Here is an 85,997-nt window from a genome sequence, read left to right as displayed (position 1 = left end):
TGGTCTAATTTTGCACCGCCGTTCTCAGGCGTAGCGATCGACGTATTTCTCGGTCCGCAGCATGTCCGCGTGCGAAGGGGTGGATTGATAATCCTCTAGCCCTTCCGCGTCGATCACCCGGGGCCGAAAGGTTTCGAAGGCGGTGAGCGGTTCGCCGGTCGTATTGAGAGCCTCGAACATATCGAAAGCGTCATCTTCGCCTTCGCTTTCGACAACTGTGAAGGCCATTCGCCTTTGCAAATAGTGAGCAAAAATGATCGCGGCAAAGGCAAGCCGGAAACGCTTGCCCGTGGTCGTCTCGTCATCCTTGCGGAGCCTTTCGGCGACTTCGGATGGGACTTCGAAACCAAAGAGTGCTTCGCCGAAGCCCGCTTTGAGCGCGTGCTCGATCAGGCTGGGCATCTCCTCCTGCGGTTGCACGAGGTCGCGAAGGCGTTTGTTCATATGCCGGAAGACGGCGGCCACATTCTTGTGCGTCGAAGCTTTTTCGCCATCGGGCTCGCTCGGACGAAACTGCTTGGCCTCGATCTCCTCGTTCTCGATATGCTTGAGGTAGTCCCAAATCAGGCGGGCGATCGCGCTCGAATACCGGGCTTCCGGTTTTGAAGACCACACATCGTCGAAGGATCTGATGAGACGTGGATAGTACCTGTTGAGCGCCTTTCCGCTGCGTTTGTCGAGAATGAAACAATCGCGAAGTTCCGCCATCATCTTCTGAATTTCTTCAAGCAGCCAGGCGCTGCCTTCTTCGTCATCTTTCTCGACCGAGGGCAGGCAGGTCGCCAGAAGATTGTGAATTGCAACAAAAAGCAGAATGAACGTCGAGATGCGCTGCTGGCCATCGATGATCGTCATCACCGGCCGTGGCATCTCGTTCCGGAAATGCGGCTTCACGGTCACATACTGGGTGTCGTGGATCGCGATGATCGTACCGAGGAAGCTGATCGTTTCCTCGCGCTCAGGGAGCAGGCTCAGGCCGTGAAGCGCATCCTCGAACAGTCGATTGACGTTTTCTTTATCCCACCGGTATTCCCGTTGATATGCGGGAATGTAGCAACCCTGCCCCGGGACCTGCAGGAATTGTAAGACGCTTCTTGGATTTGCCCGAAAGGCCTTTTCTACATCGATGGTCAAGAGACCCTACCCCCAGCGGTTGTATCCATGTGCTTTGATTACCTAGCGATATTTCGGCTGGTAAGAAAAGCATGCTCGGGCAAGAGGCAACAGAATTGTGATAGAAGAATTCTCGGACCCGGGACACTCCGAGGCATATACTGGGTGCGGGTTCGCGCCTTCGTTGAGCAGAAAGCTGGCGGCTGGCTATTTGTGGCAGACGAGGCAGCCGCTCTCCTCGTCGGCCAGCATCTGTTCCACCGTCTCATCGGTGATCCGTGCTCGCAGCGGATTTGGCATTCTGCGAGCGAGCGCCTGTGCCTTGCGCTCTTCATGATTACGCTCGATCTCGGAAACCCGCTCCGGCCGCGCCAGTTCTTCGAGACTTTCGTTCTGGGTCCAGGTGAACGGCGAACCGTGCTCGATGGCTGATTTTTCGTAGCGCTTGGCTTCCTCGAAGGCGTCCGGGTGCTCGCGCATCAGCCGCACCCATTCGATTTTCTGCTGGTAAAAGCAGAATGTGCAACCGCTGCGAGAGCGCCAGCGGTAATAGTCCGGCAGGCCGAGTCCGGAGTTTTCCAGCAGGCCGATGACCGATGCCTTGTCAAGACCGGCCTCCCTCAATGGGAAATGGACGTGCATGTTGGGGTGGGTTGCGATCATCCCCGAACGGCTCGGTTCGTCGGCGCGGATCGCGACATAGGAATGCACCTCCACGCCTGCGTCGAGATGCGGTTTGAGCCACTTCTGGAATGGCTGAATTTTCAACTGCCGGGTGCACCAGCGTGTCCGCGGGGAAGGCAGAAAATGGCCGTATTCGGCTAGCCAGAAATCGAAGTCCCGACCAGGGTTGAGCATTTCAATGGGCTTGCCAAGGAAGCCCTCAAGGCGGCCGAGATAATCGTAGACCTCGGGTAGCTCCTTGCCGGTGTCGGTGAAGAAATACCGCACATCGATGTCCGGGCGGTGATCGCGCATCCAGACCGCGAGGGCAGCGCTGTCTCGTCCACCGGACAGACCCAGAACATGCATCGCCTCGCCGGTCACGCTTCCTTCTCCGCGCTGATGGGCACAGTGACATCGCGCTCGCCGTCATCCTCGATATAACGCTGTGCGAGCTCCGCGATCACGGCGAGCACCATATCGGGCTCGAGCTGTGCGGCGTCGAGCGTCTTGCCGATCTCGTCGAGGAGTGGCCCGAGGCGCTTCTGCGCCTCGGTTGCAATCTGTGCTCTGCGGACGACGCTTCGTTCGGTCGACCCGACACCCGCCATCACCATCACCGCGGTCTGGGTCGGTTGCTGGTCGCTGTCGCCGAACAGTTCCACGCGGCGGAACCGGTAGGCGTATTCCGACAGCTGCATCCCCGCCCGACTCGGCTCGAGATCGTGCCACGTCGTCACCGGCTTACCCATCACGAGACCGCAAATTTCCGCCATGCTTTCCGTCGACCCATCGAACTCGGCCAGCCTCGTGATGAAGCCTCGAAGCTTGAGGTCGTCTCCCCCGTGACCCGCTATTCGCTTGGCTCGTTCCACCAACTCGGAGAGATTTCCTGCATCGCGGTGTTTCAGGCCCTCCAGCATCCGGGTTTTCAGATCCTCGATCATGTCTGGGTAAGCGTGATCAAGTTCGCTCAGGACCGTGCGCAGCGCAGGTGCGGTGCCTTCGCCCGAAGCCTCGAGCGCTTCGGGGATGTCGACGAAGAGGAGCTGGTAGGGATCGTCCGCATCTAGCAACAAGCGACGCACATCGATTGCTTGCTTGGAGAGCGTGGCTTGCGCCTTGCGCGACCAGTTGGGAAGGCTGTACGCAAACTGCACGAGCGCCTGTGCTATCTCGAGCGGCTCCTCCGACGGCGCCTCTTCGACGAATTCGCTCGCGACGGCTGCAAACTCCTTCAGCGCGACCGCATTCGCGGCATCGGTCGGAACCGATCTCAGCGCAATATGGTCGGGGTCCTGCAGCAGAAGATCCATGACCAGATCGGATATTGCCGGCTGGAAGGCCTCTTTCGCATAGATCGCAGTGCTGTGACGGCGCGAGAAAAGATAGGTCACGAGCAATAGGGGCATCACGCCTTGCTGCACGCCGTAAGGCGGCTCGCCCCAAGCCCGGTAGATGTCGGCAACACCAACCTGCTCGCCGGCTTCGAGCAGGCCATCGGTTAGCGACCAGAGAGGGGCGAACGTGCTGGTTTCGCCGGGCGGAACGAAGTCCCACCGCTCGCCTTGCCGGACATAGAGACCCGCGCGTTCCAGAACGGTAACCGCTAGGCCCTTCTCGGCCGGATAGCCCTTGATCCCGAAGTGCTGCTCGCCGCGGCCCACTACAATAGCATGCAACAGGGCTCGCAACGCCGCATTGGAATTGCTCGAAGGCCGCCGACGATTGATGAGTTCGGAATGCACGATCGGAGCCTGCCGGAAAGTCCGCCGGGCGATATCGCTTGCTGCTTGCGACAGGCCATAGGAAAGCGACTGCAAATCGAGCGGCTTACCAGTGTCGAACCAGTGCGCGCGCTCGAAACCCTCTCTCAGGAGACCTTCCAGCTGCGCGGACAAATGGGCAATGCGGGCATCGATCTCGCGCCTGGCGGCTGCATCTCCGGCCAGTTCGGGGCTTTCGTTGCGCACGTCTCGCGCGGCTTCGAGCTCGATCGCTGTTTTGCGAATGTCCGCACTGTTCGATGCAAGACCAACAATTACGGGCAGACCGTGCCGATGCTCCGTGCGCGAGACTTCGATCAGACTCGCCTCCGCTTGGCCGGGATCGACGTCGATCCCAGGCAGAAGCAGCAGGAACTTGCCAGCAGCCCCGGCGCTAACCCGAACGTCTTTCGGACCAAGCCCTTGCGGCGCCAGTTCGCCGATTTGTGCGTCGAACCAGCGCGGCGTGCCATATTCGGCGTAATGCCGCTTGGCCAGAATCGGCTGCAGCGAGGCGAGATCGTTCAGAGACGCTATCTCGAGCCGCCCGCGTTCGGCGATGCGGGCCTCGATTTCGCCCTCAATGTCGAAATCGCTGCCGGCATAGATTGCATAGGCGCCGAGATGGCGACGGTAGACCAGCGCCGAAATCTTCACGAGATCGGCAAGCTGCTCTTCGACGTCCGCATCGGAATGACCGAGGCTTGCCGCAATCGTCCGGGATGAGGCTGCCAGACCCGATCCATTGCTGAACAGATCGATGACCGCCACGGTCTTCGCGATCTGCAAGCGCAGGTGGGTGCCGTCGCGGCCCGCCCTCGCTATGGCCTCTGCGGCCTGTGCCCATCGATGGCCGTCGGGCGAAGCCATGATCGCAGGCTCCAGATTGACCTGCAGATAATCCCAAAGTTCTGCCGGTCCGAAGGTTCTTCCCGAGGCGAGTGTCGTGCGCTGAAGGAATTCGGTGAAGCCGCTGGGTTCCGCCGAGGCAAGAAAACCGAACAGGCTGCGTTCGTTCTGGCTGAAGCGCCGCCGGGTGATCGGCCCGAGCAGCGCTGCCGCCGCAGGGTTGAGAGGCCAGCAATCGTCGAGCCTTTCCGCAAGATCCTTGGGCACACCTGGTCGCCGTTCGGCAATCTCGCTGGCAACAATAGCGGCAATTTGATGCGACTGAGGGTGCGAACGCTCTGTCGTGACGGCACGACCGACCAATTCGATGACCTCGTCGACCGCCGTAATGATCGGGACATCCGCAAAGCGGCCCTGAACCTTGCGCCATTCGTCCTGGACGCTTTGCCCGAGGCGATCCGCATAGCGCTCGAAAGCCTGGTGCAGCACGCCCACAACGATAAGTCTTCCCTCGCTGCGATTGGCCGCCTCTGCGAGATCCTGGAAGAAATGGATGTCGACGGCGTGATCGGCAGCACCTTCCAGATATTTGCCCAGTTCGTCGACAACGACGAGAACCCCGCCCTTGGGACGCGCTTCAACCTCGCGTTGCAGCCGCTCGACGATATCGCGCCCGTCAGCGGCTTCCATCCTGGACCGCTTGGTCCGAGCGTGGCCCGGCTCGCCAGCGATTGCGGATGCGACCGCTTCGCGCAGGTCCGCCACCGGGTTGCCCCGCCGACCGCTCACCGGCACGCAGAGCCAGTCTTTGGGCGCACGCCCGAAAACGTCGGCCACTTCGGGCACATCGCCAAGCAGTTGCTTCGCTTCCCTGTAGGCGGGCCCGCGCCCGAGCGAGTAGGAGGCAAGCGCAAGCGCGAGGCTCGACTTGCCGCCGCCGTAAGGGCCCGTCCAGGTGAACGCGCCCTGGCCGTTTGTCGCGAGGCGGAGCGTGGTGGTCAACGCATCGCGCGCCGATCCTTGAAGTACATAGCCGGAGAGGGGATCGGCCTGGCCAAAATCGGCATCGATCCTGATCGATCTTTGGTAGCGCGGGGCGACCGAAACATGGTCTGAGAGATAGGCCTGCGTCATGCCGCGAGCGCCTTGGTGTGCGGATAGGCGCTGGCGATGAAGGAGGCCGGATCAGGCAGGCCTTCTCCCCGCCTGGCAATCGCGCGCACACCTGCGCTGTCGGTCCACAGAAAGGCGCCCTTGGCGACCCTTTCGATATCGACAAGCCGGTCGATCAGCGCATCCTCGTCTAGCTTGAAGATCCGCCCCGGCGATCCGGGCTCGTATACCAGCGTATCGATGGCGAGCGTTGCTTGCTCGGGCGCACGCCTCGCCCAGAAATCTGCAAGCGCAAAAAGGAAGATACCGTCGGGCAAGCCGGGCTTGGGCCCATGGCGGAAAGCGAACGATCGCGATGACACTTCGCGCATAAGGCCAAGTTCGCCAAGTACGGTTTCCACCTGATCGTCAACCGCGCCCGCGCCGACCTTGGCGACATAGGATCTGACAAAGCATTCCACGTCGCGCTTGATCGTTGTGGAGGAGGCCCGCGACCGGTCGAGTTGGGCACACAGCAGCCGGATCGGCTCGGCAATGCCGTCGCGGTCGAACCCATGTGCATTCAGATGGTTGAACGCATAATACCACGTCGTGGCGCGCTCGAAATTGCTGGCGATCTGCCAATGGAGCAGCCATGTGGTCGCGAGGCTTTCCATGAACGGATCGAGACCTGAATCGCGGTCAAAGATGAGATCTCCGAAGGGCGTTGCCTTCAAGGCACCGACACCCCTCTCCGGGTCTTCTTCAATGATTCGGCACGCGAGCGCCCAATGCTTGATCGCCGCAACCATATTCTTGCCGACCCCGAACCGGATGATCCCTTCGTCCTTGTCGAAGGTATTGGGGGCCGGAGCTTCCGAATCCTCGCAGACGGCATCGTAAGCCTTGCGCAGCCACAGCCGCCTCAGCGGGAAGGTTTCATGTCCCGCGAAGCGCGTCTTGACGCCGGGCTGTCCAAGGGGTCCTCTGAGCATGATTTGTTCCTACTGGGGATTTCCCCCAGTTGGCAACCCTGCCCGCGCCTCTTGTACGAAGTTTTAGGCTTCAGGCAGCGGCGCGGTAGGCTTTCTCGTACGCAGCCAAGAGCGCAGTGACGGCACGGTCAATGTCCGCCTCGGAAGTGGTTCGGCCAATCCCGATGCGAACGGACGACGAAGCCTCGTCAAAGGAAAGCCCTTGCGCCAACAGGACGTAAGACGGCTCGATGCTGCCTGAGTTGCAGGCTGAGCCTGTCGATGCCGATAGTTCGCCGCGGGCATGCAAGAGGATGTCTTCCGCATTCACTCCCTCGGCCCTGAGGCTTGTGCAACCCGGGATGCGCTCGGCATGCGGATTGATAGTAAAAGGGCATCCCTTCCTGGTGATCCGATCTTCGAAAAGTCTTTGTAATGATTGAATATGTGTGCGTGCCGACTGGCCGTGGCGCTCGTAAAGCCGCGCCGCCGCTGCAAGCCCGGCGCAAAGCGGAACCGGCACTGTACCGCTGCGTCCGAGAGGCTGCTGTCCACCGCCATCAAGCTGCGGAACGAGCCGTAACCGCTCGGCGCGCGACACGGCAAGCCCGCCGATGCCTTTTGGACCGTAGAACTTGTGACCGGAGAAACTCAGCAGATCGGCACCGATATAAGTGAAATCGACATCGATCTTTCCGACGGTCTGCGCCGCGTCTGTGTGAAACAGGACACCTTGGCGATGACAGATTTCGGCAATCTCGCGCACGGGTTGAATGACGCCGGTTTCGTTGTTGGCGTGCATGACCGATACGAGCGCCGTGTCGGGCCTCAGGGCCTGCGCGATGGCTTCTGCGCGAACGCGGCAATCTGCCCCCGGTTTGACTTCGGTGACCTCGATCCCGGTTTTCACGAGCGAACGGGCGGCTTCCAGCACGCATTTGTGCTCGATCGACGACACCACCAGATGGTTTCCGCGTCGTTCCGCTGAGCTCATGACACCTTTGATGGCGAGGTTGTTCGCCTCGGTTGCTCCGCTGGTGAAGAGGATTTCGTCCTCTCCGGCACCGAGCAGCGTTGCGAGCGCTTCGCGCGATCGTTCGACAATTTTCGAGGCCTGCAGGCCATGCGCATGATCCGAATGCGGATTGCCCCAGTCATTGCTCATCGCATCCGCCATCGCATCGATCACCGAGGGATCGACCGGAGTTGAGGCCATGAAATCGAGATAGGCGGGGCCGGGTCTGCGCAAGGAACAACCTTCATTGAAATCGGTGCACCGATAAGACCAAACCTGGCCATGCAAAGCAACCATGATCGCGCGGCGTTGGAGCTTGGACGGCGGCGACCTTCCGATTTGGCCTTTTCCTTTCTTTCTTATTCTTCGCTCTTCTACCCTCATCGCAGATCGCTATTGCCTGAGGGCAAAGTAATGTCTTTTTGATCTGCCTCGCGAATGCAGCCGATGGTCGGTTGCCGCATCCGAGGCAGTCCATGAGGGTCATCCCCCTTCGATCCGAAGTCTCATCGCGCGGCGCGCGCATGCTGCGCACTGCGCTTGGCGGCGACATCGCCCGCTGGCTCGACGAGCCCGATGTCATCGAAGTCATGCTCAACCCCGACGGGCGTCTCTGGGTGGACCGGTTGGGCGAGGGTCTCGCGGCGACCGAATGTCTGATGAGCGCAGCCGATGGCGAGCGGATCATCCGGCTGGTCGCCCATCATGTCGGCGCCGAGGTGCATGCTAGCGCACCGCGTGTGTCCGCCGAACTGCCGGAAGGCGGCGAGCGCTTCGAAGGTCTGCTGCCCCCGGTGGTTGCCGCTCCCAGCTTTGCCATTCGCAAACCAGCCATCGCGGTGTTCTCGCTGGCCGATTACGTGACGACCGGGATCATGAGCAAATGGCAGGCCACAGCGCTTGCCGGTGCAGTCGCTGCGAAAAAGAACATTCTGGTGGTTGGCGGCACCTCGACCGGCAAAACGACGCTCACCAATGCGTTGCTCGCCGAGGTCGCAGCCACGTCCGACCGTGTCGTCCTCATCGAGGATACGCTGGAGCTGCAATGTGCAGCGCCCAATCTGGTGTCGCTGCGGACCAAGGACGGCGTTGCCACCTTGTCCGATCTTGTCCGGTCGGCGCTGCGCCTGCGGCCCGACCGCATTCCCATCGGCGAGGTGCGCGGTGCCGAGGCGCTCGATCTGCTGAAAGCCTGGGGCACCGGTCATCCAGGCGGGGTCGGCACGCTCCACGCCGGCTCGGCGCTTGGCACGCTGCGGCGGCTTGAACAGCTGATCCAGGAAAGCGTGGTCACCGTGCCGCGCGCGCTGATCGCCGAAACCATCGATATCATCGCCGTGCTCGTGCGCGACGGCACCGGGCGGCGCCTTGCCGAACTCGCCGAAGTGCGCGGACTCGATGCCGCCGGCGAATACGTCCTCGCACCCCTTCCATCCACAACAGGAGACCATTCGTGACCCATATCTTGTCGCGAGCGCACCCGCGCCTGTCCGCTTTGATCGTTGGCAGCGTCATTGCGCTGGCATTTGCGGCGCCCGCCCATGCCGCCGGCTCGTCGATGCCGTGGGAAGCGCCGCTCCAGGCGATCCTCGAATCCATCCAGGGCCCGGTCGCCAAGATCGTCGCGGTGATCATCATCATCGCCACCGGGCTGGCACTTGCTTTCGGGGATACCTCGGGAGGTTTCCGGCGCCTGATCCAGATCGTCTTCGGGCTTTCGATCGCCTTTGCCGCGTCCTCTTTTTTCCTTTCGTTCTTCTCCTTCGGCGGCGGAGCGCTGGTGTGATGGATAGCGGTCAATCTTCTCTGCCGAACGGCTTTGCCGTCCCTGTCCACCGGGCGCTGACCGAGCATATCCTGCTCGGCGGTGCGCCGCGCGGACTTGCCATCGCCAACGCGACGCTGGCGGGTGCGATCGGACTGGGTCTGCAGCTGTGGATCGCAGGCGTCGCGTTTTTCGCGCTCGGCCACATGGTCGCGGTCTGGGCCGCCCGGCACGATCCTCAATTCGTCGATGTCGCGCGGCGGCATCTGCGGTTCCCCGCGCATCTGCAGGTCTGAGCCATGCTGAGCTTGCGCGAATATCGGAACAAGGCCGACCGGCTTGCGGACTTCCTGCCATGGGCGGCGCTCGTCGCCCCCGGCGTCGTGCTCAACAAGGACGGCAGCTTCCAGCGCACGTCTCGCTTTCGCGGGCCGGATCTCGACAGCGCGACCCCTGCCGAACTGGTTGCAACGACGGCGCGCCTGAACAGTGCGCTGCGCCGGCTCGGTTCGGGCTGGTCGATCTTCGTCGAGGCCGTGCGCCGTCCGGCACTGGATTATCCCGTCTGCGCATTTCCCGATCCGGCCTCGGCACTGGTCGAACGAGAGCGCGCCGCGCAGTTCGCAGAGGAGGGCGCGCATTTCGAGAGCCGCTATTTTCTGACCTTCCTATGGATGCCGCCTGCCGAGGATGCCGCGCGGGCTGAAAGCTGGCTCTACGAAGGAAAGGCCGAGAAAGGCGTGGATCCGCGCGAGCTTCTCGAGGGCTTCGCCGATCGGACCGACCGGCTGCTGCGCCTGTTCGAAGGGTTCTTTCCCGAGGTCCAATGGCTCGATGATGGCGAGACCCTGAGCTATCTTCACAGCTGCATCTCGACGCGGATGCACGATGTACGCGTTCCCGAAACCCCGATGCATCTCGATGCGCTGCTTGCCGACGAGCCGCTGACCGGCGGTCTCGAACCGCGCCTGGGTTCGGCCCATCTGCGGACACTGACCGTGATCGGCTTTCCGAGCGCGACATTCCCCGGGCTGCTTGATGATCTCAATGCGCAGGGCTTTGCCTATCGCTGGGCGACGCGGGCGATCATGCTCGACAAGAGCGATGCGACGAAGCTGCTCTCGAAAATCCGCCGGCAGTGGTTTGCGAAGCGCAAATCGGTCGCCGCGATCCTCAAGGAAGTGATGACCAACGAGGCCTCGGTGCTGGTCGACAGCGATGCGGCCAACAAGGCCGAGGATGCCGATGCCGCTCTACAGGAGCTGGGCGCCGACCATGTCGGGCTCGCGCTGGTCACCGCGACCGTTACGGTGTGGGCCGAGGAACCGGCGCTTGCCGCCGAGAAGCTGCGGCTGGTCGAGAAGGTCATCCAGGGCCGCGACTTTACCTGTGTGACCGAAGGCATGAATGCGATCGAGGCCTGGCTCGGATCGCTGCCCGGCCATGTCTACGCCAATGTTCGCCAGCCCCCGATCTCGACGCTGAACCTTGCGCATATGATGCCGCTTTCGGCCGTCTGGGCCGGACCGGAAAGCGATACGCATTTTGACGCGCCGCCGTTGTTTTACGCCAAGACCGAAGGCTCGACCCCCTTCCGATTTTCGCTTCATGTCGGTGACGTCGGACACAGCCTCGTCGTCGGTCCGACCGGGGCGGGCAAATCGGTCTTGCTGGCAATGATGGCGTTGCAGTTTCGCCGCTATGCCGGGTCGCAGATTTTCGCTTTCGATTTCGGTGGCTCGATCCGTGCGGCCGCGCTCGCGTGCGGCGGCGATTGGCAGGATCTGGGGTCGGGTCTTTCCGAGGACAGCGACGAGGCGGTCCTGCTGCAACCGTTGGCGCGGATCGATGAGCCGGCACAGCGCAACTGGGCCTCGGAATGGCTTCAGGCGATCCTCGTTGCGGAGGGCGTCGCAATCGATCCGGAGACCAAGGATCATCTGTGGTCGGCGCTGAGCTCGCTGGCGAGCGCGCCGGTCGCTGAGCGCACGCTCACCGGGCTCGCTGTTCTTTTGCAATCGCAGGCATTGAAGCAGGCGCTTGCCCCCTACTGCGTCGGCGGGCCGTTTGGACGGCTGCTCGATGCCGAAAGCGAACGGCTGGGCGAAGCGAGTTTTCAGGCGTTCGAGACCGAAGGGCTGACCGGATCGGCGGCTGCGCCCGCCGTGCTGTCATATCTGTTTCACAGTATCGGAGGTCGCCTCGACGGCTCGCCCACACTCATTATTATCGACGAAGGCTGGCTGGTGCTCGACAGTCCGGCCTTCGCCGCGCAGCTGCGCGAATGGCTCAAGACCCTGCGCAAGAAGAATGCGAGCGTCGTTTTCGCCACTCAAAGCCTTGCCGATATCGAGACCTCGGCGATCGCGCCGGCGATTATCGAAAGCTGTCCGACGCGAATCTTCCTGCCCAATGACCGGGCGGTCGAACCCCAGATTTTGGGTATCTATCGCCGCTTCGGACTGAACGACCGCCAGATTGAAATCCTCAGCCGGGCAACGGCCAAGCGCGATTATTACTGTCAGTCCTCTCGCGGTAATCGCCTGTTCGAACTTGGCCTTGGCGAAGTGGCGCTCGCCTTTGCCGCCGCTTCTTCCAAGAGCGACCAGCTCGCTATGTCCCGCATCATCGAAAAGCATGGTCGGAGCGGCTTTGCCGTCCACTGGCTGAGGTATCGCGGCCTCCACTGGGCCGCCGAATTGCTCGGCAGCGATGCGCACTCTTCCGACCCCCCAAACCCACCAGAAGGAGACCTGAAGTGACCTCTCGAAAAATCTTCCGCAGCATGGCCATGGGCATTGCGCTCGCCTTGGCGAGTACGAGCGCCTTGGTATCGACGCCTGCACACGCCCAGTTCGGCGGGATCGTTTACGATCCGTCCAATTACGCGCAGAACGTGCTGACTGCCGCTCGCACGCTTGAGCAGATCAACAACCAGATCCGCATGCTGCAGAACCAGGCGACGTCGCTCATCAACCAGGCGAAGAACCTCGAGCGCCTGCCGACGAGCATCCTTCAGCCCTTGCAGGACCAGATCCGGCAGACACAGCAACTGCTGAGCCAGGCCCAACGCATCGCCTACGATGTGCGCGAGATCGAGACGGCCTTCGCGGCCCAGTACCGGAACGTTCCGCTCGGCGCCTCGCAGCAGGCCATGGTCGAAGGCGCCGAAGCACGCTGGCAGAACAGCATTGCCGGCTTCGAGGACGCGCTGAAAGTCCAGGCGGGCGCGGTCGCCAACATCGAAGGCTCGCGCGCGGCGATTGGCAGCCTGGTCGGCGCGAGCCAGTCCGCCACAGGGGCGCTGCAGGCGGCCCAGGCCGGCAATCAGCTGCTCGCGCTGCAAGCGCGCCAGCTCGCCGATCTGACGGCAACGCTGGCGGCCTCGAGCCGCGCGCAGGCGCTCCACGCGGCCGACCGCGCGGCGGCCAAGCGCCAGGCGCACGAACAACTCCGGCGTTTTCTCGCCGATCGGCCCCGCTACGTGCCCGGCGGATCGGACTGATCCGTCATGGACGGAAAGCTCATCGCGCGGATTGGTGCGGCCGTTTTTGTCGGCCTCGCGCTCGCCATGACGCTCGTGCAGTTGCGCGAGGAGCCCGGGCCACGCGTCGAGCCGGCCGCTACCGTCCGGGTGCCCGATGGCGATCCGCTGCCCGCCCGTCTCGGAGCGTGTTCGGATATGGGAGAGCTCGCGCTGTCTTCGCCCGATTGCCGGGCGGCCTGGGCCGAGAAGCGGCGACGATTCTTCGGCGTCGAGCATCCCGATGCCTATTCCGGGCTGAATAAGGAGTCGGCTTTGTCCGATCCGGTCCTTCGCTCGTCGCCAACGCGCGAGGAGCGCTGACATGGGCGGGACCGGCGTCGTCGATCGCTTCCTGGCGGTATTTTCGCGGTACATCGACAGCGGCTTCGGGCTGCTTTCGGGCGAGGTCGCCTTCATCGCGACCACGCTGATCGTGATCGATGTGACGCTGGCTGCCCTGTTCTGGAGCTGGGGCGAGCAGGACGACATCATCGCCCGCCTCGTCAAGAAAACGCTCTTTGTCGGCATCTTCGCCTACATCATCGGCAACTGGAGCGCGCTCGCGAACATCGTCTTCAACAGCTTTGCCGGGCTCGGCCTCAAGGCCAGCGGCTCCGGGCTCGGGGCTGCCGACCTCCTGCAGCCGGGCCGGGTCGCGCAGGTCGGCATCGATGCCGCCTGGCCACTGCTCGAATCCATGGAAGACCTGCTCGGCTATGTGAGCTTCTTCGAGAACTTCCTGCAGATCGTCATCCTGCTCGTCGCATGGGCGGTGGTCATCATCGCCTTCTTCATCCTCGCGATCCAGCTGTTCGTCACCCTGATCGAGTTCAAGCTGACGACGCTTGCGGGTTTCGTGCTCATTCCTTTCGGCCTGTTCGGCAAGACAGCCTTCATGGCCGAGCGCGTGCTCGGCAATGTGGTCTCCTCGGGGATCAAGGTGCTGGTGCTCGCCGTGATCATCGGCATCGGCTCGACCCTCTTCGCCGAGTTCACCGGCGCCATTCCGGGCGAGCCGACGATCGAGGATGTCCTGGCCATCGTGCTCGCCAGCCTGACGCTGCTCGGCCTCGGCATTTTCGGCCCCGGCATCGCCAACGGGATCGTCGCGGGCGGGCCGCAACTGGGTGCCGGCGCGGCAGCCGGGACTGCCCTTCTCGCAGGTGGTGCGGCGGTTGGCGGCGTCGCCGGGGCCAAACTGGCCGGCGGTGCGGTTGCCAGCGCCGCCTCTTCGGTCGCGCGCGGCACCTCGCGCGCCGCCGGCGGTGCGACCATGGCCTATGCCACGGGTTCGGCGGGCAGGAGCGGCGGAGCAGCTGTGGCGGGCGGTATGGCCGGTGTCGGGCGCGCCGCGGGCGGCGCGGCGATGTCTCCGCTGCGCGCCGCAACCGACAGTGCCCGAGGCAATTTCCGGGAGGGTGCGCGCTCGGCGGTCGGTCACATGGGAGGGCGTATCGTGCCTGCCCCAGGTTCCCCGCCGTCCGATAGCGGACAGGCAGCGAGCAGCGACGGCCCGCCATCCTGGGCCAGATCCATGAAGCAGCGCCAGAGCCTCGGCCACTCCGCATCGCTCGCCGCGCACACCGTGCGCGCCGGCGACGGCCATGGCGCAGGCGCCTCGATCGACACACGAGAAAAGGACTGACGGCAAATGTTCAAACGCCCTTCGATCCGGTACGGCAAGACCCCGCAGGCAGAGACGCCATACCAGCGCGCGGCGCAGGTCTGGGATGACCGCATCGGTTCGGCGCGCGTCCAGGCGAAAAGCTGGCGCTTCGCGTTCTTCGGGGCACTTGGTCTCTCGGCCATCCTGACCGGCGGTCTCATGTGGCAGAATGCGCGCGGAACGATCGTCCCCTGGGTCGTCGAGGTCGACAAGCTGGGCGAAGCGCGCAGCGTTGCCCCCGCCGACGCCGGCTTTACGCCCGGCGATACCCAGATCGCCTTCCATCTCGCGCGCTTCATCGAGAACGTCCGGTCCATTCCCGACGACGCGATCGTCGTGCGCGAGAACTGGCTGCGGGCCTACGACTTTGCGAGCGATCGCGGCGCGCTCGCGCTCAACGAGTATGCGCGCGCCAACGATCCGTTCGCTGTGGTCGGCCACGAACAGGTGGCGATCGAGGTCACCAGCGTGATCCGCGCTTCGCCGAAGAGTTTCCGCGTCGCCTGGGTCGAGCGGCGCTACCGCGACGGCGCGCTTGCCGAGACGAGCCGCTGGACCGCGATCCTGGGGATCGCGGTCCAGCCACCGCGCGATCCAGATGCGCTGACGCGCAATCCGCTGGGAATTTTCGTCACCTCTATCAACTGGTCAAAGGAGCTCGGCTGATGTCCCGCCCGCAAACCTTCATTCGTTCCAGCCTCGTCGGCGTTCTCTCGCTTGCAGCCGCCGCGCCCGCGTCGGCGACGCCTGCCCCCCAGTCGCAGGCCGCTGCGGCGGCGTTGAGCGCCATCGTTCGATTACCGCCGAACGCAGGCCATCGTGTCGCTGGCGCACGCCTCCTTCTTTCGCGGCAGTCCTCCCCCGCTGCCGCGCGCCGCTCCCCTGCCTCCGATCCCGCCCCCGATCCTCAGGAGCAGGTTGGAGCGGCGAACGATTCCGCCCGGGTCCAGCCCGACAATGCCGGATTCCAGAATGCCATCCAGCGTTATGCCTATAACGAAGGCGCCCTGTTCCAGGTCTACACCAAGCCGGGGCAGGTGACCGACATCGCTTTGCAGGAGGGTGAGACACTGGTCGGACCCGGGCCGGTTGCCGCAGGCGATACGGTGCGCTGGATGATTGGCGACACGATCAGCGGTAGCGGTGCGACTGCCAGGGTGCATATTCTCGTCAAGCCGACCCGGCCCGATATCGCGACCAATCTCGTGATCAATACCGACCGGCGCACCTATCATGTCGAGTTGCGCGCCAACCCGCGCATCTACATGGCCTCGGTCAGCTGGATCTATCCGCAAGACGAGTTGATCGCGCTGCGCAAGGCGGAAACCGAAGCCACACGGACCGCTCCGGTCGCCGAAGGATTTGCGCTCCAAGACCTGAATTTCGCCTATCGCTTGTCCGGCGACCGTCCGGACTGGCGACCGGTCCGCGTCTTCGACGACGGACGGCGCACGCTGATCGAGTTTCCGCCCGACATCGCGCAGGGCGAGATGCCACCTTTCTTCATTATCGGCGAAGACGACGGGGCCGAGCTCGCCAACTACCGGGTATCGGGCCGCTACATCATCGTCGATCGCCTGTTCGACAAGGCCGAACTGCGCCTGGGCGCCGGCCGCGGGCAGGTGCGCGTCAGGATCACCAACCGTGCGCGCGGGTCGTCATGAGCGAGGAGCCTCTCGACCGCCAACCGGACAATGCGGAGTCGATCGTGAGACTGCGCGGGGAAGGGCCGCGCGTGGTCCGGTTGTCGCGCAAGGCCATTGGCATCACCAGCGCCGCCGGTCTGGCCCTGGTCGGCGGCGCCTTGCTGTTCGCGCTCCGGCCGGCGTCGCACGAGCAGGGCGAGGAATTGGTGAATACCGAAAGCACTGCTGTCGCGGACGGCCTCGCGTCGGCGCCCCGGGACTATACGCAGGTGCCCAGGCTCGGGCCGCCCTTGCCCGGCGACCTCGGCAAGCCGATTCTCGATGCGCAGGATCGCGGCGCTGTCGCCGCGCTTCCGCCCGTGGGCGCTCGGCCGGCTTCGCAATCGCCAGCGATCGCCGCGCGGGAGGCCGCGCGTCAGCGCATCGCGCAGGAGAGCGAAGCTGCGAGAGCCAGCCGCCTGTTCTTTGGCGGCGGGGCTCAGCCCGCCAGTCTCGTGCAAACGGATGTCGCTAGCGGGCTCGGGTCAGCCCCGGGTATCGGTGCTGACGCGCCACCGGCCGCGCGCGCATTCCTCGACCGGCCGGCCGAACGCAGGACGGCTTCGATGCAGCAACTTGAGGCGGCGCCGACTGCAGCCGTCCTGCAATCGGGTTCGATCATTCCCGCGGCGCTCATTACCGGGATCCGGTCCGACCAGCCCGGGCTGGTGACCGCGCAGGTGACCCAGAACGTCTATGACAGCGTGACGGGACAACGCTTGCTGATCGGGCAGGGCGCGCGGTTGATCGGTGATTACCAGTCCGATGTCGGCTTTGGCCATCGCCGCGTGCTGCTGGCCTGGAACCGCCTGATCCTCCCCGATGGTCGTTCGATCGTGCTCGAGCGCCAGCCTGCCGCCGATCCCGCCGGATATGCGGGGCTCGAAGACCGGGTGGATTACCACTGGGGCGGGGTGCTGAAAGCCGCGCTGGTCTCGACGATACTCGGCATCGGCGGCGAACTCGGGGCAGGTGGGGACAGCGAACTGGTCCGCGCGCTGCGCCGCGGCAGCCAGGACAGCATCGGCCGGGCTGGTGAGCAGGTCGTTTCCCGCGAGCTCGATGTTCGCCCGACGCTCACCATCCGGCCCGGCTACCCGGTGCGCGTGCTGGTTACGCGCGACATTGTGCTGGAGAGTGGGTCATGACCCGTTTGAAGATGTCCGATATCACCGATGAAAAGCCGGTCCGGCTGTCGGTCGAGATCCCTGCACGCCTGCATCGCCAGCTGGTCGATTACGGCACCATCCTTAATGGCGGAGCGGTCAAGGACGCGCCGCAACCAGCCGCGCTGATCGGGCCGATGCTCGAACGCTTCATCGCCAGCGATCGTGAATTCGCGAAGGCCCGGCGCCGCGCTGCTGGGCGCGAGAAAGAATAGAAGGTCCGCCAGCAATGAATTGCCTATTTTCTCGATACTGCGCGTAAAGGTCTTGCGAACAAGTTCTTTGCTTCGGCGGTGTTTCCGTCATATATTTAGGCCGGGAACTCAAATTCCCTGCGACCGGGCATCGATACGCATGTCCAAGCCGCAAGCCAAAGGTATCGAGGTACTTGCCAACGAGTGCTTCCATTGCCCGGTCGCACCCTTTGGGCCGGGTGCCGATTATAATTACATTATAAATTGGAATGATCGTCTTTGTCGAACCAGTCTTGGTTGGCGGCATTTGGAGTCGCGATTTTGACAAGGAGAAGATCAATGAAAGAACCACAAGCAATCGAAGAGCCGGTGGTGGAACTCGGACAGGCGTCCGTCGAAACCAAGGGCAATGCAATCTTCGATGTCGATCTGAGCACCGGTCCCTCCCGTTATGCGATGGGAATGGCCGACGACTGAGCCGATCGGGCGCGCGCGCCTGCGCGGTGCGCGCGCCACCCGCCGTCATGGTACATCCGGACCCTGATCGCGACGCTTTGGCGTGGCGTGAGATCGATGGACAGCTGATCTTCCTCGACCTGGCCGCGGACCGGTATTTTCGTCTTGGCCGAGACCAGAACCATACATTTCTCGACATGGTCGCACGAAGCGGACGCGAGCGCTGGCGCCAGCCGCCGGATTTCCCGCGGCCTTTGAACTGGGCACCGCCGACCCGGACATCGCAGGCTATCGAGTTCGGCGCATTCAGCCTGTCCGAGATTGCCCACTCGCTCTGGACGCAGCGGCGTGTCGAACGGCGAATTGCGACTTCGGGCTTCCATTCCGTTCTCAGCGAGACCCGGCAGCTTCTTGCGCGCCGGGGTCGCCCCCGCAGCGATTCTGCGATTGCGGATCGTATCGTCCGCTCCTTCGAACATGCCCGCATTTTGCGCACTGCCGCGAACCGGTGCCTGCCGCGATCCATTGCGCTGGCCGTTCGGCTCGCGGCCCGTGGCGCCCCTGTGAACGTCGTCATCGCCGTAAAGCTCGCGCCGTTTGCGGCCCATTGCTGGGCGCAGGCGGACGACGTGGTGCTCAACGACAGCGTCGAGGAGGTGCAGCGCTATACCCCGCTGCTGGTGCTGTGAGCAGCCCCGGATTCGCACTCGCAGTTCCGCTCACCGACAGTGCGCTACTTTCCGCTCGCCCACGGCTGCATTCCGATCTCGGGACGCTTCGCGCAGATGAGCCGCGGGTTTGGCTTGGCGGCGGCATGCCAGTGACCGACATGGGCTCCAGGGGGATCGTGATCGGTACGCTTTTTTCCCGTCCCAACGGGGCGGCCTGCCGTTCGATCGTGTTCGACCGGGAGATGGACGAAGACGCACAGAGCATGGCTCGTCGTCTGCTCGATCAGTGTTGGGGTGCCTACATCGCTGTATTGACTGACCCTGACGAGCGCAGGGCATCCGTTCTCGTCGATCCTTCTGGACTGCTGCCGGTGTATTCGGTCACTACCGAGAACCACGTGGTGATATCCTCTAACGTTCGGGTGCTCGAACGATGCACGCATGTGCACCTGCGGGTCGACTGGAAGGACGTCCATGCGTTTCTTTGCCGACCCGAGCTGCGCTCGCGCGCCACCTGTCTGGAAGGCGTGCGAGAGGTACCGCCCGGCAGCCTGACCACCATCTTCGGACGCTCGATATCGGAAAAGCTCCTCTGGCGACCCGATGCCTTCATGCCTGTCGCCCCCCATCCCTCGTTCGGCGATGCGGCCAACCAGCTGCGCGAGACGGCGATTGCCGTGATTGGCGCCTGGGAAAGATCGCTGGGGCCAGTCACCGTGGCCGCATCGGGGGGCGTCGATTCCTCGTTCATCTGCGGCGCACTCCATTGTGGCGGTGCGGCGTTTTCATGCGTCACGGCCGCCACCGCCGATCCCAGCGGCGACGAGCGACCAGCCGTCCGGCGTCTGGCCGAACACCTCGATGTCCCTCTCGCGGAAGGCATCTACGACCCTGCGCTGTTCGACCCTCTCGAAAATGCCTCGGGCGCCTTGCCTCGCCCTTCGCGCAAGTCCTTTCTCAACGGCGTCGACCGGTTGTTTGCCAAGGCTGCCGATGACCTCGGCGCGGTTACGATCATGGACGGCAACGGCGGTGACAATCTGTTCTGCTATCTACACTCGGCAGCACCGATTGCCGATCGACTGCGAGCCGAATTCACACTTGCGGGCTGGGCCTCGACATTCCTCGACAGCTGTCGCGTAACTGGCTGCGATGTTCCCGAAATGGCGACAGCGATCTGGCGCAGGATGACGAGGCCCGCTGGTTTCCCGCCATGGCCTGCTGACGCGCGTCTGCTGTCACGTCCTGCGCCGGACTTCGAAAGTGCCGAACCGGTAGCGCCCTGGACCAGGGTTCCCGTCGGGCCGCACGGCGGCAAGCATGATCACCTGGCGCTGATCATGCGATGCCAGCACCATCTTCACGGACTGACATCACCCATGTCGCGCTTTTCGCCCTTGATGAGCCAGCCGCTCATGGAATTGTGCCTCGCTATTCCGGCCTGGTTATGGTGCGAGGGCGGATTGAATCGCTCTGTGGCGCGGCGCGCTTTTGCGGATGCATTGCCACCCTCGATCCTCACGCGCACAGCCAAGGCCGGCCCCGATAGCTACATCCGCGCGATTTTCGACCGGAACCGGCAGGCTGTCAGGCACTCCCTGATGGACGGCATTCTCGCACGCCAGGGCCTGCTCGACCTGCCGGCCGTCGAAGAGGCCCTGGGGATCGACGCTTACACCGGAGATTCGATTATCTACCGGTTGCTCGACCTTGCCGAAGCCGAACACTGGGCTCGGGCGTGGCAGGATTAGGACCCGGGCGAGCAGGTCAACTCGGCCCGTGTTGGAGCGCCTTCCATCGTCAGCCACCGGTCGTATTGCCGGTCGCGCTCGGAGACACAGTTTCTGCGCTTCATGAGCCAGAACTCGAGCCATTCGGTGGTCCGTTCGTAGACCGCACTGCGATGGGCAGGCTGCCATTTGTAGTGCGTCTCATCCTCGAACACGTGAAGCTCGATCGGCTTGCCCTTGTGGCGGTAGACCTCGACCACATCGAGGCCGCCCTCATATTCGCTGTCGGCATTCTGGATGAGGATCGGGACATCGACGCGGTCCACGTTGAGGATCAGCGACATCGGGCGCCAGAATTCCTCCGCGCCGTCCTCGAGGAACCGGTAGCCGATGCTCCGGGTGAATGCACTGTAGGCGGGCCCGGCGGACAGCACGTAGCTGTACATGTCCTCGCAGCACGATCCGAGGCTGGCGACCTTGTATCGAGGCGAATTGATCAAGGCGAACTGGGCCGACGAGACCCCATCGCTCCAGCCGGTGAGGCCTATGCGACTGGCATCGACAGTGCCGGTCCCGATCGCGTGATCGAGCGCGATATCGAGCGAGGACTGGACATTGCGCCGGTCGAGCCAGTCGACCCTGTTGGCGCTCAGCAGTTCGGTCGCGGTTTGCGCTTGTGCGACAGCGGGGGCGAGGTCGGGCTTGGCGAAACTGAGAACGGCAAAACCGCGAGCAGCCAGTGGCTGTACGGGGACTTCGTCCCCCGAGCCTCCGCGCAGGAACCCGTGGCTGATATATTGGACGACGACCAGCGGATGGCGTTGACCCGGCTGATGATCGGGAGGCAGCACGAGATCGGCATAGCTTTCCACACCATAGGCATTGCTGAACCGGAAACGCTGGACCGAACCAAGGTCGAGCGAGGAAACCAGAGGATTGGGATCGTGAATCAGTCGCGCCTCGCCATTGTCGAGGCCGATCCCCACCAGCCGTCGCGGGGTTGTCGCTCCTTCGCGCGCGCAGATGATCTCGTCTGCGGCCAGAGCGCATCCGATCAGCATGTCGTCGCTGACCATCAGGCGGCGCGGTACACTGGCACCGATATCCCAGCGCAGGATTCCCATGCTGCTCTGCCCCCAGCCTGTCTTCTGGACGGCGAAGAGCGCGCGTTCGGAAGGCGACCACCACATCCGCATGATGCCTTCGCACAGCTTTGCAGGGCAGCTGATCCGGGTGTCCGTCGGATCGGACAGAACCAGCCGCGTCGGAGAGATATAGCGGTCGGGAAACTTGGGCTCGAGCCACGCGGCCCATCCTTCGGGACCGGCGACGTAGCCACGCGCCCGCTCGGGGAGACCTTGCGGTCCTTCCGGAGACAGCACGGCTATCTCTTCTGGCGTGGAGCTTCGGGATTCCCCTGTCGCGAGATCGATGGTGGTGTATTCCGTCGCGATTGCTTCCCGCGGGATCGGGCGGGACGTGAATTGCGGCGAAATGCTCTCGTCGTAGAGGAAGCCCCGGCGCGCCTGCTGCGCGATTCCCAGCGCCGCCCGTCTTATTCCGGGCCTCGTGGCGACGACGAGCGCTTCGCCGCCGCCGAGCCAGGCGAACGCATCGACATCGTCGGGGAGGGTGGTGACTTGCCGCGCGTCCGTTCCTCCCGCGCTGTCCGCCAGCCAGACCTGGTTCGACCCTTCGATCCGTTTGAGATAGGCGATCGATTGTCCGTCTGGCGACCAGCGCGGCGTGTTGACCTTGGCCCAGCCCGCGGTGACCGACGGAAATTCGCGCAGCCGAAAATCGTCACGGAGATATTCACCGCCCCGATCGAGCTCCCGCGGTGCCTGGCTCCTGTCGAGCGGCATGACCACCAGCCGCTGGCAATAGCCGTTGGTCTCGGCATTGCCGCGCCGCACGGCGAATGCAATCTGCTTCATATCTGGCGAGAGACCGAAGGCGCTTGGCGTTTCGTTGGGATCCGCTCGCCCGATATCGGCAAGTTGCACCAGGTCTTCCGCCGTCATGCCGCGCTTGCCTCGAAGCCCCGGGCTGCTTTCGAAAGCCTCGCAGGGGTCGGCAAGCGACCGGGGCGGCTCGGCGACGGGAATGATCGAGAAGGACAGGGCAGCAGCCAGGAAACCCATCACCAGTGCCTCCTGATACCGAAGGCGATGAAGCGGCCGATTGGCGAATAATTGGTCGAATCATACGGTGTGTCGTTCGGCCCGGTAATGGCGATGACCTCGGGCTCGTCATCGAAGACGTTCTGGATGGTAAGCGAAACCTCCAGGCCCGGATCCCTGTCCGCGCCTTCGATAATCTCGTAACTGAATCCGAGATCGAGAGTTGCGCTCGGTGCAATCCGGCTTTCTTCGGCAAATCGTCGATCTCTCAAGGCTCCGGTGTAGTTGAGCGCGGCATTCGCCTTGAACGCGCCCGTTTCGTAGCGGGCGGTCCCCCGGGCGCGGATGCGAGGAGGATTGAACACTGTTCCCGAAAGCTGCACCTTGGGGAGCGCGGCGGTCAGCTGCTGGTCGCTGTCGAGCCAGCTGCCGGCGAGCTCGAGCGACATGGAATCGTCGCCGCGCAGCCTGCGGGTCCATGAGATGCGCGCATCGATGCCTTCGATCTGCTGGACCGCGACGTTGATATTCCGGTTGTCGACCAGGGCGACCACGTTGGCAGCATCGTATTGCGAGCCGGAAAAGTTCTGCAGACCCAACTGGGCTCCGGAGATGAGTCCCGCCAGCAGGTCGGCCTGCGGCGAGAAATCGATCAGGCTGGCGAAACCAGGATCGCGGAAGGCAGCGGCAATCGATCCGGCAATCGGCTGCACGACCCTGTCGCTGTAGCGAATATCGTACCATGTTGCCGAAACGAGCAGGCCGGGGACGCCGGCCGGCTCAAGCTCGACCCCGGCGGTCCAGCTGCGTGCACGTTCGGACTGGATATCCGGATTGCCGCCGCTGGTGAACAGGACGGTGTCCGGACCGGAGCCCGCGCCAAAAGCTACAGCGGGGAGCAGGAATGCCTGATAGGGCGTAAACTGCTGAAACAGCGTGGGCGCCTTGAAGGACCGCGACCAGCTTGCCCGGAAGGTCAGCCCGGCGACAGGCGAATAGATCGCACCGAGGCGCGGCGTGGCCAGCTGATCGAGGTCCGGGTAGTCCTCATAGCGCAGCGCGGCCGAGAGACTGAGCCGTTCGATCCCGGAAATATCATTGCTGCCCGAAATGATGGGGAGAAAGAGCTCCCCGTAAGCGAACCGGCTGCGCCGGGTGATATCGAAGGCCGCCGAGGGACTGGCATTGATTTCCCGCGAGAAGTCGAGACGATTGTTGCGAAATCCGGCGCCTACCGCAAGCCTGGCGGCCCCGCCGGGAAGCGTGAACAACGGACCCTCGGCACCGATCTCTCCCGAAGCGATGGCGTTGCAGAAGCAGCCTGTCGTGACCGTTTCCGCGCCATTTTGCGTGGAATTTGTCTGGAAATGCGTTCGATCGCGCCCGAACACGCCAAGCGCCGTCGCCATCCAACCCGAGCCGAGCTCGATCTCGAGCGAAGGGGCAAAAGTGATCGCTTCGACATCCGGCTCGGACACGAACCGCGCCGCCGGCGTGCCGCTGACGATTCTTGAGCTACGTGTGGAATAGAGCGCATCGAGGCGCGCGGTCACACCGGACGCGACCATCTGGTGCCCGGAAAAGATTGCCGCGTGGCGACGCTGCGAAGGATACAGCGAGGTCTCGGGATCGAGCGATGCCGCATAGGAGCGCTGGCGCGCAGCGATCCTGGAGTTGTTGGAAAAGTCGTAGGCGAGCAGGAAACCGCCACTGCTCCAGCGCGTGCCTCCGACGATGTCAGCCTGCTGGCGGAAGTAGCCCCCGTCGGTGCTCGCTCCAATCTGCCCCGAAGTGGTGATGCCTTCGAAGTCTCGCCGCAGAACGACATTGACGACCCCTCCCACGGCGTCCGAGCCGTAAATAGCCGATGCCCCGTCCGGTACGATTTCGATCCGGTCCACCGCAGGCAGGGGTATGGCGGAGATATCGACACCCTGGAGCGCCGAATCGTATGGCAGGCGGTGACCATTGAGGAGGGTCAGCGTGGCGTCTGGACCAAGGCCCCGCAAATTGGCGCTCGACGCCGAGTTGACATTGCTGTTCGCATTGCCCGCACCGAAGCCGATCCCCGGGTTTTGACCCCCTGAGAAATTCTGCGGCAGCGAGCGGATCGCTTCCCCGAGATCGACTTGACCTGCTTCCACGATGGCCTCTCCATCGAGCGAAATGACCTCGCCGACCACCCGCGCGCCGCGAATGCGGGTACCCGTGACGACTATGGTGTTTCCTTCATTCTCGCCCTGCGAGGCTTCCGTGTCGTCGGGTGCGGGGCCGGGCTGTTCGCCCGCCTGTGCACGAAGCGGCGTGGCAAATACGACGAGAGCCGTCCCCGCGAGGAGGGCTGGCAGCCCCCTTGATTTCAGCATCATCCTGATCTCCCTGTTCAATCGCGACGTGCCGCTCTGGCTTCGCCGTTGCAGGGGTTGACGCATGGATGGGCCGGCACCCTAGTTGCACATGAAATTAAATTGACCGGGACTCAGACGTCCTCGGCGGCCAGCTCGCGCCGCAGGTGAGCGAGAGCTCTCGTCATGTGGTATTCGACCGTCGACAACCCGACACCGAGTTCGAGATGAATTTCCCTGTAGGATTTCTTCTCGAAGCGGCTCATCGCGAACACCCGGGCGGTCTTCGCCGGGAGTTCGGCCAGCGCTTCCTCGAGAAGCTGTTTGGTCTCCGCCGCGTGTAACCGGTCTTCCTGGCAAGGTAGACTGGTGCCATCGCCATTCTCGGTGAGCGACAGGGTCACGATCCGGCACCGACTCCTCCGGGCGAAGTCGATTGCCAGGTTCCTCGCGATACAATGCAGGAAACCGCCCGGATTGCGCAGTTCATTCAGTTGCGCGCTCCCAGCGGCACGCAGGAAGACCTCCTGCGCAAGATCGCTGGCGTGCTCGTGACCGACCTTGCGCTTCAGGTAAGCCAGCACTCCGGCACGCTCATCCCGGTAGAGAGCTTCGAGCAGGCGGCTGCGCGGAAGCGATGCCCGTGTGGTTTGCGGTGACGAGGGCGAGGAAAGCGATTGTGTAGCGTGGTGCCGGGATCCGGCAGCGAAATCGGTCATGCTCAGCGGGAGCAGGCGACCGCACTCGTCGGCTCGTCAGCATGAGCCGGATGCGGAGTCCAGGTCTTTGCCGCCGTTCGGGACGCCGCGACGTCCCTTGACCGGATCGGCCGCCGGGCCTTGGCCGGACCGGCGTGCATGATGTCTGGCGGAACTGTCCACGCGTCCGTTGCCAGCAATTCGGTGCGCGCCAACCAATCGTGCCCAAACGCGATTGATCATGCAAGGCGCTACTACTCCATACCGGAGGTGTCCGCAGGCAAGCTCTGCGCGTCCGACCTTCTTCGAAACGTCGTGCCCGCATCACCATTTCTGGGGAGGCGGCTGCCCGGATAGGAGAATGCCGGGCGCAAAACCGTTGCGGTAGCAGGACCATCGAAAGGAGGGGCTCCATGGTCCGCATCCCCGAATGGCAAAGGCGCTTCGACGGTTTCGATTTTTCGGACTTCGCGCAGGAATTCCTGCGGCGCAATCCGGACTATCGTGCCCAGTTCGCCCGCTTCCGCCGTGCGGGTGACGGCAAAACGCAAGCTCTCGCCAGCCGGCGAAGCGCGCGTTCATGGGGCCTCGAATTTCCTCGTGGATCCCGCATCCGGAGCCGATGTCTGTCCGGCATTATGGCGCCCCGAAGACAATCCGAGCGTCGTTGTGGTCGCATCTTCAGCCGTGTGTCGGACGGAGCTCGCGTCCGCGTTTCACATGCGATCGCTGCTGGTTGAAGCGGAAGCCGGCGCAGATCGGCACCTGGTGCTGGCGGGAAAACACACGCGCCACCGTCTCGTGGTGACCCCGCCGGCCGCTCGCGATGGCTATATCGTCCCGGCCGATCACTCGATGTCCGTTCGACTGGCGGCGCTCAGCGCGCTTCATGAGCATCCGCGCAGTCGGCAGGCCATTGCAGCTCGCGCTGCGCTGACACCCTCACCCTATCTCAGACATCGGCTGGTTCTCCTGCTCGCGATTCTCGACAGGCTCGACCCAGCTTCAGGTGAACCCGCAACGGTTCGGCAGATCGCGCGCGATCTGACCTTTCCCGGTCGGGATTACGATCGCGCGATTGAATGGAAGTCATCTTCCGACCGGCGCCAGACCCAGCGTCTTGTCGCCGAAGCGCGGCGCATGACAACGACGGGCTATCGTGATCTCCTGAGCGGCTCCACGCGGCTGGCCTCGCGCACTGAGCGCTGCGACGGAAGCGATGAGGGCCGCGATTAGCAATCGACCGGAGGCCCTTTCGAAGGGCGTGGGCATTCCCGCTACTTTCCAATCTTACTGTTTAAGCTATCGTTTTCTGCGGTGTCGGGTCTTGTGTTCGGTATCGCCACAAACCGAACCTTCAGGGGGGCGCGCAACAGCAACTGCCGGTGCCGATGGCATGGAACCATTGGTGAGGCATACAGCAGGCGATCGAGCGGCGGTGTGTTGGATTGCACCCTCGTCGGTCGAACAGGCCGGACTATGTATGCCTACTTCGCAGAGGAGTTCGCTACTGAACTCATAAATGTACAATCGGACACCGAACTGAGTGGGGCTCTTGCCGAGGTATCGCGGCGCCTCGGTTTCGACCATTTTGCCCTTAGTCTCGAATTGCGCTCGGGATCGCGCGAGGCGCCGGGCTTGCTTCTGCACGATTATCCCGATGAGTGGGCAAAGGTCTATGTGGCGTTTGATCTGGCGGGCCAGGATCCCGTCCGGCGCGCTTGCGACAAGAGTTTTATCGGCTTTGCATGGGATATGCTGGAGGAGATGATTCCGCTTACCCGCGGGGACCGGCAGATGCTCGCCGTCGGGAAGGAATGCGGAATCGGCGACGGCTATACAGTGCCACGACACCTGCCCGGGCTCGCGCGCGGAACTTGCACCTTTGCCGTGTGTCCGGACAGGGATCTGCCCCGTTGTCGCCTGGCCCTTGCCGAGATCGTCGGCACGCTCGCGCTCAGTTGCGCCCTTGCCCTTGGTCCCTCTCGTAGCACGGAAACCGTTCCCGTGCTTAGCGATCGCCAGCGCGAGTGTCTGTTGTGGACCGCGCGCGGCAAGACCGCCGCCGAGACCGCGATCATACTGGGTATCGGCACCGAAACCGTCATCCAGCATCTCAAAATGGCCCGCGAACGCTATCAGGTTCATTGCAAGCAGTCGCTCGTGGTCGCAGCTCTTTTCGATGGGCTGATCGGATTTGCCGACATTATCCGGTGGCGAGACACGGGCTGAATTCCGCCCATGCAGTTGGGACGCTTCGCAATTCCGCGGAAGCTTACATCCCCTGTTCTTGGTATGTCGAAGCGGAACCAGATCGATCAGTTGCTACCTGTCTTTTCAATCACAGGCAGCAACAATGCAGAACCATACCAGTCCCGCCGATCCGGTGCTCCGGACCATGTTCGCGGCCCGTAAGCGGGTCTTCGTCGATCTCCTCAAATGGGATGTCCCCGTGCTCGAAGGAGTCTACGAAATCGACCAGTTCGATACGAGCGAAGCGTCCTATGTCATTCTCACCGATGACAAGGACAGTCACCGCGCATCTGCGCGGCTGCTCAAGACCGACAGGGCGCATATTCTCGGCGAGCTGTTTCCATCTCTTTGCGATGGCCCCGTCCCGGTGCGCGAGGACTTTCGCGAGATCACCCGCTTCTGCATCGAGCCGACACTCTCGCGTCTGGAACGCCGGGCCGCGCGGGACGAACTTGTAACCGCGCTCGCGGATCACGCGCTGATCGCCGGAATCGCCGCGTATACCGCGGTCGCTACGCCGAACTGGTTCCGCCAGATTGCGAAATTTGGCTGGCGATGCCGTGCGCTCGGACCCGGCAGCCGAATCGGCGGTGAAAACCTTATCGCGCTCCAGATCGATATCGATGCGGGCACGCCTGCGGATCTCGCCTGCGGTGGTGTCTACCGCCAGGGATCCTATCGCGTGGCCGACTACCAGCTGGAGATCGCGGCATGACTGGGGCAGCGCATTCGCCCTGGCTCGACCAGATCAGAAAGCAGGGTTATTGCATCATCCCCAACGCTCTGCCGAGTGCAATCCTCGCAGCGCTCGATACGGACCTCCAGCAGACCTACGCAAAGACGCCTTTCGGTGATGGCGAGTTCTATGGCTACAAGACGAAGCGGTTTGGGAGTTTGCTGCGCCGCTCGCGCTGGGCGGGAGACCTGGTCCTTCAACCACTCATCCTCGCGCTTGCCCGTGAAATTCTGGGCAAAGCCTGCGAACGCATCCAGCTAAATGTCGCGCAGGCGATTGCAGTCCATCCCGGCGAGATCGAGCAGTTCCCGCATTGCGACCACGACATGTGGGCAGGGGAGAAGGGCACGCATGAATATCTGCTCAATGTCATGTGGCCCCTGACCGAATTTACGGCGTCCAACGGCGCGACGCGAATATATCCCGGCACCCACAGGCAGAAAATTGAATCGCTAGACCAGCTCGGCACGCCAATCGCGGCCGAGTGTCAGCCTGGCGATGCCATTTGCTTTCTCGGATCGACGGTGCACGGAGCGGGACCTAATCTGACCAGGCACGTGCGCCGTGCGGTGGTGATCGGTTACAGTCTTGGCTGGCTCAAGCCCTACGAGAATCTTTGGCTCGCCTATCCGCCAGAAGTCGCGCGGGAATTTCCCGCAGAACTTGCCGAGCTTGCGGGCTATTGTCAGCACCGGCCCAATCTTGGCAATTACGAAGGCCAGTGCCCATCTATCTTGCTGCGCGACGATATTGCCGAGTTTCCGCGGGCGACCGATGCGCTTCGCGACGACCAGAAAGCCGCGGTGCGCGAATTTGCCGAGGCGCAGCGCGGCGAAAAGTGAGCCCTGCCCACGTCCTTGAGCCCACCTATCAACGCCTCAAGCGTGCGCTGATGGAGGGAACCTGGGCCAATGGGGCCAAGCTCGAGGCAATGCGGCTTGCCGACGATTTCGGCGTCAGCATGACACCGGTGAGGGACAGCCTGAACCAGCTGGTTGGCGAGGGGCTGGTCGACCTCACCCCTGGCGACGGCTTTCGGGTGCCGGTTCTGACCGAACAGGGTTTGCGGGATGTCCTCCGCGTAAATGCGGTTTTGCTTGAAACAGCGAGCGATGAAGTTTGGCGAATCCCGAACGCGCGCGATCTCGAAGACTGGCCTGACGATTATGCTGGCCGCATGGCAGCGGTGTTTTTGGTACTTGCAGCCGGGTCGGGCAACCGGTGCCTGGCGGTCCTGATCGATCGGATCAGTGATCGGCTGCACCGGGTCCGGATCCATGAACCCGACGTATTGCCCGACGCTGCAGAAATCCTCGCTGAAATCGAGGCGAGTCTGCGAGGCTCGCGTAACGAACGGCTGCGCGCCTTGCGGCGTTACCATCGCAGATGCGAGGAGCGGGTTCCGCAATTGGTCAGTCGCCTGTCGGGATAGTTTTCCGAAACTCAATTCTGTGCCGCTTTCAACGTGCCCATCGAACCGAATGCACCGCCGCCCCGAGATCGTTCGTCAGAACCGAGCCATTGTAGGTTCGTCCCCATCCGAGAATGGGAAGATAGCGCGCAAGCAGGCTGGGCTCGGCCATAGCTTCGACTACTCCTGCAGCGCTTTATGACTGGGGTTCCATCAAGCGAAAGATCAGCATTCCGGCCAGCATAGCCATCACGAAGACTGCTGCCTTTGCAGGCTCGATGACGAGCGCTGCAAAGCCCGGCCCGGGACACAGGCCTGCAATCCCCCAACCGGTGCCGAACAGCGCCGCGCCGCCGATCAGGCGGGGGGTCAGGTCGGTCCGGTCGGGAAGAGCGAATGTCGTGCCAATCAAAGGCTGCGCCATGCGCGCCTGAATCCGCCAGGCGATCGCCATCACGATAACCGCGCCGCCCATCACAAACGCGAGGGTGGGGTCCCAGTCCCCGAATATGTCGAGAAAGCCGCGCACACGCGCTGGGTCGACCATGCCGCCCAGTGCCAGCCCGGCACCGAACAGGCTGCCTGACAGGAGAGCCACTAGCCACGAGCGGGTCATGACAGCACTTCCAGCCCCAATGCATTCATGATGGCGACGGTTGCGATACCAGCTGCCATGAAGGTTGCCGTGGCGACGATCGAGCGCTGCGAAAGCCGGCTGACACCGCATACGCCGTGGCCGCTGGTGCAGCCGCTGCCGATGCGCGTGCCGATGCCGACCAGGAGGCCCGCCGCCACAAGTGGAAGGTACCCGGCAAAGCTGGCCTCGATACCGCCGGTAGTCCAGGCAACCAGCAAGGCGCCGAGTGGCAGGCCTACAACAAACGCCCACGCACCGGACCGGGGCATACCGTCCCCGCTGATACCGAAGGCGCGCGCGGCGATGCCGGACACGCCGGCAATTCGTCCTGCACCCAGCAACATCAGCGCGGCGGCCAGGCCGATCAGCACTCCACCAAGCAATCCGGCGAGCGGGGCGGCATCGGGAAATCCGGGAAGCATCACAGCTTGTTGACCGGCATCTTGAGGTAAGACGTGCCGTCGCTTTCGGGCGGCGGCAGATGGCCGCCGCGCATATTCACCTGGATGGCGGGCAGGATCAGGCGCGGCATTTCCAATGTCGCATCGCGCTGGGTGCGCATCTCGACGAACTGGTCCTCATCCACATCTTCGTGAAGATGCACATTGGCTGTGCGCTGCGCGAGCATGGTGGTCTCCCATACGAATTCCGTGCGATTGGGCGCCTTGTAATCATGGCACAGGAACACCCGCGTCTTGTCCGGCAGGCGCATCAGCCGGCGGACCGAGCGGTACAGCTTGCGCGCATTGCCGCCCGGAAAATCGGCCCGGGCGGAGCCATAATCGGGCATGAACATCGTATCGCCGATAAAGGCCGCATCGCCGATGATATAGGCCATGTCCGCTGGGGTATGGCCGGGCACGTGAAGAGCGATCAGCGGAATATCGCCGATCATCAACGCGTCGCCATCTTCCATCAGCCGGTCGAATTGCGATCCGTCACGCTCGAAATCGGTGCCTTCGTTGAACACCTTGCCGAACACGCCCTGCACGGTCACAATTTCGCGGCCGATGGCCAGTTCGCCGCCCAGCTTTTCCTGCAGATAGGGCGCGGCGGAAAGGTGATCGGCATGGGCGTGAGTTTCCAGGACCCAGTCGACGGTCAGACCTGCATCGCGCGCATAGTCGATAATTTCGTCCGCCGCTTCCAGGCTGGTGCGGCCCGAAGGCTGATCGAAATCCCAGACGCTGTCGATAATGGCCGCGCGCTTGGTCTGATCGTCGCTGACCACATAGGTCGCGGTAAAGGTCGGCTCGTGGAAGAAAGCCTTGACGTGCGGTGCTCGCAGATCGCCCGCAAGCACATCGTTCACCTGTTCGATGGCCTTTTCGATATTCGTGTCGTCGCTCATAGTGTTTCTCCGGCGTCGCCGCTCGGCTGGGGGGATTGGCCAAGCTCGGGGCAAAAGATGTCGTGCAGCAATTCGAGAACCCGCTGCGCATTCGGGTCGCACACACGGTAGAACACCGATTGGGCATCCTTGCGGGTCGCGACGAGATCGTCTTCGCGCAATTTTGCGAGGTGTTGCGACAGGGCGGACTGGCTCAGCCCGACGCTCTGCGCCAGATCGCCGACGGACAGCTCGCCAGCCTCGGCAAGGAAGCAAAGAACGAGCAGGCGCGACTCGTTGGCCATCAATTTCAGCAGGCGGCTGGCCTCGCCGGCCTGCCGCGTGAAATCCGTATCTGGAGACCCATTGTGGCTCATGATTTGCTCCGTTAGTATTCACTAATTTAGAATAATCTAATGTATTTTCAGGAGGGAGGGGTATCCGCCTCGCTTCGGTAGGGAAGTCATTTTCTGCAACCGACCATCTGTGTTCACGGGGGCGCTTCGTGCGACACGATTTTTCGATGGCGGCGTCGGAACCCGTAGCCACTCCAGCTTCATTGACCGGGCAGGAGAATCGATATGAACTACGATTTGATGGTAATCGGTACGGGGACGGCAGCCATGGTTTGCGCCCTGCGCGTTGCGAAGGCGGGTTGGAAAGTCGCGGTTATCGACGAGAAGCCATTCGGTGGCACCTGCGCGCTACGCGGCTGCGATCCCAAGAAAATGCTGGTGGCCGACGCAGAAGTGATCGACGCGAAACAGCGCATGACAGGTCACGGGGTGAAGGGGGATCTGCGCATCGATTGGCCCGACCTTATCCGGTTCAAACGCAGCTTTACCGACCCTGTGCCTGAAAAGCACGAGCGGCGGTATGAAGAGGCCGGCATCGTGACCTTGCATGGTACGGCAAAATTCACCGGGCCAAATCAGCTCTCCGTAGGCGACTATGAAATCGAATACCGCAAAATCCTGATCGCGTCGGGAGCCAGACCGATACCTCTAGCCATCCCAGGCGAAGAGCACCTGATCGACAATGAGGGCTTTCTCGAACTGCCTTCGCTGCCGAAGCGCATCGTTCTGGTCGGGGGCGGATATATCGCTGCCGAGTTTTCCCATATCGCTGCCCGTGCGGGAGCCGAGGTCACGATCCTTCAGCGGGGACCGCGCATGTTGACGCAGTTCGAACCCGAACTTGTGAACTGGCTCATGGATGCGTTCGACCGGATCGGTGTGCGAGTGATTACCGATACGGCGGTCGATGCCATTCGAAGATCGGGCGGAAAATATGTGGTTCATGCGAATGGCAAGGGCGGCCCGATCGAAGTCGTCGCCGATCTTGTCGTTCATGCGGCAGGACGGGCTCCCGCCATCGAGCGGCTCGATCTCGAAAAGGCCGGGATCGCAGCCGAACATGGAAAGCCGAAGCTGAACAAATTTCTGCAGAGCGTAAGCAATCCGGCCGTCTACGCTGCCGGAGATGCTGCCTCGAACGGGCCGCCACTCACCCCCGTTTCCAGCCATGATGCAAAAGTTGTCGCGGCCAATCTAGTCGAAGGCAATCACCGCGAACCCGATTACAAAGGGGCGCCGAGCGTGGCCTTCACTCTTCCGCCTATCGCCCGCGTTGGCCTCACCGAGGCAGAGGCGAATGAGGCGGGGCTGAGATTCCGGACAAAGTGCGAGCGGACCTCTCAGTGGTTCACCGCCAGGCGGGTCGCCGAACCTGTCTACGGGCACAAGACACTAATCGAAGAGGAGACAGGGACAATACTGGGCGCGCACCTCGTCGGACCCGGCGCAGACCAGGCCATCAATATTTTCGGACTGGCGATCCGCCATGGGCTCACCGCGGACGATCTGAAGACTACAATGTTCGCCTATCCAACCGGCGCGTCTGACATCGGATACATGGTCTAGGGCCGAGCGGTCTCCAGCATGTCGATGACTGCACAGTCGGGCACATGACCGCCCGAACACTGCTCGACGGTAGCGGTAAGATGCCGTTCCAGGCGAGTGAGATCGTCGATCTTGCGCCGTACTTCTTCGAGGTGATGAATTGCAATCTCGCGCACTTCGTCGCAGCATGCTTCGGCAGGACCGCCCAGGTCCAGAAGTGTCCGCACCTCCTTCGGCGCAAAGCCTAGCTCGCGCGCCCGCTTGATGAATTTGAGCGTGCGGAGGTGCCCATCGTCGAAAACCCGGTGTCCGCCTGCTGTACGATCCGGCGCACCGAGCATTCCGATCTTCTCGAAATACCGGATCGTCTCGATATGGACGCCCGTCTTGCGCGCCAATTCACCTATCGACAGGCGGCCCACGCCGAATCTCCTTGAACCTATATCTACTACAGGACGTACATACAGTTCGAATCGAGCGGAGGCAAAGATGACCGAGCAGGCTGTCCAATACGGTGAGGCGAAAAGCGTAAGCGATCGCGGGGTTGCTGGCGTTGGAATGCTGGCGAGTGCAGGGGCGCTTCTCTCTGCGGCTGCCTGCTGCGTCCTGCCGTTGGTCCTCGTTGCTGTCGGGCTCGGTGCTGGCGGGCTCGCATGGTTTGTTCCCTACCACTTGCCGCTCACAATCGCAGCCTTCCTAATCGTGGCCTTTGGGTGGTTCCTTCACGTGCGCCAACTGCGCATCTGCAGTGCTGATGGCTGTGAGAAACCTGCTCGCAGCAGCGCTGCGCGACTGACATTGCTGATTGCCACCGCGATGATCGTCCTGTCTGCGCTATGGGGCTTTATTGAACAACCGCTGATGCGTGCGCTTGGAGGAGCCTGATGCAGATTGTTTCGACGATCACGTGCCCCCATTGCCAAGCGGCCACCACCGAAACCATGCCGACCAACGCATGCTGGTTCATTTATGAATGCCAGCATTGCCGGAAAAGACTGCAGCCATTGGCAGGAGACTGTTGTGTATTCTGCTCTTATGGCGATGCCCCATGCCCCCCGATTCAGGAAGCGTGGGAAGATGGTGACGGTGCTACCTGCTGTCTACCGCAGTAGTGGTGGTCGCATCACGCAAGACACACACGAGATGCTTGTTCCAGTCATTAAGGGCATTGCGTTTTTCGTCTTTCCAATCGTGGCGCTGGTAAACTCCCGCCACGCCCGCACGTGAACCGCTTACATGGTTCAATACCGCCTCGGTAACCTCGAACCTTACACCTAAGCGCTGGAAATTCGTTGCGAGCGTCCGCCGCAAGTCATGAAGGCGCCAGGGAGGCAAAGGTTCGCCTTCGGCTTCCTCGATGGCGCTATCCAGCTTCATCTTGCCTTTATGGTAGCCGGTGAAGCCCGCTCCACTTGCAGTCGCAAACACTCTGCCCTTGCGCGGCCATTTCCCTCCACCTGCCAACCGATCGAGCTCGATCATGGCGAGTTCGTTCAATGGAATGGTGTTGAACTCTCTGTTTTTCGTGCGCCGGCCGGGCAGGGTCCATAGTCTTTCTGCTCTGTCGAGCTCCTGCCAGTGCATCCCGCAAACCTCTTCGCGGCGCTGTCCGGTCAAAATCAATAAGCGGACAATCGGCCCGAAACAGGGATGGCATTCGGGCGTGGCATACCAGATCATGCGCAGCTCCTTGTCAGAAAGCCAGCGATCCCGCGGCCTTACCGGCGGCGGCGTCTCCATGCCCTCAATCGGACTGCGATCGAGATCGCCGCGACTGATAGCCCAGCGGAACAGACGGCGCATCACTGCAAATACGTTCCGGCGATTGGCGACCTGCTCTTCCGGCATCTGGTCGAGAACGGATACGATATCTGCCCTGGTGATCGAAGGCAGCGGCTTCTTGCGTAGAACCGGCTCAAGATGAAGCCTGACCACTCGTTCGACCAGACGTCTCCATCCCTCGCCTTTGCAGGAATGGGTGAAATGCCGCGCGTAATTGTCGAAGGCGAGATCGACGGCCTCACGGCGCCTCTGCTTTTCAGCCTCCACTGGATCGACGCCTTGGCCGACGAGCAGGAGAAGGCGTTCGGCTTCCGAGCGGGCCGTCGTAGGTGTCCACGGAGACCCATGTGCGCCGATCGTATAACGCCGTGCGATTGTCTCGCGCCCGCCCATCCTGAATTGAAGGACGTAAGAGATATTTCCTGAAGGCGTAATCTTGGCGCCAAAACCTTTGAGATCAGTGTCCCAAACGAATTGGCTCGAGCTGCTAGCCTCGAGCGCATCTATCGATTTTTTCGTGATTTTTCCTGTTGCCATCCGGAACCTCGTGTCCTTCTTCTGGCAATCACCGGGTAATCACGCAAGCGGAAAAAGGAGCGAAATGGAGGCAATGCCAGCGTAGGAGGATTCAGCTAAGTACATTGTTTTACAAGGATTTCGCACTTTAGCGTCGTCTAAATCTAAAGTACCACACCTCGTGACCCAGCCTTCGCGCCTTGGCCTCGTAACGGGTTTCGGGCCAGCCGGAAGGGCGCGTCAGGAAATCGTCGGGCTTCTCGCACAGCCAGTCGAACAGGTCGGTATGCCGCTGCATCACCATCATCGCGTGTTCGACGTAAACCGGATGGTCCGTGCCGAATCGGAATTCGCCGCCGGGCTTCAGTTTCGCGGCGAATATCTCCACCGGCCCGTCGTTCATCATCCGCCGCTTTGCATGGCGCGCCTTGGGCCAGGGATCGGGATGGAGCAGGTAGAGAAAGGAAAGCGATCCGTCGGGCACGCGGGACAGTACTTCCAGCGCATCGCCGTGATGAATGCGCACATTGCCCAGCGTCCCTTCGCGCACGTGGACAAGCGCCTGCGCCACACCGTTGACGAAGGGTTCCGCCCCGATGAAGCCGTGGTCGGGCAGAAGATCGGCGCGAAAGGCCATGTGCTCACCGCCGCCGAAGCCGATTTCGAAATGCAGGGGGCGGTCGTATCCGAACAGGCGCTCTGCCGTGACCGGACCTTCGGCCGGAACCGCGATTTGCGGCAGGAGATTGTCGACCAACTCCTGCTGCCCGGCGCGCAGTGCCTTGCCCTTGGCGCGGCCATAGAGCCGGTTGAGCGTAGTCGGATCGCCTTCCTTGTGTGCAGTCATGGGGCGCAGCCGTTGGCGGCTTGCACTCCCCCGGTCAAGGACTTGTTGGCCGCGCGGCACCGCCGAACGAAAAAGGGCAGGCGCGTTTGGTGCGTGCGCCTGCCCTTTCAGGGAATATCGATTTGCGGCAGGCTGCTTAAGCGGCCTGCGCCTCCGCGCCCGGATCGCGCAGCACATAGCCGCGGCCCCAGACGGTTTCGATGTAGTTGTCACCGCCACATGCCGTCGCCAGTTTCTTGCGCAGCTTGCAGATGAAGACGTCGATGATCTTCAGTTCTGGCTCGTCCATCCCGTTATAGAGGTGGTTGAGGAACATTTCCTTGGTCAGCGTCGTGCCCTTGCGCAAGCTGAGCAGCTCCAGCATCGCGTATTCCTTGCCTGTCAGGTGCACACGGGCGCCGTCGACTTCGACCGTCTTGGTGTCGAGGTTGACCGAGAGCTTGCCGGTGCGGATCACCGACTGCGAATGGCCCTTCGAACGGCGGACCACGGCGTGGATGCGGGCGACCAGTTCGTCCTTGTGGAACGGCTTGGTGACATAGTCGTCCGCGCCGAAGCCGAACGAGCGCACCTTGCTGTCCATTTCCGAAATGCCCGAAAGGATCAGGACCGGCGTCTGCACCTTGGCGACGCGCAGCTTCTTCAGCACGTCATACCCGTGCATGTCGGGCAGGTTCAGGTCCAGCAGGATGATGTCGTAATCGTAGAGTTTACCCAGATCGAGGCCTTCTTCGCCAAGGTCTGTCTGGTAAACATTGAAGCCTTCGGTCGTGAGCATCAGCTCGATTGCCTTGGCAGTCGTCGGTTCGTCTTCGATCAGTAGGATACGCATGAGTGCCCCCTTTAACTCGTTCCTGTGACCGGCTCCGTTTCCCTCATCCCCAATCGAAGCCCGTGGCGTGAATCATTAACCATGAGCAGATTCGTTTAGAAAGGTTAATAAGTTCTGAAAATCGTTAACGATTCCGAATAGAGTCTTAAATGCAACAGGTTGCATGCCTGATTTATGCATTCTGCGCAGTGGCGCGGTAGCGGAATATGTAAAATTCCCAAGGACTTCCGATTCGCCGTTTACAGGCCCAGCGCGGCAGCCGCCTCGCGCAGGCGGCGCGATGTCGTGCCCTCGTTGCGGAACAGGCGCAGCGCCTCGTCCCGCGCTTCGCGGGCACCTGCCATGTCGCCAAGCTGCACGCGGCTGCGCATCAGCATGATCCAGCCGTCGGGGTTGAGCGGGTCTTCCTTCAGCTTGGCCGCAAGGCGGTCGACCATCCCGCGAATCATGTCCTGCTGTTCGGATGGCGACATGCTTTGGGCGGCCTGCATGTCCTCTTGCGTCGGGCCGGGAATACCGGCCGTTGCGGTTGCCGCCCCGTCCGTCTGGAAGCCGCCTGTTGCCGGCGCGAACTCCGCCTTTGCCAGCCGGTCGGCAACGTCGATGCCGTTGGCTTTGCCGACATCCGCGATCACTTGCCGCACATCGTTCGCCCACGGTGCATCGGCAGGCGTGTCGGCCAGCAGCGCAAACCACGCCTCGATCGCCTCGCCATGCCGCCCGTCGAGGTCCATCGCCACCGCGCGGAAATAGCGGGCACGCGGATCGCCGGGATCAAGCGCCAGCGCCTTGTCGAACGCGGCTTCGGCATCGGCGGGCAGTCCTTCCCCGTCACGGCTGGCCAATACCAGCGCTTCGCCCAGCATCGACCAGTATACGGCATTGTCGGGATCAAGACTGGTCGCGCGGCGGAACGCGGTCGCGGCTTCGGCATGGCGGCCGGTCTGGAAATAGGCCCAGCCCAGCATGCGCCACCCTTCCGCATCGTCGGGGCTGTCGGCCAGCCGCTTTTCAAGCCGCGCGATCACCTCGCTCACGGAAGGCTGGCCCTGCTCCGCCGCGCTTTCGGCCGGCATCCCGCTGTCGCCATCGCGGCTGATGGCAAACCCTATGGAGAGGGCCGCGACCAGTGCCGCGCCGCCCAGCGCCCAGCGCGCGATCGACCGAGTGCCCGTTCCGCCCGTCATATCAGCCCCCACCTCATCCTAGTATGTCCCGCAATGTTGCCGACAACCGGTCGTTTACTCGCCTCGCGCCACGCCGAAACCCCTGTGGAGACAATTTTTTAGGAGCCGTCCTTTATTCGTTCAGAAACCCTCTGTAGGCTTTCACGCGGATCGGAACGGGGGGCAGGCGGACCGGGAATACCGGTGCCTGCTGGCATTGAGGGGGATACGGAAGCGGTGACCGACACCTTCCGGGTTGCAATTATCGGCTCTGGCCCTGCGGGGATGAGCGCGGCCAGCCGCGCCGCCGCTCTGGGCATGCCCCACGTCCTGCTCGAAAAGACCGACCATTTGTCGGACACGATCTACAAGTACCAGAAGGGCAAGCACGTGATGGCCACGCCGTCGCAGCTTATCCTGCGTTCCGACCAGGAATTCGACGCCGGCAAGCGCGAGGACATCCTCGACAGGTGGAATTCGCGCACCGCCGAACTGGGCATCAACGTCAAGTACAATGCCGAGGTGAAGGCGATCCGCGGCACCGGCCCCGCGATCCCCGGCAGCGTGCAGCAGATCGTGAAGCGGAACCGCGACGGCACCAAGGATGTCAAGGAACTTCAGCGTCACGAAGGCCCCTACGAACTTGAACTGACCAGCGGCGAGAAACTGATCGCTGACACGGTGATCCTTGCCATCGGCACGCAGGGCAATCCCAACCTGATGCGCTGCCCCGGCGGCGACCTGCCGCACGTGACCTATCAGCTGGACGACCCGACCGAAGTTCTGGACGAACACGTCATCGTCGTCGGCGTGGGCGACGCCGGTATCGAGAATGCGCGCGGCCTTGCCGAGGATTCGGCGCAGGGCAACGTCGTCTCCATCCTCAACCGCAAGCCGAAGTCCACGAACGTTCGCGAAAGCTTTGCCAATGCAAAAGAACCCAACGCCAAGGCGCTGGTCGAGGACGATGCCGACGGCAAGCTGACCATCCGTTATGAGACCGAGGTCAAGGAACTCGAACCCGGCTGGGCGACCCTGTCGACCCGCGACGGCGAGGAGAAGATCCGCTGCGACCGCGTGATCGCGCGTATCGGTTCGGCCCCGCCCCGCGCTTTCGTCGAGAATTGCGGCATCGCCTTTACCAGCGACGACCGGCTGGCCTTCCCGCAACTGTCGCCGGTATTCGAAACGACCGCGCCCGGCATGTTCGTCATCGGCGCGCTGGCGGGATATCCGCTTATCAAGCACTGCATGAACCAGGGCTATGACGTCGTAGAGTTCATCAACGGCAATACCGACCTGAAACCGGCGGACGAGCCGCTTCTGGCCGAAAAGTTCGCAGGTCTGCCCAAGGGCCGCTCGGTCGACGAATGGCTAGAAGTGCTGCGCACCAGCATCTCGATCCTGAAGGACATGAGCCCGCTGCAGATGCGCGAGTTCATGCTGGACAGCGACGTCCGCAGCTATGCGCCGGGCGAAGTCGTGTTCGAGAAGAACGCACCGGGATCCTCGCTGTTCGCGATTGCCGAGGGCAAGGTCCACGTGCAGATCGACCCGAACGATGCATCGAAGGTCGTGCCCATCCCTGCCGGAACGATCTTCGGCGAAGTCGGCCTGATTTCGGGCCGCCGCCGCGGCGCGACGATCGTGGCGGCAGAGCCGACGATCTGCGTCGAGATCAGCCGCAATGCCGCGCTGAAACTGATGAGCCAGGTCCCGCCCGCCAAGCGCGAGATCGAGCGTATCAGCACCGAGCGCCAGCTGCTGCAGATGTTCGGGTCGGGCCTGACGCCTGCCGACATCGCCGAAGTGGTCGAAACCGCGAAGATCCGCACCGTGCCTGCCGGCACCGCGATCATCAACGAGGGCGAAGAGGGCAAGAACATCTTCGTCATCCGCGTCGGATCGATGGTGGTCGAGAAGGAAGTGGGCGGAAAGCCGGTCTTCCTATCCTACCTGCCCGCCGGATCATACGTCGGCGAAATGGCGCTGATCGACGGCGGCCAGCGTACCGCTACGGTCCGCGCCGCGATCAAGAGCGAGGTCATCGAGATCGACGGCGAGGCGTTCGAGCGCGTGCTCGCCGCAAAGCCCGCGCTGATGGACAAGGCCCGCGGCGAGATGGACGTGCGCCGCCGCACCAACGCGCTGATCGAATCGAAGAAGGACAGTTTCTCGGGCGTCGTCGACCTTTATTCCGAACAGGCGAAATTCCTCGTGTCGCAGGGCCTTGGCGAAGCAACCGACGTGCTGCTGATCGACGAGAAGCTGTGCGTCGGCTGCGACAATTGCGAAAAGGCCTGCGCCGATGCGCACGAAGGGCTGTCGCGGCTGGACCGCGAGGCGGGCAAGAGCTTCGCGCATCTTCACGTTCCGACATCGTGCCGCCACTGCGAACATCCGCACTGCATGGCCGACTGCCCGCCCAATGCGATCCACCGCGGGCCGGACGGCGAAGTCTTCATCGACGACACCTGCATCGGCTGCGGCAATTGCCAGCGCAACTGCCCATATGGCGTGATCCGCATGGACAAGGTGCCGCCGAAGAAACCCTCGCTGCTGTCGTGGCTGTTCTTCGGCAAGGGGCCGGGACCGGGGGAGCCGCCCTACAAGTGGTCCAAGAAGAACATGCCCTACAACGGCGATCCCGCGCATGACGAGGCGCTGGACCGCAAGAAGGCGATCAAGTGCGACATGTGCGCCGGCATCGACGGCGGTCCGGCCTGCGTCCGCGCCTGCCCGACCGGCGCCGCGATCCGCGTTGCGCCCGACGAGTTCCTGACCGTCGCGCGCCTCAAGTCCGAAACGGAGGGCGCGTGATGGCGAGCGTTCCGGGACTTGAGCCGAACGAAACCGCGGCGACTGCCGAGGATACGACCACGACCGATACGCCCAAGGGCAAGCTTGGCCTGCGCCGCCGCACACGCCGGAACAAGGTGACGAGCCACGACAGCTTCCTGTCCTATGCCAACGGTCGCTGGTGGAAGATCGCGGGGCTGCTCTGCCTTGTCGCTCTACTCGCCTATGTCTTCGCGCCCCTACCCGCGCAGCATTTCGGCGGGACGTGGCTCGGATATACGCTCGGCACCATCGGTGCGGGGTTGATCGTGTGGCTGATGCTGCTGGGCGTGCGCAAACGCGCGATGACGCCGGGGACGTGGAGCCTCAAGGCATGGACCAGCGCGCATGTCTATCTCGGACTGTCGCTGATCGTCGTCGCCACGCTGCACACCGGTTTCGACCTTGGCTGGAATGTCCACACGCTTGCCTGGGCGCTGATGATGATCGTCATCGTGTCGGGCATGTTCGGCATCTGGTTCTATTGGACCTTGCCGCAGGCACTGTCCGAAAACCGCTATGACGAAGACGGCGCGGTCACCGAAAAGCAGATGATCGAACAGCTGCGCAGCCTCGACCGCCAGATCCACGACGCGGCCCAGCCGCTGACCGCGGAAGACGCCGCGGTTGTCGAAAAGAGCCTCGAGCAGGACCCCTTCGCGGGATCGGTGTGGAACCGCATAACCGCGCGCTATCCGAACTGCGAAACGCGGCGGGCGTCCGCCACCTTGCGCGAAGCCCGCGCATTCCGCCCGCGCGTGGCCGACGATCCGCTGGACCGGGTGGATGCCCTGCTCACCCGCAAGGAAGCGATGCTGGCCCGCCTGCGCCGACACTTGCGGTTGAAGTCACTGTTGCAATTGTGGCTCTATGTCCACGTGCCGGTGACTTTCGCGCTGCTCGCCGCGCTCTCCGCCCATATCGTTTCCGTGTTCTTCTACTGGTGAGAGCGAGCGCATGACCTTTCTCGTCCGCCAGATCGCGCTGAAAGCCAACGGGGAGGAAATCGTCCGCCCCGCCACGGTGGAGGGTGACACGCTCTCCATCGGGCGCGATGCCGCCTGCGACATTCATCTGCCCGACCTTGCCGTCGATCCCCGCCACGCCCGCGCGGTGATGAAGGACGGCGAGCTGTTCGTGGAATCGATCGGTCAGCAACCGTTCGAAGTGAACGGACGCAGCGTGAACCGCCGCGCGATCGACCTGACACGCGGCGCGGAACTGACCTTCGGTGGCCACCGCATCAATGTCGAACGCGGCGAAGGGGGCGCGCCCGTCTTCACCGTCCGCCGGGTCGAGGCGATTTCCGATGTGTCGGAAGAGAAAGACCTCGGCAGCGTCTACACGTTGAAGGGCCTGTTGCCCGGCAAGCGCATGTCGGCGTGGGGCTTTGCTGTCCTCGTCCTCATCGCCTGCCTTGCCTGGCCGATCGGCGCCTACATGACGCACAAGGGCGAGAAGGAGCGGGGCAGCGGCTATCACGGGGACGAGATCTGGTCTTCGGGCGACCTCACCCTTGCGCACAAGGGGTTGAAGGATGATTGCCAGGCCTGTCACGTCGATGCCTTCGTGGCGGTGCGCGACAATGCCTGCATGACCTGCCACGAGGATGATGCCCACGCGCACATCTCCGGCCTTGCGACAAACGAAGCCACTGCCCGCCTTGTCGCGGCGCGCGGCGAACCCGGCGCGTTCGGGCAGTTCCAGCGTGCCGTGGCCGAAGGTTTCAACCGTCCGGCCGGCAGGTGTGTCGAATGTCACATCGAGCATACCGGCGCCGATGCTATGGAGGACACCCCACAGAAGTTCTGTACCGATTGCCATGACGGGATGAGCAAGAGATTGCCGGACACGAAACTGCCAGATGCAAGCGACTTTGGGACCGGCCATCCCGAGTTCCATCCCGCGTTGATCGCGCAGGCAGGCGTGAAGCCGGTCTACCGGCGCATGGCATTGACTGTTGATGCGCGAGAGGATCACGGCCTCAAATTCACGCATGCCCAGCACATGAGCAAGACCGGCGGCGTTGCCCAGATGGTCCGCCGCCGCGCGGGCGAATACGACGGGCGCGACGCGATGCAGTGCGCCGATTGTCACACGCTCGATTCCACCAAGGTCCGGTTCGAGCCGGTGAAGATGGAGGATTCCTGCCAGTCCTGCCACGCACTCGGGCTGGAGATGATCGACGGCACGACCCGTACGCTGCGCCACGGCAAGCCCGAACTGGTCGCCGCCGACTTGCGCGCCTTCTATCGTTCCGGCAATCTGCCGCGTCCCGCCAGTCTTTCGGGCATGTCGCGCCGTTCGCCCGGTGATGGCGCATCGCAGCGCACGGCCCGCGATTTCGCCCGCGCGGTGCAGTTCTACCCGACCCGCGCCGACGGGGCCGTCACCCGCGTCTTTTCCAAAGGCGGGGCGTGTTTCGATTGCCACGTGATCACGCGCGATGGCCCTGCGGTCACGAACGGCTTCGGCATCGTGCCTGCCGTGCAGAACGATCGCTATCTGGAAAAGGGCTGGTTCACCCACGACGCGCACACGAAGTACGAGTGCACCGACTGCCACGTGGACGCATTGCAGAGCAATGATGCCAGCCGTGTCCTGATTCCCGGACTTGGCGGCGAAGGCGGATGTCGCACCTGCCACGTCGGCGGGACCGGCGCCTCGCTGGCCAAGGTGAAGCATCCGGTCGAAAGCGATTGCGCGATGTGCCACGACTATCACGCAGACGACGGCCCGCCGTGGATGGCGAAGCCTCCGAAGACGCCGAAAACAATCGCCGATGCCGATGCCGACCGGCGCAAGCAGGTGTCGATGAGGTGATGCGATGCTGATTGCCCAGATCACCGATATCCACCTCGGCTTCGAGCCGGACTCGCCCGGCGAGTTCAACCGCCAGCGGCTGGACCGCACGCTGGACCGGCTGGCGAACCTCGATCCCCTACCCGCGATGCTGCTGCTAACGGGCGACCTGATCGATCGGGGCGATGTTGATTCCTATCGCCGGTTGCGGGAGGCGCTGGAGGGGTTTCCGGCCCCCTGGCACATGGCGCTGGGCAACCATGACGACCGCGCGAACTTTGCCGAGGTCTTCCCCGAACACACCTTCACCGACGGTTTCCTGCAATACGAGCTGCGCACCGGCCCGATGCGGCTGCTGGTGCTCGACACGCTGGAAGTCGGACGCCACGGCGGCGGTTTCTGCGACACGCGGGCGAAGTGGCTGACAGAGCGGCTGGACGAGGACGCGGAGACGCCGACGATCATCGTGCAGCACCACCCGCCTTTCGATTCGGGCATTCCGTGGATGACGACAGTACCGCAGGAGCCATGGGTGCAGCGGCTTGGCGCGTGCCTGAAAGATCGCGACAACGTCCACACGATGGTCTGCGGGCATATTCATCGCGCATCGGCCAGCACGTGGATGGGGCTGGAGGTCGTGACGACACCGTCCACCGCGCCGCAGGTTGCGCTGGAATTTGCCGATATCGATGTCGAAACGCCGGACCTGCGCCCGCTGATCGTTGCCGACCCGCCGGCCTATGCGCTGCATTTCTGGAACGGGCGCGAGCTGGTCACGCACTGGGACACGGCGGAAGACCGCACAATACTCGCCCGCTATGACGATAACCTGCAGTCGATGATCGCCCACATGTTCGAGGAACGGCCCGAAGGCTAGCGCGCGCCCTGCAACCGTTTCTGGCGGCGGCGCTGCACCGAACTGCCCAGCCCGATCGCCTCGCGATACTTGGCGACTGTGCGTCGGGCGAGGCTGAAACCCTTTTCCTTGAGTAGGTCGACCAGCGTGTCGTCGGACAGGATCGCGTCCGGTTCCTCCGCATCGATCAGCGTGCGGATCGCGGCCTTCACCGCCTCTGCCGACGCGCCCTCGCCTTCGCCGCCGCCCGCTTTCGCAACGCCGGAGGAGAAGAAGTACTTCAGTTCGAACGTGCCGCGCCCGCAATTGAGGAACTTGTTCGAAGTCACGCGGCTGATGGTGGATTCGTGCATGCCGACCGTCTCTGCCACGTCGCGCAAGGTAAGCGGCACCAGCGCGCTGACACCTTTCAGGAAGAACCCCTCCTGCCGCCGCACGATTTCCCTCGCGACTTTCAGGATCGTCTTCTGCCGCTGGTCCAGCGCCTTTACCAGCCAGTTGGCGTCGGCCAGCTTTTCGCCCAGCCAGCCGCGCGATGCCTTGTCCTTGCCGCAGCCGGTTTTCAGGCTGGTGTAATATTCGCGATCGATCACGAGGCGCGGCAGCGTTTCGCGGTTCAGCGCAATCGCCCAGCCGCCCGCCTTGCCCTGGCGCACGAAAACATCGGGAACGACCGGCGGCGCGGCATCGCCGCCGATGCTGCACCCCGGCTTGGGATCGTAACCGCGCAGTTCCGCGATCATGTCGGCAAGATCCTCGTCGTCAACGCGGCACATGCGTTTCAACTGGGCAAGATTGCCGCGTGCCAGCAGGTCGAGATTGGCGATCAGCACTTTCATGCAGGGGTCGTAACGGTCCGCCTCGATCGCCTGAAGCGCGATGCATTCGGCAAGGTCGCGCGCACCGACACCGGTGGGATCCAGCGCCTGCACCAGCCTCAGGCCCGCCTCTGCCTGATCGACGGAGACGCCAAGCAGTTCGGCGATTTCGGCAAGCGGCAGGGTAAGATAACCGGCCTCGTCCAGCTGGTCGATCAACTGGTGGGCGATGAACTGTTCCGTGGCAGAGCCTCCTCCCGCCCCGATCTGGGCGTGGAGATGATCGGCCAGCGTTTCCGCGCTGTCGCTCGCGGCTTCGATCGCATCGAAGCCTTCCACCACGCCGCCACCCGAACCGCTGCCGAGGCCCGCGCCTGTGTCGACATCGCGGTCCAGCATCTCGCCCGCGATGTCGAGTGCCGCCTCCCCGTCGCCAGTCGCCTGGTCTGGCACGGCTTCGTGCAGGGCTTCCTCGCCCGCGTCATCGCGCCGCTCCTCCCCCTCTTCGCGGGCAAGGTCGATGATCGGATTGTCGGCAACGGCATCGGCGATGAAGGATTCGAGTTCGAGATTCGACAGCGCAAGCAGGCGGATTGCCTGCTGCAGCTGCGGTGTCATCACCAGCGATTGCGTCTGCCGTAGGTCGAGGCGGGGGCCTAATGCCATCGGTCAGGAACTGCGCATCGGCTTCAGAGCGTGAAGCCCTCACCCAGGTAGAGGCGGCGCACGTCCTCGTTCGCGACGAGGTCTTCGGGCGACCCGGCGAACAGCACCTGCCCGCCGTAGATGATGCAGGCACGATCGACGATATCAAGGGTTTCGCGCACGTTGTGGTCGGTGATCAGCACACCGATCCCGCGGCTCTTCAGCTCGATCACCAGATCGCGGATGTCGCCGATCGACAACGGATCGATACCTGCGAACGGTTCGTCCAGCAGCATGATCGAAGGCTTCGCCGCCAGTGCGCGGGCAATTTCGCAACGACGGCGTTCACCGCCCGAAAGCGCCATTGCCGCGCTTTCGCGCAGGCGTGTCAGGCCGAATTCGTCCAGCAGCCGTTCCAGTTCCTGCGCGCGCACGGCTTTGTCCGGTTCGACCAGTTCGAGCACGCAGTTGATGTTCTGCTCAACCGTCATGCCGCGAAAGATCGACGTTTCCTGCGGCAGGTAGCCGAGGCCGAGGATGGCGCGGCGATACATCGGCAGCTTCGTCACGTCCACGCCGTCCATCAGGATGCGGCCGGAATCGGGCTTCACCAGCCCCATGATCGAATAGAAACAGGTCGTCTTGCCCGCACCGTTCGGGCCGAGCAGTCCCAGCACCTCGCCCTTCGCCACCGACAGTGAGATGTCCGTCAGCACCGCCCGCTTGTCATAGCTCTTGGCGATGGACACCACCTCCAGCCCGCCTTGCGGCACAGGCGGCGCTGCGGTTTCTGCCGGGTCTACCGATGGATCGATCGCGGCGAGGGTATCGATGGGTCGTCTCCGAAAGCTTTGCCGGATCGGCAATGTATTGCAGGCACATTCTGGTCCGGCCTTGCCGTCTCATAGTCTTCCCGCGCGCATGTTTGAAGCCCCGCGATAACGGTTCAGCCCGGTTTGGCAGGATTTGTGCATGTCTGGTGTCGAAGGCCGCATCGTCACGTTACGGTACGACCGGGTGAAGACCGACCACCGTGCTTGACGGGGCGGATGCCATCGTGATGTAATGTTTTCGGAAAACGCCTGCGTACGGACACTGTCGAACCGATCGTATGTTCTGTTCGCAACACGATTCGCAAGCGATCGGGAAGGACACCCTGATGGGCCTGATTGAAAAGACCGCCCGGCACGGACACCGGGCCATGCCGACCGATACGGGCGATGCACCTCATGCAAAACGCGGGTGGCCCCAGCGGATCAGTGACAACCTTGCCTATGGCCTGCTGGCTTATACCGGCCTGCAGATCTTCGTGACCATGAAGCAGCTGAAGGAACTCAATCACTCGCTGCTGCCCTATCTTGCGCTCGTCGTGCTGGTTGCCGCGATCATCCCCGCCGCGCGTACGCTGGAACGGCATTGGGTGGCACTGGGGGAGGACGAGATATTCGATCCGGTGCATGAGCGTCGCTTCAAACGCGACCGGCTGATCATCTGGCTAACCGCAATCGGCCTGCCGTTCGCTCTTGCCGGCATTGCCCGCTGCATCGCGCTCGCCAGCCATTGACCTGCTATCCGCTGACCTGAAGGCTATCGACAGCGACCCGTTCGCAGCTTGCCCCGGCGGGCGAGACGGCTTAGTTGTACCCCATGACCATTTCATCTGAAACCAAATGTTGAGCGCCAAATGTTGAACGAGGGCGACGCGCTCGAACGGTGCGCGGATTTGATCAGGTGCGCCCGAACGATTGGCGCGGACGCAGCCGATACCGTCTATGTCGGCAGCCATTCGGAAAGCGTACAGGTCCGCCTCGGCCAGCTCGAATCGGTGGACCGGTCGGAAGCGGAGCATTTCGGACTTCGCGTCTTCGTCGGCCGGAAACAGGCGACGATCGGGTCCAGCGCGGTCGATACGGCCGGGCTGGAAGAACTGGCCACACGCGCCATCGCCATGGCCCGATCCGCACCTGACGACGAATATGCCGGTCTGGCCCCGCAAGACCTGTTGATGAGCGGGCCGACGCCGGATCTCGACCTCGTCTCCCTCGAAACGGAAAGCGAGGCCCTGCGCGCCGCAGCCGAAGCGACCGAGGATGCGGCAAGGGCCGTGGCTGGCATCACCAACAGCGAAGGCGCAGCGGCAGGCACGGGCGGCAGCACGATTGCGCTGGCCACGAGCCACGGTTGCGCACGAAGCTATCGCCAGTCGCAGCATTCGCTGTCCGCCGCCGTCGTCGCCGGAACCGGCAGCGGCATGGAACGCGGCATGGAATGGCGCGTCGCCCGCCATGCAGGCGATCTTCCCGACGCGGCAAGCATCGGCGCGAAAGCCGCCGAACGAGCTGTGGCGCGGCTCAACCCCGCATCCATGCCCAGCGGGGCAATGCCGGTCGTGTTCGATCCACAGGCGGGCCGTTCGCTGATCGGACACTTCGTGGCCGCGATTTCCGGGCCGGGCATTGCACGCGGCGCAAGCTTCCTGCTCGATTGCGAAGGCGAAGCCGTGTTCGATTCCGCCATCACCATCGTCGACGATCCGCTGAAGCAGCGCGGGCTAGCCTCCCGCCCGTTCGACGGCGAAGGGCTGGAAACCCGTGCCACCACCCTGATCGACAAGGGCGTGCTGGGCAGCTGGCTGCTGGATGCCACTTCGGCGCGCAAGCTGGGCCGCCAGCCGACCGGCCATGCCGTACGCTCGGGCGGTGCGGGGCCGAGTGTCGCGTCCTCCAACGCGGTGCTGCAACCGGGCGAGCAATCGGTTGCGGAACTGATCGCCGACATTGGCGAAGGCGTGCTCGTCACCGACCTGATCGGTCATGGCGTCAACGGCGTTACCGGCGACTACAGCCGCGGGGCATCGGGCTTTGCCATACGCGGTGGCGAAATCGTCGGGCCGGTTTCGGGCATCACCATCGCCGGAAACCTGCGCGATATGTTCCGGCAAATGCGCGCGGCAAGCGACCTTGAGCACATCTATTCGGTCAACGTCCCCACCTTGCGGATCGACGGCATGACCGTTGCCGGAGCCTGAGGAGGGGACGGTGATACGCGCGGCGCGCCATATCCTCGCCGTGTGTGTGTCACTGCTGGTCGGCATTGCCCCGGCCACGGCCGCGATAACCGCCCTCCCCGCGCCGGATACCAAGGAAACACCCACTCCGCCCCCGCAACAGGCCGGCGCGATAGAGACCGAGCGGGCGGCCGATGCCGATGCGCGGATTGCCGAACGTATCCGCGGCATCTTCGCCGCGATCGATGATCTGCGCGCGGTAGAGGTAGAGGTGGAACAGGGCGTCGTGCGGCTTACGGGCAGCGTCGCCTCTGCCTCCGATGCGAAGCAGGCGGCCACCATCGCCGCGCGCGTTTCCGGCGTGGTGACAGTCGACAACGCGATCGAGCGCGATCTTGCGGTCGACAGCAATCTTGCCCCCACCGTCAACTCCATCGCCGGCAAGGCCCGCGACTTGTGGCGGATGCTGCCGCTGGTGGCAGTCGCCGTGCTGATCGCGGCGCTGGTGATGCTGCTGTTCCGCTGGATATCCAACCTGTCGGCCATGTGGCGGCGGTTGACGCCCAATCCGTTCATCGCCGAACTGCTGCAAAGCGCGATCCGCTTCGTCGGCGTGCTGGCGGGGCTCTATCTGGCACTCAAGATCCTGGGCGCCACCGCCCTGCTTGGCGCGCTGCTGGGCATATCCGGCGTTATCGGCATCGCCATCGGCTTTGCCGTGCGCGACACGATCGACAACTACATCTCGTCCATCATGCTGTCGCTGCGCCAGCCGTTCCGCGCCAACGACCATGTGGTGATCGAAGGGAACGAAGGCCGCGTCATCCGCCTGACCAGCCGCGCCACCGTGTTGATGACCCTGGACGGCAACCATCTGCGCATCCCCAACGCCACCGTCTTCAAGGCGGTCATCCTCAACTACACGCGCAACCCGCAGCGCCGGTTCGATTTCGATCTCGGCATCGATGCGGATGACGATCCGGTAGAAGGCATGGCCGTCGGCGTCGCAGCGCTGGGCCGGCTGGACTTCGTGCTGAAAGACCCCAAGCCGAGCGCGCGGATCGAACAAGTGGGCGATTCGAACATCGTGCTGAAGTTCCTCGGCTGGATCGACCAGTCGGAGACAGATTTCTACAAGGCGCGCTCGCTTGGCATACAGGCCGCGAAAGCCGCGCTGGAGGCGGAAGGCTTCGCCCTGCCGGAGCCGATCTACCGGCTACGCGTCGATCCACGCAGCGCGCCCCTGCCCGAAGCACCCCGTACCGGGGAGGTTGCCGGACCGGTCGCCGCGCCCGAACCGGCGCCTGCGCGCGACATCGCGAAGGATGTCGCGCAAGTCGACAACACGGTGCCCGAAACGCATGTCGCCGAACTTGTCGAGCGGGAGCGGGCCGCGAGCGGGGAGAAGGACCTGCTCGATTCGAGCAGGCCCATCGAATAACGGCCGGCCCCTGAAGGTCAGCCGCCTGAAAACCGGCTACAGGGCTATCAGCCCTTCTTGCCGTCGTTGTAGCGGTCGATCGCTTCCAGCACGATCCGCTTGGCTTCCGCGGCATCGCCCCAGTTGCCGATACGAACCCACTTTTCCTTCTCCAGATCCTTGTAGTGGGTGAAGAAGTGCTCGATCTGCGCAAAGATGATCGAGGGCAGGTCCTTCGTTTCGCCCACGTCGGAGTAGTAGGGGAACGTCGTGTCGACCGGCACGCAGACCAGCTTTTCGTCGCCGCCGTGTTCGTCTTCCAGGTTCAGCACGCCGATCGGACGGGCACGGACGACGCAGCCGGGGATGAAGGGGCTGCGCGAGATGACAAGCGCGTCCAGCGGATCGCCATCGGGCGACAGGGTGTGCGGCACAAAGCCGTAGTTCGCGGGATAGCGCATCGGCGTGTGCAGGATGCGATCGACGTAAAGCGCGCCCGATTCCTTGTCGAACTCGTACTTCACCGGTTCGCCGCCGGTGGGCACTTCGATGATAACGTTGAGGCTTTCGGGCGGATTGTCGCCGGTGGGGATCATGTCGATGCGCATGGAATTTCCTGTCGTCTCGCAAGGCTGGCCGAAATGGGTCGGTCGTTTCATGCCGCACTGCAGCAGCGGTGGGCGTCGCGCCGCCTCTAGCGCGCAGGGATCGCCTAGCCAAGGCCCGCTTTGGTCTAATTCCGCCCGTCTTCGCATACGCGGCGCGAAAGCCGTGGCCTGCGCCGGTGCTTCCATCGCGCGGGGAACATCGCTAAGGCGCGCGGCCATGAGCGAGAAGATCGACACCCCACAGGCCATTCGCGGAACGCAGGACATCTTCGGCGCAGAGGCTGAAAGCTTCGCCCACGTCGTCGAAACGTTCGAACGCGTGCGCAAGCTCTATCGCTTCCGCCGCGTCGAAATGCCGGTGTTCGAGAAGACGAGCGTGTTTTCCCGCAGCCTTGGCGAGACGACCGATGTCGTGTCCAAGGAAATGTATTCGTTCGAGGATCGCGGCGGGGAATTGCTGACCCTGCGCCCCGAATTCACCGCCGGGCTTGCCCGCGCCTACCTGACCGACGGGTGGAAGCAGTATGCGCCGCTGAAGATCGCAACACACGGCCCCCTGTTTCGGTATGAACGCCCGCAAAAGGGCCGCTATCGCCAGTTCCACCAGATCGACGCCGAAGTGATCGGGGCTGCCGAACCGCAGGCCGATGTCGAGCTTCTGGTCATGGCCGACCAGTTGCTGAACGAACTGGGAATCAAGGGCGTCACCCTGCATCTCAATACGCTCGGCGATGTGGAGTCACGAGATCGCTGGCGGGCCGATCTGATCAACCACTTTGAAGCACATGCCTCGTACTTGTCATCAGATAGTCAGATCCGGCTGGGCAGCAACCCGCTGCGCATTCTCGACAGCAAACACCCCGACGACACCAAGATCGTACAGATGGCGCCTGGGATCGATGCCTATCTTACCGACTCAGCCAGACGATTCTTCGACGATGTCAAAGCGAACTTGAAAGCGGCGAGTGTCGATTGGGTGTCGGCCCCCAAACTTGTTCGAGGTCTCGACTACTATCGCCACACGGCTTTCGAATTCATACCCGACGAAGGATCGCAAGCCGCCGCACGGCTAGGCAGTCAAAGTACCGTACTCGGCGGCGGGCGCTATGACGGACTCATGGAAAGCTTGGGCGGCCCGCATACACCTGCAGTCGGCTGGGCTGCGGGGATCGAGCGTCTGGCCATGCTGGTGGGTGAGCGCAAGATTGGCGGTCCTGAAGTGGTAGTATTTTCCGAAGAAGATGGCCTCGACGACCAGATCATTAAAGTCGCATCCGCTCTCCGAATGATCGGAATTTCGGTCGAAACTGTGCAATCAGGCAGCAAGAAAAAGCGCTTTGCAAAAGCCCAAGGTCTTGAACCGCAAATGCTGTTTGTAATCCGCTCACCCATCGAGGATCGGCCAAACTGGAATCCAATCTTTATCGACCTAAAAAGGGGCAAAGGCGCTCCTGACATTCTCGAAATTGATCTTGAGGACAAAGCTAAGGCCATCCTCGACACAGCAATGATGCTCGTTCCAATTTCACAAAACGAACGCTTCTTTGCTGATTTTGCGGTCTTACCCCAAAAAAGATGAACGTCTCCAACGAACGCCTGGCCCAGATCGCGCAGCGCTTTTCAGAACTGGAAGCACGGCTCGCTTCCGGTACGCTGGAGGGTGACGACTTCGTAAAGGCCAGCCGCGACTATGCGGAACTGGAACCGGTCGCCCGGGAAGCTGCCGACGTTTCGGCAATGCGCGCCGAACTGGCCGAGTTGCGGGACATGCTGGCCGATCCGGAAATGAAGGCGATGGCGGCGGAAGACATCGCCCGCATCGAAAGCGATCTGCCGGATGCGGAAGCCCGCCTTGCCATCGCTCTCCTGCCCCGCGATTCTGCCGATGCGCGCCCGGCGATGCTGGAAATCCGCGCCGGTACCGGCGGGGACGAGGCCGCGCTTTTCGCCGCAGACCTGTTCCGCATGTACGAACGCTATGCCGCAGAACAGGGCTGGAAGGTCGAGACGATCAGCATGAATGCGTCGGACATCGGCGGTTTCAAGGAAGTCGTCGCCAACGTGTCCGGCACCGGCGTCTTCGCCAAGCTGAAGTTCGAAAGCGGCGTGCACCGCGTGCAGCGCGTTCCCGTTACCGAAAGCGGAGGGCGCATTCATACGAGCGCGGCGACTGTCGCCGTGCTGCCCGAACCGGACGAGGTCGACGTCCAGATCGCGGACAACGACATCAAGATCGACATCTACCGCGCATCCGGCGCGGGCGGACAGCACGTCAACACCACCGATTCCGCCGTGCGCATCACCCACTTGCCCAGCGGCATCGTGGTGACTCAGCAGGACGAGCGCAGCCAGCACAAGAACAAGGCCAAGGCGATGCAGGTCCTGCGCGCGCGCCTTTACGAAAAGATGCGGGACGAAGCCCACGGCGCAGAGGCCGAGGCCCGCAAGGCGATGGTGGGCAGCGGCGACCGGTCCGAACGCATCCGCACCTACAACTTCCCGCAAGGGCGGGTGACCGATCACCGCATCGGGCTGACCCTGCACAAGTTGCCGGAGATCCTTGAAGGCACCGGCCTTGGCGAAATGATCGATGCCCTGATCGCAGAGGATCAGGCCGCGCGCCTCGCCGCGCAGAACGAAGCGGCGTGATCGTGACAAGCGTGGCCGAAGCGCTGCGCGAAGCTGCCGCCGCGCTTTCAGCCACAAGCCCGACCGCGCGGCTCGATGCCGAACTGCTGATGGCCCATGCGCTGTGCTGCACCCGCTCTGACCTCCTGCTCCGCCACACCCGTGCAGACGTTCCTTCGGGCTTTGCGGAACTGGTCGACCGTCGCCTGACCGGCCAGCCGCTTGCCCAGATCACCGGCGAGCAGGAATTCTACGGCCTATCGCTAAAGGTGACGCCCGATGTTCTGATACCGCGCCCCGACAGCGAAACGCTGATCGAAGCGGCGCGCGAAGCTTTCGCAGATCGCGCCCCCGCCCGTATCCTCGACTGCGGCACCGGATCGGGCGCGTTGTTGCTGGCGGCGCTGTCGCTGTGGCCCGATGCCCAAGGCGTCGGGATAGAGCGTAGCCCGGCGGCGCTTGCGGTGGCGGCGGACAATGCCGTCCGCACCGGCCTTGCCGGCCGCGCGGCGATGCAGGCAGGGGACTGGACCTGCGAAGGATGGGCCGACACCCTTGGCCGGTTCGACCTGATCCTCGCCAATCCGCCCTATGTCGAAACCGGCGATCCCGATCTTGCCCCCGATGTGCGCGCGCACGAACCCGCCGAAGCCCTGTTCGCCGGTGTCGACGGGCTGGACGATTACCGCGTGCTGCTGCCGCAACTGCCCGCTCTCCTCTCTCCCGGCGGTATTGCCGTGTTCGAAATCGGTTCGCGGCAGGCCGACCCGGTGGCCGCGATCGCACGGGCCACAGGCCTCGATTCGCGGCTTCATCGCGACCTTGGCGACAATCCGCGCGCGCTGGTCTTTCGCGCGGCATTAACAGGCTTTTCCTAAAAGGGGTTGGCAGGGGCGGTTTTTGCCGATAACCCTGTAATTGAACCAACGAACGGACGTAGATTCCCGTTTGAAGGTTTATCCTCCCGTTCCGAATGCTCGATGTCTGCGCAATGCAGATGCGGCTCTGAACAGAGAGGCAGGTCTGTCGTCTGGAGTTTGGGATCGGGCGATTGACCGTCAAGGGCTTGCCCGCGGCATGAGGCTTCGGGCGTTTCCGGCTGAGAGCGCGCAGCGGCGAAATGGTTTCGCCGGCGCCGGACAAGGGAACAGTCTTACTTTGAACAACAATCGTGGCAACAATCGCCGGCGCGGCCGTAACAACCGGTCGCAGGGTGGCGGTCAGCATCTGAACCGTATCGACAGCCGGGCGCGCGGCAATGCCCCCCAGCTGCTGGACAAGTACAAGAAGCTGGCGGAAGAAGCGCACCGCAACGGCGACCGCGTGCAGGCGGAATACTACCTGCAGTTCGCGGACCACTATTTCCGCGTGATCGCGGACGGCAAGGTGCGTCAGGACGAGCAGCGCCAGCGCCGCGATGACGACCGTTCGGATCGCGACAACGACGACGATACCGATAGCTCGGACAACAACGAGAACAACGACAACAACGATTCGGAAGGAGAGACCGAAGCGGAAAACGATGGCGACAATCGCCGCCGCCGCCGCAAGGAACCGACCGAAGCCAATCCGTTCACGCGCGACAATCGCCAGCGCCGCCAGCGCCGTCCGAAGGACGACGAAGCCGCCGCCGACAATGCCGAGACCGAGGAAGCCGTGAAAAGCGACGGCGGGCTCGATCCCAGCGCCCTGCCGCCCGCCATCGGCGAGACGGAGGAAAAGCCGAAGCGCCGTGGCCGCCCCCGCAAGGTGAAGGTCGAGGCAAGCGAAGATGACGCGGATGTGAAGCAGGCGGTTAACGGCTGACAGGCGCGGGGCAAGGCCCTATCGCTGCGCCCGTCATGACTGCCGCCTCCAGCCGCATCGTGCGGCACTTCCGATCGTTGCCGCCCCCGCTCCTTGCCTTTGCGGCAGGGGCGGTCGCGGCAACCGGTTTCCGACCCCTCTCGCTCTGGACCCTCACGCTCGCCGCGCTGGCGATGCTGCTGGGCCTGCTGGCGAACTGCAACAAGGCCAGCCACGCGGCACTGGTCGGGTGGCTGTTCGGCGTCGGCCATTTCTGGCTTGGCAATACCTGGATCGCCACTGCCTTTACCTATCAGGCCGAAATGCCGGCATGGCTCGGCTGGATCGCAGTATTCCTGCTATCCCTCTATCTCGCAGTGTACCCGATGCTGGCCGCGCTTGGCGCGTGGTTCATCGCGCGGCGCGGCGGTACGATCACTCTTGCCCTCGCGCTTGCCGGATGCTGGATCGTGGCGGAATGGCTGCGGGCGTGGGTCTTTTCCGGCTTTGCATGGAACCCGCTGGGCGCGGTAACGCTGGGCAGCTTCGGCAGACCCGGCCTCGCGCTTCTGGCCCCGTGGCTCGGCACTTATGCCCTGTCCGGCCTGACCGTGCTTCTGGGCGGGGCGTGGTACTGGGCGGCGATTGCGTTTCGGCGCGGTGCCCCCCCCTGGAAACCGTCGCTTGCCGCGATTTTCCCCGTAATCCTGATGATGGCGCCATTTCCGCCGCCGGGACAGGGTGAAGGTAGCCTGCCCTTCCGCCTCGTCCAGCCTGACATCCGGCAGGAAGTGCTCAACGAACCGCTGCATTTCGAAGCGAACTTCATCCAGACCGCCGTGCTGTCCGGCCCCGCCGCATCGCAGGACGATACGACCCTGTTCCTGTGGCCGGAATCCGGCGTGCCGGACTATCTGCGCCCCGGATATCCGCGGCGATATTACGTCGCGACGACGTACGCCGCCGATCCCGATGCCGCGCGCAAGCGGATCGGCGACGTGGTCGGACCGGGCGGGATGTTGTTGACCGGAACGGTCGACCTTGTTCTCAACGCAGAGGGAACCCGCGCGGCGGGGGCGAAGAACGTCGTCACCGCCATCGGCCCCGACGGCGCGATCGCAGGCAGCTATGCCAAGGCGCACCTTGTCCCATATGGCGAATACCTGCCGATGCGTTCGATCCTCGAACCGCTCGGCCTTTCGCGGCTGGTGGCAGGATCGCTCGATTTCCTTGCCGGACCGGGGCCGCGCACGCTCGATCTCGGCAAGTGGGGGCAGGCCGGCGTCCAGATCTGTTACGAGATCGTGTTCTCTGGCGAAGTCGTCGACCGCGATTCACGGCCCGACTATATCTTCAACCCGTCCAACGACGGCTGGTTCGGCAGTTGGGGCCCGCCGCAGCATCTGGCACAGGCCCGCCTGCGCGCGATAGAGGAAGGGCTGCCAGTCCTGCGCGCCACGACCACCGGCATCAGTGCGGTGATCGATGCTGGCGGGGTCGTTCGCCAGCATGCGCCGCTACAGACGGCCACCCGCCTTGACGGGAAGGTTCCGCCAGCGCTGGCGCCGACGCTGTTCGCCCGCCTCGGCAATGTTCTGCCGCTTGGCTGGGCAATCCTGTTGATCGTCGCAGCAGTGGTTGCCAGCCGCCGCGCACGACGTTAGAGCAGATATAAAGAAAGCTTTATACGCTCGTCAGGACTAGCATGCGCCGCAACTATCTCTTCACGTCGGAATCCGTTTCCGAAGGCCACCCGGACAAGGTTTCGGACCAGATCTCCGACGCCATCGTCGATCTCATGCTGTCGAAGGACCCAGAGGCGCGCGTCGCCTGCGAAACGATGACGACGACGCAGCGGGTGATCCTGTCGGGCGAAATCCGGTGCAAGCCGATGTACGACGACAATAACGAGGACTGGGCCGGCAACGGCTACTGGGCGCCCGGCGCAAAGGAAGAGATCGAGAACGCCGCGCGCGAAGTCGTACGGCAGATCGGGTATGAGCAGGACGGCTTCCACTGGGAACAGCTGCGCTTCGAAAACTACCTGCACGGGCAGTCTGCCCACATCGCGCAAGGGGTCGATTCGAACGAGGCGAGCGCCAAGGACGAAGGCGCTGGCGATCAGGGCATCATGTTCGGCTTCGCCTGCGACGAGACGCCGGACCTCATGCCCGCCACGCTGGATTACAGCCACAAGATCCTGCACCGGCTGTCGGATGACCGCCACTCGGGCAAGGCCCCGTTCCTTGAGCCCGATGCCAAGAGCCAGGTGACCCTGCGGTTCGAGGATGGCAAGCCTGCCGCCTGCACCGCCGTCGTCGTCTCCACCCAGCACAAGGCGGGATATGACACCGGAGAGCGCGATGCGGAGCTGAAAAGCTACGTAAAAGGCGTGATCGCCGACATCCTGCCGCACAACCTGCTCTCGGAAGAGACCGAGTACCACATCAACCCCACCGGCAGCTTCGAAATCGGCGGGCCGGACGGGGACGCGGGGCTGACCGGACGCAAGATCATCGTCGACACCTATGGCGGCGCGGCTCCGCACGGCGGCGGCGCGTTCAGCGGCAAGGACCCGACGAAGGTGGACCGTTCGGCCGCCTATATCGCGCGCTATCTGGCCAAGAACATCGTCGCGGGCGGCTTTGCCAAGCGCTGCACGATCCAGTTGTCCTACGCCATCGGCGTGTCGCATCCGCTCTCGCTCTACGTCGATACCCACGGCACCAGTGCCGAGGGCGTGACCGACCCGCAGTTGGAAGACGCGATCCGCTCGATCGAAAGCCTTGGCGGGCTGACCCCGCGCGGCATCCGCACCCGGCTGAAGCTGAACCGCCCGATCTATCGCCCGACGGCTGCCTACGGCCACTTCGGCAGGCCGGCGAACGACGGCCTGTTCCCGTGGGAAGCGACCGACCTTGTCGACGAGCTGAAGGCCGCGCTCGCTCGCTAAAATCGCGAGTTTTTATTTTCCTACAGCCTTTGCCGCGCATCATGAGGCGGGTTTCCTTTATCCGGAGACCTGCCTCATGCCTGTTGCCTACGACCCCGCGCGTCCGACTGTCACGCCGCGCATTGCCGCCGAACTGATCCATCATGAAGGCATCGTTCGCGAAGCCTATCGCGATTCGGTGGGTGTCTGGACATGGAGCGTTGGGCTGACCGATGCGTCCGGCCACCGCGTCGGGCGCTATCGCGACCAGCCCCAGCCGCTGCACCGCTGCCTTGAGGTGTACGTCTGGGTGCTGCGCAATCGCTATTTGCCTGCCGTGCTGGAAGCATTGGGGCCGGTGCAACCGCAGGAACACGAACTGGCCGCGGCGCTGTCGTTTCACTGGAACACCGGCGCGATCGGCCGCGCAGAATGGATGCGCCATGTACGCGAGGGCGACATGGCCAAGGCGCGCAAGGCGATGCTGAACTGGAGCCGCCCGGCCAGCCTCGCCATCCGGCGCAAGCGGGAGCAGGCATTGTTCTTCGATGGCCGCTGGGCAAGCGACGGCAGCGCCCTCGTCTACCAGGTTGCCAAGCCGTCCTATCGCCCCTCAAGGCCCGAGCGCCAACAGGTCATGCCCACGCTGGAACTGCTGCTGGCGGGTGGCCCTGCGCGAGAAGTCGAAGAGGTGGAAACACAGGCCATGGCCGCTGCGGCCAAGCCGCGCAGCAACTGGTTCGCGCAGCTTTTCTCCTGCTAGCCGGATTCGCGGGAAGACTATGACAGGGGGAAGGCCTAAAGCTTTGCGACGTCATGATTCGTCGCATCCTCCCCCCCGCCATCCTGCTGTTCCTATCTGCCTGCGCCACCGTGGCGGTGCCGCCGCCTGCGCCCGATCCGGTGACGATCCGCATCGCGGGGATCAACGACTTCCACGGCAACCTGCAACCGCTCAAGACGCCGAAGCAAGTCCGCGCGCCTGACGGAGAGGTCGTAACCGTGCCCGTCGGAGGCGCGGCGTGGCTGGCATCGACCATCGCGGCGGTGCGGGCCCAAAGCCCCTATTCGATGGTGATTTCCGCCGGCGACATGATCGGAGCCAGCCCGCTCGCCTCTGCCGCGTTCCTCGACGAGCCGACGATCGGTGTGATGAACCGCATCGGGGTGGACTTCAACGCACTGGGCAATCACGAATTCGACAAGGGCTGGCACGAATTGAAGCGCATCGCCGATGGCGGGTGCGAGAAATACACGCTGCGCCAGCCTTGCGCGGTAGAGCCGGATTTCGCGGGCGCGGATTTTCCTTTCCTCTCGGCCAACGTCGTCACCGACGATGGCGAGACATTGTTCGCGCCCTACGGCCTGAAAACATTCGGTACCGGCGCGGGCGAAGTCACTGTCGGCGTGATCGGCCTTCCCCTGCGCGACGTGCCCAATCTCGTCACCCCCAGCGGGGTGGTCGATCTCACCTTCGGGGATGAGGCCGATGCCATCAATATCTACGCGCAGGAACTGGCCTCACAAGGTGCCGACGCCATCGTCGTCGCGATCCATCAGGGTCTCTATACCGAGGAACCGGCCGACGCAGACGGGTGCGCGGCCATATCAGGCGACCTGCTCGGTATCCTGACCCGCCTCGATCCGCGCATCGACCTCGTCATCTCCGGCCACACGCACTGGTCCTACGTCTGCGATTTCTCGACAATCGATCCGACCCGCCCGTTCCTCGTGACCAGCGCGGGGTACGGCGGTTCGCAAGTCACCGACATCGCGCTCACCATCGATCCGGCGAGCGGCGAGGTGACGGGCAGAAGCGCGCACAACATGACGGTGCAAAGCGAGGGCAAGGCCAAGGACGGAAGCGCGTTCGCCACCAGCGAAAAGCTGGAGAGGTTCGCTCCCGATACCGGCATCGCCGCCTATGTCGCGCAATATATCGCCGCCGTCGCCGATGTCGAAAAACGGCCAGTCGGGCGCGTTGCGGGCGATGGCACGATTACCGACGATGACGAGATCGAAACCGCGCTTGGCGACATGATCGCCGATGCCCAGCTTGCCGCAACGCGGGAGGCGGGCGCGCAAATCGCGTTCATGAACAATTCGGGCGTTCGGGCCAGCCTCGTGCCCGCAGTGGACGGCACTGTCACCTTCGGCGATATCTACGCCGTCCAGCCCTTCGGCAACACGCTCGTCACCCGTACGATGACCGGGGACCAGATCCTCGCCCTGCTGGAACAGCAGTTCGAAGAGGGAATGAAACGGCAGATCCTTGCCCCGTCGTCCGGTTTCGCCTTTGCCTACGACCGCTCCCGCGCCGAAGGCGATCGCATCGTCAGCGCAACGCTAGACGGCGATCCGGTAAACCCGCTCAAATCCTATCGGGTAACGATGAACAGCTTCCTTGCCGCCGGTGGCGACGGCTTCAAGCTATTTACAGAAGGCACGCAGACGACGACGGGCGGCAACGATCTCGACGCCATGGAGGCGTGGATCGCTGCCGCGCCGCTTCGCCAGCTGCCCGCCGCAAACAGGGTGAGTAACCTCACCCCGCGCTGATCCGGTCAGAGCGCGCCTTCGATCGCGGCGACAAGGTTCGCATCGTCGGGCGTGGTCGTCGGTGCGAAACGGGCGATCACCTCGCCATCGCGGCCCACCAGGAACTTCTCGAAGTTCCAGAGCACTTCCGGATCCTCGTTCGGGGTCATCCCGAAACCGCGCAGCCGTTCGCGAAACGCTTCGGGATCGCCCAGCTTGGTGGGCGCGGCCTCTACCAGCTCGGCATAAAGCGGCTGCTTGTCCGCACCGACAACGCTCGCCTTGGCGAACAGCGGGAAGTTCACGCCGAAGCTGGTTTCGCAGAACGTCGCGATCTCGGAGTCGGTGCCCGGTTCCTGCGCGCCGAAGTCATTGGCGGGAAAACCGAGGACTTCGAACCCGTGCGCGCCATACCTGTCCTGCAGCGCCTGAAGCCCGGCATATTGCGGTGTCAGGCCGCACTGCGAAGCGACGTTGACGATCAGCAGCACCTTGCCCTTGTGCGCGGCGATGCTGTCGGCGGTGCCGTCGTTGCGCGTCAGGGCGATGTCGGAGAGGGCCATGGCGGTTCGCCTCCTTATGAAACGTAGTGCGCGGTGGTCTTTTCTGCCACTTCCTCGGCTGTGACGCCGGGGGCCAGCTCGACCAGCTTGAACGGGCTGTCGTGATCGGCACGCTGGAACACGGCGAGATCGGTGACGATCATGTCGACGACGTTCTTGCCGGTCAGCGGCAGGGTGCATGCGGGGATGAACTTGGGATCGCCGTTCTTGCTGGTGTGTTCCATCACGACGATGATCTTCTTCACACCCGCGACAAGATCCATCGCGCCGCCCATGCCCTTGATCATCTTGCCCGGAATCATCCAGTTGGCGATGTCGCCATTCTGGTCGACTTCCATCGCGCCCAGCACGGTCAGATCGATGTGCCCGCCGCGGATCATGGCGAAGCTGGCCGCACTGTCGAAATATGCGCTGCGCGGCAGTTCGCTGATCGTCTGCTTGCCCGCATTGATCAGGTCGGCGTCTTCCTCACCCTCATAAGGAAAGGGGCCGATGCCCAGCATGCCGTTTTCCGACTGCAGCGTGACTTCCATGCCTTCGGGCACGTGGTTTGCGACCAGCGTCGGGATGCCGATGCCGAGGTTCACGTAAAATCCGTCTTCCAGTTCCTGTGCCGCGCGGGCGGCCATCTCGTCACGAGTCCATGGCATCTTCGGGTTCTCCTGTTCCGATATACTGTTTATCGATTGGTCCGCCGTCAGGCGGCATAGGCAAGGGGTGGGGGCAATTCGAACCAGCCATTGCCGATCAACGGATCGAACGGCGATGGCGCTTGCGGATTGCGCAGGTAATCCATGAGATCGTCAAAATCGCCGCGCCGGTCGCCGACGATGGCCTTTATGCACCAGTCGCCGCTGACAGCGTTGCGGCGCGCCGTCTTCGTTTCCGCCGGATCGCGCGTAAGCAATAGCGTATCGCTGCCCGCCGGATCGAGGCCGGTGGCAGTCAACACCTGGCGGATCTCACCGGCGCGGCTTTCATCCAGCACGCTGGTCCACAACACCGCGATGCCCTTCATGCGCGCGGTTGCAAGCGCCGGCCCCAGCCCGGAAGCGGGAACCGGAAGCGCATCGCCCGGCTGAAAGGCAATATCGCCGGGATCGAGATCGACCAGAATTGCAGGCGGCTGTCCTTCGCAGGGAAGGACGAGTGCCTCGCCTTCGCGTGCGCCCGGATCCGGCAGGACGGACAGGCCGTTGTCCATGCTTTCAGCCGCGAACAAGGCCACGGCCATGAAATCCTCCGTCCAGTTCGGCTGCAGGATCGCCCCACCGCCAGCAGCCGGCAGCGATGGCTTCACATCCACCAGTTCCGGTGCCTGCCCAGTTGCCGGTGCAGCAGCCGGAGCGTTCCGACTATCCACTGTGCGCTTGGCCATGACGCCGCTTGCCATCACCGGAATGGCAGCAGCGACACAGCCCGTCAGGCTGCTGCCGGCAAGCAGCAACGCAAGGACGGGCACGATGCGTCCCGCAGTCATGCGGCAGGGGTCACGACGCATCGATCGTGCAGCGTCAAGCCGCACGCTTCGGCCTCAGGCCGCCGCGCGCGGGCGAGTGGTGACGAATTCGATCTTCTTGTCGTAAGGCGCGCCAACGATCATGCGCTGGACGTAGACACCGGGCAGGTGAATGCAATCGGGTTCCAGCGCGCCGACCGGCACGACTTCCTCCACCTCGACGATGCAGACCTTACCACAAGTCGCCGCGGGCAGGTTGAAATTGCGCGCGGTCTTGCGGAACACGAGGTTTCCGCTCTCGTCCGCCTTCCACGCCTTCACGATCGCAAGGTCAGCGAAAATGCCCTTTTCGAGGATGTAGTCCTCTCCGTCGAAATTCTTGACTTCCTTGCCTTCGGCCACTTGCGTGCCGACACCGGTCTTGGTGTAGAACCCGGGGATGCCGGCACCGCCTGCGCGCATGCGTTCGGCCAGCGTGCCCTGCGGGCAGAATTCCACCTCCAGCTCCCCTGCAAGGAACTGGCGTTCGAACTCCTTGTTCTCGCCAACATAGGAGCTGATCATCTTCTTGACCTGCTTCGTGCGCAACAGCTTGCCCAGCCCTTCATTGTCGATGCCGGCATTGTTGGATGCGACGGTCAGGTTCTTCACGCCGCTGGCCACGATCGCGTCGATCAGTCGTTCTGGTATACCACAAAGCCCGAAACCGCCGCTGGCGATCAGCATGTCGTCCTTCAAAACACCTTCAAGCGCGGCAGCGGCATCGGGGAAGAGCTTTTTCATCGCAGGGACAACCTTTCTTGAGCTTCTGGTTCTGTTTTGCCGGCTATTACGCAAGTCGCTATCGCCTGTCACCCTTTTGCAATTGCGAATAGTGCAGCATTGCTTGCGCCGGATGAACGATACGGCCATTCGTTCGGGCACGCAGATGCTGGGAGTTGCTGAAAGACATGGACTGGACCGGAGCACTGGAACGGGCTGGGCGACACTCCCCGTACCTCGCCGACCTTCTGCAAAAGTGGCCCGATCTGCATGATCTGCTGGCGCAAGGGCGCGGCGAGGAAGCATATGCCGCGGCACGGATGTCCGGAAAGGATGCGCCCGATACCGGATCGGCACTGCGGCGCGAGAAGCAGGCGCTGGCCCTCGTTCTGGGCATCGGCGATCTGGCGGGGGCATTCCCGCTCCTGCGGATTACGGGCGAATTGTCCGATCTGGCCAGCCGCGCGCTCGATGCGAGTATAGCCGAAGCGCTGGCCCATCGCGTGCCCGGCGCCGAAAGCCGCGGAATGACCGCGCTGGCGCTGGGCAAACACGGCGCGGGGGAACTGAACTACTCCTCCGACATCGACCCGATCCTGCTGTACGATCCGGAAACCATCCCCCGCCGCGAGCGCGACGAACCGGGCGAAGCCGCGCAGATGGCGGCGCGTCGGCTGGTGCAGACGATGAGCGCGAAGACAGGCGAAGGATACATTTTCCGCGTCGACCTGCGCCTGCGCCCGGCAAGCGAGGTCAGCCCGCTGGCGATCAGTTTCGACGGGGCGCTGACGCATTACGAAAGTTCGGCGCTGGCATGGGAACGGGCCGCCTTCATCCGTGCCCGATCCGTCGCGGGCGATGTGGCGGCGGGGCAGGCGTTTCTTGCCGCGATACGCCCGTTTATCTGGCGCAAGTCACTCGATTTCGGGGCGATTTCGGAGGTCGGTAATCTCGTCCACCGTATCCGCGACGATTATCGCGGGCCGCCCCGCCCCGGCCCCGGCTACGATGTGAAGAAAGGTCGCGGCGGCATCCGCGAGGTCGAATTCTTCGCCCAGACCCACCAGCTGATCCACGGCGGTCGTATCCCGTCGCTGCGCGTGTCCGGCACCCGTGCCGCGCTTGACGCGCTGGCCGAAGCCCAGCTCGTATCGACCGAGGATGCACAGGTCATGGGCGATGCCTATGACCGGCTGCGACAGGTGGAACACCGATTGCAGATGGTGAGCGACCGGCAGACCCACACCCTGCCCGCGGGCGAGGCGCTGGACAATGTAGCGCGGCTGGACGGGCTGGAGAACGGGGCAGCGCTGATCGAACAGCTGGATGCGATCTGCGACGCCGTCAGCCAGCGCTTCGACCGGCTGGTCGAGGCACATGGCGGATCGCTGAATCCCAAGCCCGCACCTGTCGCCGAAGAGCGGCTGGAAGAGCTGGGCTTCGACGATCCGGCGGCATTGGCAGAGCGTATAAGCGGCTGGGAATCCGGGCGCGTTAAATCGCTGCGCTCGCAAGCGGCGCGCAATGCCTTTGCCGCCATTCGCCCCCAGTTGCTGGAGGCGCTGGCCAACGCGCCCGAACCGGATCGCGCCCTGACCCGGTGGGAACAGATGCTGGCGCGCCTGCCGTCGGCCATCAACATTTTCCGCCTGCTGGAGGCGCGGCCAGCCCTGTTCGACACGCTGGCCCGTATCCTTGCACTGTCGCCCGCGCTGGCCGATGCGCTGGGACGGCGCGGCGATCTACTCGACACGCTCATCGATCACACAGCCTTCGACCTGCCACCTTCGCTCGACGAACTCGTCAGCAAGCTCGGCGACGAAACTCTCGACTATGAAGCCGCGCTGGACAAGGTTCGGCGCGAGGTCGGCGATCTGCGCTTCGCGCTCGGCGTCCAGTTGCTCGACAACGCGCACGATCCGCTGGACATCGCCGCCGCCCTGTCGCGCGTTGCGGAAGCCGCGATCAGGGTCTGTGCCGATATCGCCAGCCGCGCCTTTGCAGAAACGCACGGGTGGATCGGTGACGAGCGGCTGGTCGTTCTCGGCCTCGGCAGGTTGGGCGGCGGGGTTCTGACCCATGCTTCCGATCTCGACATCGTCTATCTCTTCACCGGCGATTTCGACGGAGAAAGCGACGGCAGAAGGCCGCTTGGCGCAACGCTCTACTTCAATCGCCTGGCCCAGCGCGTTACCGCCGCGCTCACCGTGCCCACGGCAGAGGGCGCCCTGTTCGAGGTCGACACCCGCCTGCGCCCGTCCGGCACGCAAGGTCCGCTGGCCGTGAGTATAGAGAGCTTCCGCCGCTATCAGGCCGAATCGGCGTGGACATGGGAACACATGGCCCTCATGCGTGCGCGCGTGCTCTATGGGCCTGCTCGCGATGAAGTCCGGGCCGTGATCGAAAGCGTTGCGAAGTGCGATCGCGATCCGGCGAAGCTGCTCGCGGATGTCCTGAAGATGCGCGGCGACATGGCCACGCACAAACCGCCGAAAGGGCCGCTGGACGTGAAGCTGGCGCGTGGCGGGCTGGTCGATCTCGAATTCCTGACGCATTACAACCAGTTGCGGCACGGCATCTGTCTTGAGCCCGATCTGGGCAAGGCCATTGCCGGCCTTGTCGCAGCCGGGCATTTGCCGCCCGAACTGTGCGATGCGCACGACCTGCTGACCCGCATGCTGGTCACCTTGCGGCTCGTCTCTCCCGACACGGACTTGCCGACGCCTGCCGTCCGCGCCGTCCTTGCCGCCAATTGCCGGCAGGACAGCTGGGACGGGTTGATGGCCGCTCTCGACAAGGCCCGCGAACAAGTGGCAGGGGCGTGGGCAACGACGTTCGACCAGATACTGGAGCTTGCACCATGACCGACCAGCGACCCGACGCGGGCGATCCCTTTCCCGCGATCGCGATGGAAACACCCGATGGCGGCAGCGTATCTATCGCGGATTTCGCGGGGCGAAAGGTCGTCGTGTTCTTCTACCCGAAGGCGAATACCCCAGGCTGCACGAACGAGGCGAAGGACTTTTCCGCCCTGCTGCCCGAATTCGAAAAGGCCGGAACGGCCGTGCTGGGGGCGAGCAAGGACAAACCCGCGGCGCAACAGAAGTTCATCGACAAGCATGACCTGACCGTGCCGCTGGCCAGCGATCCGGTAGAGAACGGCGTCACTGACGCGCTGGGCGTATGGACCGAAAAGCAGAACTATGGCCGCACCTACATGGGCATCGAACGTTCTACCTTCCTCGTCGGCCCCGACGGCAAGATCGCGCAAGTCTGGCGCAAGGTGCGCGTGAAGGGCCATGCCGATGCCGTGCTTGAGGCGGCAAAGGCGCTCTAGTCCGCAGCAACCCGCCATGTCCGCCACGCTCCCCACGGTTGCGGCCGCGATCCGCGATGCCCTGCTGACACCCGATCCGCGCGCGAAAGCCATGGCCACGCGCAAGGTTGCGCGCGACTGGCGATTGGGCAGGCTGGACTTCGCGTTCGACTGCGCAATGCCGGACCGGCCCGCATGGCCCGAACATCCCGAACTGCTGCCGCCCGGCCAGATGCCCCGCCGCCGCAAGGGCGGGTCGGAACGCGGGCGCATCGCATTGTGGCATGCCATCGCGCATATAGAATTCGTGGCCATCGACCTCGCGCTCGACATGGCGGGGCGCTTCGGCGCCGAAATGGGCAGGCAGTTCGTTTCCGACTTCCTTTGGGTCGCCGCGGACGAGGCGATGCACTTCGCGCTGCTGGACCGGAAACTGCGCCGCCTCGGCAGCCATTACGGCGCGTTGTCAGCGCATGCGGGGCTTTGGGAAGCGGCGCACGAAACCCGCCACAGCGTCGCCGCGCGGCTGGCGGTCGTGCCCATGGTTCTGGAAGCGCGCGGGCTGGACGTGACACCCGGAATGCTGGTGCGCGTGCGCGAGCAGGGGGACGAAAACGGGGCCCGAATCCTCGAACGAATCCTTGACGACGAGATTCGCCACGTGCGCTTCGGCACAAGGCACTTCGACGAACTGTGCCGCCGGAACGACGAAATCCCGCAGGAATGCTGGAGAAATCTGGTCGAAAAGCATTTCGGAGGCCGTTTGAAGCCTCCGTTCAACGACTCGGCGCGTGAGTCAGCCGGTCTGTCGCGGGATTACCGCGCCGGTATTGTGTAGTTAACCTTTTCGCCCTTACCCAGAATGCACGAGAGCGACGGGGGGTTCCGACGATCTCATGAAAAATTTTGCGGCAGCCCGCTGTGACGGACATCACGGCTGCCGCGCCGAGGGGGATCACCCGGCGCAAGAAGGCTCTTTTTTGGGAAGGGCCATGGGCGCCGAGAAACGAGGTACTTGGCAAATGACGGACGGGTTTCGGTTTTCTGGTATTAACGCTGGCAGGCTCAAGACGGGCCAGGGGCTGGCGCTGAGTGTGATGGCAGTCGCTTCGATGGCGATGGCCCCCGCTCCGGCCCTTGCCAATGCCAGCGCTGCAGCCAGCGCCGAAATGAAGGCTCCGCTCCGCGAAAGCGCGGAAATCCCGGCAGCCGGTTCGGCAAACGGCGACGCGAAGTTCAAGCAGCTTTTCGCCAGCTGGAAGAAGGTCGAGACTGAAAAGCCGACCATCAGCGGAGCTTCCTCCATCCCTTCGCGCATGCCGGTTGAAGGCGCGCGCTTCTCCAGCCTTTACGGTTCGCGTATCCACCCGGTTACCGGTGGCCGCAAGAACCACGACGGGATCGACATGGCCGCACCCAGCGGCACGCCGATCTACGCCACCGCCGATGGCCGCATCGAAATGGCCCAGTGGTACGGTGGCTACGGCAACTTCGTCGAAATCGATCACGGCGGCGACGTCGAAACGCGCTACGGCCACATGAGCCGCATGAACGTTTCCGCCGGTCAGCCGGTCAAGAAGGGCGATCTCATCGGCTGGGTGGGCAGCACCGGCCGTTCGACCGGCCCGCACCTTCACTACGAAGTCCGCATCGCGGGCGAGGCGGTTGACCCGCAGCCCTACCTTCACGCCGACACGTTCCAGCAGGCTTTTGCCGACGCAAGCGGCCTTGGCGCTGGCGGACCGGAGTAAGCTCCACCCCATCAGGCAATCTGCCATATATGGCCAGATATCGGCCCGGCTCTTCCCCCCAAACAGAGCCGGGCCGTTTTCGTTTGAAGCACCGTTTCAGGCAGCAGCCTTGATGGTTTCCCAGCCGGAACGGACCAGTTCGGCCCGCTGCTCGCCGCCGCCCGCATGGCGCAGCCCGTCTTCCAGTTCGCGCGCAAGTTCGCCCAGCCGTTCCTCTCCGAAATAGCCAGCCGTGCCCGCAAGCTTGTGCAACTGCATGGCCAGCACATCCCATTGCGGCTCACCCTTTCCCGCCGCGACTTGCGCCAGTTCGCCCAGCAGCTTCGCCTTGCGCTCGCGGTAGCGCAGCAGCAGCCCGTCTTCCGCCGCACCTTCAGCCATGGGCGCATCCCCGCGCGCCGATGCGACAACCGGCACCGGCGGCGCCGGCGGCTCGGCCCGCAAGTGCCGCGCCAGGGTCGCGGTCAGTGCTTCCATCTGCAGCGGTTTGGCCAGATGGCCCTGCATCCCCGCTTCGTGGCAGGCCGCGATATCGTCGGCGAAGCAGTTCGCGGTCAGGGCGATGACGGGAAGGTCCTTCGCCCCGTAACCGGTGCTCCGCAACCGCCGCGTTGCCTCCAGCCCGCCGACTTCGGGCATCTGCATATCCATCAGGACAAGGCGATAGGGCTTCCCCGACCGGCGGGCCTGTTCGACCATCGCCACAGCCTCTGCCCCGTCATGCGCCAGATCGGGATTGAGGCCGGCCCGCCGCGCCATCGCCAGAACCAGTTCCTGGTTGATGTCGTTGTCTTCCGCGATCAGTACGCGGGGCACCGCGCCCCCGATGTCCGGTGCCATCTGCGGCATGACGGACGTGGAGGCTCCCGCGTCGGCCAGCGAAACCATCACCGCGGGATCGGTCGTCTGCGCAACCGCATCGGCCATCGCGATCGCTAGCGGAATGCGCAGAGTGAAGGTGGTGCCGGAACCGACGGTGGAGCGTACCGTGATCGCGCCGCCCATCAGGCGGGCAAGGCTGCTCGATATGGCAAGGCCGAGCCCCGTGCCGCCGTACCGCCGCCCGACCGAGCTGTCGGCCTGCTGAAACTGGCCGAATATGGCCCCGATCCGGTCTTCGGGAATGCCGATGCCGGTATCCGTCACATCGATCGCCAGCGTCTCGCCGCTCGTCCGGTTCCCCTCGATCCGGGCATGGACGCGAACGGAACCCTGCCGGGTGAACTTCACCGCATTGCCGATCAGGTTGAGCAGGATCTGGCGCAGGCGCAGCGGATCGCCGCTGATCCGTGGCGGAACGCAGGCATCAACTTTCGCATGCAGCGCAATGCCGACCTTCCCCGCCACCGGCTGGAGCAGTTGGAGGCAGCTGTCGATCTTCGCCCTGATATCGACCGGCGCGGGCGTAATCGCGATCTTGCCCGAATCGATTTTCGACATGTCGAGAATGTCGTTCAGCAGCCGCATCATCGCCCGCCCCGAATCCGCGATCAGCTGCGCCTGCCGCCGCTGTGTTTCGGAAAGGTCACTGTCCAGCAGCAGTTCGGTAAAGCCGATCACCCCGTTCATCGGCGTGCGGATCTCGTGGCTCATGTTGGCAAGGAAAGCCGCTTTCGCCTGCGCGGCGTGCTCTGCCTTGCGCCGGGCGGCGGTGAGTTCTTCCTCCAGCCGCTTCGCCTCGCTGATGTCGCGTACCGATGCGACGATCGCCTCCACCCGCCCGCCGTGGCGCACCGTGGAGAAATGGGCGTCGACCCAGACGGCATCGCCGCCTGTACCCTCCCCCATGCGGAACTGCAGGTCACAGCCCGACTCTTGGCCTTGCCACAAAGGGCGCAAACTCCTGTCGATGACGCTTGCCGCATCGGCCCCGAACAACCGGGCAAAGGGACGGCCGACGAGTTCATCAGGCGCCATTGCGAACAATGCGCCAGCGAACGGAGAGGCATGGCGGCATGTTCCGTCGGTGCCGACCATGAACAGCGCATCGCGCACGTTATCGGTGATGGTCTGGATGCGCCGGTCCCGCTCTGCCAATGCCTGTTCCGTCTGCCGGAAAGACGTCATGTCCATGTTGATGCCGATGTAGCCGGTCAGATTACCCTCGGCATCGTATTGGGGGGCACCGGCGGATCGCACCCAGCTGATCGTGCCGTCCGGTCGCCGCCAGCGCCATTCGCCTTCGAACCGGCGGTGCGCGGCCACCGCCTCGCTCCACATGTAATAGACGCTGTCGAAATCATCGGGGTGGATCGCGTCGGCCCAGCCCGTCCCTTCCCATTGCCCGCCTGTCAGCCCCGTCGCTTCGATCCACGCCCGGTTGACCCATGTGCAATTACCGTGCGGATCGGTGCGATAGAGGCCCGCAGGCGCAAGTTCGGCCAGAGTAGCGAATTGACGCTCGCTCACATCGAGTGCGCGGCGACGCGCCTCCTTCTCGCTGATGTCCAGCATATGGCCGACGATGCCGGCCCGCCCCTCGCCGTCATCGGCCAGCCGCATCCGCATTTCGACATGACGCTCCTCACCATCAGGCCGTTCGAAGCTGAGTTTGCATTCGATCGCAGGCACCTGTCCCGCTCGCAGAATGGCGACTTGCGCGCCGATCCTCTCCCGCTCGGCGACGGGCAGGAACCTGTCATAAGCCTTGCCCAGGCATTCACCGCGCGACAAGCCGGTGATCTTTTCCCAAGGCCGGTTCAGGGTCTTCCAACACCCTGCGTGATCGATGGAAAAGATCACCTCGTCGATATTGTCGAGAACCTGCCGCTTTTCATCGCGACTGGCGCGCAGCGCATCCCGATCGCGCAAGCCGCGTTCGATAAGGCCCGCCAATGGCAAGCCGACGACGGTAAGGCTGGCAAGAAACAGTTGCAGCGACACAAGCTGCATCGACGGACCGCCCCGGGTCAGTACAATCGGTCCGCTGTCCATAGCCGTGGCCCCGGCAGCGATCGTGGCGATGGCCACCAGCACGAATGCGGTGCCGCCGATGCCCGAACAGATGCCCGCCAGAACGACAAGCGGCGTCGCGAGGAACAGGAACGGAAAGCTGGACTGCGCGAAGATTGTCAGCGATCCGGCGAGCACAAGCGCAAGGATCGGCAAAGGCACGATCTCGCCCCCGCTGCCACGCTTGCGCCATGCCGACAGGGCAATCATGGCCAGCGGGCCGACGAACAGCAGGCTGCTGGCATGGCGGGCAAAGAACAGCACCGCGATAGCGGAAGAAAAATCGCTCGGCCCCGGCATCGCCGCCGTCAATGCGCATGCAAGCATGGCCGAAGCAGCGGCTGCCGCGATGCTGGCGCCGACGAACCGGAAGAAGCCCTTGGCATCGGTGAAATCGACCCTGATCCCGCACCACCGGCGGGTAAGCAGAACGGCGATGACGATCTCGGCCACATTGGCGACGGTCAACGCCACAGACGTGAACAGCGGAACCCCGCCGATCAGTTCACCGAAGCAAAGCCCCGCACTTGCGCCCAGAACTGCCCACGACAGGTCCACCCTGCGGGTCGACAGCGCGATGCCCACGACAACCGCGTTCGGCAGCCAGAGCGCGGCGAATGCACCGACGTGCGGCACGGCAAGGCTGATGGCGGCAAGCAAACCGGACAGGGCCGCACAGGCAACCCCGATGCCGAGTTTGACGACCCAGTCGGGAGCGCGCCTGTCAGGTATGGCCCTGTCGGATGCGCCTTTGCCAGCAATGTCCATTCCCGTTTCCCATGACCGATATCTGCGACGGCCCAGCAATAGGGGCGTCGCGGCAAAGCCATAGAAAACAGTGGATTAGGTACTTCCCACAGGCCTGCTGTCCCAACAGGCCCGATACCTCCACGGGGAAGGCGGGGTTAACGGGCCAGCAGCTTCTCCGCCAGCGCGCGAACGTCCTTGCCCATGTCGTCGCGTTCCAGCGACAGGGCGAGCGTCGCCTCGATAAAGCCCAGCTTCGAACCGCAGTCGTAGCGCTCGCCCGCAAACGTCACGGCATGGAACGGCTGGTTGCCGATCATCCTGGCCATCGCATCGGTCAGCTGGATTTCACCGCCCGCGCCCTTTTCCTGCGTTTCCAGCGTGCGCATCACTTCGGGCTGCAGGATGTAGCGGCCCGAAACGATCTTGTTCGACGGCGCGTCCTCGACCTTCGGCTTTTCGACCAGCCCCTTCACTTCGGTCAGGTTTCCGCTCGCCTCGCCCGGGGTGATCACGCCGTACTTGTAGACTTCCTCCTGCGGCACCTCCAGCACGGAGATCAGGTTGCCGCCGACCTCGTTATAGGCCTCCACCATCTGCTTCATGCAGTTGGGCTTGCCCCACATCAGTTCATCGGGAAGCAGGATCGCGAACGGTTCGTCGCCGACAATGGCGCGCGCGCACCAGATCGCATGGCCAAGGCCCATCGGCACTTGCTGGCGCACGGTGATAAGGTCGCCCGGCGTGAATTTCGTATCGTCCAGCACGGACAGGTCCTTGCCCCGCTCGCGCATGGTTTCCTCAAGCTCGTAGGCGATGTCGAAATTCTCGACCAGCGCGGTCTTGCCGCGTCCGGTCACGAAGATCATCTGCTCGATCCCCGCCTCGCGCGCCTCGTCGATCGCGTACTGGATCAACGGGCGGTCGACGATGGGCAGCAGCTCCTTCGGGATCGCCTTCGTCGCCGGAAGGAAGCGCGTTCCCAGCCCCGCAACGGGGAATACGGCTTTCCGGATGGGCTTGCGTTCGGTGGAGCTCATTGGTCTGGCGATGTCCTTCGTGTCAGCGAATGCCTTGCGCCTATACCTTGGTGCTGCAGGCGCGCCGGTTCAAGGGTGCGAAGGAAGCGGGGCGGAACGATCGCGGCCTTTCACTGTTGCTTGTTCCACGGACAAAACGGGTTAAAGGCGGGAAATGGACAAGATCATCATCGAAGGCGGCAAGCGCCTTGAAGGCGCGCTTCCCATTTCCGGCGCGAAGAACGCGGCCCTTACGCTCGTGCCCTGCGCACTGCTTACCGAAGAGCCGCTGACACTGCGCAACCTGCCGCGCCTTGCCGACATCGACGGGTTCCAGCACCTGATGAACCAGTTCGGCGTGTCGACCACGATCGCCGGATCGCGCCCCGAAGATTTCGGCCGCGTGATGACGCTGCAGACCCCGCGCCTTACCAATACGACTGCGCCGTACGAACTGGTGCGCAAGATGCGTGCATCGATCCTCGTGCTTGGCCCGTTGCTTGGCCGTGCGGGCGAAGCGACCGTATCGCTGCCCGGGGGCTGCGCCATCGGCAATCGCCCGATCGACCTTCACCTGAAAGCGCTCGAAGCGTTCGGCGCGACGATCGAACTGACCAGCGGATACGTTCGCGCCCATGCGCCCGACGGCGGCCTGCCGGGCGGCGACTTCCAGTTTCCGGTCGTTTCCGTCGGCGCGACGGAGAATGCGCTGATGGCCGCCGTGCTCGCCAACGGTACCAGCCGGCTGGACAATGCCGCGCGCGAGCCGGAAATCGTGGACTTGTGCAACCTCCTCGTCGCGATGGGCGCGGAGATCGAGGGTATCGGCGAATCGGAAATCACCGTCCACGGCGTAAAGCGGCTGCACGGTGCAACCTATCGCGTCATGCCGGACCGTATCGAGGCAGGCTCCTACGCCTGTGCCGCCGCGATCACCGGCGGCGACGTGACACTGACCGGCGCGAACATGAAGGACATGAGCGCGACCAACCATGCGCTGCGCAATGCGGGCGTTCATGTGGAGGAAGTGAAGGGCGGCATCCGCGTGTTCGCCGACGGTCCGCTCAAACCGGTGAACCTGTCGACCGCGCCCTTCCCCGGTTTTCCGACCGACATGCAAGCCCAGATGATGGCCCTGCTCTGCATGGCGCAAGGCACCAGCGTTCTGACCGAGACGATTTTCGAAAACCGCTACATGCACGTTCCCGAACTGAACCGCATGGGCGCGCACGTCGAAACGCAGGGCCGCACCGCCATCGTCCACGGCGTGGAAAAGCTGACCGGCGCGGAAGTCATGGCGACGGACCTGCGCGCTTCGATGAGCCTCGTGATCGCGGGGCTTGCGGCAGAGGGGGAGACGACCGTCCACCGGCTCTACCACCTCGACCGCGGGTACGAACGGCTGGAGGAAAAGCTCTCGCTCGTCGGCGCGAACATCCAGCGCGTCGGCGGGGACTAGAGCGCGCTGGACGCATGCGCCTGACCGGTTAGTCTGGCCCGCGTGGAAATCGTCAAACTCGTCATCGGCTGGATCATGCGACACTTCGTGTTGTGGGTCCTGCTCATCGGTGCGCTACTGGTCTGGAATGCCTGGTCTGTCGGCGCGGAACAGGAATTGCGCGCGGCGAAGCTGGAACAGGCGCTGGCCGAGATCGAGACCCGCCGCGACGCAGGAGAGGAAGCGCTTCGCGAGGCCGAAGCCGACGCGCGCGGGCGATCCGTCGAAGTTCTCGAAGCAATGCTCGCCGAGGCAAGGGCAGAGCGTGCCCGGCTTGTCAGCCAGCGCCGTTCGGAGCTGAAGCGCCGCGCCAGCATCGTCATGGCCGATAGCGATGCGATCATCGCCGACCAGACGCTGGAACTTGAGATCGCGGTGGCCACGCGCAAGATCGCGGGGCTCGAACGCTCCATCGCGGTGACAAATGCGCAGATGGACCGCGCCGCGATGGCGGCTGCGGCGACGAGGGCCTTGCGCGAAGCCGATGCGAAATGGCGCGGGGCTGTGAAGGCATGCGATGCCGCCGAAGCCGCGGTCGCCCGATACGATCGAAAAGGCGGGCTTGGCCGGTTCTTCGGCAGTATCACCGGCGAAGGCAGGCGATTGCGGGCCGATCGTGACAAGCAATGCTCTGGCGTCGCCCAACTCGCCGCCCGGGTCGAGCGCGTGAAGGAGATCCTCGATGAAACCCGTCGCGGCGGGGCGGCGGTGGCCCGCGCGGGCGCATGGTCGCAAGATCGGCTGGAAAGCGCAGATACCATGCTGCGCGAAGCCGTGGCGCGCGAACGCGAAGGCGCGGAAGGATCTGCCCGCGCGCAGGTCCGCAAGAAATGGGCCGACTGGGGGATGACCGCGATCCTGTGGCAGGCCTTCGTCGCACTGCTGCTGATCATCACCACGCCCTACCTGATCCGCCTGCTGTTCTGGTTCGTTCTGGCGCCGATGGCAGAGCGCCGTGCATCCATCCGCATCGCTGTGCCCGGCGGGGTCGGCGCGCCGATGCCGCCTGCCGATGCCAGCCGCACTTCGCTCTCGATCCAGCTTGGCGAAGGGGAGGAACTGCTGGTCAGGCAGGAATACCTGCAGAGCTCATCGGTGCGCGGCGCAAAGGAAACGCAGTGGATGCTCGACCTGAAGCATCCGCTTTCCAGCCTTGCCTGCGGGTTGTGGTTTCTTACCCGGATCCGGGGGGCGGGTGAGGTCACGACCATCTCCGCCGTCCACGACCCGTTCGCCGAAGTCACCGCGATCACGCTGCCCGAAAACGGCGGGGCGGTGGTGCATCCTCGCGCGTTGGCAGCCGTGGTGCAGCGCGAAGGACAGCCGATGCGCATATCCAGCCACTGGCGCATCTTCTCTCTCAACGCATGGCTGACGATGCAACTGCGCTATTTCGTATTCCACGGGCCTGCACGGCTGGTGGTGAAGGGCGGGCGCGGAGTGCGGGTCGAACCGGCAGGCGCCGGCCGGATCTTCGGGCAGGACCAGTTGGTCGGCTTCAGCGCGGACCTTGCCTATTCCGTGGCGCGCACGGAAACGTTCTGGCCCTATTTCCTTGGCCGGGAGCAATTGCTGAAGGACCGCGTGCTCGACGGCGAAGGGATGCTGGTGATCGAGGAAGCCCCGATGGCCGGACGCAAGGGCAAGGGGGCGCGGGCAGGGCTGGAGGGGGCATTCGACGCCGCGCTCAAGGCCGTGGGACTGTAACGCCGCTTTTTCGAAACAAACCGGCGACCTCGTGCGTTCTTCCGGCAAACAAAGGAGAATTCCAATGGGTCTCATCAAGATCGCAACTCTCGGCGCGCTCGGTTACGCCGGTTATCGTTATTATTCCGGCCAGAAGGACAAGACGCCCGCCGCTTTCGCCGCTGGCGGCCCGCAGGCCACCCCGTCGAACGAGATTACCCCCGTGCGCGATGCCGGTCCGTCCGCGATGCGCGACAAGCCGAAGACATGGTCGAAGACCGACGAGGCAGTCGACGAAAGCTTTCCGGCCAGCGATCCGGCAACCACGTACTGACACTGCCAAAGGAATGCGGACATGGGCGGGGTTGCCTGCCCATGTCCGGATCCATGCCTGTCTCCTGCCGACTGCCATGATCTGCCCGTTATGACCTACAGGCGCTTCTTCGCGATGATCGCGACATCGACCGTCGTCATGTACGGCCTGATGTACCTCAACACGTACGAGGGTTCGCACATCTGGTTCAGCCAGACGCGGGCGTGGATGGCCTTGCTAATGGGCGCGGTCATGGCGGTTATCATGCTGGGCTTCATGTGGAAGATGTATGATCGCCCGCCGGTGAAATTCGCGATCCTTGGCGCCAGCGTCGCCATTCTCGCAGGTTCCTTGTGGCTGGTGCGCAGCCAGGAGACCGTGGGCGACGTAAGCTACATGAAGGCAATGATCCCACACCATTCGATCGCGATCCTGACCAGTCGCCGTGCCCACATTTCCGATCCGCGCGTGCGTGATCTCGCCAATGGCATCATCGACGCACAGGTTAGGGAAATCGGCGAAATGGAAGCGTTGATCGCGGATATCGAAGCCAACGGCGATGCCGAAGGCGCGCCGGCGCCAGTGCACTGATCGATCGGCTGCACTGATCGATCGGCGCGTGCCCGTCAGGGCAGGCGCGCTGTCACCAGCCAGACCCTGATCGCGCTGGCAAGGCCGGGCGGCGTTTCGCTCACGATCCGTTCCGCATCGATCTTCGCGACCAGCGCGTTAATCGACACACCCTCCTCGCCAGCAACGTCCTTCAGCATATCCCAGAACACGGGTTCGAGGCTGATCGAGGTCTTGTGCCCCGCAATCTCGACCGAGCGTTTGACAGGCGGATGATAGGGCGCGCTCACAGGTCGATCCGGTGTGTGACTGCAACAGTGCGGCGGACGAGTTCCATGGCGGTAACCATGCACCAGTCGCGTCAGCCCTGCCAGTCCTCGCGCGTTACGGCCCAGCGTTCGTGATCGCGCCACGCGCCATCGATCATCAGGTAGCGCGGGCTGAACCCCTCCTTGCGAAAGCCGCTCCGGCGGATCAGCGCGATGGAGCGGTCGTTGCCCGGCTGGATATTCGCCTCGACCCTGTGCAGGCCGAGAGTGGCGAACGCCCGCCCGACGGCAAGGCGCAATGCCTCTGTCATCAAACCCTGTCCGGCGCAGGCGACGTTGCCGTGATAGCCGAGATAGGCGCTGCAGAAGTTGCCGAGCGCGATCTGGCTGAAATTGATGATGCCCGCGATCGCGCCATCCTCGATCCGACGGGCCACCAGTGCGCAGTGGGTGGGCTGGCTAGCCGCTTCCAGCCATGCGGCGAACCCGTCGCGATCGATGCATGGCGCGGCCCACGGTGCATGGTATTCACGGCTCAGGCGATGCGCGGCGATGACATCGTCCTCGTCCGCTGCCTCCAGCACGGTAAGCGCGATGCGTTCGCCTACCACCGTACAGGCTCCCTGCCATATTCCTTCAGAAAGGCATTGGCCCTGCTGAAGGGTTTCGATCCGAAGAACCCGCGATGGGCGGACAGAGGGCTGGGATGCGGGCTGGCAATCACGCAATGGCGCGTTCCCGCGCCCAGTTCGGGCACGCGCTTCGCCTTGCCCTGCGCATGGCTGCCCCACAGGATGAAGACCGAGGGATCCTCGCGCTTTGCCACGGCCGCGACGCAGGCATCGGTAATCGCGTCCCAGCCGCGCTTCTGGTGCGAACCGGCATTGCCCGCCTCCACCGTCAGCGCATTGTTGAGCAGGAGCACGCCCTGCCCCGCCCAACGGGTCAGATCGCCGCTGGCGGCATGGTCGATGCCAAGGTCCGCCTTCAGTTCCTTAAAGATGTTGACCAGCGAAGGCGGCACTTTCACGCCATCGGGGACGGAGAAAGCCAGCCCGTGTGCCTGCCCCGGCCCGTGGTAGGGATCCTGTCCAAGGATCACGACCTTCACATCATCCAGCGGCGTTAGTTCGAGCGCGCGCAAGCGCTGTCCACGCGGCGGATAGACGACTTGCCCCGCATCCTCTTGGCCCCGCAGCCAGCCGCCCAGCCTTCGCGCTTCCGGCGTGGCAAGAGCGGGTTCGAGAACGGGTGCCCAGCTGTCGGGGATCGCATCTGTCATGGCCAGCATGGGTAGTCGCCAGAGCGATGAGGCGCAATCACATGCCCGCCGCCTCTTTTCCTCTTTCCCCAATGCGCCTAAGGGCTGTGCATGGCAGTTTACCTTCACGAAGAAGACCTTCCCGCAGACGTGCTCGCCCCCGGCCCCGTGGCCGTGGATACAGAGACGATGGGCCTCGTCACGCGCCGCGACCGGCTGTGCGTCGTGCAGATCTCCGACGGCAAGGGGGACGAGCATCTCGTCCGCTTCGCCGCGGGCAGCAATTACGATGCCCCGAACCTCAAGGCGGTGCTGGCCGACCCTGCGCGAGAGAAGTATTATCACTTCGCGCGGTTCGACCTTGCCGCGATCCAGCATTACCTCGGCGTCATGGCCGGGCCGGTGTTCTGCACCAAGATCGCCAGCAAGCTGACCCGCACCTATACCGACCGGCACGGCCTCAAGAACCTCGTCACCGAGCTTCTGGGCAAGGACATGAGCAAGCAGCAGCAGTCGAGCGACTGGGGCGCGCCCGCACTGATCGAGGCGCAGAAGGAATATGCCGCCAGCGACGTGCGCTTCCTGCATGAAATGGTGGAAATTTTCCGCGTCAGGCTGGAACGGGAAGGCCGCACCGAAATCGCGCAGGCATGCTTCGATTTCCTGCCGACCCGCGCCCTGCTCGACCTTGCCGGTTGGGAAGACAAGGACCTGTTCAGCCACGAAGCTTAAGAGCAAGCTGGCACAACAACGCGACGGGCCCATATAGGCAGACGATGACCCTCCAAGCCGACATCATCCGCGACAAGCGCCGCCACATGGCGCGGCCCGACGGTGCGCATGACCGGCTGGTCCGTTTCCTGGTGATGAGCCTGCCCGTCGTGATAGGCGTGCTGTTCGCCCTGATGATCCTTGCCCCGCTCAGCCCGCGCGGCGAAGTCAGCTTCCTGCTCGATCGCGACGAGGTGCAGATTACGCCGAACCGCATTTCGGTGAACAAGGCGATGTACCGCGGTCTCGATGCCGAAGGGCGGCCCTTTGCCGTGATGGCAGGCAATGCCGTGCAGAAAAGCCGCGAGGTCAAGAATATCGAGATGGAGGACCTGACGGCCCGCATCCTGCTGGACAATGGTCCGGCGGAAGTTTCGGCGCGGTCAGGCACCTACAACTTCGCGAAAGAAATGGTTTCCGTGCCGGGCGCGGTGAATTTCATGGCAGCGGACGGCTATCGCATGATCGTGCGCAACGTCACGCTCAGCCTGACCGACCGTAGGCTGGTCGGAACCGGCCGCGTCGAGGGGCGCATCCCCGCCGGAACCTTCAGTGCGGACCGGCTGGAGGCCGATTTGCAAGCCCGCACCGTTTCGCTTATCGGCAATGCCAGGCTGCGCATGGAGCCCGGTTCGATCAGGATGCCCTAAACGCATGAAAACGCTCCTCTCCTCCCGTTCGGCAAAGCTTGCGCTCGCAGGCTTCGGCGTCGCTGCTGCCGCGCTTTTCGGCACGCAGCAGCTGTCGGCACAGACCATCGCCGGGTTCAACTCGAACCAGCCGGTCGATTATGCCGCGAACAGGATCGAGCTGCAGGACAGAGAAAAACGCGTCGTTCTTTCGGGCAATGTCGACATTCGGCAGGGTGACCTGCACCTGACGGCCGGGCGCACGATCGTGAACTACACCGATGCCGGAACGCTGAAGATCCAGCGCATCACCGCCACTGGCGGCGTACAGGTCAACCGTGGCAATGAGACGGCGCGCGGCAATGTCGGCGTCTACGACTTCAACCGCCGCATCATCACGCTGGTCGGCGATGTCCGCCTGCGCCGGGGCGGCGACACGCTGAACGGCGGACGGCTGGTGATCGACCTGAATTCGGGCGTGTCCAGCGTGGACGGGCGCGCCTCCGGTTCGTCATCGTCGATCGGAGAGACGACGAGTTCGGGCGGGCGCGTCAGCGGCAGCTTCTCCGTTCCCGAATAATCGGCACAAAAGCGCCGGAACGCAGAGCCGCAGGCGTTGCGCCTTGCGGCGCGCGCTCTATGGTGCGGCGCAGCCGCCTTCCGGACCGGATTTCTGTGGAGTTTCAATTTGTCGAGAGATCGCAAAGTTGCGCTGATCACCGGTGTGACCGGGCAGGACGGAGCCTATCTTGCCCGTCTGCTGCTTGAAAAGGGTTACGAGGTTCACGGCATCAAGCGGCGCTCGTCCAGCTTCAACACGGGCCGGATCGAGGATATCTACGAAGACCCGCACACCCCGCACCAGCGCTTCCATCTTCACTACGGCGACCTGACCGACAGCACGAACCTGATCCGCATCGTTCAGGAAACGAGGCCGACCGAACTCTACAACCTTGCCGCGCAAAGCCACGTGCAGGTCAGCTTCGAGACGCCCGAATATACCGCCAACGCCGACGGCATCGGCACGCTGCGCCTGCTGGAGGCGATCCGCATTCTTGGCCTTGAGAAGGAAACCCGTTTCTATCAGGCATCGACGTCGGAAATGTTCGGCATGGTGCAGGAAGTGCCGCAGCGGGAAACCACGCCGTTCTATCCGCGCAGCCCTTATGGCGCGGCCAAGATGTATGCCTACTGGATAACGATCAACTATCGCGAAGCCTATGGCATGCATGCATCCAACGGCATCCTGTTCAACCATGAAAGCCCGCTGCGCGGCGAAACTTTCGTAACGCGCAAGATCACGCGGGCCGCCGCCGCCATCAAGCTGGAGCGGCAGGACAAACTGTACCTAGGCAACCTCGACGCCAAGCGCGACTGGGGCCATGCAAAGGAATATGCGCGCGGCATGTGGATGATGCTGCAGCAGGACGAACCGGACGACTACGTGCTCGCCACCGGAGAGACGATCGAGGTGCGCGAGTTCGCGCGCTGGGCGTTCGAGGATGCGGGCATCCCGGTGGAGTTTCGCGGCGAAGGCGTGGACGAGAAAGGCTATTGCCAATCGACCGGCAAAGTCGTGATCGAAGTCGATCCCCGCTATTTCCGCCCCACCGAAGTCGACCTGCTGATCGGCGATCCATCCAAGGCGAAGCAGCGTCTGGGCTGGAGCCACGAGACAAGCGTGCGCGAACTTGCCCGCGAAATGGTCGAAGCGGATCTGGCCACAATGCGCGACGCGCCGATAGCGAAGGCGGACTGACGCGGTGCCGTCTCCGGCCCAGCGCATGAAGGACGCGGTCAAGACCGCGCTGATCCGAAGGGGCTGGAAACTGGTTCGCAGTCCGGACAGCTTTTTTATCGACTTGCACCAAATCGACCTTGTCTACGACGTAGGGGCAAATATCGGCCAATATGCCCAATCGCTGCGCCTGCGTGGGTACAAGGGGCGGATCGTCTCATTCGAACCTGTCAGCACCACCTTCGCTCAGCTGCAAAAAGCGGCAGAGGGCGATGCATCATGGACTGTGCGCCATTCAGCGCTGGGCAACGAAACCGGCACGGCGGACATCAACGTTTCGGCAGCAAGCTATCTAAGCTCGTTCAACGAGATGCGCGATTTCGCCCGTGATGCCATGACAGGTTCGCAGACCGTTCGTACCGAAACGGTGCCGTTGGCAAGACTGGCTGACATCGTCGCCGAGTTCCCGGCCCGTCGCCCGTTTCTGAAAATCGACACGCAAGGCTTCGAACGTCAGGTGCTGGATGGGGCCGGTGAGGCGCTCGAAAATTTCGAGGGCGTTCTTCTCGAATTGCCGGTGAACCACCTTTACGACGGGATGTGGACCTTGAACGAAGCGCTCAACTACATGCGCGAACGCGGTTTCGTGCCGGCCCAGTTCGCCATGGTCAACTGGACGTCCGACGACCAAGCTTCGGCGGCCGAATTCGACTGCGTTTTTCGGCGCATCCGAACGGAAGATCGGGCCTGACCCATGCCCGAAATTGCGTATTGCATCCTTGCGCACGACGATCCCGTCATGCTGGAACGGCTTTGCGCCCGTCTGGCGCCGGCACCGGTATGGGTCCATGTCGATCGTGGTTCCAGCCTGTCGACACCGACTCGGGAACGGATAGCCAATCTGGCGGGAGCGTTACGAACACGCAATGTGCGATGGGGCGGATTCGGCATAGTCGAGGCGACCTTCGACCTGCTGAGCCAGGCCGTGCAGGCAGGGACGGATCACATCGTCCTGTTGTCCGGCCATTGTTACCCCATCCGGCCCGCCGATCACCTGAATCAGCACCTGTGCAAGCTGGGTGAACGGGATGCGATCCAGATGGTTCGCGTAGCTGCGGGCAGCCATCTGCACAAACAATCATCCAGGTATTGGCGAATGGAGCCATATCTGCCGGAGGGAGCGAGAAAGATTTACCCGCTTCGCAAAGCAGACGATGTTGCGCGCCGCATTCGCAATCGCATTGCGCGCGGCATCGACCGCGATTTCTCCGCCGAAATTGCCGGTGCATCACTTTGGAGGGGCAGCGCTTGGTGGGCCTTATCGAAAAGCTCGGCCCGCTGGCTGGTGGCAGAGTGGGCGAATCGGCCGGAAAGCTTCGCGCCGTACCGCAGCGTCTATGCGCCGGACGAAATGGTAGTCCAGACGATGCTGGCCAACGGGCCACGTGCCGGTTGCCAAATCGGCCCCTCGACCGATCATGGTCATCGCACGCTTTACGAGGCACCATTGCATCTGATCGCGCCCGACAATGCGCGGCGACTGACGGACACGCCCGAGAACCGTGCGCTGATCGCGCAATCGGATCGGTTTTTCGCGCGAAAGCTCTATTCGGAGGAAAACGCCCTGCTCGACTGGATCGACAAGCGGGTTGTGCACATGGCCGGCACCCACAGCAGCGAAGGAACCTGAATTGACTTACGACCTTGCCGGAAAGCGCGTCTACGTCGCTGGACACCGCGGCATGGTGGGTTCGGCGCTAGTGCGCCGATTGGCAACCGAGGGGTGCGAGGTTTTGGTCGCCCCGCGCCAGGTCGACTTGCGGGATCAGGCTGCGGTTCGCGGCTGGTTCGCTGAAAATCGCCCCGATGCCGTATTGCTGGCGGCAGCGAAAGTCGGCGGGATCCACGCGAACGACACCTATCCGGCGCAATTCCTCTACGACAACCTGATGATAGAGGCGAACGTCATCGACGCCGCGGCCCGGAACGCGACTGAAAAACTGCTCTTCCTCGGATCGTCGTGCATTTATCCCAAGTTTGCGGACCAGCCGATTGTCGAGGAATCGCTTCTGACCGGGCCGCTAGAGCCGACAAACGAGTGGTACGCCATCGCCAAGATCGCGGGCATCAAACTGTGCCAGGCCTATGCCCGCGAATACGGCTGCGATTTTATCAGTGCGATGCCCACCAACCTCTATGGCCCGGGCGACAATTATCACCCCGAAAACAGCCACGTTCTGCCCGCCCTCATCCGCAAGGCGCACGAGGCGAAGATTGCAGGTGCCGATGCGATCACGGTCTGGGGCAGCGGCACACCCCGGCGTGAGTTCCTGCATGTCGACGACCTGGCCGACGCCTGTATCTTCCTTTTGCAGCGCTATTCGGGCGCGATGCCGATCAACGTCGGATCGGGAAAGGACCTGCCCATCGCCGAACTGGCAGGGATCGTGGCCGAAGTGGTCGGCTTTGCAGGCGATATCGCGCTTGATAGCGAAAAGCCCGACGGCACCCCGCGCAAGTTGATGAGCGGCGACAGGCTGGCGGCGATGGGGTGGCGTCCTTGCATATCGCTCCGCGACGGGATTGCCGACGCTTACCGCGATTTTCTTGCGAAAGCAGACGGATCACCCTAGCAAGCCGGACAGGCATCCCCCATGCAAATCCTGATCGTCGGTCTCAACTACGCGCCAGAGCCTATTGGCATCGGGCCCTACACCACCGGCCTTGCCGAAGGGCTGGTCGCGCGTGGCCATACGGTTCAGGTCATCGCCGGACTACCTTATTACCCGCAGTGGCAACCTTATGACGGCCAGCCTCGCAAAGGCTACGTCGCGCGGGAAAACGGCGTTACGGTAACCCGCGTCCGGCACTATATCCCGGCCCGGCCCAGCGGACCGCGCCGCATTCT

At 63.5% G+C, this 85,997-nt stretch carries 84 protein-coding genes (1 of these 84 only partly in view); 55 read left to right on the top strand and 29 right to left on the bottom strand.

What is annotated here, in order from left to right:
* Positions 1-24: 24 nt before the first annotated feature.
* The 3 genes from A7A77_RS12240 to A7A77_RS12230 all read right to left on the bottom strand — a co-directional run bounded on the left by A7A77_RS12240 (position 25) and on the right by A7A77_RS12230 (position 4,886).
* On the bottom strand, positions 25-1,134 hold the full coding sequence (locus A7A77_RS12240) for a DUF262 domain-containing protein (protein ID WP_066558480.1): 1,110 nt from the start codon (positions 1,132-1,134) through the stop codon (positions 25-27).
* Between the two features lie 186 nt (positions 1,135-1,320).
* On the bottom strand, positions 1,321-2,160 hold the full coding sequence (locus tag A7A77_RS12235; RefSeq protein ID WP_082836103.1) for a phosphoadenosine phosphosulfate reductase family protein: 840 nt from the start codon (positions 2,158-2,160) through the stop codon (positions 1,321-1,323).
* A complete protein-coding gene (locus A7A77_RS12230) occupies positions 2,157-4,886 on the bottom strand; it encodes a hypothetical protein (RefSeq protein ID WP_156500546.1) in 2,730 nt (909 codons plus the stop codon). The genes A7A77_RS12235 and A7A77_RS12230 overlap by 4 nt, the downstream gene beginning before the upstream one ends.
* On the opposite strand from A7A77_RS12230, the gene A7A77_RS17915 reads away from it, so the two are divergent.
* A complete protein-coding gene (locus tag A7A77_RS17915) occupies positions 4,836-5,507 on the top strand; it encodes a hypothetical protein (RefSeq protein ID WP_156500545.1) in 672 nt (223 codons plus the stop codon). The genes A7A77_RS12230 and A7A77_RS17915 overlap by 51 nt on opposite strands.
* Positions 5,508-5,521: 14 nt before the next feature.
* Here A7A77_RS17915 and A7A77_RS12225 read toward each other — a convergent pair whose 3' ends face one another.
* Positions 5,522-6,478, bottom strand: a complete 957-nt coding sequence (locus tag A7A77_RS12225; protein ID WP_066558474.1) for a DUF4007 family protein — start codon at positions 6,476-6,478, stop codon at positions 5,522-5,524.
* Positions 6,479-6,548: 70 nt separating this feature from the next.
* The gene (locus A7A77_RS12220) at positions 6,549-7,856 is read right to left on the bottom strand and encodes a cysteine desulfurase family protein (protein ID WP_082836102.1); all 1,308 of its coding nucleotides are present in this window, start codon (positions 7,854-7,856) and stop codon (positions 6,549-6,551) included.
* Positions 7,857-7,948: 92 nt separating this feature from the next.
* Between A7A77_RS12220 and trbB the strand changes: the two genes are divergently transcribed.
* The 14 genes from trbB (at position 7,949) to A7A77_RS12155 (ending at position 20,352) form a co-directional block, all read left to right on the top strand.
* Positions 7,949-8,929: a P-type conjugative transfer ATPase TrbB gene (gene trbB, locus A7A77_RS12215; protein WP_066558463.1), complete on the top strand. Its 981-nt coding sequence runs from the start codon at positions 7,949-7,951 to the stop codon at positions 8,927-8,929.
* 5 nt (positions 8,930-8,934) lie between these two features.
* Entirely contained in the window at positions 8,935-9,258 is a 324-nt protein-coding gene (locus A7A77_RS12210) for a TrbC/VirB2 family type IV secretion system protein (protein WP_255356053.1), read from the top strand.
* The gene (locus tag A7A77_RS12205) at positions 9,258-9,533 is read left to right on the top strand and encodes a VirB3 family type IV secretion system protein (protein ID WP_066558458.1); all 276 of its coding nucleotides are present in this window, start codon (positions 9,258-9,260) and stop codon (positions 9,531-9,533) included. The genes A7A77_RS12210 and A7A77_RS12205 overlap by 1 nt, the downstream gene beginning before the upstream one ends.
* Before the next feature lie 3 nt (positions 9,534-9,536).
* Positions 9,537-11,999, top strand: coding sequence for a conjugal transfer protein TrbE (gene trbE, locus A7A77_RS12200; RefSeq protein ID WP_066558454.1), 2,463 nt, complete (start codon positions 9,537-9,539; stop codon positions 11,997-11,999).
* A gap of 23 nt (positions 12,000-12,022) precedes the next feature.
* On the top strand, positions 12,023-12,742 hold the full coding sequence (trbJ, locus tag A7A77_RS12195; RefSeq protein WP_156500552.1) for a P-type conjugative transfer protein TrbJ: 720 nt from the start codon (positions 12,023-12,025) through the stop codon (positions 12,740-12,742).
* A gap of 6 nt (positions 12,743-12,748) precedes the next feature.
* Positions 12,749-13,084: a putative entry exclusion protein TrbK-alt gene (trbK-alt, locus tag A7A77_RS12190; RefSeq protein WP_066558444.1), complete on the top strand. Its 336-nt coding sequence runs from the start codon at positions 12,749-12,751 to the stop codon at positions 13,082-13,084.
* A 1-nt stretch (position 13,085) separates the two neighbouring features.
* Positions 13,086-14,408 carry a P-type conjugative transfer protein TrbL gene (trbL, locus tag A7A77_RS12185; protein ID WP_066558442.1) on the top strand — a complete coding sequence of 441 codons (1,323 nt, stop codon included), beginning with the start codon at positions 13,086-13,088 and terminating at the stop codon, positions 14,406-14,408.
* A gap of 6 nt (positions 14,409-14,414) precedes the next feature.
* On the top strand, positions 14,415-15,095 hold the full coding sequence (trbF, locus tag A7A77_RS12180; RefSeq protein WP_066558440.1) for a conjugal transfer protein TrbF: 681 nt from the start codon (positions 14,415-14,417) through the stop codon (positions 15,093-15,095).
* Complete coding sequence (gene trbG / locus A7A77_RS12175; protein WP_066558439.1) at positions 15,095-16,093, top strand: P-type conjugative transfer protein TrbG; 999 nt, start codon at positions 15,095-15,097, stop codon at positions 16,091-16,093. The genes trbF and trbG overlap by 1 nt, the downstream gene beginning before the upstream one ends.
* Complete coding sequence (locus A7A77_RS12170; protein WP_066558438.1) at positions 16,090-17,262, top strand: TraB/TrbI/VirB10 family type IV secretion system protein; 1,173 nt, start codon at positions 16,090-16,092, stop codon at positions 17,260-17,262. Before trbG ends, A7A77_RS12170 begins: the two co-directional genes overlap by 4 nt.
* Positions 17,259-17,495 carry a DUF2274 domain-containing protein gene (locus A7A77_RS12165; protein WP_066558432.1) on the top strand — a complete coding sequence of 79 codons (237 nt, stop codon included), beginning with the start codon at positions 17,259-17,261 and terminating at the stop codon, positions 17,493-17,495. The genes A7A77_RS12170 and A7A77_RS12165 overlap by 4 nt, the downstream gene beginning before the upstream one ends.
* A 318-nt stretch (positions 17,496-17,813) precedes the next feature.
* Positions 17,814-17,951: a hypothetical protein gene (locus A7A77_RS18165; RefSeq protein WP_160734390.1), complete on the top strand. Its 138-nt coding sequence runs from the start codon at positions 17,814-17,816 to the stop codon at positions 17,949-17,951.
* 47 nt (positions 17,952-17,998) lie between these two features.
* Positions 17,999-18,619, top strand: a complete 621-nt coding sequence (locus A7A77_RS12160; RefSeq protein ID WP_066558430.1) for a lasso peptide biosynthesis B2 protein — start codon at positions 17,999-18,001, stop codon at positions 18,617-18,619.
* A 140-nt stretch (positions 18,620-18,759) separates the two neighbouring features.
* Positions 18,760-20,352 (top strand): asparagine synthase-related protein, encoded by a 1,593-nt coding sequence (locus A7A77_RS12155; RefSeq protein WP_066558428.1) that lies wholly within the window; start codon positions 18,760-18,762, stop codon positions 20,350-20,352.
* Here the strand turns inward: A7A77_RS12155 and A7A77_RS12150 are convergent.
* The 3 genes from A7A77_RS12150 to A7A77_RS12140 form a co-directional block, all read right to left on the bottom strand.
* Entirely contained in the window at positions 20,349-22,475 is a 2,127-nt protein-coding gene (locus tag A7A77_RS12150) for an Atxe2 family lasso peptide isopeptidase (protein WP_066558425.1), read from the bottom strand. The two genes, A7A77_RS12155 and A7A77_RS12150, sit on opposite strands and share 4 nt — an antisense overlap.
* Positions 22,475-24,637 carry a TonB-dependent receptor plug domain-containing protein gene (locus A7A77_RS12145; protein ID WP_172799902.1) on the bottom strand — a complete coding sequence of 721 codons (2,163 nt, stop codon included), beginning with the start codon at positions 24,635-24,637 and terminating at the stop codon, positions 22,475-22,477. Before A7A77_RS12145 ends, A7A77_RS12150 begins: the two co-directional genes overlap by 1 nt.
* 296 nt (positions 24,638-24,933) lie before the next feature.
* Positions 24,934-25,518, bottom strand: coding sequence for a sigma-70 family RNA polymerase sigma factor (locus tag A7A77_RS12140; RefSeq protein ID WP_082836098.1), 585 nt, complete (start codon positions 25,516-25,518; stop codon positions 24,934-24,936).
* Between the two features lie 392 nt (positions 25,519-25,910).
* Between A7A77_RS12140 and A7A77_RS18255 the strand changes: the two genes are divergently transcribed.
* From A7A77_RS18255 to A7A77_RS12115, 6 genes are all read left to right on the top strand, one after another.
* Positions 25,911-26,237, top strand: coding sequence for a transcriptional regulator domain-containing protein (locus tag A7A77_RS18255; protein WP_202389122.1), 327 nt, complete (start codon positions 25,911-25,913; stop codon positions 26,235-26,237).
* Positions 26,218-26,733 carry a DNA -binding domain-containing protein gene (locus tag A7A77_RS12135; protein ID WP_066558423.1) on the top strand — a complete coding sequence of 172 codons (516 nt, stop codon included), beginning with the start codon at positions 26,218-26,220 and terminating at the stop codon, positions 26,731-26,733. Before A7A77_RS18255 ends, A7A77_RS12135 begins: the two co-directional genes overlap by 20 nt.
* 243 nt (positions 26,734-26,976) lie before the next feature.
* Entirely contained in the window at positions 26,977-27,729 is a 753-nt protein-coding gene (locus A7A77_RS12130) for a LuxR family transcriptional regulator (RefSeq protein ID WP_066558421.1), read from the top strand.
* Between the two features lie 124 nt (positions 27,730-27,853).
* Positions 27,854-28,465 carry an acyl-homoserine-lactone synthase gene (locus tag A7A77_RS12125; RefSeq protein ID WP_066558415.1) on the top strand — a complete coding sequence of 204 codons (612 nt, stop codon included), beginning with the start codon at positions 27,854-27,856 and terminating at the stop codon, positions 28,463-28,465.
* Entirely contained in the window at positions 28,462-29,328 is an 867-nt protein-coding gene (locus tag A7A77_RS12120; RefSeq protein ID WP_066558412.1) for a phytanoyl-CoA dioxygenase family protein, read from the top strand. Before A7A77_RS12125 ends, A7A77_RS12120 begins: the two co-directional genes overlap by 4 nt.
* Positions 29,325-29,918, top strand: coding sequence for a GntR family transcriptional regulator (locus A7A77_RS12115; RefSeq protein ID WP_066558410.1), 594 nt, complete (start codon positions 29,325-29,327; stop codon positions 29,916-29,918). Before A7A77_RS12120 ends, A7A77_RS12115 begins: the two co-directional genes overlap by 4 nt.
* A gap of 175 nt (positions 29,919-30,093) precedes the next feature.
* Here the strand turns inward: A7A77_RS12115 and A7A77_RS12110 are convergent, their stop codons facing one another.
* The 4 genes from A7A77_RS12110 to A7A77_RS12095 are packed head-to-tail and all read right to left on the bottom strand — an operon-like array spanning position 30,094 to position 32,241.
* The gene (locus A7A77_RS12110; protein WP_066558407.1) at positions 30,094-30,513 is read right to left on the bottom strand and encodes a DUF6691 family protein; all 420 of its coding nucleotides are present in this window, start codon (positions 30,511-30,513) and stop codon (positions 30,094-30,096) included.
* The gene (locus tag A7A77_RS12105) at positions 30,510-30,956 is read right to left on the bottom strand and encodes a YeeE/YedE family protein (protein WP_066558405.1); all 447 of its coding nucleotides are present in this window, start codon (positions 30,954-30,956) and stop codon (positions 30,510-30,512) included. Before A7A77_RS12105 ends, A7A77_RS12110 begins: the two co-directional genes overlap by 4 nt.
* Positions 30,956-31,885: an MBL fold metallo-hydrolase gene (locus A7A77_RS12100; protein ID WP_066558403.1), complete on the bottom strand. Its 930-nt coding sequence runs from the start codon at positions 31,883-31,885 to the stop codon at positions 30,956-30,958. Before A7A77_RS12100 ends, A7A77_RS12105 begins: the two co-directional genes overlap by 1 nt.
* Entirely contained in the window at positions 31,882-32,241 is a 360-nt protein-coding gene (locus tag A7A77_RS12095; protein WP_066558399.1) for an ArsR/SmtB family transcription factor, read from the bottom strand. Before A7A77_RS12095 ends, A7A77_RS12100 begins: the two co-directional genes overlap by 4 nt.
* 204 nt (positions 32,242-32,445) lie before the next feature.
* Between A7A77_RS12095 and A7A77_RS12090 the strand changes: the two genes are divergently transcribed.
* Positions 32,446-33,786, top strand: a complete 1,341-nt coding sequence (locus A7A77_RS12090; RefSeq protein WP_066558396.1) for a dihydrolipoyl dehydrogenase family protein — start codon at positions 32,446-32,448, stop codon at positions 33,784-33,786.
* Here A7A77_RS12090 and A7A77_RS12085 read toward each other — a convergent pair.
* Positions 33,783-34,187: a MerR family transcriptional regulator gene (locus A7A77_RS12085; RefSeq protein ID WP_066558394.1), complete on the bottom strand. Its 405-nt coding sequence runs from the start codon at positions 34,185-34,187 to the stop codon at positions 33,783-33,785. The genes A7A77_RS12090 and A7A77_RS12085 overlap by 4 nt on opposite strands.
* A 67-nt stretch (positions 34,188-34,254) precedes the next feature.
* On the opposite strand from A7A77_RS12085, the gene A7A77_RS12080 reads away from it, so the two are divergent.
* Entirely contained in the window at positions 34,255-34,650 is a 396-nt protein-coding gene (locus tag A7A77_RS12080; protein WP_066558392.1) for a hypothetical protein, read from the top strand.
* The gene (locus A7A77_RS18465) at positions 34,650-34,877 is read left to right on the top strand and encodes a GDCCVxC domain-containing (seleno)protein (RefSeq protein ID WP_082836096.1); all 228 of its coding nucleotides are present in this window, start codon (positions 34,650-34,652) and stop codon (positions 34,875-34,877) included. Before A7A77_RS12080 ends, A7A77_RS18465 begins: the two co-directional genes overlap by 1 nt.
* Here A7A77_RS18465 and A7A77_RS12075 read toward each other — a convergent pair.
* From A7A77_RS12075 to A7A77_RS12060, 4 genes are all read right to left on the bottom strand, one after another.
* On the bottom strand, positions 34,855-36,084 hold the full coding sequence (locus A7A77_RS12075) for a tyrosine-type recombinase/integrase (RefSeq protein WP_066558389.1): 1,230 nt from the start codon (positions 36,082-36,084) through the stop codon (positions 34,855-34,857). The two genes, A7A77_RS18465 and A7A77_RS12075, sit on opposite strands and share 23 nt — an antisense overlap.
* Before the next feature lie 127 nt (positions 36,085-36,211).
* Positions 36,212-36,910 (bottom strand): tRNA (guanine(46)-N(7))-methyltransferase TrmB, encoded by a 699-nt coding sequence (gene trmB / locus A7A77_RS12070; protein WP_066558387.1) that lies wholly within the window; start codon positions 36,908-36,910, stop codon positions 36,212-36,214.
* Positions 36,911-37,046: 136 nt separating this feature from the next.
* Complete coding sequence (ctrA, locus tag A7A77_RS12065) at positions 37,047-37,742, bottom strand: response regulator transcription factor CtrA (RefSeq protein ID WP_047819465.1); 696 nt, start codon at positions 37,740-37,742, stop codon at positions 37,047-37,049.
* Positions 37,743-37,981: 239 nt separating this feature from the next.
* Positions 37,982-38,929, bottom strand: a complete 948-nt coding sequence (locus A7A77_RS12060) for a tetratricopeptide repeat protein (RefSeq protein WP_066558385.1) — start codon at positions 38,927-38,929, stop codon at positions 37,982-37,984.
* A gap of 216 nt (positions 38,930-39,145) precedes the next feature.
* Here A7A77_RS12060 and A7A77_RS12055 point away from each other — a divergent pair, with 216 nt between their 5' ends.
* From A7A77_RS12055 to A7A77_RS12040, 4 genes are read left to right on the top strand one after another with little or no spacing between them, the layout of a single operon-like run.
* Complete coding sequence (locus A7A77_RS12055) at positions 39,146-41,728, top strand: cyclic nucleotide-binding domain-containing protein (RefSeq protein ID WP_082836095.1); 2,583 nt, start codon at positions 39,146-39,148, stop codon at positions 41,726-41,728.
* Positions 41,728-42,693 carry a hypothetical protein gene (locus A7A77_RS12050; RefSeq protein ID WP_245638466.1) on the top strand — a complete coding sequence of 322 codons (966 nt, stop codon included), beginning with the start codon at positions 41,728-41,730 and terminating at the stop codon, positions 42,691-42,693. The genes A7A77_RS12055 and A7A77_RS12050 overlap by 1 nt, the downstream gene beginning before the upstream one ends.
* A 10-nt stretch (positions 42,694-42,703) precedes the next feature.
* Entirely contained in the window at positions 42,704-44,569 is a 1,866-nt protein-coding gene (locus A7A77_RS12045; RefSeq protein ID WP_066558380.1) for a cytochrome c3 family protein, read from the top strand.
* A 4-nt stretch (positions 44,570-44,573) separates the two neighbouring features.
* Positions 44,574-45,425 carry a phosphodiesterase gene (locus A7A77_RS12040; RefSeq protein ID WP_066558378.1) on the top strand — a complete coding sequence of 284 codons (852 nt, stop codon included), beginning with the start codon at positions 44,574-44,576 and terminating at the stop codon, positions 45,423-45,425.
* Here A7A77_RS12040 and rpoN read toward each other — a convergent pair.
* Positions 45,422-46,888: an RNA polymerase factor sigma-54 gene (gene rpoN / locus A7A77_RS12035; protein ID WP_066558377.1), complete on the bottom strand. Its 1,467-nt coding sequence runs from the start codon at positions 46,886-46,888 to the stop codon at positions 45,422-45,424. The genes A7A77_RS12040 and rpoN overlap by 4 nt on opposite strands.
* 23 nt (positions 46,889-46,911) lie before the next feature.
* A complete protein-coding gene (lptB, locus tag A7A77_RS12030) occupies positions 46,912-47,682 on the bottom strand; it encodes an LPS export ABC transporter ATP-binding protein (protein WP_172799905.1) in 771 nt (256 codons plus the stop codon).
* 344 nt (positions 47,683-48,026) lie between these two features.
* Between lptB and A7A77_RS12025 the strand changes: the two genes are divergently transcribed.
* From A7A77_RS12025 to A7A77_RS12015, 3 genes are all read left to right on the top strand, one after another.
* Positions 48,027-48,431 carry a hypothetical protein gene (locus tag A7A77_RS12025; RefSeq protein WP_245638465.1) on the top strand — a complete coding sequence of 135 codons (405 nt, stop codon included), beginning with the start codon at positions 48,027-48,029 and terminating at the stop codon, positions 48,429-48,431.
* 120 nt (positions 48,432-48,551) lie between these two features.
* On the top strand, positions 48,552-49,895 hold the full coding sequence (locus tag A7A77_RS12020) for a TldD/PmbA family protein (protein ID WP_066558374.1): 1,344 nt from the start codon (positions 48,552-48,554) through the stop codon (positions 49,893-49,895).
* 10 nt (positions 49,896-49,905) lie between these two features.
* Entirely contained in the window at positions 49,906-51,315 is a 1,410-nt protein-coding gene (locus A7A77_RS12015) for a mechanosensitive ion channel family protein (RefSeq protein WP_245638464.1), read from the top strand.
* Positions 51,316-51,362: 47 nt separating this feature from the next.
* Here A7A77_RS12015 and ppa read toward each other — a convergent pair whose 3' ends face one another.
* Positions 51,363-51,902: an inorganic diphosphatase gene (ppa, locus tag A7A77_RS12010; protein ID WP_066558371.1), complete on the bottom strand. Its 540-nt coding sequence runs from the start codon at positions 51,900-51,902 to the stop codon at positions 51,363-51,365.
* A gap of 217 nt (positions 51,903-52,119) precedes the next feature.
* On the opposite strand from ppa, the gene hisS reads away from it, so the two are divergent.
* The 8 genes from hisS to A7A77_RS11970 all read left to right on the top strand — a co-directional run bounded on the left by hisS (position 52,120) and on the right by A7A77_RS11970 (position 61,806).
* Complete coding sequence (gene hisS, locus A7A77_RS12005; RefSeq protein ID WP_066558368.1) at positions 52,120-53,481, top strand: histidine--tRNA ligase; 1,362 nt, start codon at positions 52,120-52,122, stop codon at positions 53,479-53,481.
* Positions 53,478-54,551: a peptide chain release factor 1 gene (gene prfA, locus A7A77_RS12000; RefSeq protein ID WP_066558365.1), complete on the top strand. Its 1,074-nt coding sequence runs from the start codon at positions 53,478-53,480 to the stop codon at positions 54,549-54,551. Before hisS ends, prfA begins: the two co-directional genes overlap by 4 nt.
* Positions 54,548-55,408 (top strand): peptide chain release factor N(5)-glutamine methyltransferase, encoded by an 861-nt coding sequence (gene prmC, locus A7A77_RS11995; RefSeq protein ID WP_066558361.1) that lies wholly within the window; start codon positions 54,548-54,550, stop codon positions 55,406-55,408. The genes prfA and prmC overlap by 4 nt, the downstream gene beginning before the upstream one ends.
* 280 nt (positions 55,409-55,688) lie before the next feature.
* A complete protein-coding gene (locus A7A77_RS11990) occupies positions 55,689-56,336 on the top strand; it encodes a DUF4167 domain-containing protein (RefSeq protein ID WP_066558357.1) in 648 nt (215 codons plus the stop codon).
* Between the two features lie 35 nt (positions 56,337-56,371).
* Positions 56,372-57,979 carry an apolipoprotein N-acyltransferase gene (gene lnt / locus A7A77_RS11985; RefSeq protein ID WP_082836094.1) on the top strand — a complete coding sequence of 536 codons (1,608 nt, stop codon included), beginning with the start codon at positions 56,372-56,374 and terminating at the stop codon, positions 57,977-57,979.
* A 41-nt stretch (positions 57,980-58,020) separates the two neighbouring features.
* A complete protein-coding gene (gene metK / locus A7A77_RS11980; RefSeq protein WP_066558354.1) occupies positions 58,021-59,268 on the top strand; it encodes a methionine adenosyltransferase in 1,248 nt (415 codons plus the stop codon).
* 76 nt (positions 59,269-59,344) lie between these two features.
* Positions 59,345-60,010, top strand: a complete 666-nt coding sequence (locus A7A77_RS11975) for a lysozyme (protein ID WP_066558351.1) — start codon at positions 59,345-59,347, stop codon at positions 60,008-60,010.
* Between the two features lie 53 nt (positions 60,011-60,063).
* Complete coding sequence (locus A7A77_RS11970) at positions 60,064-61,806, top strand: bifunctional metallophosphatase/5'-nucleotidase (RefSeq protein WP_066558346.1); 1,743 nt, start codon at positions 60,064-60,066, stop codon at positions 61,804-61,806.
* Positions 61,807-61,811: 5 nt separating this feature from the next.
* Here the strand turns inward: A7A77_RS11970 and A7A77_RS11965 are convergent, their stop codons facing one another.
* The 4 genes from A7A77_RS11965 to A7A77_RS11950 are packed head-to-tail and all read right to left on the bottom strand — an operon-like array spanning position 61,812 to position 64,590.
* On the bottom strand, positions 61,812-62,348 hold the full coding sequence (locus tag A7A77_RS11965; protein ID WP_066558338.1) for a glutathione peroxidase: 537 nt from the start codon (positions 62,346-62,348) through the stop codon (positions 61,812-61,814).
* A gap of 14 nt (positions 62,349-62,362) precedes the next feature.
* Positions 62,363-62,998 (bottom strand): CoA transferase subunit B, encoded by a 636-nt coding sequence (locus A7A77_RS11960; RefSeq protein ID WP_066558335.1) that lies wholly within the window; start codon positions 62,996-62,998, stop codon positions 62,363-62,365.
* Positions 62,999-63,045: 47 nt separating this feature from the next.
* Positions 63,046-63,828 (bottom strand): hypothetical protein, encoded by a 783-nt coding sequence (locus A7A77_RS11955; protein ID WP_066558330.1) that lies wholly within the window; start codon positions 63,826-63,828, stop codon positions 63,046-63,048.
* Between the two features lie 54 nt (positions 63,829-63,882).
* Positions 63,883-64,590 (bottom strand): CoA transferase subunit A, encoded by a 708-nt coding sequence (locus tag A7A77_RS11950; RefSeq protein WP_066558329.1) that lies wholly within the window; start codon positions 64,588-64,590, stop codon positions 63,883-63,885.
* A gap of 167 nt (positions 64,591-64,757) precedes the next feature.
* Between A7A77_RS11950 and glnE the strand changes: the two genes are divergently transcribed.
* From glnE to A7A77_RS11930, 4 genes are all read left to right on the top strand, one after another.
* Positions 64,758-67,433, top strand: a complete 2,676-nt coding sequence (gene glnE / locus A7A77_RS11945) for a bifunctional [glutamate--ammonia ligase]-adenylyl-L-tyrosine phosphorylase/[glutamate--ammonia-ligase] adenylyltransferase (protein WP_066558507.1) — start codon at positions 64,758-64,760, stop codon at positions 67,431-67,433.
* Positions 67,430-67,906, top strand: coding sequence for a peroxiredoxin (locus A7A77_RS11940; RefSeq protein ID WP_066558325.1), 477 nt, complete (start codon positions 67,430-67,432; stop codon positions 67,904-67,906). The genes glnE and A7A77_RS11940 overlap by 4 nt, the downstream gene beginning before the upstream one ends.
* A gap of 16 nt (positions 67,907-67,922) precedes the next feature.
* A complete protein-coding gene (locus tag A7A77_RS11935; protein WP_066558322.1) occupies positions 67,923-68,723 on the top strand; it encodes a ferritin-like domain-containing protein in 801 nt (266 codons plus the stop codon).
* A gap of 184 nt (positions 68,724-68,907) precedes the next feature.
* Positions 68,908-69,636 carry a M23 family metallopeptidase gene (locus A7A77_RS11930; protein ID WP_082836093.1) on the top strand — a complete coding sequence of 243 codons (729 nt, stop codon included), beginning with the start codon at positions 68,908-68,910 and terminating at the stop codon, positions 69,634-69,636.
* A gap of 96 nt (positions 69,637-69,732) precedes the next feature.
* On the opposite strand, the gene A7A77_RS11925 is transcribed toward A7A77_RS11930, so the two are convergent.
* Together A7A77_RS11925 and galU are read right to left on the bottom strand one after the other, a co-directional pair.
* On the bottom strand, positions 69,733-73,356 hold the full coding sequence (locus tag A7A77_RS11925) for a PAS domain S-box protein (RefSeq protein WP_066558320.1): 3,624 nt from the start codon (positions 73,354-73,356) through the stop codon (positions 69,733-69,735).
* A 137-nt stretch (positions 73,357-73,493) separates the two neighbouring features.
* Positions 73,494-74,375, bottom strand: coding sequence for a UTP--glucose-1-phosphate uridylyltransferase GalU (galU, locus tag A7A77_RS11920; protein WP_066558317.1), 882 nt, complete (start codon positions 74,373-74,375; stop codon positions 73,494-73,496).
* A gap of 154 nt (positions 74,376-74,529) precedes the next feature.
* On the opposite strand from galU, the gene murA reads away from it, so the two are divergent.
* The 4 genes from murA (at position 74,530) to A7A77_RS11900 (ending at position 78,442) form a co-directional block, all read left to right on the top strand.
* Positions 74,530-75,813: a UDP-N-acetylglucosamine 1-carboxyvinyltransferase gene (gene murA / locus A7A77_RS11915; protein WP_066558314.1), complete on the top strand. Its 1,284-nt coding sequence runs from the start codon at positions 74,530-74,532 to the stop codon at positions 75,811-75,813.
* A 42-nt stretch (positions 75,814-75,855) separates the two neighbouring features.
* The gene (locus A7A77_RS11910; RefSeq protein WP_066558313.1) at positions 75,856-77,559 is read left to right on the top strand and encodes a hypothetical protein; all 1,704 of its coding nucleotides are present in this window, start codon (positions 75,856-75,858) and stop codon (positions 77,557-77,559) included.
* 64 nt (positions 77,560-77,623) lie between these two features.
* The gene (locus tag A7A77_RS11905; RefSeq protein ID WP_066558312.1) at positions 77,624-77,872 is read left to right on the top strand and encodes a hypothetical protein; all 249 of its coding nucleotides are present in this window, start codon (positions 77,624-77,626) and stop codon (positions 77,870-77,872) included.
* 90 nt (positions 77,873-77,962) lie between these two features.
* Positions 77,963-78,442, top strand: coding sequence for a DUF305 domain-containing protein (locus A7A77_RS11900; RefSeq protein WP_066558308.1), 480 nt, complete (start codon positions 77,963-77,965; stop codon positions 78,440-78,442).
* A 35-nt stretch (positions 78,443-78,477) separates the two neighbouring features.
* Here the strand turns inward: A7A77_RS11900 and A7A77_RS11895 are convergent, their stop codons facing one another.
* The 3 genes from A7A77_RS11895 to A7A77_RS11885 form a co-directional block, all read right to left on the bottom strand.
* Complete coding sequence (locus A7A77_RS11895) at positions 78,478-78,711, bottom strand: ribbon-helix-helix domain-containing protein (protein WP_066558304.1); 234 nt, start codon at positions 78,709-78,711, stop codon at positions 78,478-78,480.
* Between the two features lie 71 nt (positions 78,712-78,782).
* On the bottom strand, positions 78,783-79,301 hold the full coding sequence (locus A7A77_RS11890) for a GNAT family N-acetyltransferase (protein ID WP_066558301.1): 519 nt from the start codon (positions 79,299-79,301) through the stop codon (positions 78,783-78,785).
* Positions 79,295-79,972 (bottom strand): uracil-DNA glycosylase, encoded by a 678-nt coding sequence (locus tag A7A77_RS11885; RefSeq protein WP_066558504.1) that lies wholly within the window; start codon positions 79,970-79,972, stop codon positions 79,295-79,297. Before A7A77_RS11885 ends, A7A77_RS11890 begins: the two co-directional genes overlap by 7 nt.
* A 90-nt stretch (positions 79,973-80,062) precedes the next feature.
* On the opposite strand from A7A77_RS11885, the gene A7A77_RS11880 reads away from it, so the two are divergent.
* The 8 genes from A7A77_RS11880 to A7A77_RS11840 all read left to right on the top strand — a co-directional run.
* On the top strand, positions 80,063-80,683 hold the full coding sequence (locus A7A77_RS11880) for a ribonuclease D (protein WP_066558298.1): 621 nt from the start codon (positions 80,063-80,065) through the stop codon (positions 80,681-80,683).
* A gap of 44 nt (positions 80,684-80,727) precedes the next feature.
* Positions 80,728-81,372: an LPS export ABC transporter periplasmic protein LptC gene (gene lptC / locus A7A77_RS11875; RefSeq protein ID WP_066558294.1), complete on the top strand. Its 645-nt coding sequence runs from the start codon at positions 80,728-80,730 to the stop codon at positions 81,370-81,372.
* Between the two features lie 4 nt (positions 81,373-81,376).
* Positions 81,377-81,931: an LptA/OstA family protein gene (locus A7A77_RS11870; RefSeq protein ID WP_066558291.1), complete on the top strand. Its 555-nt coding sequence runs from the start codon at positions 81,377-81,379 to the stop codon at positions 81,929-81,931.
* 108 nt (positions 81,932-82,039) lie between these two features.
* Positions 82,040-83,110: a GDP-mannose 4,6-dehydratase gene (gmd, locus tag A7A77_RS11865; RefSeq protein ID WP_066558289.1), complete on the top strand. Its 1,071-nt coding sequence runs from the start codon at positions 82,040-82,042 to the stop codon at positions 83,108-83,110.
* A gap of 4 nt (positions 83,111-83,114) precedes the next feature.
* Positions 83,115-83,840, top strand: a complete 726-nt coding sequence (locus tag A7A77_RS11860; protein WP_172799901.1) for an FkbM family methyltransferase — start codon at positions 83,115-83,117, stop codon at positions 83,838-83,840.
* Between the two features lie 3 nt (positions 83,841-83,843).
* Complete coding sequence (locus tag A7A77_RS17495) at positions 83,844-84,779, top strand: beta-1,6-N-acetylglucosaminyltransferase (RefSeq protein ID WP_082836092.1); 936 nt, start codon at positions 83,844-83,846, stop codon at positions 84,777-84,779.
* Between the two features lie 52 nt (positions 84,780-84,831).
* A complete protein-coding gene (locus A7A77_RS11845) occupies positions 84,832-85,722 on the top strand; it encodes a GDP-L-fucose synthase family protein (RefSeq protein ID WP_082836106.1) in 891 nt (296 codons plus the stop codon).
* Positions 85,723-85,743: 21 nt separating this feature from the next.
* Positions 85,744-85,997: the 5' end (the start) of a WcaI family glycosyltransferase gene (locus A7A77_RS11840; protein WP_066558273.1), read on the top strand. The gene runs 976 nt beyond the window's last position; 254 of the gene's 1,230 nt are visible here — the first part of the coding sequence; the start codon lies at positions 85,744-85,746; its stop codon lies off the right edge, out of view.

Origin of the sequence: Croceicoccus bisphenolivorans, assembly GCF_001634625.1 — a bacterium.
GTDB lineage: Bacteria > Pseudomonadota > Alphaproteobacteria > Sphingomonadales > Sphingomonadaceae > Croceicoccus > Croceicoccus bisphenolivorans.
Note: the sequence above shows the minus strand (reverse complement) of the source record. Positions and strands in the feature narration are given on the sequence as shown.

What these genes read in the sequence shown, in the direction of transcription:
- A7A77_RS12225 (WP_066558474.1), bottom strand. Translation starts at nt 6,478, where the DNA reads ATGCTCAGAGGACCCCTTGGACAGCCCGGCGTCAAGACGCGCTTCGCG.
- A7A77_RS12220 (WP_082836102.1), bottom strand. Translation starts at nt 7,856, where the DNA reads ATGAGGGTAGAAGAGCGAAGAATAAGAAAGAAAGGAAAAGGCCAAATC.
- trbB (WP_066558463.1), top strand. Translation starts at nt 7,949, where the DNA reads ATGAGGGTCATCCCCCTTCGATCCGAAGTCTCATCGCGCGGCGCGCGC.
- A7A77_RS12205 (WP_066558458.1), top strand. Translation starts at nt 9,258, where the DNA reads ATGGATAGCGGTCAATCTTCTCTGCCGAACGGCTTTGCCGTCCCTGTC.
- trbE (WP_066558454.1), top strand. Translation starts at nt 9,537, where the DNA reads ATGCTGAGCTTGCGCGAATATCGGAACAAGGCCGACCGGCTTGCGGAC.
- trbJ (WP_156500552.1), top strand. Translation starts at nt 12,023, where the DNA reads ATGGCCATGGGCATTGCGCTCGCCTTGGCGAGTACGAGCGCCTTGGTA.
- trbK-alt (WP_066558444.1), top strand. Translation starts at nt 12,749, where the DNA reads ATGGACGGAAAGCTCATCGCGCGGATTGGTGCGGCCGTTTTTGTCGGC.
- trbL (WP_066558442.1), top strand. Translation starts at nt 13,086, where the DNA reads ATGGGCGGGACCGGCGTCGTCGATCGCTTCCTGGCGGTATTTTCGCGG.
- trbF (WP_066558440.1), top strand. Translation starts at nt 14,415, where the DNA reads ATGTTCAAACGCCCTTCGATCCGGTACGGCAAGACCCCGCAGGCAGAG.
- trbG (WP_066558439.1), top strand. Translation starts at nt 15,095, where the DNA reads ATGTCCCGCCCGCAAACCTTCATTCGTTCCAGCCTCGTCGGCGTTCTC.
- A7A77_RS12170 (WP_066558438.1), top strand. Translation starts at nt 16,090, where the DNA reads ATGAGCGAGGAGCCTCTCGACCGCCAACCGGACAATGCGGAGTCGATC.
- A7A77_RS12165 (WP_066558432.1), top strand. Translation starts at nt 17,259, where the DNA reads ATGACCCGTTTGAAGATGTCCGATATCACCGATGAAAAGCCGGTCCGG.
- A7A77_RS18165 (WP_160734390.1), top strand. Translation starts at nt 17,814, where the DNA reads ATGAAAGAACCACAAGCAATCGAAGAGCCGGTGGTGGAACTCGGACAG.
- A7A77_RS12160 (WP_066558430.1), top strand. Translation starts at nt 17,999, where the DNA reads ATGGTACATCCGGACCCTGATCGCGACGCTTTGGCGTGGCGTGAGATC.
- A7A77_RS12155 (WP_066558428.1), top strand. Translation starts at nt 18,760, where the DNA reads ATGGGCTCCAGGGGGATCGTGATCGGTACGCTTTTTTCCCGTCCCAAC.
- A7A77_RS12150 (WP_066558425.1), bottom strand. Translation starts at nt 22,475, where the DNA reads ATGGGTTTCCTGGCTGCTGCCCTGTCCTTCTCGATCATTCCCGTCGCC.
- A7A77_RS12140 (WP_082836098.1), bottom strand. Translation starts at nt 25,518, where the DNA reads ATGACCGATTTCGCTGCCGGATCCCGGCACCACGCTACACAATCGCTT.
- A7A77_RS18255 (WP_202389122.1), top strand. Translation starts at nt 25,911, where the DNA reads ATGGTCCGCATCCCCGAATGGCAAAGGCGCTTCGACGGTTTCGATTTT.
- A7A77_RS12135 (WP_066558423.1), top strand. Translation starts at nt 26,218, where the DNA reads ATGCGATCGCTGCTGGTTGAAGCGGAAGCCGGCGCAGATCGGCACCTG.
- A7A77_RS12130 (WP_066558421.1), top strand. Translation starts at nt 26,977, where the DNA reads ATGTATGCCTACTTCGCAGAGGAGTTCGCTACTGAACTCATAAATGTA.
- A7A77_RS12125 (WP_066558415.1), top strand. Translation starts at nt 27,854, where the DNA reads ATGCAGAACCATACCAGTCCCGCCGATCCGGTGCTCCGGACCATGTTC.
- A7A77_RS12120 (WP_066558412.1), top strand. Translation starts at nt 28,462, where the DNA reads ATGACTGGGGCAGCGCATTCGCCCTGGCTCGACCAGATCAGAAAGCAG.
- A7A77_RS12110 (WP_066558407.1), bottom strand. Translation starts at nt 30,513, where the DNA reads ATGACCCGCTCGTGGCTAGTGGCTCTCCTGTCAGGCAGCCTGTTCGGT.
- A7A77_RS12105 (WP_066558405.1), bottom strand. Translation starts at nt 30,956, where the DNA reads ATGCTTCCCGGATTTCCCGATGCCGCCCCGCTCGCCGGATTGCTTGGT.
- A7A77_RS12100 (WP_066558403.1), bottom strand. Translation starts at nt 31,885, where the DNA reads ATGAGCGACGACACGAATATCGAAAAGGCCATCGAACAGGTGAACGAT.
- A7A77_RS12095 (WP_066558399.1), bottom strand. Translation starts at nt 32,241, where the DNA reads ATGAGCCACAATGGGTCTCCAGATACGGATTTCACGCGGCAGGCCGGC.
- A7A77_RS12090 (WP_066558396.1), top strand. Translation starts at nt 32,446, where the DNA reads ATGAACTACGATTTGATGGTAATCGGTACGGGGACGGCAGCCATGGTT.
- A7A77_RS12080 (WP_066558392.1), top strand. Translation starts at nt 34,255, where the DNA reads ATGACCGAGCAGGCTGTCCAATACGGTGAGGCGAAAAGCGTAAGCGAT.
- A7A77_RS18465 (WP_082836096.1), top strand. Translation starts at nt 34,650, where the DNA reads ATGCAGATTGTTTCGACGATCACGTGCCCCCATTGCCAAGCGGCCACC.
- A7A77_RS12075 (WP_066558389.1), bottom strand. Translation starts at nt 36,084, where the DNA reads ATGGCAACAGGAAAAATCACGAAAAAATCGATAGATGCGCTCGAGGCT.
- trmB (WP_066558387.1), bottom strand. Translation starts at nt 36,910, where the DNA reads ATGACTGCACACAAGGAAGGCGATCCGACTACGCTCAACCGGCTCTAT.
- ctrA (WP_047819465.1), bottom strand. Translation starts at nt 37,742, where the DNA reads ATGCGTATCCTACTGATCGAAGACGAACCGACGACTGCCAAGGCAATC.
- A7A77_RS12060 (WP_066558385.1), bottom strand. Translation starts at nt 38,929, where the DNA reads ATGACGGGCGGAACGGGCACTCGGTCGATCGCGCGCTGGGCGCTGGGC.
- A7A77_RS12050 (WP_245638466.1), top strand. Translation starts at nt 41,728, where the DNA reads ATGGCGAGCGTTCCGGGACTTGAGCCGAACGAAACCGCGGCGACTGCC.
- A7A77_RS12045 (WP_066558380.1), top strand. Translation starts at nt 42,704, where the DNA reads ATGACCTTTCTCGTCCGCCAGATCGCGCTGAAAGCCAACGGGGAGGAA.
- A7A77_RS12040 (WP_066558378.1), top strand. Translation starts at nt 44,574, where the DNA reads ATGCTGATTGCCCAGATCACCGATATCCACCTCGGCTTCGAGCCGGAC.
- rpoN (WP_066558377.1), bottom strand. Translation starts at nt 46,888, where the DNA reads ATGGCATTAGGCCCCCGCCTCGACCTACGGCAGACGCAATCGCTGGTG.
- A7A77_RS12025 (WP_245638465.1), top strand. Translation starts at nt 48,027, where the DNA reads ATGGGCCTGATTGAAAAGACCGCCCGGCACGGACACCGGGCCATGCCG.
- A7A77_RS12020 (WP_066558374.1), top strand. Translation starts at nt 48,552, where the DNA reads ATGTTGAACGAGGGCGACGCGCTCGAACGGTGCGCGGATTTGATCAGG.
- ppa (WP_066558371.1), bottom strand. Translation starts at nt 51,902, where the DNA reads ATGCGCATCGACATGATCCCCACCGGCGACAATCCGCCCGAAAGCCTC.
- hisS (WP_066558368.1), top strand. Translation starts at nt 52,120, where the DNA reads ATGAGCGAGAAGATCGACACCCCACAGGCCATTCGCGGAACGCAGGAC.
- prfA (WP_066558365.1), top strand. Translation starts at nt 53,478, where the DNA reads ATGAACGTCTCCAACGAACGCCTGGCCCAGATCGCGCAGCGCTTTTCA.
- lnt (WP_082836094.1), top strand. Translation starts at nt 56,372, where the DNA reads ATGACTGCCGCCTCCAGCCGCATCGTGCGGCACTTCCGATCGTTGCCG.
- metK (WP_066558354.1), top strand. Translation starts at nt 58,021, where the DNA reads ATGCGCCGCAACTATCTCTTCACGTCGGAATCCGTTTCCGAAGGCCAC.
- A7A77_RS11975 (WP_066558351.1), top strand. Translation starts at nt 59,345, where the DNA reads ATGCCTGTTGCCTACGACCCCGCGCGTCCGACTGTCACGCCGCGCATT.
- A7A77_RS11970 (WP_066558346.1), top strand. Translation starts at nt 60,064, where the DNA reads ATGATTCGTCGCATCCTCCCCCCCGCCATCCTGCTGTTCCTATCTGCC.
- A7A77_RS11965 (WP_066558338.1), bottom strand. Translation starts at nt 62,348, where the DNA reads ATGGCCCTCTCCGACATCGCCCTGACGCGCAACGACGGCACCGCCGAC.
- A7A77_RS11960 (WP_066558335.1), bottom strand. Translation starts at nt 62,998, where the DNA reads ATGCCATGGACTCGTGACGAGATGGCCGCCCGCGCGGCACAGGAACTG.
- A7A77_RS11955 (WP_066558330.1), bottom strand. Translation starts at nt 63,828, where the DNA reads ATGACTGCGGGACGCATCGTGCCCGTCCTTGCGTTGCTGCTTGCCGGC.
- A7A77_RS11950 (WP_066558329.1), bottom strand. Translation starts at nt 64,590, where the DNA reads ATGAAAAAGCTCTTCCCCGATGCCGCTGCCGCGCTTGAAGGTGTTTTG.
- glnE (WP_066558507.1), top strand. Translation starts at nt 64,758, where the DNA reads ATGGACTGGACCGGAGCACTGGAACGGGCTGGGCGACACTCCCCGTAC.
- A7A77_RS11940 (WP_066558325.1), top strand. Translation starts at nt 67,430, where the DNA reads ATGACCGACCAGCGACCCGACGCGGGCGATCCCTTTCCCGCGATCGCG.
- A7A77_RS11935 (WP_066558322.1), top strand. Translation starts at nt 67,923, where the DNA reads ATGTCCGCCACGCTCCCCACGGTTGCGGCCGCGATCCGCGATGCCCTG.
- A7A77_RS11930 (WP_082836093.1), top strand. Translation starts at nt 68,908, where the DNA reads ATGACGGACGGGTTTCGGTTTTCTGGTATTAACGCTGGCAGGCTCAAG.
- A7A77_RS11925 (WP_066558320.1), bottom strand. Translation starts at nt 73,356, where the DNA reads ATGGACATTGCTGGCAAAGGCGCATCCGACAGGGCCATACCTGACAGG.
- galU (WP_066558317.1), bottom strand. Translation starts at nt 74,375, where the DNA reads ATGAGCTCCACCGAACGCAAGCCCATCCGGAAAGCCGTATTCCCCGTT.
- murA (WP_066558314.1), top strand. Translation starts at nt 74,530, where the DNA reads ATGGACAAGATCATCATCGAAGGCGGCAAGCGCCTTGAAGGCGCGCTT.
- A7A77_RS11905 (WP_066558312.1), top strand. Translation starts at nt 77,624, where the DNA reads ATGGGTCTCATCAAGATCGCAACTCTCGGCGCGCTCGGTTACGCCGGT.
- A7A77_RS11900 (WP_066558308.1), top strand. Translation starts at nt 77,963, where the DNA reads ATGACCTACAGGCGCTTCTTCGCGATGATCGCGACATCGACCGTCGTC.
- A7A77_RS11885 (WP_066558504.1), bottom strand. Translation starts at nt 79,972, where the DNA reads ATGACAGATGCGATCCCCGACAGCTGGGCACCCGTTCTCGAACCCGCT.
- A7A77_RS11880 (WP_066558298.1), top strand. Translation starts at nt 80,063, where the DNA reads ATGGCAGTTTACCTTCACGAAGAAGACCTTCCCGCAGACGTGCTCGCC.
- lptC (WP_066558294.1), top strand. Translation starts at nt 80,728, where the DNA reads ATGACCCTCCAAGCCGACATCATCCGCGACAAGCGCCGCCACATGGCG.
- A7A77_RS11870 (WP_066558291.1), top strand. Translation starts at nt 81,377, where the DNA reads ATGAAAACGCTCCTCTCCTCCCGTTCGGCAAAGCTTGCGCTCGCAGGC.
- A7A77_RS17495 (WP_082836092.1), top strand. Translation starts at nt 83,844, where the DNA reads ATGCCCGAAATTGCGTATTGCATCCTTGCGCACGACGATCCCGTCATG.
- A7A77_RS11845 (WP_082836106.1), top strand. Translation starts at nt 84,832, where the DNA reads ATGGTGGGTTCGGCGCTAGTGCGCCGATTGGCAACCGAGGGGTGCGAG.